The organism is Sphingobium sp. RS1 (assembly GCF_056156825.1).
The window spans coordinates 716,126-800,000 of sequence record NZ_JBLZXE010000003.1; the positions used below are offsets into that span (position 1 = coordinate 716,126).

Sequence of the window (83,875 nt, forward strand, 5' to 3'; positions counted from 1 at the left end):
CTGTCGCGGATCGGCGGCCTATCCGGCGACGGCCATGGCGCAGGCATCGAACTGGTCGAAAGCGCCCTGCTGCTGGCCTCGCTGATCCTGGTTCACGCTGCATGACCGATTGGACCTATCATGGCGGCAAGCTTGACGCGGCGCGGCGTTTCTTTGGCGACGGGCCTGCGCCATGGGTCGACCTGTCGACCGGCATCAATCCTGACAGCTGGCCTGTGGAGAAGGCACCGACTTTCGACTGGCGGGCACTGCCCTGCGATACGCAACTGGCGGCGCTGGAGCGGTCTGCGGCGGACTATTTCGGCGTCGATCCGGCGCATTGCTGCGCGCTCCCCGGTAGCGAGGCGGGGCTGCGGCTGCTGGGTGAATTATTGCCGGGCGATGTGCTGCACGGCGCAGCCTGCTACCGCACCCATCGCGACATCCGACCCGGCAGTCGGGCCTTTATCCCGGGCGTGGACGATCCGGCTGGCAAGATCCTGCTGCTCGCCAATCCCAATAATCCGGACGGTCGTTTGCTGGATCAGCCGACGCTTGACGCGCTGCTGCAACGCCAGACGGACAATGGCGGCTGGCTGGTGCTGGACGAAGCTTATGCCGATTGCCTGCCGGATAGCAGTTTGGCGCATCGCGTCGATGACGGCCAGCGACTCATCCTCTTCCGCTCCTTTGGCAAATTCTTCGGCTTGGCAGGGCTGCGGCTGGGTTTCGTGATCGGGCCACGGACCATCATCGCACGGTTTCGCGAGCGGTTGGGCAGTTGGCCGCTTTCGACGGCGGCGTTGGTGATCGGGGCGGCAGCCTATGCCGATCACGACTGGATCGAAGCGACACGGGGGCAGTTGAACGGACAGGCCGCGATGCTGGACGGGATATTCCGGGCGCATGGGTTCGATCCGCATGGCGCCTGCCCACTCTTCCGGCTGATCGTCACGGATGACGCGATGGCGCTGTTCGAGCGGCTGGCCCGACAGGCGATCCTGACCCGTCCGTTCGAGGAGGACAGGCGCTGGCTGCGGATCGGCCTGCCGCCGGATGAGGAAGGGCTGGCGCGATTGGATCGGGCGTTGGGGCATGGCTGAACCTGTTGCCCTGCTCGCTTTGGCGATCGAGGCAGCGATCGGCTGGCCCGCTGCATTGCATCGCCGGATCGGTCATCCGGTCGGCGCGTTCGCCGCGATTATCGATAGGTGTGAACAGCGGTGGAACCGGCCGCAACGGGCGGAGGCGCTGCGTCGGCTGGCTGGCATGGCATGCGTGCTTCTGCTGTTGATGGTCGCCATCGGCGGGGGATTGCTGCTGGAACAAGGGTTGAGATGGGGCGCAGGGCGCTGGGCCTGGATCGGCATCACCTTGCTCGCAGTACCGGGGCTGGCAGCGGGTAGCCTCTATCGTCATGTTTGCGCCGTTGCAGCGCCGTTGCGTGAAAGACGGATTGAAGACGCGCGAACGGCGGTCGGCATGATCGTGGGGCGTGATACGGATAAGTTGGACGAAGCGGGCGTGGCGCGGGCGGCGATCGAGAGTCTGGCCGAGAGCTTCTGCGACGGGGTTGTCGCACCTTTGCTCTGGCTGATGCTGGGCGGGTTGCCGGGGCTATGGGCTTATAAGGCGATCAATACTGCCGACAGCCTGATCGGCCATCGCGAACTGCGCTGGCGCGCCTTCGGCTGGGCGGCGGCGCGACTGGACGATCTGCTCAACCTCATCCCTGCACGCTTGTCGGGTCTGCTGCTCTGTCTGGCCGCGGCACGGGGATGGCGCATCATGCTGCGCGATGCACGTCGCCATGCTTCCCCCAATGCCGGATGGCCGGAGGCGGCCATGGCGGGCGCGTTGGACATCTCTCTGGCCGGGCCGATCGCCTATGACGGCTTGGCACAGGACAAGCCCTGGATCGGGGCGGGCCGGCGCGACCTGAAGGCTCACGACATCGCGGCGGCATTGCGGCTCTATGTGCGGGCCTGTCTGCTGCTGGCGTTGGTGGCCGGATTATCTGCATGGAGGCTGTCATGAGTCTGTTATTCGTGTTGGGTGGCGCGCGGTCGGGCAAGAGCCGTTATGCCCTGAACCGCGCCGAAGCCCTGCCCGGTGCGCTTTTGTTCGTCGCCACGGCGCAAGCGTTAGACAAGGAGATGGACAGTCGAATCGCACGGCATCGCGAGGAGCGTGGCCCGCGCTGGCGCACGATCGAAGAGCCTTTAGATCTGGCGACGGTGGTCAGAGCGGAGTCAACGGCGGACCGCGTACTGCTGATCGACTGCCTGACTTTATGGGCGTCCAATCTGTTGCTGGCGGACCGTGATATCGACGCTGCGACCGTCGCGCTGGTGAGAGCGCTCGGTGAGGCGCAGGGACCGGTGATCCTAGTTGCGAATGAGGTCGGGCTGGGCATTGTCCCGGACAATGCACTGGCGCGCCGCTTCCGCGATGTCGCCGGTATCATCAATCAGGCTGTGGCCGCTTGCGTGAACGAAGCGGTATTCATGGCCGCGGGCCTGCCGATGCGCCTCAAATAGCGACTCTCCCTCCACTCTTCTCTTGCAACAATCATAACGATTGTTACTATGAGTCGAGATAAGAGAGGAGCTTGGACGCCATGCCAGTCTATCCCCAGACCATCCATTTCGTCGGGCTGAACACGCCCGTCGGTATCGAATGGTCGGCCCGCAATCTGGATGTTATCGGCGAGATACCGGCCGAGATTGACGGCGCCTTCTTCCGCGCCGTACCCGATCCTGCGCATCCGCCGATGTTCGCCGACGACATCGTCCTGTCGGGCGACGGCATGGTCGCGAAGTTCGCCATTCATGACGGCAAGGTGGATTATGCGATCCGCTATGTCGAAACCGAGCGCTACGCGTTGGAGAAGGACGCACGACGGGCGCTGTTCGGCCAGTATCGCAATCCCTTCACCGACGATCTCGCCGTGGCCGGGCGCGACCGCACCGTCGCCAATACCACGCCGGTCTGGCATGGCGGGCGGCTGTTCATGACCAAGGAGGACGGCCTTGGCTATGAGGTCGATCCCGATACGCTGGAGACGATCGGCCGCTGGGATTATCATGGCGCCTTTACGTCGAAGACCTTCACCGCCCATCCGCGCGTCGATCCGCAGACGGGGGAAATGTTCTTCTTCGGCTATGAGGCGGACGGCCTTTGCTCGACGAAGATCGCCTATGCCATCGCCGATCGCGATGGGAATCTGATCAGCGAACAATGGTTCGATCAGCCTTATTGCTCGACCATCCATGATTTCGCGATCACGGAACATTACGTGATCTTCCCGATCTTCCCGACCACAGCGGATCTGGATCGGCTGAAGGCTGGCGGGGCGCACTGGGCGCACCAGCAGGATCTGGACAGTTGGGTCGGGATCATGCCGCGCTATGGCAAGGTGGAGGAGATGCGCTGGTTCAAGGGCCGGCCGGGCATTTCCGCCTTTCATCTGGTGAATGCCTTCGAGGAGGGCGGGCTGATCCACCTCGACCTCTGCCTGTCGGACACCAACGCCTTCGGCTTCATGCGCGAAGCCGGTGGTGTGCAGCGCGACCAGCGCGAGATACAGGGCGGCCTGACCCGCTGGACCTTCGATCTGGCGAAGGCGGGGAATGGCTATGAGGAACGCGTCGTCGGCCCGCCGGGCGACATGCCACGCCTGCGCGATGCCGATCAGGGGCAGCCCTATCGGTCGGCCTGGTATCTGTCGATGAACCCGCAAGGTGGCCCGCCGCTGCCGGGCGGACCGGTCGGCTTTGCCTTCAACGCCCTGTTGCAGATCGAGCCGGGCAATGGTCGCATCGACATGATGGGGCTGGAGTTCGGCATGGCGATCAGTGAGCCGGTACATGTGCCATCGACAAAGGCCGATCATGACGGCTGGCTGCTGATGGTGGTGGACAGGCAGGCGGATGAGGCGGTCTTCCATTCGGAACTGTGGGTGGTGGATGCGGGCGCAATCGCGGCCGGCCCCATCGCCCGCGTGCCGATGCCGCTGCCGATGCGGGCGCAGGTGCATGGCGCCTGGGTATCGGCGGCGCAGCTGGCGACGGCAAAGGCGTGTCAGGTCGCTTGACAAAATACTAACGATCGTTATTGATTGACGGGAGAGGGGCGGATCGCGATCCGTTGTCTCCAACAAGGACTGCGAAGCAGAACCGGCCTTGGGCACGGGCGAGAGGATGACAGGACAAGGCAGGCGCATCGGCGCCGCCCCCGACCGGAACCCGGCCAAGCGGGTCCGGCGTCGCCCCTCCCATGCCTGCGGCCGACCAGAAGAGGGAGGAAGACATCATGTCCAACGGGAAGTGCGCATTTCGGGGCCATGTGGCGATGCTGGCGCTCGCGAGCGCGATGGTGGCCGCGCCGGTGCTGGCGCAGGACGCCCCTGCATCCGGGCAAGCGCCGGAACAGCAGGCGGCGGATCAGACCAATAGCGCAGACATCATCGTGACGGCCCAGTTCCGTGCGCAAAATCTTCAGGATACGCCAATCGCCATCACCGCCGTATCGGCCGATACGCTGGCGGCGCGCAGCCAGACCAGCGTGACCGATCTGGGCCAGTTTGCGCCCAACGTCGCGTTGGCGCCGGCGACCAGCATCCAGGGCAATGCCGTGGCGGCCTTCATTCGCGGCGTCGGCCAGCTCGACGCCAGCTTCGCGCTGGAGCCGGGCGTCGGCATCTATATCGATGACATCTATTACGGCACCACTTTCGGCGCGGTGATGGACCTTACCGATCTGGAGCGGGTCGAGGTGCTGCGCGGGCCGCAGGGGACGTTGGCCGGCAAGAACAGCGTGGGCGGCGCTGTGAAGCTGTTCAGCAAGAAGCCGGACTCCACGCCCGGCGGCTTCGTCGAGGCGACCTATGGCCGGTTCGACCGGCTGGAACTGCGCGGGAGCGCCAATATCCCCCTGACCGACGACCTGTTCCTGCGCGTGTCGGGCGTGTCGAAAAATGTCGACGGCTATATGAAGCTGCTCGATTATGGCTGCGTCAATCCGGCCTCCGGCATCCCGGCCAGCAGCGGCAACAAGAATTGCCAGACCGGCACCGAAGGCGGCATCGACGTCATGGGCCTGCGCGCCGCGCTGCGCTATGCGCCGGCCGGGTCGCCGCTGGAAATCAACATCGTCGCCGATGTGTCCAAGGATAATAGCGAGGTCGTCGCGACCAAATTGCTCTACGCCGACAATCCGGCGGTGCGCAGCTATGTCGCGGGTGATGCGACGGCGGGCATCCCGTTCGACAGCCGCTTCCTGACCGGATCGAAAAGCTACACTTCCTATGCGACCTATGGCACGGGCGGGAATTATACGACCGTCTTCGGTATCCCGACCCAGATCGCACCGGGCGGCTTCACCGCCAGCCCGACCAGCACGGTCAAGGCCTGGGGCCTGTCTGGGACGATCGACTATGACCTGTCCGACGCGCTGAAATTGAAATCGATCACCGGTTATCGCAGCGCCGACGGCACCAGCGCGATCGACGTCGACGGATCGCCGCTGGCCATCTTGTTGCAGGAGTTCACCTATGGCCATGAGCAGTTCACGCAGGAACTGCGCCTCAGCGCCAATTTCAACGATAAGGTCGATCTGACCGTCGGTGGCTTCTATTACAAGGCGACCGACACGATCAAAGGCCGCAGCCAGATTCCGACGTTGCTGTTCGACTTCATGTCGGACGATGTCATCAAGAATCGCAGCATATCGGCCTTCGCCCATGGCGAATTCCATGTCACCGATGCGTTCAACATCATTGGCGGCCTGCGCTATACCGACGACAAGAAGACCTATCGCTATTCGCGCCGCAATGTGGACGGGACGTTGCCTAGCGGCGCCTTCTTCACCCCCAATTTTCTGCTCGTCGGGTTGGACGGGCTGACCGGTACCTTCAGCGGCAACCGTCTCGATTATCGCATCGGTGTCAATTATCGCTGGTCGGACGAACTGATGACCTATGCTCAGTTGTCAACCGGGTTCAAGGGCGGCGGTATCAACCCGCGCCCCTCCGCCCCGGATCAGGTGCAGAGTTTCGGCCCGGAAAAGCTGACCACTTATGAGGCCGGCTTTAAGGCTGACCTGTTCAGCCGGATGTTGCGCCTCAACGGTGCAGTCTTCCTCAACAAATATAATGATATGCAGTTGGTGCGCTATCAGTGCCCGGAAAGTGTCGTCCTGTCCTGCTCGGTGCCGTCTAATGCCGGCGACGCCAATGTCTTCGGCTGGGAAATGGAGGCACAACTACGCCCCACTGACGGCCTCTCGCTCGACGCGTCGATCGGCTATCTCGACTTCGATTACAAGAAGATCACCAATCCCGCGACTTTGGTGACGAAGGACATGATCGCGCCCTTCATCAGCAAATGGCAACTGTCGGCTGGCATTCAATATGAAGCCGATCTGGGCGGCAACGGCACGCTGACGCCGCGGATCGACTGGTCCTGGCGCTCCAACTTCTATTATAACTCGGTCAACAATCCCTATAATCTGATCGACGCGCCCAGCCTGGTGAATGCGCGGCTGACCTATCAGGCGCCGGACAAGGACTGGTCGCTCAGTGCCGGCGTCACCAATGTCTTCGACAAATTCTACTATAATGGCGTGGCGGAAAATGTCGGCACTTTCGGCGTCGTGACCGGCACTGTCGGCCGTCCGCGCGAATGGACGGTCACGGCCAAGAAGAGCTTCTGAAGTTCCTGTAGGGAAGGGGGAAGGCTCGTCCGCCATGAGCGGGCGAGCCTTTTTCGTTATGCGGCCACCGCTTCGCCGGATTCGGTGCGTGCAAGGCGCTCGACCAGCCGGTTGAACAGCGTGACGCCGCGATCATGGACCGTCGGCATGATGCGTGGCGCTGGCGTCCGGTCGATCACCCGCTGCTGCGCTTCGATCATGACCTTGTCCTCGGCAAAGGCGCGGTCGGCAAGGGTCATCAGCATATCCCGCATGGCCTCGTCGCCATGGTCGCGATGCGGCCCCCAGGAAAAGAAATAGCGGGCCGTCCGGTCGCCGGTCGGCGTCACCGCCTGGCTGGTGAAAGTGACGGCGCCGATGGCATCGGCATAATCGGGTTTTGCGAAGCCGCACCGTTCGGCCGTGCCAGCGGCAAAGCTGCCGCTCCACATGAGCAGCACGCCGGGCAGCAGGAAATCATAGCTTTGCCAACTGTCGATCAGGGCATCACTCTTGCGCCGGCCGGGACCATGGGTACCCACTACCCAGCGTTCGAACCGCACGCCGCGATCGAGCGGTGTCAGGCGCGGGCGTTCATCGGCAAATTCCGGCCCGGCGCCGAAACTTTCCGCATGAACATAGCTCAGATGGCTGAAGTCGAGCAGATTGTCGTTGATGAGCCGTGCTTCTGCCGCATAGTCGAGGAAACCACGGCCGAGAATGAAGTCGGGATTGTCGAAGCCGACCGCCGGTGGGATCAGCGCCCGGTCGGCCAGCGCCGGATCGCCCATCCACACCCAGACCCAGCTATGCCGTATCTCGACCGGATAGCTGCGCAGCCGGGCCTGTGGCGGGATCATATCCTGCCCCGGTATCTGCACCACCGCACCGTCGGCATCGAACAGCAGGCCGTGATACATGCAGCGCAGCCGCGCGCCTTCGCAACGACCGAGCGACAGGGGGGCCAGGCGATGCACGCAGCGATCCTCAAATGCGACGAGTCGCCCTTCTGCCCCCCAGATCACGATCGGTTCGCTTAATATCGACACCCCGTTCGGCTTGTCGGGTTCCAGATCCTGCTCCCAGGCGGCGACATACCAGGCATTGCGAACATAGGTCATGACTCTCTCCTTCGTTATTGAACGATGTTCAATGAACGTTGTTCAATTGTCAAGCGAGTGGGCTTGGGGCAAGAAGGGGCGGTGAAGATCAGACAGGAAGAGATTGTCGAGGCCGCGCTGGCGCTGGTCGACGAACAGGGACTGGGCGCGCTCAACATGCGGGCGATTGCGGCGCGACTGGGTGTGCAGGCATCGGCACTCTATTGGCATGTGCCGTCCAAAACGGTGCTGATGCGGGCGATGGCCGAGAGTTTCTACGCGCGTGCGCTGGCCGCGGCCGGTGCGGACAGGGGCAAGGACTGGCGGCGCTGGCTGATCGATTATGGCACCGCGCTACGGCGGGAACTGCTTGGTCATCAGGGTTCGGCGCAACTGTGCGCTACGGCACGGCCGGCGCCGGACACGGCTGCTGCGGCCGCCGATGCGCTGGCCGCGCCACTAGTCGAACAGGGGCTGTCGCGCGCCGATGCGCTGAGCGTCATCGCCTCGGTCAATGCATTGGTGTTGGGCTGGGCGGTCTATGAACAGAGCGACGCGCTGCACGATCATCTCGCCGAAATGATTGGCTTCGACGAAAGCTTCGCTCTGGGTTTGGAAGCAATGGTGTCCGGCTTCCGCTTCGATTGACCCGTTGCAATAATAATAACGTTCGTTATGGTGATCCAGTCAGTCGAGCCAGTCGCATGCTCAACAAGGGCGCGACGGCGACAAGCAGAAGAGGATAGACCATGACTCCCGACGCCGTTCGCATCGCCCATCCCGACAAGCTGTTCATCGGCGGCGCCTGGGTCGCATCGACCGGCGACGGGGTGATCGAGATCGTCTCGCCCAACAGCGAAGAGGTCGTCGCCCGCGTTGCCGAGGCGAATGAAGCGGACATGGATCGCGTCGTTGCCGCCGCGCGCCAGGCGTTCGACGAAGGGCCATGGTCGACCATGGCCCCGGCGGAACGCGGGGCGATCGTTCGACGCATGGGTGCGGAACTGGAAAAGCGGGCACCCGAACTGGCGGCGGCCTGGACCGCGCAGGTGGGCGGGCTTGCCAGCTTTGCCCCGGTCATGACCGGGGGCGCGACCGCGACGCTGATGGCGATCGCCGGTTATGCCGACAGCTACCCCTTTGTCGAACGACGCCCTTCCCACATGGTGAATACCGCGATCGTGGTGCAGGAGCCCGCCGGCGTGGTCGCGGCGATTGCGCCATGGAACGCGCCCTACGGCATCATGTCGGCCAAGGTCGCCTATGCGCTGGTCGCAGGTTGTACCGTCATCATGAAGCCTTCGCCCGAAACCCCGCTGGAAGCCTATATCATGGCGGAAGCGGCTGAGGCGGCCGGCGTTCCTGCCGGGGTCGTCAATCTGGTTGCGGGGGGACGCGATGCATCGGACCATCTGGTCCGCAATCCGGGCATCGACAAGGTGACCTTCACGGGATCGACTTTGGCGGGCAAACGGATCGGCGAGGTTTGCGCCGGGCGGGTGGCACGTTGCACACTGGAACTGGGCGGGAAGTCGGCAGCGATCGTCCGCGATGACTTCCCGATCGAGGTCGCCGCCGCGATCCTGGGCAATACCATCACCATCATGAGCGGACAGGTCTGCGCCATGCTGAGCCGGGCGATCGTGCCGAAGCATCGGCATGACGAACTGGCCGACGCCATCGCCAAGGTGATGCAGGGCATCCACATCGGCCATAGCGACGCGGCGGATACGCAACTCGGCCCGGTGGCGATGAAGCGCCAGTTGGAGCGGGTGGAGGAATATATTGCGCTGGGTCGCGAGAGCGCCGACCTTGTTACCGGCGGCAATCGCCCGGCGCATATGAACAAGGGCTATTTCATCGAGCCGACCCTGTTCGCCAATGTCGATAACAGCAGCCGCATCGCGCAGGAGGAGATTTTCGGCCCAGTCCTGTGCCTGATCCCGGCGGAGGATGAGGAGGATGCGATCCGCATCGCCAATGACAGTGCCTTCGGCCTTAATGGATCGGTGCTGACCAATGATGCCGATGCCGCCTATCGCATCGGTCGCCGCATCCGCGCGGGTGGCTTTGGCCAGAATGGTATGAAGCTGGAATTCGGCTTGCCCTTTGGCGGGTTCAAGCAGTCGGGGATCGGCCGCGAAGGCGGGGTCGAGGGTCTGCATCCCTATCTGGAAACCAAGACGATCCTGCTCGACGCCGCGCCTGCGGGCTTTTGACCATGATCGCTCTCAATGCGCAGGGGCGCGGAACCGGCGTTGCCTTCACCACCGCCCGGATCATTTTCGGCGGCTGGTTTCTCTTTTCGGGGGTGGAATATTTCACCCCCTTCGATCTCCAACCGCTCGGCAATACACCGCTGGCGCAGGAATTCACGCTGGCCTTGATCCATTCGGGCCTGTTCGCCTGGATCAAGGTGATGGAAGTGGTCGCTGCGCTACTGATCTTGGCGAACCGGGCGGTATTGCCGGCGGCGCTCGCCTGCGTGCCGCTCAACATCGTGATCGGCTACTGGAATTTCGTGCTCGATCCGGGCGTGGTTGAATATGCGTTCGGGATCGTGACGCTGTTGCTTAACGCGATATTGCTGTGGCCGTGGCGGCAGGAACTGATCGGGTTGCTGCGCTGGTAATCTGACCTCTCCGTTCAATTCTCGACAAGTTCAAACTGTACAGACGGGGCTATTCGAAAAAGGCGACCGCGCGCACCTCGATGCTCGACCGGGTCTTCGTATCCGGCAGGCTGCTGTCATGAAAGGCGGTGTGCGGGCAGCGCCATGTCACGCTGTGATCGCTGTCCTGAAATTTGAACAGCAGCACATCGTCCGCCACCATGTTCGAGAAATACCACCAGCGATGCCGGTCGCGATGGCGGAAGATGGACGCGGCGATCATCTGGTCCTCCCCCGCCACCGGAGCCGTTAGCGCGTCGCCGGTCGGTAGCGCGTCCACCACGAACAGCGTGTTGGACGTCGCTTCCTCGTCCGATACAGTGCGGCCGTCGCACACGGCGAGCGGCCAGTCCTGTGGGCCGGGAGAGAAGGTACGCCAGAAGCTTACGCAGACAGAGCGTTTATAACCCGGACCATCAGGGAAGGCGGCGGCATAGGCACGCTGCGCGGCGCGGCGGCCGGTAATCTCATTATAGTCGACATGGGCTTCACCGGCTGGCGGCTGGATGCCGCCTTCATGGCGATAATTCTCCACCTTCTCCTGCGCGCGGGCGGTCAGGTCAGCCGATGTGCGGATCATCCACCCGCCTGCCGACACGCAGGACGCGCCGGTGAGCGTCCTAATCGCTTCCTCACATTCGCGCAGGTAGAGGCGGTCGACCTCTTCCTTGTCGAAGAAATCCCGGATGGCGCTGCTATGCCTGCCCAGCATGAACCCGTGTGTGTCGAAGCGGAAATGGTCGCGGATCGGCATGCCGTCGCGCACCATCATGCGATGGTCGCTATAGGTGCCGGTGTTGATCTCCACCCCGCGCGAGACATAGCGTCGCGTAACGAAATCGCCTTCGTCCAGATAGCGGATCAGCGCGGGCGCCTGCCGCGCGCTGTCCTCCAGATCCGCGGCGATGGGCAGGCTCGCCATCAGGCCACCTCTTCGGGCAGCGCGCCGATCACTGACTTGACCTCCAGAAATTCTTCCAGCCCGAACTTGCCGAATTCCCGGCCGTTACCCGACTGCTTGTAGCCGCCAAAGGGCATGTCGAAGGCCAGACCGCCGGCGTTCACGAACACCGCGCCCGCGCGCAGCCGGCGGACGAACTTGGCGGCATGGGCCGGGTTGCCAGCGACATAGGCGCCCAGACCATAAGGCGTGTCGTTGGCGATGCGGATCGCATCCTCATCGTCATCATAGGGCATGAGGACCAGTACGGGACCGAAAATCTCTTCCTTCGCGATCGTCATGTCCGGCGTCACATTGGCGAACACGGTCGGCTGCACATAGCTGCCTGTATCCAGCCCCTCGGGGCGTCCCGTGCCGCCGGTGACGAGGGTAGCACCTTCGTCGATGCCGGTCTGGATCAGTCCCTGTATCCGGTCCCACTGCCGCTGGCTGACGACCGGGCCGATATGGTCGCCTTCCACCTGCGGATCGCCGACCTTCTTCGCGGCGAACAGCGCGCCGACCTTTTCCGCCGCTTCGTCATGCTGCGAACGATGGACCAGCATGCGGGTCGGCGCCACGCAGCTTTGGCCGCTGTTGAGTAGCACACCGCCCACGCCACCGGGCAGGGCCACGTCCAGCGGCGTGCCTTCCAGGATGATGTTGGGCGATTTACCGCCCAGTTCCTGCGCGACGCGCTTGACCGTATCGGCGGCATTCTTCGCCACCATGATGCCGGCGCGGGTCGATCCGGTGAAGCTGACCATGTCGATGTCCGGATGCTGGGCGAGCGCAGTGCCGACGCCTTCGCCGTCACCCTGCACCAGATTGAAGACGCCGGCCGGTACGCCTGCGGCTTCCAGCACTTCGGCGAAGATCGCGGCACAGGTTGGCGCTTCTTCGGAGGGCTTGAGGATCATGGTGCAGCCGGCCGCCAGCGCCGGACCGACCTTGGCGACGATCTGGTTCATCGGCCAGTTCCACGGCGTGATGAGCGCCACCACGCCGATCGGTTCGCGCACGACGCGGTTGTTGCCGATCTTCTCGGAAAATTCATAGTCCTTGAGCGCGGCCAGTGCCTGTCCCAGATGGCCGAGGCCCGACCCGGCCTGCGCGGTCTGGGCGATGGAAATGGGACAGCCCATTTCGGTGGCGATGGCACGGGCGATGTCTGGCACGCGCTTCTGATATTCGGCGATGATGCGTTCCAGCAGGGCGATGCGCTCTTCGCGGCTTGTCAGCGAGAATGTCTCGAACGCGCGACGGGCGGCGATGACCGCCGCATCGACATCGGCGGCCGTGCCCAGGATCAGGTCGGTGGCGCTCTGGTCGGTGGCAGGGTTGATGACGGCGATGGTGCGGCCGCCCTGGCTGTCGACCCACTGGCCATCGATATAATGTTGCTGCGTGTTGGGCATGATGAATGTCCTTATGCGGTGAGAAGGCCGAGTTCGGCGTCGGTGGCGGGCGTGCCCCATTTGTCGCGCGGCGGCAGGGGGCGGCTGTCCCAGGGCGGATCGAGCGTGAAGCTGGAGATGGTGCGGCCTTCGGGCAGGCGACCGTTACCGCCACCCTGAGCATAATCATAGTAAAGCGTCATCAACTCACGATGGCCGTGATGGCGCTCGGCCACCGGATGAGACAGGCAGGCATCGCGCCAGCGCAGCATTCGGGTCAGATGCTGCGGGATCTGATAGGCTTCATAATATTCTAGGAACCACAGCCGTTTGAACATCGGCGTAAAGGCGACCTCGGCCCAGCCGAAACGGTCGAACAGATAATCCCCGTCCGGCGCATAGTGGCGCAGATAATCGTCCAGCCGAGCATATTGGGCATCGATCTCGGCCTTATGCTCGTCGCGCTTGGCCGGGTCGCGGTTCAGGATCATGCGATAGCCCGCACCGGTGAACTGGCCGTCGGTCGCACACAACATTGCCTCGACCGCATGTTCGAACGGGTCTTGCCGCGCCACCGGCGGGTCGCGATAGCGATCCTCGAAATAGCGCATGATGACCATGCTTTCCTTCAGCGTCTCGCCATTCTCCAGCTCCAATGCGGGGAGCGCGGTGGTGCCACGGGTCTTGGCGAGCAGCCAGTCGGGCCGGGGCTGCGATATGTCGATCTCATGATCGGCCATGATGCCGTGCAGCCCCTTCAGATCGAGCAGCAACTCGATCCGTTCGGAAAAGGGGCAGCCGGGAATATGATACATGCGCAGCCGGCCTGCGGTTGGCTCGTCCTGCCAGCTCATCGATCAGGCCGCCGTCGCTGCGGGGCGGGGCGGCATTTCGCTCCGCGATTTGGCGAACATCGCCTGTGTGGCGGGGCGGGCGTTGATGCGCTCGATCCAGGCGACGAGATTCGGTGTTGCCGTCTTGTTGACGATATCGGCGTATCCAAATTGCATGCCGTTTGCGATTGCGAAATTGCAGATATCGGCCAGCGTATAATCCTCGCCCGCCAGCCATGGGCTTTGCGACAACCGATTCTCCAGCCGGTCGATCGACACGCGAATCTTGCGCATCTCCTCGTCCAGCACCGCCTGCGGGAAACCGGCGCGGGCGCTGCGCCATTTGGCCTGCTGCTCCGGGACCGGAATATGCTTCAGCTTCTCCTCGAACTCGGCGTCGGTCAGCTTGCGCGCCATCGGGCCGATCATCCGTTCCCAGCCGATGGTCGATACGCACCAACAGAAATATTCGTCCACCCATTTGGTCCAGACGCGCATTTCGGCGACCTGCACCGGATCGGCCGGGCGCAGGCGCGGCGCGTCCGGAAAGGCATCTTCCAGATATTCGCAGATGACGGTCGATTCGGTGATGATATGGCCATCATGGTCGAGCGCAGGCACCTGACCGCGCGGATTGATGGCCTTGAACCAGTCCTCATGATGTTCGAACCGGGTCGGGTCGACGAAGCGGGGCGTGAATTCCAGTCCCTTTTCATACAAGGCCAGCAGGGGCTTCAGGCTGTTGGCAGCCGGACCGAAGCTGTAGAGCGTCAACATGCGCTGTTCATCCTCACCTTATGGTTATGGCGTCTGGTGCGCCGTCGAAGATGAAACTGGCCGGCGATCCGGCGGGCCGCAAGTCGTCTGTCGATACTATCAGCCAAACTACCTGCCAGTGCCGGTGGCTCAACCTGTCAGTTTCAATGATAGCGCCGCCACTCGTCTTGCGGCGGCGGCAAGGCTTTGCTTTGGATGGGGAAAGAAAAGCCGGAGAGAAAAATGCTGGAACTGCTGACGTCGGAAACGCCCAACGGGTGGAAGGTGTCGATCCTGCTGGAGGAACTGGGCGTGCCGTATAAGGTAACGCCGATTTCGCTGACCGACCGGGTGCAGAAGCAGGACTGGTATGTCGCGCTCAATCCCAATGGCCGCATCCCGACGCTGGTGGATCATGATGCGGGGGATTTCGCCATTTTCGAATCCGGCGCGATCCTGCTATATCTGGCGGAGAAATTCGGGCGGTTCCTTCCGGCTGACGGGCAGGATCGCAGCCGCGTCATCCAATGGGTGATGTGGCAAATGTCCGGTCTTGGCCCGATGATGGGACAGGCAACCGTCTTCAACCGCTATTTCGACGAAAAATTGCCGGCGGTGATCGACCGCTATGTGCGCGAAAGCCAGCGCCTGTTCGGCGTGATGGATGCGCGGCTTGCCGACAACGACTATCTGGTCGGCGACTATTCGATTGCCGACATCGCCTGCTTCCCCTGGGTGCGCGGCCATGACTGGGCTGGCGTCGACATGGGGGGCTTCCCCAACCTTCAGCGCTGGTTCGATAGAATTTCAGCGCGGCCCGCGGTGCAGCGCGGACTTCTTGTCCCCACCCCGCCGACCGATGAGGAAATGGCGGAGAAGACCACGAAACAAGGAAAGACCATTCTCGCGTGAGCGCCTTCCTCCAACGGATCGTCCGCATCGAATGGGGCCATTGCGACCCCGCCGGTATCGTCCATGCACCGCGCTATTTCGACATTTTCGGGGAGAGCACGATGCTTTTGTTCGAACAGGCCGGCTTGCCCAAGAAGCGGGAAATGCTGGCGACCATGCCCTTTGCCGGCTTTCCCATGGTCGATGTATCGGCGCGCTTCTTCGTCCCCACTGCCTATGGCGACGATGTGCTGGTGGAGGCGGAGGCGCCGGTGTTTGGCAATAGCAGTTTCACCGTCGCGCACCGATTGTCGCTGGACGGCAGGTTGTGCGTGGAATGTATTGAAAAGCGGGTCTGGACTGTGCCTGACGCAAGCAGACCGGGTGGATTGCGGGCGGAGCGCGTGCCGGATTCGATACGGACCTTGTTCGCCGCCTGATTCATGTTCAGGCGCAGGCAAGCCTGATGGGGCCATAGCGTCCTCCACGAAAAGGGAGATGCGTCATGGAACAATCGATCGGCCATTCCGACAGGCGCAGCCTGATCGCGACGCTGGCGCTGCTGCCGCTGGCGGCGTGCGCCACGCCGATGGGCCGTTATACGGTCGAGGAAGCGGTGCGGCGGTTGCTGCAATTGTCCAGCGAGCGTGCTTTTGCCCGACTGACCGAGCCGGGCGGCTTCTATGACGATCAACTGACGCGGATCGCGCCGCCGGATCTGGGCGGGGGCAAAAGCGGTGCGGTGCTGTCCGCCCTGCTGCGGACCAATGCCGTGCGGAACCGGGTGGCGATGGCGCTCAACGACGTCGCGGTCGACCTGGCCGACAATGCCGCGCCGATCGTGATGGACGCGGTGCAGCGCATGACCCTGGCCGACGCCGTGTCGGTGCTGCGGGGCGGGCCGACAGCAGCGACCGACCTGCTGGCACGGGAAGCCCGCGGGTCGGTGGTGGAGGCGCTGTTGCCCGGCGCGTCGCGCGCACTGCATTCCGACATGTTCGAAATGCTGTCTGTCGCCCTCGCCGCCAGCGGCGGCAAGGATTATGCCGCGATGGCGGATAATGTCTCGGGCCAGATCGGCGACGCCATTTTCCGCGCGATCGGCCGGGAAGAGGCGGAAATTCGCCGCGATCCGGGAGCGACCCGCGATCCCATCCTGATGGCGCTTCTTCGATAAGTCTTGATTTCCGTGGCCTGGCATGGTGACGCAGCGCCATGGAACAGAAATATCCCGGCGTCGCCGGCATCCCTTGGGATCAGCCCGCGACCATGATCGACCTGGACGGCAAGCCGCCGCTGATCGGCACGATTCGCGACTGCGCCGTCCATTTTGGCCTCTACAAGGACCATGCCCGTGCGCAGGCGCGCGTCCTGCTGACCCAGCCGGTCCATCGCGAAGGGCGCAAGACGCGCACCTGGCTGCTCGATCCGGAAGAGATTGAAGCACTCGCCGAGCGGCTGAAGCGCGAGACCAACTGATATCGGCAGGCGCTGGCGCTCAGACGAGCGCCGGCGCCTCCGTTTCCACGACCAGCTTGGCCAGACGGGCGGCGCTGACATCATCCAGCGGCGCGAAGAGCAGCAGGCGCTGGCCCGGCGCTTCCTCGATCGCATAGCTGGTGTGGCGGAACATGATTTCGCCCACGCCCGGCATGTCGGCGATATTCGTATCCTCGAAATGCGCCATGATTTCCGAATCCTGCCAGTAGCGCTGGAAAAATTCGGACTGCTCCATCATGTCGGCGATGATGCCTTCGAACACCTCCGGCTGGGCGGTGCGGCTGTAATCCCATTTGAAACGCGCGATCAGGCGGCGGCACATATCCTGGAACTTGTCCGGATCGGCGCGATAGCGCGGGTTCAGCATCAGGATGCGGAACAGGTTGCGTTCCTCGCGCGGCATCTGGCTGTAATCGCGGAAAGCGCGGGCAACGAGGCGGTTCCAGCCGATCACGGTCCAGTCCTCCACGATCACCAGCGCAGGAATCGTCAGCGCATCCATCAGATGCTGGGTGCCCGCATGGATCGTCTCGTCCGGGCGGCGCGCCAGTGGCGGTGGGCGATGCTGGGCCAGGGCGAAGAGAAATTCGCGCTCATTGGGATTGAGGCGCAGGGTGCGGCTGAGGCGCTCCAGCATCGGCGCGGATAGCTGCACTTCGCGCCCCTGCTCGAACCAGGTGTACCAGGTGACGCTCATCCCGGCGAGCGTCGCCACTTCCTCGCGCCGCAGCCCGCGCGTGCGGCGGCGCTCGCCCGGCGGCAGTCCGACTTCCGAAGGCGCCAGCTTGGCGCGGGCGGCTTTCAGGAACCGCGACAATTCTTCCCTTTGTGCCATGCCTTATCCAGTTACTCGCAATAATGGGACATCCACCGGCCTTCTTGCGGGCCGTCTCCTCTGCAAGACCCTTGGGTCTGCGATCGGCAACATAGCCGAGACTAGACAGGAGAGCGATATTGGCTGGCAAGCTATTTGTGACATGCGCGGTGACGGGAAGTTCACCGATGCCGTCACATCCCAATTTTCCCTTTCGCCCGGACCATGTCGCGGCGGAAGCTCTGGCGGCGGCGGAGGCCGGGGCGTCGATCATCCATGTCCATGTGCGCGATCGCGAGACGGGTGATCCGTCGCAGGCGTTGGAGGATTATCGCGAGGTCGTCGGACTGATCCGCGCCAAGAATAATGAGGTGATCCTGAACGTCACCACCGGGCCGGGCTGCACCTGGATGCAGGGCGATGAAGACCCGGCGGTTTGTGGCCCTGGAACCTTGATGTTCACCGCCGAGCGGCGGCTGGAACATATCCTCGACCTGAAGCCCGACATGTGCACGCTCGATATCTGTACCATGCAATTGTGGGGCGGGGTGGCGATCAACCTCGATCCCATGATTACCAAGATGGGGCATATGATCCAAGATGCCGGCGTGCTGCCTGAGATCGAATGCTTCGAGGCAGGCGACTTCGTCTTCGCCGATGATCTGATGGCCAAGGGCGCGATCCCGAAAAATGTGCCCTTCACCTTCGTTCTGGGAACCAAATATGGCTTGCCGGCAACGACCGAGGCGATGCTCTACGCAAAGAACCAGATACCGCGGGGGGCGCATTTCACCGGCTTCGGCGTCAGCCGACACAGCCTGCCGATGGCGGCGCAGTCCGCTTTGCTGGGTGGGCATATCCGCGTCGGGTTTGAAGACACCATCTATCTGCGGCGCGGCCGGATGGCAGCGGACAATGCGGAACTGGTACAATGGGCCGTGGAGATGGTCGATCGCATGGGCGGTGACATTGCCAGCGCCGGAGAAACGCGGGCCATGCTGGGCCTGAAGCAATAAGGGAGAGAGAGGATGACACAGGCAGCAACCGCGCCGATGGGCGATGTGAAGGGCAGGACTGCCTTCATCACCGGCGGCGCGAACGGGATCGGCTTGGGCATAGCCCGTGCTTTGGTACAGGCCGGAGCCAATGTGGTGGTCGCCGATATTCGCGAGGAATCGCTGGCACAGGCGAAGGCCGACCTTGGTTCGGACGCACAGGTGGAGACAGTGCAATTGGACGTCACCGATCGCGCGGCTTTCGCTCGCGCCGCCGACGCGGCGGAGGCGCGGTTCGGGAAGATCCACATGCTGATCGGCAATGCCGGTGTCGGTGTGATGGGGCCGGTGCTGGACGCGCGCTTCGACGATTGGGACTGGGGCATGGGGGTCAATCTGGGCGGGGTCATCAACGGCCTCGTCACCATATTGCCGCGCATCAAGGCGCATGGAGAAGGCGGGCAGATTGTGACGACCTCCTCGCAATCAGCGCTGATCCCGATCAGCTATTCGGCCATCTATACGGCGGCCAAGGCGGCAATCCTGGGCATTTCCGAAGCCATACGGGGCGAACTGGCGGCGGAAAATATCGGCGTGTCGGCCTTCATGCCGGGGCCAGTGCAGAGCCATATCGCCCATAGCGGCGAACTGCGCCCGGCCGCATATCGCGAGGATAGCGGCTATCGCCAGCGGGAAGAGGAACTGGAGCAGCGCCCCGTCTCCCCGCTCTGGATGAGTGCCGATGAAGTCGGCGAACGAGTGCTGGCCGGCATCCGGAACAACGACCTCTATATCCTGACCCATCCCGAATTCGGCGCCGGAATGAAAACCCGGTTCGAAGCGATCCTGGCCTCCGTTCCCGATGAGGCGATCAATCAGGACCGGGCAAAGGAAATCGGTTTCCTGCTTGGCAATCCGGTGTTCGAAGATCAGTTGGCGCGCCGCAATGCAAAGGAGCTGGCCGCATGACGCAGGTAGCGGGACGCACCGCCTTCATCACCGGGGGCGGATCGGGTGTGGCGCTGGGGCAGGCGAAAGTCTTTGCCCAGGCCGGCTGCAAGGTCGCGATCGCGGATATCCGACAGGACCATCTGGACGAGGCGATGGCCTGGTTCGACGGGCGCGGGCATGATGTGATGGCGGTGAAGCTCGATATCACCGACCGCGCTGCCTATGCGCGCGCCGCTGATGAAGTGGAGGCGAAGCTGGGGCCGGTGGAACTGCTGTTCAACACGGCGGGCGTGTCGATTTTCGGCCCGCTCCAGAACGCCACCTATGATGACTGGGACTGGCAGCTGGACGTCAATCTGAAGGGCGTCATCAACGGCATCCAGACCTTCGTGCCGCGGATGATCGAGCGGGGCAATGGCGGCCATATCGTCAACACGGCATCCATGTCCGCCTTTGTCGCGCTCAAGGGGACGGGCATCTATTGCACGTCGAAGATGGCGATCCGGGGCCTTTCCGAATGTCTGGCGCTGGATCTGGCGGATCATGGTATCGGCGTGTCGATGCTCTGCCCCGGCGCGGTCAACACCAACATCCATGAAGCGGTACTGACCCGCCCGGCGCACCTACAGGATACCGGCTATTATGGCGCCGATCCCAATATGATGGCGCATCTCAAGCAGGTCATCGCGATCGGCATGGAGCCGGAGGTGCTGGCGCAATATGTGCTGAAAGGGGTGGAAGCGGACCAGCTTTATATCCTGCCCTATCCCGAATTTCGCGGCACGCTGGAGGAAATTCACGAACGGGTCATGGCATCGCTCGCCCGGCCCGAAGATGACCCCGATTATGAAAAGCGCGTGGCTCATGGCGTGCCGGGTGGGGAAAAGCGCGAAAAGGTCGATAGCTGATTCCTGCCGGATACTCTTCTGGCCGGACGAATAAGGGGTGCGTCCGGCCAGCTTTTTCGTGGGTTACAGATCGCGATAGTCGAACCAGTCGATATCGGCGACCATCGCGGTGCCGGCCATGTCCTGTGCCGCAACACCGACAAACGCACCGGTGAAATTGGGAAGACCCGGTGCGCTGGCCTCGTCCGACAGGATGGATGCATCGAAATGGTCGGGCAGCCATGTCCAGTCCGCATCCTCGACCATGCGATAACCGAAGCGCAGCATATGATGGTCGACTTCGACAATCAGCGCGATCGGCCCGTCACCGACCGCAATCGGTGTGCTGAACGCGTCGCCCTGCGGCGAATCCGGCAGGACCGACATGACGCGCAGATGGCGCCCGATATGCTCGTCATGGCTGATGTGCAGATAGTGGAACTTCCCGCTGTTATAATAGCAGGTAAGGCCCGCCATTTGCTGAAAGTGCTGCGGCGAACAATCGATCAGGCAGGATGCGCGATAGCGCCAACTGGTCTGCCGTCGCGCGACCAGCGCCTGCTCGAACTGGCTGCCGACCGTTTCACGCGCATGGAGGCGCAAATGACCGGGACGATCGGTCAGGCTGAACAGGCGGTCGGGGTGCGGGGTGCGCAACCACTGGAAGGGAAGGGGGAGAGCGACCCCATCGAAATCCTCCCGCTCCGGCGCGACCGGCCATGGCGCGGCGGGCAGGTTCGGTGCGGGTGGCGCGTTATCTGGCGCGGCATCCGCTGCCATGGTGCGCAGCCATCCATCCTCGCCCCACTGCATTGGCTGTATCGCGGTTTCGCGCCCCATCACGCAGCGGCCGCGCCCCGGCAGGGGGCGACCGCAAAGATAGGCCATCCATGTCTCGCCATTGGGCAGGTCGACCAGATCGGCATGGCCGGACCGCTGGAGCGGCGAACAGGGCTTGTCCCTGGCGGTCAGCACCGGGCCATCGGGATGCACCGCATAAGGTCCATCGATGCTGCGCGAGCGGGCCATGGTCACCGCATGGTTCCACGCTGTGCCGCCTTCCGCCACCAGCAGATGATAATAGCCGTCCCGCTTGTAGAGGTGGGGGCCTTCGGTAAAGCCCAGATCGGTTCCTTCGAAGATCATGCGACGTTCGCCCAGCATCATGCCGCTGGTCAGATCCATCTGTTGCATGACGATACCGGCAAAGCGCTTCCGACCGGGGCGATGGTCCCACAGCATGTTGAGCAGATAGCTGCGCCCGTCATCGTCATGGAACAGGGCGGGATCGAAGCCGCTGCTGTTGAGATGGACCGGATCGCTCCAGTCGCCGTCGATGGTGTCGCAATGGACCCAATAATTGTGGAAGTCGCGTAGCGACGCGCCGGATGCGCCACCTACCGTGGTCCGGCCATAGCGTTTCACGTCGGTATAGATCAGGTGGAATCGGCCATCGGCATAGGTCAGGTCGGGCGCCCATATGCCACAGCCATCCGGTACGCCGCGCATGTCGAGTTGTGACGCGCGGGCGAGCGGCCGCGATACCAGCCGCCAGTGGATCAGGTCGCGCGAATGGTGGATCTGTACGCCCGGATACCATTCGAAGGTCGAGGTCGCGATATAATAATCCTCTCCCACGCGCACGATCGACGGGTCGGGATTGAAGCCGGGAAGGATGGGATTCTGGATGAGCGTCATGCGGGTTTTCTTACCAGGGTCCAGAGGAGTGCGGCGCCAAGCAGGTCCAGGCAGCCGAGGAGAGCGAAGAAGGGGGCATAGCCGATGCTGTCGACAAACTGGCCGATGGCGAGCGAGAAGAGCAGCACGCCGCTGTTGCCGGCCAGCCCGCCCAATCCGGCGACCGTGCCGACCTCATTCTTGCGGAACAGGTCGGATGCCATTGTGATAACGGTAACGGACAGGGTCTGATGGGCGAACCCACCCAGCGACAATAAAGCGAGCGCGACATAGGGGCTGTCCACGAAGCCGACGGCTGCCATGCCCGTCATCATTACAGCGCCCAGGGTGAAGGCGCCGCGCCGCGCATCGATCAGGTCGATCCCGCGCCTTTGCAACAGGGCGACGACGGCTGGCCCGAACAGGCAGCCAAGGTCTGCCGCCAGGAACGGCAGCCAGGCGAACAGCGCCATCTGTTTCAAGTCGAAGTGCCGCACCGTCATCAGGTAAAGCGGCATCCAGAAGGATAGAGTGCCCCATACCGGATCGGCCAGCAGGCGCGGAAGGGCAATGCCCCACAGGTTGCGCTGGCGCAGCAGCGACAGGATCGATGGCTTCTGATCGGACGCGGCGAGACTGTTTTCCTGACCGTCGGCGATCTCCGCCTGCTCCTGCGCGCTGATGGCACGATGGCGGGACGGCGGGGCATACCAGAACAGCCAGACCAGTACCCAGAGCAGGCTGACGCCGCCGGCAACGAAGAAGGCCGCCCGCCAGCTATGCGTCAATATCGCCCACGCGACGAGAGGCGGCGCCAATACCGCACCGAAGGATGCGCCGATATTATAAAGCCCGCCAGCCAGCCCGCGTTCGCGCGCCGGGAACCATTCGGCCACGACCTTCATGCTGCCGGGGTGCCCGGCGCCTTCGGCCAGGCCCAGAAAACCCCGCAGCGCGGCAAAACCCAGCCAGCCCGACGCGAAGCCGTGGCACAGGGTGATGATCGACCACAGACCGGCGAAAATCGCAAAGCCGATCTTAAGGCCGATCGAATCCAGCAGCCAGCCGACCAGCGGCTGAAACATGATGCCGAGCTGAAAGACGGCGGTAATCCAGCCATATTGCTCGGTGGAAATAGCCTGTTCCGCCATGATGGTGGGGGCGGCGACACCCAATATGCTGCGCGACAGATAGTTGAGGATCATCACGCCCATGACCAGGCCAATGATCGTCCAGCGGATGCGCATCGCGCGGGTCATGTGTCCATCCTGTCCTGCTCATCCGACCCTGCTTCGGCGCGCGCAGGATTTCTCGGGAAGCCGACAGGTAACCGCCTCTCAAGAAAAATGGTAGCGTTAACTTAACAAAAGTCGAAGACGACACTGTTGTCCGTTTCCCTGCGTGCCGCAGCGATCATCTTGGCGAAGCAGCCCGCTTTTCAGGCGCATCTGACGGAAGATTGCGCTACGATACCGCAAGAAGCGGCAAGTCGTTGCGGCCGCCCAGGAGAGAAGGGGCAGAATCGCGGGCAAGGCGCCCGGCGCCCGGCGCCCGGCTGAAGCAGAAAGGGGGCTAGGCCATGCTGCAGGATGCGCGTGACTGGATCTGGTGTTCCCGGCCCGCGCCTGGCCGGTCACAGGTGAGCGCATTGGCCGCGCGCATATGGCGGGATATTGCGGAAATGGCGATACAAAGTGAGGTCGGTCCGAAATTCTCCGTGCTGGACCCGCTATCGCCTCGGCCCGGTCGAACTGAATTTTCTGCGATGCAGCGCACAGACCGCTACCCGGACAAGGGACATGATCGCGCGCGATGGCCTGCCCAATTTCGAACTGCTGTTTGTCCGCAGTGGCCCGATGCGGTTCCGGCATGGCGATAGATCGGATGCCGTGCCGCCGGGCACTTTTGTCCTTCTGGATAATCAGTTCGCCTATGTTCTGGATTTTCCGAAGGGCAGCGATTGCCTGACAGTGCGCATGCCTGAAACATGGTTGCTCGACTGGTTGCCTGCCGCGCATGGCCTGATCGACCGGACGCTGGGGCTGCAATCGCCCTGGGGAAGGCCGCTGGCAGGTCTGTTGACGGCGATCGCGGATCAGTTGGGGGGAGGGCCGGCATGTTGGCCAACGATGCCATGGCAGGCGGTAGAGCGAACCGGCGCGGGCTGGAAGATCGGGCGATGGACGTCCTCAATGCCCTGCATGCCGATCCGAATCTGGATCCCGCACGGGTCGCCGGAGAATTGTCGATCAGCGTTCGACATCTGCACCGGGGGCTGGGCAGGCAGGGGTCAGCTTCGGCCGGCGCCTTAACATGGTGCGTCTGGCCGCCGCGGAAAACCTGTTGGCCAGTCTTGAAGGGCAGCGCCTGTCGGTCCGTGACATCGCCTGGCGGGTGGACTGTGCCGACCAGAGCCATTTCGCGCGGCCGTTCAGGGTGAGCCGCGGTTGCTCGCCAACATGCTTCCGCGACCAGTACCGGCATTGATGCTGCCCATGTCACCCTGATCCTGAAAAGGAGTCGCTGCACGACGCGCGAGGCTACCCTTTGCGTGGCAGGATGATTGCCACAATCAGGAAGAGAGAGATGATGTTCCTGCGTAATGCCTGGTATGTCGGAGGGACCAGTAGCGAACTGGACGAAAAAGGGATGATCGCGCTTACCATATTGGGCGAACCGGTCGTTCTTTACCGCAAGACCAATGGCGCCCCGGTCGCGTTGGAAAATCGTTGCGTTCATCGGATGGCCCCGCTGTCATTGGGACGGATCGAAGGCGACAACCTTCGATGCATGTATCATGGCATGCTATTCAGCGACGAAGGGCGGGCACTGGAGATACCCGGACAGGCCATGATCCCGGATCGGGCCTGCGTAAGACGCTATCCGGTGATCGAGGCTAGCGGATGGCTATGGCTATGGATGGGAAACGCCGACCAGGCTGATCCGGCACTCATCCCGCCCGTGCACGGCCTGCGCAATCCCGACTGGTTCCTGACGGAGGACCGGCTGGACTATGCCTGCCACTATCAACTCATCAACGACAATCTTACCGATCTTGGCCATCTGGCATGGGTCCACAGCCAGAGTTTCGGCGCGGATCGGAACTGGACCGAGACGCTGCCGAAAGTATCCCCGCTCGGGCGCGGCGTACGTATCGATCGCTGGCTGCGCGACATCGCCCCGATCCCGCCGTTGGGCAAGGCGGCGGGCTTTCAGGCCGTCGATCATTGGGCCCAGCTCGATTATCTGGTGCCGGGTGTTTTTCATTTCTACAATGCGCTCTATCCTGTCGGGACGGCAGACAGATATGGTGGGGTAGCGCCGCCATGGGATGACCCTGCGCTGCTGTACGAACATTATACCCAGCAGGCCGTTACGCCGATGACCGCGGATACCACCCGCTATTTCTATACCTGGGGGCCAAGCGCACGCACCGGCACCGTCGAAGAAGCAGGGGTCATGCGCCAGATCCTCAATCAGGCCTTTCTGGAAGACAAGCGCATCATCGAGCAGCAGCACCGCATCATCGCGCTCGATTCAGACCGGCAACCGATGCCGACCGTCCATGACAAGGGCCTGATCCTTTTTCAGCGCCTGATGCAAAGGCTGATGCGCGAAGAACAGGCGGGCGATCAGGAGGCCGTCCTGTCGGTGGCCTGAACATCATGCCGCGCGCTGCTATAGTCCCGATCCCGTCATCGCCGCCGGTGTCGAACGTCCATCACAGGCCCAGCAGCTTCACCGCATTATCCTTCATGATGAGCGGCAGCACTTCTTCGCGGAAGCCGGCTTCGCGGGCGGCGTCGATCCATTTTTCGGGGCGAATGAGCGGCCAGTCGGACCCGAACAGCATCTTGTGCTTCAGCTGGGTATTTGCGTACTGGATCACCTGTTTCGGGAAATATTTTGGCGACCAGCCGGACAGGTCCATGAAGACATTGTCCTTGTGCAGCGCCATCGACAGGCTCTCGTCGGTCCATGGCCAGCTGGGATGGGCCAGGATGATCTTCATGTCGGGGAAGTCGACCGCGACATCATCCACCAATATGGGCTGACCATATTTCAGGCGCACGCCGCCGCCGCCGCGCATCCCCGTCCCCATGCCGGAATGGCCGGTGTGGAAGATGGCGGGCAGCTTATATTCGGCGATCACTTCATAGATGGGATAGGCGACCCGGTCGGCCGGATGGCAATCCTGCATGATGCCGTGGAATTTGAAGCCCTTGACCCCATAATTCTCGACAAGATCGCGGGCCTCGCGCGCGCCATATTTGCCCTTGCGCGGGTCGATCGAGGCGAAGGGGATGACGATGTCGCTGTCGTTCGCGGCCAGTTCCGCCACTTCATAATTGCTGATCCGCTTGGCCCCGATGCCGCTCTCGCAATCGACGGTGAACAGGCAGAAGGCGATATTCTGCGCCCGATAATAAGCGATGGTTTCGGGGATGGTCGGCCGCTTGCGATCCGCCTTGAAGTAAGCGGAGGCGGCGTCGAAATATTTGGCCATCACCGGGTCTTCGGGGTCGTGGCACGACACTTCGGCATGGACATGGACGTCGATGGCAACAACCTTGGTCGGGTCAACGGGCATTGGGGACGCTTTCCAGTTTCTTGTCTTCATTGGCACGGTGGATGACATAGGCGCGGATATCTTCGATCTCTTTTGCCGAGAAGATCGACGCGAAGCTGACCATGCCATTATCCTTCAATGCGCCGTCATGCACGATCATCTGCCATGTCGCCTTGTCGTTCAAGGCCGCGCTGCGGCGCAGGTCGGGGACGATGCTGCCGCCGATCGCCGCGTCGCCATGGCAGGTGCTGCAATAGCGACCGAAACGCGCGCCACCGGCCGCAATGTCCGCCGTGCTGGCAGTGGAGGGCGGCGGGTCGAGCGGCATGGCGTTAAGCGGCGGCGGGGCAGGTAGCGTGCCCTTGCCGTCCAGCTTGAACACCAGCAGGCGGCTGATGTTGCGGCTGGGTCCGCTCTTGTCGGAAAGGATACCGGGCGCCAGCGCCCAGACGCCGCCCCAGCCGGCCATCACCGCCACATATTGCTGCCCGTCCAGTTCATAACTGATCGGCGCGGCGACGATGCCGGTCTGTGCCGGGAAGGACCAGAGTTTGCGGCCGTCCTTGGTTGCATAGGCGTTGAAGTCGCCGGTGGCGGTCCCCTGAAACACCAGATCGCCGCCGGTCGCCAGCAAGCCGCCATTCCACGGCCCCTTGTAGGAGACGCGCCATTTTTCCTTCTGCGCGACTGGGTCCCAGGCGATGAGCGCGCCGGTGGTCGCCTTCATCGCCGCATCCCGCACCGCCTTGTCGGCGGGCATGGCGGCCGCCGCGATATCAACGCCCACGTTGAAGCCGAGCTTGTTCGCCTTCCACCCCTTCTCCGGGATATAGGGGAAGGCGGCGAGGTTGGCGGGGATGAAGACGGTCTGGCTCTTGGGATCGAACGCCATCGGGTGCCAGCTATGCGCGCCGGTTGCGCCGGGAGAGCCGATGAAGGGCTTGCCGGTCTTGTAATAGCGCGCTTCCGGATTTTCGATCGGCCGGCCGGTCTGCATGTCGATGCCGCTGGCCCAGTTGACCGGCACGAAATTCTTCGCCGACAGCAGTTTCCCGTTGGTGCGGTCGAGCACATAGAAGAAACCGTTCTTGGGTGCCTGCATCAGCACTTTCTTCTTCTGCCCGCCCATCTCCATATCGGCCAGCATGATATGCTGGGTGGCGGTGAAGTCCCAGCTGTCGCCGGGCGTGGTCTGATAATGCCAGGCATATTCGCCGGTCTTGGCATGCACCGCGACGATCGAGGACAGGTAGAGATTGTCGCCCTTGCCCTCCGAGCGATAAGCCTGGTTCCAGGGCGATCCATTGCCGACGCCGATATAGAGAAGATCAAGCTCCGGGTCATAGGCCATGGCGTCCCACACGGTGCCGCCGCCGCCCTGTTTCCACCATTCGCCATACCATGTGGCGGCGGCCTTCTTGAGGTAATCCGGTTCCTTTTCCGTGCCGGGCTGGGCCGGGACGGTGTAGAATTTCCATTTCTCCGCGCCGGTATCGGCGTCATAGGCGGCGACATAGCCACGCGCGCCGAATTCGGCGCCGCCATTGCCGATGACGACCATGCCGTTTACCACGCGTGGCGCGCCGGTAATGGTGTAATTCTTGGTCTGGTCGAGCGTGACCTTGCTCCAGACCGGCTTGCCGCTCTTGCGGTCGATGGCGATCAGCCGGCCGTCCAGCGTGCCGACGAAAATCATGTCGCCCCATGCCGCCACGCCGCGATTGACCGCGTCGCAGCAGGCCTTGACCAGCGTATCGCGCGGCACTTCGGGGTCATAGGACCAGAGCAATTTGCCGCTGCGCGCGTCATAGGCCTTCACCATGCTCCATGCGGTCGAGACAAAGAGGGTGCCGTCGATGAAGAGCGGTGTCGCCTCCTGCCCGCGATTGGTGTCCATGTCGGCGGACCAGGCTAGGCCGAGCTTGCCGACCGTGTCCTGATTGATCGCGGACAGCGGGCTGAAGCGCTGTTCGTCATAGGTGCGGCCGGTCGAGAGCCATTCGGCGGGCTTGGCGGCGATGATCCGGGCGGCGTCCACGCCGCCGGTGGAGGCGGATGGCGCGGTCGCATCCTGGCTCGTGCCCTTGCCACAGGCCGACAGGGCCAGACTCGTTCCCAACAGCAGCGCAATCGCGACCCGCATCCTCTTCCTCTCCATCTGTTGAGCGGATGTTCTCATCTCGCTCAGTTCATGTGTTTGCCGCGATTGCCGAGCCGTCAAATGTGCCATTTGACTAGAAATCGCTCAGTTGACCATCCGCGCGCCGGTCCAATAGGCGGCGCGCAGGGCTTTCTTGTCCATCTTTCCGGCGGCGGTCCGGGGAATGGCGGGGACGAAGGCAACGCTTTTGGGCGCCTTCACCCCGCCCAGCCGGGCCTTGGCATGGGAGATGATCTCAGTCTCACCGATATTGTCGGCGACGACAATGGCATGGACCGCCTCGCCCCATTTTTCATGGGGGATGCCGATGACTGCACATTCCCGCACGGCGGCCAGTTCGGTGACGGCGGCCTCCACCTCGGCGGAAAAGACGTTGAAGCCGCCGGAGACGACCATGTCCTTCTTGCGATCGACAATGTAGAAATAGCCGTCCTTGTCGCGCCGGGCGACGTCGCCCGTATGGTGCCAGCCATGGGTGCGCACTTCGGCGGTGGCTTCGGGCATGGCATAATATTCGCGCGAGACGAGAACGCCGCGCACCACCAGTTCGCCCGCCTCGCCATCGGGCAGCAGTGCGCCGTCCTCGCCCATGATCGCGACCCGCACGGAGCGGCTGGGCCGGCCGCAACTGGCGAGCCGTTCGGGGCGATCGCCCGATGCCGCCGTTGCGACATCCTCCGGCGAGAGCCAGGTGACGATCATCGGCGATTCCACCTGGCCATAGGCCTGACAGAGGCAGGGGCCGAATATCTCCACCGCCTGCCGTAATTTCTCCGGCGAGACGGGCGAGCCGACCAGCAGGAAGATTTTGAGCGATGAAGTGTCGCTACGTGCCAGTTCCTCTGCATCGAGCAGGCTGTAGAGCGCGGTCGGCGGCATATAGACATGGGTGACGCGATGACGGGCGATTGTGCCCAGCACGGCGGCGGCGTCGAAACCCGGCAGGATCACTTGCGTCGCGCCCAGCGACAGGGTGGCAAGCGCGACCGGCCCAGCCGCATGGGTGATCGGTGCGACAACGAGTGAGACAGGTGAATCGGTTCTGCCGTCGACCGATGAGGCCAGCGTTTCGATCATCGTGCCCCAGCCCAGATTGGTGACGACCACCCCCTTGGACGGGCCGGTAGTGCCGCCGGTTGGGAAGAGGCCGACGATATCGTCGGGTTTTCCGAAGGGGTCGGAGAAGTCCGGCAAGCTGTCCAACTCGCTGTCGCAGATAAACTGATCGAGCGAGGGATCGCTGTCATGGGCGCGGTCGAGACAGACGAAGCGGGTGAGGCTGGGGACGCGCGCCTTGAGCGCGGCCACATCCTCCGCCTGGCTGCTGTGATAGAAGAGCCAGCCGCAGCGGACATAGTCGAGATAGGCGGCATTGGCGTCGATGGCGTTGCGGGTGTTGACCGGCACCCACTGTCCATTGGCGCGCCAGATGGCGAGCAGCGCGACCATCATCGTCGCGCTGTTGGGACCATAGAGCGCGATCGGCTGCTGGTTGCGAAATCCCGCCGCATAGAGTGCGGCGGCGACCTTGATCGTCAGTGCCCTGACCGAGGCGAAGCTTAGCGTTTCGCCACTCTCCGCGTCGATCAGGCAGGGGCGTTCGGGGTCAAGATCATGGCCCCGGTCGAAATAGTCGATCGCACGCATGCCATCAGCCCCAGCGGTTGATCTCCGGGCCGATGGCCCAGATCGCTTCGGGGTTGGGGACGGTGGCAAGGCCCAGCGCCTGCGCCACGGCGGGGCGGGCACGCAGCCGCGCTTCCCATGCGTCGGTCAATGGCGCGGCAGCGAAGGCATCGGGCACGAGGCTGCGCATCCCCGCCAGCCAGGCATGGGTTTCCAGATCGGCGATGGTGAAATCGCCCATCAGCCAGTCGCGGCCGTCGGCCAGTTGCGCCTCGACCTTCTCGACCGCCTGCACGATCTTGGTGCGGCTGTCAGCCAGTTGGGTTTCGTCCACTTTGCCTTCCACCGCCTGCGTCCAGCGGGCGGCAAGGTCCGCGCTGGCGATGCCGGCGGGGACTGAAGATGGCGGGGCGGCGGCATTGCCGAGTGCGGCGGCGGCGGGCGCCACGCGCTCGATCACATAGCGGCACCAGGCCATCATCTGCCAGCGGGCATAGGGATCGGCCGGGCGGATCGCAGGACCATTGCCGACCTCATCCAGATAGCAGGCAAGGAAGACGCTGTCGGTCATGGCCACATCGCCGACGATCAGCACCGGGCCTTCGCCCTCGATCGACTGATCGACCTCGATCGGGTGGGGCAGGATGGGCGAGTGGCGCTCGCCCGCAACCAGATCGATGGCGCGAAAGTCCATATCGACGGCCTTTTCGAAGGCGGCGGCGAGGACGGTGAAGGACGGGCCGTTGGGCTGGCTATGATAAAGGATGCCGGTCATGCGGGTTCGCTTTCGAGCAGGGAGATGCGACGGGCGAGGTCGGTGCGGCCCAGCGCCCAGCAGGCACGGGTGGCAGGGCGCGCATAGATGGCGCGCAGCCAGCGCATGATGTTGGGGGTCAGTTCGTCATTGCAGAGCTGCGGCTGGGACAGCGGCATGGCGTAGGCGAGGTTGAAGCCGTTGATGTCGGCCAGGCCATATTCGTTCGACGCCAGCCATGGCCGCTCACCCAGCGCCTGCTCCAGATAACCGATGCCCAGAGCCACGCGGCGCTGCGATTCGGCCATTTCCTCCGGAGAAAAGGCGCCGTTGATCGCCTTGCGCCAGGCGGTGCGTCGTTCGGGCATGGGTATGCGGTCGATCGCTGCTTCCAGTTCGGCAGGGTCTTTCTGGCGGACCGAGGGACCGACGAACACGCTCCAGCCGATCATCGAGAAGCTGGGCGCGAGCCATTGGTCGAGGAACTTCATCCACCAGCGGGTGCGCCACTGATCGACCGGATCGGCCGGCATCAGGCGGGGGCCGTCGAACGCCTCGTCCACATATTCCATGATCGCGGTGGATTCGGTCAGCACCAGCGCGCCATGGGTCATGGCGGGAATCGTGCCGAGCGGATTGACCGCCAGATAGTCCGGCCGATGCTGGTCGAAATTCAGCAGATCGAGATAATGGCTGTCGAACGCGACACCCTTTTCGAACAGCGCCAGCATCGGCTTTCCCGAATTGGCGTTGGGTTCCCAATGATAAAGTGTGACGTCGGTCATGCCGCTTATGTCTCCGAAAAGAAGCCGGCCGGGCCGTGCGCTGCCCGACCGGCCAAGGGGGAGGCCTAGAATTTCTTCTTCACCGTGATCGCCCATTCGCGCGGGTTGCCGGGGCGTGCCTTGCGCACACCGGCGCCAGCGCCGCGCAGGTCGAAGACGGACAGATAATAATATTTGTCGAAGAGGTTGGTGACCTCGAACGAAACGTCGAGATCCTCATCTGCATTCTGCCAGGTCAGCCGCGCATTCGCGAGCGTGTAGGCCGGCACAAAATTGAGGACGCGCTCGTCGTTGACCACAGCCGCGCCGCCAAACTTCTTGTCTTCATAGGTGACGTCAAAGCGTGGAGTCAGGCTGCCCGCCTTGTCGAGATCGATCTTATATTGGGCGCCGACACTGAACTTCCAGGGCGGAGAGACTGGCGGATCGCTGGGTGACACACCGCCGGGGTTGGTGCCGCCCGCCGTCGGTGAAGTGGCCGCCGGATCGAGGCTGCTGGCGATATATTTGAAGTCGAGATAGCTGATCGATGCGTCAATCGCGAGGCCGTCGATCGGGTACGCGGACAGTTCAGCCTCGAACCCCTTGACCCGTGCGTCGCCGGCATTGAGGCGGGCGGCGCAGGGCGCGGTGGGGCAGGTCAGCACAGGGATCTGGATATCGACATAATCGTTGATGAAGGCGGCGGCGTTCAGGCGCACCCGGCGATTGAAGAAGTCGCTCTTGAAGCCGATCTCATAGGCGGTCAGCTTTTCCGGGCGGAAGGCGATGACCTGCTGAGTGGTGAAGGGGCGCGGGTTGGAACCGCCGCCCTTGAAGCCGGTCGACACCGACCCATAGACCATCAGGCTGTCAGTGAGGCGATAGTCGGCGGCGACGCGATAGTCCCAGCGCTTGGCGCTATAATGGGCGGTCAGGCCCGACAGCGCCGTCACGGTTTCGGTCGTGTTGCCATTGCCATTATAGTCGAGCGTATCCGCGCCAGAATAGCCGACGCCATAGGCTGCGCCGACCGGATCGAGGAAGCGATTGACCGTGCCGTCGAAGTTCAGGCGGTAATAGGTCTGGTCCTTGGTTTCGGTCGTATAGCGCAGGCCGCCGCTCAGCGTCAGCCGGTCGACCGGTTTCCAGGACAGGTGCGCAAAGGCGGCCTTCGCCTCTGCCTTGGTCGGGTCAGGCTGGCGGAATTGCAGTGGATAGACCGGGACATAGCGAATGTCCTGGAGCGAGTCGTACGTGGAACTCTGCTTGAAATAATAGCCACCGACCGTGGCGTTGAGATTGTCGCCCAGTTCAGCGTTCAGCCGGACTTCCTGGCTGAAGCTCCAGTTTTCGAGATAGTTGCGGCCGAAACCAATATTGGCGGGCGAGATATCGTCGTCGGAATCGAACCGGGTGTTGAAGGTGCGATAACCGGTGATCGACGTCAGCTTGAAAGCGTCGGACAAGGCATAGTTGATCTGGCCCGATACGCCCCAGCCCTTGTAGAGGCTGCGGTCCGTGCCCTGCGTTGCAGCGAGCGGGGTGCCGGCGGCGCCATAGGGGTCGACCGGGATGGGCGGGGTCCAGGTGCCGGCCGGCTGGCCGGTACCGATATAGTTGCAATAGCGACCGCAGATGAAGCGGTCGTCATAGACGACGCCGGGCGCCGGATTGGTATTGGGCGAATTGACCGTACTGGTCGCCAGCAGCACTTCGCCGGCGATCGTATGTTCGTCGCGGGTATAATCGCCGATCACCGTAACATCCAGCTTGTCGCTGGGCTCCCAGAAGGCGATGGCGCGAATCGCCTGATAGCCCACGCCACCTAGTTTGCTGATGGTGCAGTCGCCGGCCGGCTGGGTCGACGGAATGCCGCTGCCCGGATTGGCGCAGCCATAGTCGATGCGATCGACAAAGCCGTCCTGCTGCTTGGCAACGCCGGAAATGCGGACGGCGAGCGTGTCGGTGATGCCGAAATCTGCGGCGGCGCGGATGCCGATGCGGTTGCGGATGCCGTAATTGACCTCGACAAAGCCGCCACCATCGCCGCTGGGGCGCTTGGAGTAGAGCTTGATCGCGCCGCCTTCGGCATTGCGGCCGGCGAGCGTGCCTTGCGGACCGCGCAGGATTTCGACGCGGTCGAGGTCAAGCAGTTCGAACACCGCGCCGGTCAACTGCGGATAATAGACATCGTCAATATAGATGCCGACGCCCGGTTCGTAGGCGGGGTTGAAGTCGTTCTGGCCCACGCCGCGGATAGAAGCAGTGATGGACGGGCCGAAGGAGGCGCCTTGTGGCTTCAGCGAGACGTTGGGCGCGGCGTCGGCCATCTGGGCGAGGTTGGTCTGGCTCTTGGCCTCCAGCTCGGCGGCGCCGACGGCGGTGATGGAGATCGGCGTATCCTGCAACCGCTGGGCGCGGAACTGGGCGGTGACGACGATGTCTGCGACGGACGATTGCGAGGCCGCATCCTGTTCGGCCGCCTGCGGTGCGGCAGCGGGCGGCTGGGCCTGCGATTGTGCCGAGGCTGGCGTGGTGATTGCGAGGATGGAGGCCGACGCCAACAGGGCGCGCGACATCATTGCACGAAGATCGTGTTGCATGGGTAATCCCCTCTCCTAATCGGCTTTGTAAGATCCGTCCTGACCGGACGTGACCCGCCTTGTGACATGCTGTGTGTCGATTGTTAGTAAGACATACAATCTTGCCCGTTGCAAGGGCCTGATCGCCCCGACGGTGAACATTGTCGCAATATTTGCCTTTATTGCGAGAGGGCAAATAATGCTGTTGTCTCTATTGGTGGTAGTACCAGTAACAGCTTATGCTGGGGCAGGAGAGGGAAGGCCCGGAAATCGCCTGTTTCGGCAGCGAGTGGGATCAGACATAGACGCGACGCAGCAGTTCGACGAGCATCGCGGTTTCAGCCGGGCTGAACCGGGCCTTGAGCCAATTCTCATGCTCGGCGATGCAACTGCGCGCGTCGGCGAGCGAGTCGCGACCACCATCGGTCAGGCTCAATGTCTGACGTCGGCGGTCCTGCGCGGAGGCGCCACGGGTCAGGAAACCCCGGTCCTGCATACGATTGACGATCGCCATGACGCTGGCCCGGTCCATTTTGAGCCGGCGGCCAATATCGGCCTGGGCGATACCGGGCTGATCCTCGATCAGCCAGAGGACAGCCACTTGCTTCTGGGTGAGGCCGAGGTCGCTGAACGTCTCGGTAAAATGTTGATAGACCGCTGCGCTGGCCAGCCGGATGTGAAAGCCGACCAGCCCGTCGATGCCGCTGAGGCCGGGATCTGGGAAGAGGTCGAGCGGCTCAATGTCTTTCATGGTATTCATAGTAACAGTGTGCGCAGTAAGACTTGGTCCGTCAATCCTGCGGCTTGAAAAAATGTGAGTGTCACATACAATATCTTCGATCAGAACAGGGAGAGGATCAGCCGTGGCGCATTTTCCGGACACACCGTCCTTCACAGGTTTCAACACGCCTTCGCGGATCGAGGCGGACATTGCCGATCTGGACGTGAAGGGGGCAGTGCCGCCCGAACTGGACGGGGCCTTCTACCGGGTGCAACCGGACCCGCAATTTCCGCCACTGCTAGGCGACGATATCGCCTTCAACGGCGATGGCATGATTTCCATGTTCCGGTTCAGGGATGGTCGGGTGAGCCTGCGCCAACGCTGGGCGAAGACGGACAAGTGGAAGCTGGAGCATGAAGCGGGCCGCGCTCTGTTCGGTGCCTATCGCAATCCGTTGACCGACGACGAGTCGGTGAAGGGCCAGATACGCGGTACCGCCAACACCACTGCCTTCATCCATGGTGGCCGACTCTATGCGTTGAAGGAGGATAGCCCGGCGCTGGTAATGGACCCGGCGACGCTGGAGACGGACGGTTACACCCGGTTCGACGGGGCGATGACCGGCCAGACTTTCACCGCGCATCCCAAGATCGACCCCGCGACCGGCGACATGATCGCTTTTGGCTATGCGGCCAAGGGAGTGCTGACACGCGACATGACCTATTATGTCGTGTCGCCGGAGGGTAAACTGAAGCAGGAGCTTTGGTTCGAACTGCCTTATTATGCGATGATGCACGACTTCGCGATTACGCCTGACTATGCGCTGTTTCATGTCGTGCCGAGCACATCCAATTGGGAGCGGCTAGAACAGGGGCTGCCGCATTTCGGCTTTGATACGACGCTGCCCGTCTATCTGGGCGTGCTGCCGCGCCGGGCCGATGCGACGGCGGCGGACATTCGCTGGTTCAAACGCGACAATTGCTTCGCCAGCCATGTCATGAACGCTTTCCAGGAGGGGACGAAGATTCATTTCGACACGCCTGAGGCGAAGAATAATATGTTCCCCTTCTTCCCTGACATTCACGGTGCACCGTTCAACGGACAAGAGGCCGCTAGCTTCCTGACTCGCTGGACGGTCGACATGGCATCCAACGGCGAGGATTTCGCGAGCGTGCGGCGCTTGACCAACATGATGGGGGAGTTTCCGCGCATTGACGATCGCCAGACGGGCCTGCCCTATCGCTATGGCTGGCTGCTGGTGATCGACCCGACCAAGCCGGTTGAGTTGAAGGGGGGCAGTCCGTCCGGCATGCTGATGAACACGCTGGGCCTGATCGATCATCGGACCGGCGAGGAGCAGAGTTGGTGGTGCGGGCCTGTGTCGTCCTTGCAGGAACCCTGCTTTATCCCGCGTAGCCCGGATGCGCCCGAAGGGGATGGCTGGATCGTGCAACTGTGCAACCGCCTGGAAGAGCATCGCAGCGACCTGCTGCTGTTCGATGCGCTGGATATCGCGAAGGGCCCAATCGCCGAGATTCGCGTGCCGATCCGCCTGCGCTTCGGCTTGCACGGCAATTGGGCCAGCGCCGAGCAGATCGGACTGGCGGGTTAGCGCGGCAGCCCCTCGGTACACCCACAAGTCATTGCATCGGACCCTACTTGACCACTGCCCCTTCTTCCATTTAATAATAGAACAACAATTTTAATTCAAATATGAGCGCTGCAATGACGCTCGTGGAGGGGTAGTGGCGCAGGAGATCAAGCAGGCCTTGTCCGGGCAGCGAATCGATCGGCGGCAGCTGATCGGGGCGGGACTGTTGCTGGCGCTGGGCGTCGGTACGCCGATCGAGCTGTGGCGGCGCCATGCCCAAGGCGAAAGCGGTAGCGCCGATGCCGGGCAGCGGATGCTGGCCGAGCGGCTAAGCGATTTGGTCGTGCCTGCCACTGACACCCCCGGCGCGCTGGCGGCCAAGGTGCCGGACTGGCTACTGCTGGCGCTCAGCCATGGGCAGGCGGGCACGGCAGCGCAGCCGACTGGCCCATTCGCGACCGTCCGTGCCGTCGCGGCCGCCGCGCCGATGGGGTTTGCCTGGCTCGACGCTGTCGGTCGTCAGTTGAACGCCATGGCGAAGGGGGATTTCGTCAGCCTCCCCGCAAAGGCCCAGCACGACCTTCTGGCGGCGCTTGATGCAGAGGCGTTCAAGCCCGGCAATGACGCGCACCCCTGGCACAAGATCAAGGATCTCATCCTGACCGGCTATTATACGTCCGAAATCGGCGGTTCGCAGGAACTGCACTATGAACTGGTGCCGGGCCGATGGGAGCCGGACATTCCGATCGGTCCGCAGACCCGCGCCTTCTCAAGCGACTGGACCGCGGTGGACTTCGGATGAGCGCGACCTTCGATGCGATCGTCGTCGGCTCCGGCATCACCGGGGGCTGGGCGGCCAAGGAACTGACGCAGGCGGGCCTGAAAGTGCTGCTGGTCGAACGCGGTCCTAATGAGCCGCATGGCGAATATCCTACCGAAATGAAGGCGCCGTGGGACATGCCGTTTCGCGGCATGGGCGATGCTGAGGAATATCTCAGATCCTACCCGGTCCAGTCGGGCAATCGGCATTTCAACGAATATACCCAGCATCATTTCGTCCGTGACGACATCAATCCCTATACTGTGGGCAAAGGGCAGGCGTTCAACTGGTGGCGAGGCTATCAACTGGGCGGGCGGTCATTGACCTGGGGACGGCAATGCTATCGCTGGTCCGACTATGATTTCGGCGCGAACAAGGCCGACGGCCATGGCAGCGACTGGCCGATCCGTTATGCCGATCTGGCTCCCTGGTATGACAAGGTTGAGGATTTCGTCGGCGTGTCCGGATCGGCCGAGGGGCTGGCATCCCTGCCCGATGGTCATTTCCAGCCGCCGATGGCGCTGAATGTCGTGGAGCAGCATGTGCGCGGCGTGATCGGCCAGCACTGGCCCGACCGTTGCCTGACCGTGGGGCGCACCGCCAATCTGACGCAGGAGAAGGAGGGGCGGGCCAAGTGCCAGTATCGCTCCATCTGCGCGCGCGGGTGCAGCTATGGCGCCTATTTCTCGACCCAGAGTTCGACGTTGCCCGCCGCGCAGGCCACCGGCAATCTGACGCTGGTGACGGACAGCATCGTGGACCAGGTCGAAATAGATCCGGTCACGAAAAAGGCGACCGGCGTGCTGATCCTGAACACCGCCACCGGCAAGACGATGCGGGCCACAGGGCGGATGATCTTCCTCAACGCCAGCGCCTTCAATAGCGTGCACATCCTGCTGCGCTCGCGGTCGGAACTCTTCCCCAATGGCCTCGCCAACAGCAGCGGGGCGCTGGGGACGCATATCATGGATCATGCCTCCACCCTGTCGGGCATGGCGCTGATGCACGGGTTCGAGGATCGGACCACTTATGGCAACCGGCCGACTGGCATCGTTATCCCGCGCTTCCGCAATCTCGACAAGGCGGATGGTCAGGGCTTCACGCGCGGCTACAGCTATCAGGGCGGCGCGCTGCAATCGACCTGGACGCAGGGCAAGCGGATGCCCGGCATCGGCGCGGAGATGAAGGAGACTCTCCACAAGGTCGGGCCGTGGAAGATGGTGCTTGTCACCTATGCCGAAAGCCTGCCGCGCGCATCCAACCGGCTGACGCTCGATCCGGTCAAGACCGACGCGCATGGCATGGCCGCGCTGCACATCGCCTTCGACCATGGCGCCAATGAGCGCGCCGCACTGGCGGACGCCCGGACGGAGGCCAAGGCGATGCTGGAGGCGGCAGGTGGTACGTACCTGTTCGGCTTCGACCAGCCGGGCGCGGGTGGCTCCTCCATTCACGAAATGGGCGGCGCACGCATGGGCAATGATCCGGCGACATCGGTGCTGGACAAATGGAATCGCGCGCATGACGTGCCCAATCTGTTCGTCACGGACGGCGCGGCCATGGCCTCGTCAGCATGCCAGAACCCCTCGCTCACCTATATGGCGCTGACCGCGCGGGCGTGCGACGCGGCGGTGACGATGCTGAAGGAAGGCTGGCTTTGACGGCCGTGGTCGCGGATGCGGCGCAATCGGCCGCATCCCTCAGCCCCGGCCAGCGCCGCGCAGCGCTGGGCACGCTGATCATCGCCTTCGTCGTCGATGTGCTGGACGGTACGATCGTCAATGTCGCCGTCCCGGCGATCCGCAGCGATCTGCATGCCAGCGCGCTGGCGGTGCAGTGGATCGTGGCGGGCTATGCGCTCGCTTTCGGCATGCTCCTCATCAGCGGCGGTCGACTGGGTGATCTCTACGGCTATCGCCGCCTGTTCCTGACCGGGATCATCGGCTTTTCGCTCAGTTCCGTCGCCTGCGGTCTGGCCGATGATGCGCTGCATCTGGTGCTGGCGCGGATCGCGCAGGGGGCCACGGCCGCGCTGATGGCACCGCAGGTACTGGCGCTGATCCAGTTGCTCTATGGCCCGTCCGAACGGGTGGGTGTGCTGGGCATGTTCGGCCTGTTGGGTGGCGTGTCCGCCATTCTTGGCCCGATCGTCGGCGGCGCGCTGATCGACGCGAATGTCGCTGGCCTTGGCTGGCGCCCGATTTTCTTCATCAACGCCCCATTGGGTGTGGCCGGGGTGATCGCGGCGCTGAAATTTCTGCCCGTGGGCCGATCCGCGCATCCGTTGCGGATGGACTGGACCGGCAACGCATTGGTCATCGCGACCCTTTTCGCGCTGATCTTTCCGCTGGCGATCGGGCGCGATCTGGGCTGGCCGCTCTGGTGCGTGGCGCTGCTGGTCGCGACCGTGCCGCTCCTATGGACGACGCTGCGCTATCTCAAGGCGCGCACCGCCCGTGATGGTTCGGCGCTGCTTGATCCCGCGCTGTTCCGACAGCCCAGCTTCGGGCTGGGTGTGATCGCTTCGTTGATCTTTGCCACCGCAACCTCCGGCCTGCTGCTGACCATGATGCTGGTATTGCAGATAGGCCTTGGCATGGACCCGCTCACCGCCGGCGTCGCGCATATTCCCTTTGCGATCGGCGCCGGGCTGGGGGTCGGCTTCATCGGACGCGGATTGGTGCCGAAGCTCGGGCGCAATGTGCTGGTGCTGGGTGCGGCCTGCATGATCGTAGGGATCGTCGCGCTGGTGCCGGTATTCGGCGCTGGCGGTCCTGTCATCCCGCTGGCGCTGGCGCTGTTGATGGCGGGCCTTGGCATGGGGATGCTGGCCGGGCCGCTGACCCCGATCGCGCTGGCGCGAATCGACCGGGCGCATGCGGGCGCCGCTGGCGGTGTGCTGAAGGCGGTGCAGCAATTGGGCAGCGCGATCGGCGCGGCCGGCATTGGCGCCCTGTTCCTATGGCTTGCCAAGGGCGCGCAGGAGGCGGAGATTAGCCGTCAGGCCTTTACCGCGACGGCAGGGGCGATGGTGGCGTTGCTGCTGGTGGTCGCCCTGTTGGCGCGGATGTTGCCGGCACGGTTGTTCGACGCTTGACAGGCGCCTTGATCGCCGTCAAAAAAAGAATCATTATTCTAATAATAGATTCAATGTGAGTGGAGGGTAGATGTCGCGGCTGGTTTCCTTCTTTCGGCGACTGACGCTGGTGCCGCAGGGCATCACGATCGTCACCGCCGCCTTCCTGCCGATCTTTGCGATCGTGTCGATGTTCCCGGCCGTGCCCGCCATCATCGACCATTTCGCGGCGGACCCCGATGCGCGCTGGAAAGTGCCGATGATGGTGTCGGCGCCCGGCCTTACCATCGCCCTGATCGCGCCCTTTGCCGGCTGGTTCGTGGACAGGATCGGGCGACGACCGCTGCTGATCGGTGCAACTCTGCTCTATGGCATTTTCGGCACGGCGCCCTTCTTTCTCGACAGCCTGAATGCGGTCTTCGCCTCGCGCCTGTTGCTGGGCGTGGCGGAGGCTGCGATCCTGACCATCGTCAACACGCTGATCGGTGATTATTGGGAGGATGAAGGCCGTCGCGACTGGCTGATGCTGCAAGGCGTGGCCGGACCGTTCCTGGCCAGCGGCGTGATCGCCCTGTCCGGCCCTGCCACGGCGATCCGCTGGAACGGTATCTTCCTCGTCTACCTCATCGCCTTCCCGATCTTCTTCGCGATGATGGCCTGGTTGTTCGAACCCAAGCGCGAGGGACATGCGGTCGCACAGGTCGCCGATACCCCGCGTGCGACGACGCCCTTCCCATGGCGCGCGGTGGCGCAGCTCGGTTTTGTGACGCTGTGCGCATCGGCCCTCTATTATGTGTTCATCATCAATGGTGGTCTGGCCTTTGCCGAGGTCGGCGTGACGAGTCCGGCAGCGCTCAGCGCGATGACGGCGCTGCCGACGCTGGCGGTGATTCTCGGTGCGCTGGTCTTCCGCATGCTGGGCGGCCGTCCCAATGGCGTACAACTGGGCGCCTTCTTCTTCATGCTCGGCGCCGGGCTGTTTTTCATCGGGTTCGCTCCGACAGCGCACTGGATGCTGATCGCGCTGGTGGTGCAGCAGACCGGTGCGGGCATGGCGGTGCCGGCGCTCATCGCCTGGGCGCAGACCAAGCTGCCCTTCGAACATCGCGGGCGTGGCATGGGCGTGTGGACTGCCTGCTTCTTCTTCGGACAATTCTCCTCGCCATGGCTGGTGCACAAGCTGAATGACGTGATGGGCACGATGAAGGGAGCCTTCATGGCGGCAGGCATTGCCGGGCTGGTGCTCGCAGTTGTCATCTTCCTGTTCCTCGATCGCTCGGCCCGTGGCGCAACGGGCAAGCTGGAGACGGCGTGATGAAGGCGCTGATCATCGGTGGCGGCATTGGCGGCCTTTCGGCGGCAATCGCGCTCAGCCGGGCCGGCCATGCCGTCACTGTCATTGAACGTGATCCCAACTGGTCGGTCTATGGCGTGGGCATCATCCAGCAGGCTAATGTCGTGCGGGCGATGGAGCAGTTGGGCGTGCTCGACGCTTTCCTCGATGCGGCTTGCGGCTTTGACGCGGTGGAAATCTATATTCCCAGCGGCGACCGGGTGGCGCGGGTGACGTCCCCCAGTCTTGTGCCGGGCAAGCCCGCCAATGTCGGCATCGGCCGCCGCGCGCTGCAGAAGGTGCTGGGCGAAAGCGCGCAAGCGCTGGGCGCGCAGATTCGCCTTGGTCTGACCGTCGAGGCGCTGGAGGATGATGGCGCGGGCGTGGACGTCCGCTTCTCCGACGGCAGCGCGGATCGCTACGATGTCGTCGTCGGTGCGGACGGTGTCTATTCGCAGACCCGCCAGATGATCCTGCCCGAAGCGGAAAAGCCCGAATTTACCGGGCAGGGCGTATGGCGTTATAATTTCCCGCGTCCCGCCGGTCTGGATGCGCTCCATGTCTATAACGGCCCGATCGGCGTCGGGCTGGTGCCGATGAGCGCGGAGCAGATCTATCTCTTCGCCACCAGCGCGGAGCCGGGCAACCCCCATTATGCCCGCGCCGATCTGGCCGCCACCATGCGCGCCAAGCTGGCCAACACCGCGCCGCAAATTCAGGCGTTCGCCGCCCAGATCAGCGACAATGACGGCGTCGTCTATCGCCCGCTCGAAGCGATGATGGTGCATGGCCCCTGGTCGAAGGGGCGGGTCGTGCTGCTGGGCGATGCCGTCCACGCGACCACCCCGCATCTGGGACAGGGCGCGGGCATGGCGATCGAGGATGCGATCGTGCTGGCCGATGAACTGGGCAAGGGCGAAACGCCGGAAGCCGCCTTCGCCGCCTATCGCGACCGTCGGTACGAACGCTGCCGCTATATTGTCGAACAGTCGCTGGCGATCTGCCACGGCCAGATCGGCAAGGGGCCGCAGGTCGATAATCACAAGGCCACCGCAGAGATGTTCGCGGTCGTCTCCCAACCCATCTGACAATCAAGGATAGCAGCCATGAGCCGCGTCACCGAAATCCGTTATGTCGGCTATGCCGTCCCCGATCTGGAGGCCGAGCGTGCCTTCTATACCGACCAGTGGAAACTGGTCGAGGCCGGCGAGCAGGATGGCATGGTCCATTTCGCCGCCGACGGGGGCGAGGAAGGCTATGTCGTGCGCCTGCGCGCGGCGGAGGAAAAGCGCATCGACGTGATCGCGCTGGCCGCCGACAGCCGCGCCGATGTCGATGCATTGCACGACAAGGTCGCAGTAGCGGGCGGACGCATCATCTTCGCGCCGAAGGATCTGGCGACGCTGGGCGGCGGTTATGGCTTTCGCTTCTTCTCGCCCGAAGGCCTGACCTTCGAGATTTCGAGCGACGTCGCCCGCCGCGCGCCCCGCGATATGGTCCGCTGGGAAGGCGTGCCGCAGAAGATCAGCCATATCGTCCTGCACGCGCCCGATCATAAGGCGCTGGTGCAATGGTTCTGCGATGTGCTGGGCTTCAAGGTCAGCGACTGGCTGGGCGATTTTATGTGCTTCCTGCGCTGCAATGGCGCCCATCACCGCATCGCCATCCTGCCCGGACCGCCCTGCCTCAACCATGTCGCCTATGACATGCTGAGCGTCGACGACATGATGGTGGGCGTCAATCGCCTCAAGCAGAAGGGCACCGATATCCGCTGGGGTCCGGGCCGTCATACGGCGGGCAACAACACCTTCAGCTACTTCACCACGCCGGCGGGCTTCGCGGTCGAATATACGTCCGAACTGGAATATGTGGATTTCGAAAGCCATGAGGCGAAGGTCCATATTCCCGGACCCAAGGTGATGGACCAGTGGGGTATCGGTGTCGGCGGTCCGCAGACCATGCCCCATCCCGAGCCCGACAAGGGGCTGTTCCAGGCCGTCGAGGCGTGATCCGTGCGATCGCGCTGGGCGTCGCCGGGATGCTGCTGATGGCGGCGGTACCCCCCGGCGATACCGAAAGGAACCGCGCGATCATCGGCGATTTCGCGCGGATCTTCTATGCGGAAAAGGATGTGCGCCGAGCCTTCATGACCTATGTCGCGCCTGACTATATCCAGCATAACCCCGGCATTGCCGACGGCCGTGACGCGGCGATCGCCGCGTTGGAGCCGATGTTTTCCAAAGCCGGCGCCTCCTTCGATGTGAAGCGCATCATCGTCGATGGCGACTATGCCGTGATCCATCTGCACGGCCGGGCCGACCCGGCGTCTGCGGGGGGCGCAGTCGCCGACATTTATCGCCTCAAGGACGGACGCATCGTCGAGCATTGGGATGTGCTGCAACCCATGCCGACCACCGCTGCCAATCCGCATCCCATGTTCTGAAAGACCGAGTGTCCCATGGCCCTGTTCGAATATTTCCCCAATTACATCTGGAACCTGTCGGTCGCGATCGCGATGGAGAGCGGGGCGCAGCTCGGTGAGATCATCGACATGTGCCAGCCGATCAAGAATGCCGCCGCCAATGGTGCGGACGCCGGCACGCCGATGTTCATGAAGGCATGGGCGGCGATGGGCGATAAGCTGGTCGAACTCGCGGCAGAGGATGAGGCGAAAGGCCGCAACTTCTCCGCCTCCAACAAGCTGGAGCGCGCGTCGCTCTACCTGATCACCGCCGAACGCATGCAGGGCCATGGCGCACCGGGCCGAGAGGCGACCTATGCAAAGGCGCGCGACGCCTTCGATCGTTCGACTGCACTGGGCCGCATCAACCGCGAGCGGGTGGAAATCCCGCTGGAAACCGGCACCATGCCGGCGCTCTTTACCCGCGCGCCCGCTGGAGGGAAGAAGCCCGTCGTCGTCTTCTGCAATGGCCTCGATAGCTGCAAGGAGCTGCTCTACTGGACCCGCCTGCCCGCCGAACTGGCGCGACGCGGCATTTCGACTCTCTGCGTCGACCAGCCAGGCAGCGGCGAGGCGCTGCGTCTCCAGAATCTCCCCGTCGATCCGCATAGCGAAAGCTGGGCGAGCAAGGCGATCGACTGGCTGGAACAACAGCCCGAAGTGGACCCACGAGCGATCGGCATGACAGGCATTTCGCTGGGCGGCCATTTCGCCCCGCGCGCCGTCGCCTATGAACCGCGCTTCGCCAGCGGCGCGGTGTGGGGCGCCAACCATAATTGGCGCGAAGTGCAGGACAAGCGCATGGCGCGCGAGGGCGAGAATCCGGTCCCCCATTATTGGGCGCATGTCCACTGGGCCTTCGGCGCGAAGGATCAGGAGGATTTCCTCGCCAAATCGGAAGCCATGAACCTCAACGGCCATATGGATTCGATCAAGGTGCCCTTCCTCGTCACCCATGGCGCCAATGATCGCCAGATCAGCGTCGCCTATGCCGACGATCTCTACGATCAGCTCGTCAACTCACCGCGGCGCGAAAAAGTCATCTTCACCCCCCGCGAAGGTGGCGTGGAGCATGTCGGCGCCGACAATATGGCCTATGGTCGCGATCTGATTTCGGATTGGTTTGCCGAAACCCTCGGAGGAAAGACCGCATGACCCGCCGCTTCATCGACCTGTCGATCACGCTGGAGAATGACGTCGTCTCCGACCCGCCCTTCATGCGGCCCAAGATCACCTATGAGACGCATCAGGAAACGGTGAAGGAATTGCAGCATTTCTTCCCCGGCGTGACGGCGGAACAGACGCCGGGCGGTGAAGGCTTCGCGGCAGCGGAGTGGGTGACGCTGACCACGCATAATGGCACGCATCTCGACGCGCCCTATCATTTCTCCCCGACCATGGATGGCGGAGAACGGGCGATCACCATCGATGAGGTGCCGCTCGACTGGTGCTTTCGTCCCGGCGTGAAGCTGGACTTCCGGCATTTCCCCGACGGCTATGTCGTCACGGCCGCCGATGTGGAGGCGGAACTTGCGCGCATCGGCCATGACCTCCAGCCGCTCGACATCGTGCTGGTGAACACGGCGGCGGGCAAGGCGCTGGGGCGGCCCGATTTCGTCAATGTCGGCTGCGGCATGGGCTATGAGGCAACCATGTATCTCACGACGCGCGGCGTGCGCGTGACCGGCACCGACGCCTGGAGCTGGGACGCGCCGTTCAGCTACACGGCCGAAAAGGTGAAGGAAACCGGCGATACCTCGCTGATCTGGGAAGGGCATAAGGCGGGTCGCGACATCGGCTATTGCCATCTGGAAAAGCTGCACAATCTGGAAGCGCTGCCCGCCCACGGCTTCACCGTCAGTTGTTTCCCGCACAAGATCAAGGGCGCCTCGGCCGGCTGGACCCGCGCCGTTGCCATCATCGAAGAGTAAGCCCATGCGTCTCGCCACCTTGTCCAACGGAATGCCCGACGGAGAACTGGTTGTTGTGTCGCGCGATGCGCAGCGCTGCCTGCCCGCCGGCGGAACGCTGCAACAGGCGATCGAGCGTTGGCAGATTGCAGAACGGCAATTGCGCGGGCTTGAAAAGCTGCTGGAGCAGGGCGGTGGCGAACCGCTCGATCATGGCCGCCTGCTCGCGCCGCTGCCGCGCGCCTGGCAATGGCTCGACGGATCGGCCTTTCCGCAACATGGCGAACTGATGCAGAAGGCGTTCCATCTGCCGCCGATTGAGACGGATCGGCCATTAATGTATCAGGGCCTGTCTGATCGCTTCCTATCCGGCGCGCAGGATGTGCCCTTGCCCAGTGAAGCAGACGGCATCGATTTCGAGGGCGAGTTTGGCATCATCACCGATGCCGTGCCGATGGGTATACCGGCCGAGGCAGCGCTTGCCCATGTAAAGCTCGTGCTCCTCATCAACGACTGGTCGCTGCGCGCGATCGCGCCGGTTGAAATGAAAACCGGCTTCGGCTGGGTGCAGGCCAAGCCTGCCTGCGCTGTCGCGCCCTTTGCGATCACGCCGGACGAACTGGGCGATGCCTGGAAGGACGGTCGCGTCCATCTGCCTCTGGAAGTCCGCGTCAACGATCAATGGTTCGGTCATCCCCATGGCCGTGAGATGCAGTTCGGTTTTCACGACCTTATCGCCCATGCGGCGCGGACCCGCGATCTGGTCGCCGGGACGATCATCGGGTCGGGCACCGTCTCCAACGCCGACTATGCCAGCGTCGGCTCTTCCTGCCTGTCCGAGCGGCGGGCGATCGAGATGATCGCCGGCGGCAAACCGGAAACGCCTTTCCTGCATTTCGGTGACCGGGTGCGCATGGAAGTGGTCGGTGGTCCATTCGGTGTGATCGATCAGCAGGTGATTCAGGCCGCCTTGCGCTAAGCCTGCTACGCATAAGAGGATAGAGGAGGAGAGGATCATGCAGTCTCGACGCGATGCAATTTTGGTAGCGCTAACAGGAGGCGCTGCGGCGCTGACGGGATTGCCGGCGCAAGCCGTGTCGCCTTCGCGCGCGCAATGGCGGGCGGGTATGGAGGGGCAGCGCAGAGCCGACCTTGGCGACGGCACCTATCTCAATCCGATCCTGGCGGGCGACTATCCCGATCCGTCCATTCTGAAGGATGGCGATGATTACTACATGACGCACAGTAGTTTCGATGCGTCGCCGGGGTTGTTGATCTGGCACTCGCGCGATCTGGTGAACTGGACCCCGGTCGGCCCCGCACTGGAAAAGCCTTTGGGCACGGTCTTCGCCGTCGATCTCGTCAAGCATGACGGCCGCTATTATATCTACATTCCCTTCATGAAGGCGCCCTGGTCGAAGGGGCTGAAGGACTTCGCCAACATCTACGTCATCCATGCCGACAGCATGGCTGGACCGTGGAGCGAGCCAGTTGATCTCGGCATTGGTGGGCTGATCGATCCCGGTCATTTGGTCGGGGAAGATGGCGAACGTTATCTGTTCCTGTCCGGCGTCAACCGGGTGAAGCTGGCACGCGACGGCCTGTCGACGGTGGGGCCGGTCGAGAAAGTCTATGATGGCTGGCGTTATCCCGATGATTGGGTGACGGAGGCCTATGCACTGGAGGGGCCCAAGCTCATGCGGCGGGGGGACTGGTTCTACCTCATCAGTGCCGTCGGTGGCACCGGTGGGCCAGCGACCGGCCATATGGTGATCGCGGCGCGATCCCGATCCGTAAACGGGCCGTGGGAAAATTGCCCGCACAATCCGATCGTGCGGACGAAGAGCGACGGCGAACAATGGTGGTCGCGTGGCCATGCCACAGCGGTCGAGGGGCCGGGCGGGCGCTGGTATCTGGTCTATCACGGCTATGAAAATGGCTATCGGACGCTGGGTCGGCAGACGTTGCTGGAGCCGATCGAATGGACCAAGGATGGCTGGCCGCGTGCACTGGGCGGAGATCTGTCGCGACCCCTGCCGATGCCGGCGACGGGCGATGGCGCGCATGGCTTCGCCCGATCGGATGCCTTCGATTCGCCGGCCTTCGGGACGCGCTGGACCTTCTACAGCCCCGGTCCGGATGAAGCCGCGCGTGCGCAACTCGGCCAGGGCATGCTGACGCTGAAGGGCAAGGGGCGCGGACCGCAGGATTGCTCACCGCTGACGCAGATGGTGGGCGACCGCGCCTATGAGATTGGCGTGACGATGGCGTTGGAGGCTGATGTCGAGGGCGGCCTGCTGCTCTTCTTCAACGACCGGCTGTTCTTCGGCATGGGGCATGATGGGACGAAGATGACCACCTATCGCGGCGGGAAGGCAAGTTACTGGCCGGAACCCGCGCCGGCCACGCGCAAACTGCATCTGAAGATCGTCAACGATCATCATGTCCTGACCTTCCATTACAGTGTCGATGGCAAGGTCTGGACCCGCCATGGGGTCCGCAGCGAAACATCAGGCTGTCATGCCAACACGATGGATGATCTGGCGAGCTTGCGCCCCGCGCTGTTTGCGGCGGGGGCAGGTTCGGTGCGATTCAGCGATTTCCGCTATCGCGCGCTCGCTTGATACAAAGATGCCGCAGGCGCCGGGCGCCTGCGGCAGTCAGGGAGAGGAGAAGGGGCTCAGGCGACCGGCAGGTCGATTCTGAGCGGCAGGTCGATGCTGGATGCGCCGATCGCGATGGGCACTGGGCCATTCGGCATCTGCCAGCCGGCATCCGTCCAGCGGCGCAGCGCGATGGGATCGATCATGATGGTGACGGTCGCCGTTTCACCGGCGCCGACGATCTGCTTGGCGAAGCCGGCCAGCGCCCCATCCTCAATGCAATAGACCTGCGCGACAAAGGCGCTGGCACTAGCCGCATCGTTGCGCACCTGCACCGCAACGGTGAACGGGGCGATGGCCTGCGCATCAACCACGGTGAAGGCACCATAGCCTGTCCCCGCGCCGAAGGCATGGGCTGGCCGCGCAGTAAAGCCGCGATAGCCGATCTTTGTGCCTTCCGCATAAGGCAGGCGGCCATCGGCATCGGGGATCGCCCCAAATACCGGATAGTCCGCCTCGTCCGCCGCAAAGCTGACCGGCAGGCGGCCCGAAGGCTCTCGGTCGCCCGCCAGCACGGAGGCCAGCGCCGGCCCGAATTCCTCGCCCGGATACCAGACGATCATCAGCGCGGCGGCATCAGCGGCAAAGCCGGTATCGATCGCATGGGCGACATTGGCGACGATCGCGGTCTGCTTATTGGCGGCGCAGACCCGCCGCGCCAGTGCGATCTGGTCGGGCGACAGGAAGGTCGTGTCGCGATCCTTGCTTTCCACGCCGGAGTCGGACGTTTCGCCCAGCACCAGCACCACCGCATCGGCACCTCGCGCGGCCGCCTCGGCTCGCGCCAGCAGCGTTTCGGGATCGCCCGGCGTCGCCACGCCATACCACAGGCCCTGTGCCCGCGCCGGCTCGAACCGCAATTCCGCCTCGATCAGATAGGTGCGCCCCGCCTCCAGCGGCAGCACGACATGATCGCTGTCGCCGCCCTTCAGCACACCCATGATGTCGCCCGGCGCGATCGATCGGCTGTCGCTATAGACTGCCTCGCCATCGACAAGCAGTGTGACCGATCCGGTGCCGCCGATATGCAGGCGATAGTCGCCATCAACCGGCGCGGTAAAGAAGCCCGCCGCCCGCACCCCGCCGGGGCGGTCGAAGGCGTCCATGCCCGGCATCCCCGCGAACCAGGTCAGGCTGTTGGTGTCGCGCGTTTCCTGAAACAGCGGCGCATCCGAAAAATCATGCCCGCCAAAGAAGGACACGGTCATGCCGCGCGTGCAGCCATCGCCGATATCCTGCGCCGTGGTTGCTGTCATGGCAGGGAGGCGCGGGGACGGATCGGTGCCCGGCTCGAAGCTGATTTCCGCGTCCGCGCCATATCGCGCCCGCAGTGCATCGACTAGCCCGATGGCGTCCGGCCGCAACGCGATCTTTGCAAAGGTGCCACCCTGAAAACAGGGTGCGGCGGCATTGGGACCGATCAGCGCGATCCGCTTGTGCCGCCCCGGCACCATCGGCAGCAGCGCATCGCGATTGTCCAGCAGCACGAAACTGGCGGCAGCGGCATCGGCCAATAGGGTGGCGCGATCGCCCGCCTCTTCACCGGCATCCCCGCCAGCCCAACGCCGCGCCGCACTAGCCACGCGGTCGGCGGCCGTCAGCAGGCGGGCTTCGTCCAGTTCGTCCGCGTCGACCGCGGCGCTCAGTTTCTGGCCATAGAAGCGCGCCGGACCGGGCATTTCCAGATCGAGGCCCGCGATCATCGCCGGCGCGGTGGATTTGGACCCGAACCAGTCGCTGACGGTAAAGCCCTGATAACCCCAATCGTCGCGCACCACGGTCGTCAGGACATGCGCCTGTTCCGCGCAATAGCTACCGTTGACCCGGTTATAGGCCGCCAGCAATCCTGCACAGCCCGCCTTCGCCGCCATTTCGAACGGCAGCAGATAGACTTCGCGCAAAGCCTTCTCATCGATCCGCGCGTCATAGCTGTCGCGCATCGTCTCGCTATCATTGCAGACCAGATGCTTGGCGACCGCGCCGACATGGCGGCTTTGCAGCCCCTCGATCCAGGCGACGCCCAGTGTCCCGGCGAGCAGCGGGTCTTCGCCGAACAGTTCGAAGGCGCGCCCGGCCAGCGGCGTGCGGACCAGATTGACGTTCGGCGCCAGGACCATGTCGACGCCCAGCCTTTTGGCCTCCCCGCCGACGATCGCGCCAACCTGACGCACCAGATCGGGATCGAAAGTCGCGCCCAGCGCCATGCCGCACGGCGTCAGCACCGACACGTCCCGTTCGTCCACCCGGCCGCTGGCAATGCCCATCGGTCCGTCGGCCATCTTGGCGGAAGGGATGCCGGGCAGCTCCGCGGTCGACCACATGTCGCGGCCCACGGTCAAAGCGATGGCGTCGTCTCTGGTCATGATTATCAGCCTCTCCTCCGTTCGTCCTGAGCCTGTCGAAGGACTTTTCTTCTCTTCAAAAGGGGAAAGGGCTTCGACAGGCTCAGCCCGAACGGATGTTGTAAAAATGCGGAACGGTTTATCGTTCCGCGAAACCCATCACCTGCCCGGCCAGCATCTTGAGCTGCCCGGCAATAGCCTCGTCTGCCAATGCGCCATCCGGGCCGAAGGGCTTCTGCTCGATACTGTTGATCGCCACGCCCATCGGCGTCGGCCATCCGCGCATCGCATGGGTGATGCCGCGCAGCGCCTGCAAGGTGACACCACCCGCCTGCCAGCCCGCAGCCGTGACGATCAGCCCCACGGCGCGCCCGTCGAAATAGGGCCGCGCATCGCCGCGCAGATCCTCCAGCAGGTCGATGGCATTCTTCACCAGCCCCGACACCCCGCCATGATAGCCGGGCGAAGCGATGATCAGGCCATCGGCCGCGCGCACCGCTTCCACCAGTGCGCACTCGCCCTCCGTCCGCTCCGGGCTTTCCGGCGCGAAATGGGGCAGGGCGGCTAGCGCCGCCCCACCGAACATCCGCGTCTCTGCGCCCTGCTCGCGGGCAAAGGCCAAAGCCGCTTCGGTCAGCCGCTCGCTCGACGATCCGGGCCGGTTGGTGCCGCCGATGCCGACGATCAATGTCATGCCGGCACGCCATTCAGCGCGGGCATCACCTTTTCGGACAGCAGTTGCAGCGTACGATTGCCCCAGTCCAGCCGCTGCTGTGTCAGGGGACCGGTGGTGGTGCCGCACAGGACATTGCCGATGCCCAGTTCCTGATAGGGCTTCAGATGCTCGATCACCGTTTCGGGCGATCCATAGAGGCACCAGGTGCCGATCCAGTCCTCGGTCAGCGCCAGCGGCGTCTTGTCGGTCTTCTGGTTGGCGGATTCGCGCTCGGCCTGATTGGCATAATATTGCTCGCGATCGACGGCTTCCTGATAGGCGGTCAGAATCTGCTCCAGTTCCTCGCGCGCCTGCTCATCCGTCTCGGCGATATGGACGCACTGATAGGTATGGGTTGTCCAGGACAGTGCATCAGCAACGACATCGTCCGCATGACCCGCCGCCAGCAGCGCGTCGCGATAGGCGGTGAAATATTTGGTAACATGGGTCAGCGGCTCGGTGCCGCCGATCTTGGGCGGGGTGAAGGCCGGGATGAAGGCAGGCCAGCCATGTTCGGCGGCGCGGCGCATGGACGTTTCCTTCATCGCCACCGGCATCAGCCGGGCATGGCCGGGCGAATAGGGCGCGGGGGCGATGCGTTGCAGCACCTCACCCTTGAACGGGCCATTGTCGATCTTGACCGGTGCGGACTCCATCGTCTTGGCCCACAGCTGCTCGGCGATCGCCAGATTGGCGTCGGACACGGCAGACGCTTCCTTATAATTGACGCCAAAGCCGATCATCTCTTCGGGCGTCGTGCCGGAGCCGATGCCGACCAGCAGCTTGCCCTGCGTCAGCTGATCCAGAATGTTGATGCGCTCGACGAAGCGGACTGGGTGATGCAGCGGCACCGACGTCACGGAGAAACCGAAATGCATCCGCTTCAGCTTCGCGGCCAGATAGGCGGCGAACATCATCGGGTCGGACGCGACGGGCATGTAACCGGTGAAATGATGGTCCGGCAGGAACACCGCGTCAAAGCCCAGCGCTTCCGCCTTCTCGCTATGGTCGATCAGGTCCAGGATCAGCTGGCGGTCCTGATCGGCGGCCGTCGTGCGGGCATTCAAGAAAACGGAAAAGCGCATGGCCCCCTCCTTATTTAAACTAGAATTATGATTCTGATAAATGGATATGCGGAAAGCGTCAAGCCCGCCTGACCGTATCAGGCGGCGACAGCGATGACCTTGCTGTCCTCGGCAAAGAGCGGGAAAGGCAGATAGGAAATCCGCAGCTTTTCCTTGAGCGCCAGCCTATGCTCGCCCTCGCTCAGGCCGGCGTCGCGCGCCACGCGGATGGTGGCGACGCTGCCGAATTCCCAGCGATCGTCATAGGCCGTTTCCATGGCGTCGAGCGTCCAACTCTTGCCGTCCTGCTCGAAGAAGACGGATGCGCGAGGTTGCGCCTCGCCGTCCAGCGTAACCGCCAGATCCTCGATCATCGACAGGCCGATGCCGCGATAATAGCCAAGCCGTGCATCAAAGGCGAAGCCGTCGTCGGTCGCGCGCAGGCTGTCTTCAAGAATGAGATATTTGTCGAACATCGAAACGTGCCTTTCGGGATAATGGGTCAGCGCGCAGGCGTGTTGAGTGTGATCCAGCGCAGCAGCAGGGCGGGCCAGCCCTCGGTCGGCGTGCCCGCCTTGCCCAGGCCGAAGCCATGGTCGCCGCTTTCGAACAGGTGAAATTCCACCGGCCGCTTCGCCCGTCGCCAACTGTCGATCAGGCCCAGTCCACCACGCGCCAGCAGGAAATCATCATTGGCGATCGCCACGAACATCGGGGGAGCGTCGGCCGGAACCGGACGTTCCGCCATATTCGGATAGATGGGCGCGATGAAATCGGGCCGCTCGCCGGCCGGCAGCGCCATCGCGGTGCTGAGCGTCAGGAAGCCGCCGGCGGAAAAGCCCATCATGCCGATGCTCCTGGGGTTCAGCCCATAGTCGGCGGCATGCGCGCGAACATAGCGGACGGCGGCGACGCCATCGGCCAGCGCTTCGGGCGGCGTGTCGCTTGGCGGGCCGAAACCGACCTGCTCGCCCTTGATCGCGCGCATCAATTTGTCGGCGAACTCCGGCTGTGAAGCCGGGGTCGGCATCACCCGATATTTCAGGACGAAGGCGGTGATCCCCTGATTGGCGAGCCAGCGGGCGACATCCCAGCCCTCCTTCTCGATCGCGAGGCCCAGAAAGCCGCCACCCGGCGCGACGATGACGGCGGTGCCGTTGCCGCGCCCGACCGGCCGCACCGGCGTCAGCGTTGGGCGAACGACATTGCGCACGGCGACCTGACCATTGTCCAGATGCCAAACCTCTTTGTCCGGGCCGGGCGTCGCTGTCGGCAAGGCGATCGCGCCGGGTTGCGCCGGCGTGGCGATTGCCTCCCGGCCGGGACCGGGGCCTTGCGCCATGGCAGGCAGGGGCAGCAGCGCCACCCCCAGCGTCAGCAGCAGGCGCAGTCTCACAGCGCCGGTTCCACGGCCTTGGCGGCCAGCGCCTCGAACATTGCATGCTGGCGGCGCACCTGTTCGCGGCTGTCGACCGGGCCGGCATCCTGCACCCAGCGATTGCCCTCATATTCGGACGACAGATAGCCGTCCCACCCACCGGCGATCAGTTCCGGGATCACTTCGTCATAGGCGATGGTCGGATCGGTGCAGTCGTCCGCCATGCCATAGAATTTCGCCTGGATATGGCGGAAATAGGGGATGAAGTCGCGAATGCGCTTCGGATTGGAATAGGGTGCGTGGCGCAGCGTTTCGGCCATGGCGATATCCGCCTTGTTGCCGCCCATCTTCACCGCCACTTCGAAGATCGTATATTCGCACATGATCTTCTGTTCATGCTGGTCGATGATGAACTGGGCGATCTCCGGCGTCGCGCCCTGCCGCAGGAAGCGGTCGCGGAATTCGGGCGGATAATGTTTCATGAAAATGCCCATGTCGGGCAGGATACCCAGATGCCGGGTGTTCAGCCGGTCGGCGACTTCGACCGTGCGCAAAATCCAGGCATGGTCCAGATGCCAGGGCGCATGCACCTCCACCCCCATATGCACGTCATATTGCTCGGCATAAGGGACGCAGCGTTCCAATATGTCGGGCCGCACGAACACCAGCACGCGCATATTCCTGATGCCGAGGCGATTGCACAGTTTCAGATCGCGGACGATCGATTCGACCTGTTCGTCATCGGTCATCTCGCGGTCCTTGCGCCGCTTGGTGTCCAGGAACATGTCGTAACAGGTCAGGGTCGTCCCATGGCGATCCATCATCGCCAGCCACTGATTCACGGTCGCATCGTCGATGTTCGGGAAGCCAGGCATATTCTGCTCGGGCAATATCTCGATGCCATTCGCGCCGATCGACGCGGCGAAGGCGACCACGTCCTCCACCGTCATCTGGCCGAGGAACAGTTCCTCCTGAAAACTATACAGGCTGACGCCGCGCTTGAACATGGGCTCCCCTCCATCCACTAATATTAGAATTATTATTCTTATATAATCTGGATCGGGAAGGTCAATCCTCTTTGACGCCGATCAAAGTGACGGGACCGATCAGGCCCGAAGGCCGTAGCGGCGCGTCCGCCGCATAGGTCGGGCCGGTGGTCAGGGTGACGGGTGTGGCGCCCGGCTGGGCATCGCCGATCAGCCGGTTGACCCACAGATTAGCGACCCGCACGGTCAGGCTATTGTTGCCTGCCTTTGCATAGGCAGTGATGTCCAGTTGATAGGGCGCCTTCCACGCCACGCCCGCGCGCTGGCCGTTGACGCGGACCTCCGCAACATCGGCGACGGTGCCCAAGTCGATCAGCAGGCGCCCCTGTTTGGGCGTCCATCCTCTGTGCAGGGTGAAGCTGCGGCTATAGCTGCCAATGCCGGAATAATAGCGGGTGGCTGGATCGCTGGCCTTCGACCAGTCGCCCAGCGGGACCGTGCGTTCGCCGATCGGCGCGCCGGGACGAGCGTCGAAGCTCAGCCGCCAGCCTCCATCCAGCGTCGCCAGCGTTCGGCGCTCCACGGGCGCGACTCGCATCGACTTTGCCGATGTCGGCTTGCGCAGAACGATGAACAGCGCCTCATCCTTGTCCAGATGGAGCGGAATGCGCGTGCCTTCTGCGTCCATGTCGTAACTGACCGCTTCCGTCCGCCCGCTGTCTGCGCGCCACAATTCCGGCGTTCGTCCGCTAACCCGCAGGTCGATCGTCCCGTCCACCGCCTTGTTCGACCGGTTGCTGACGAAATAGATGTCGTTTTCGCCGTCCTCGCGATGCAGCAGCGCCAGCGATCCCTCGCCGGACCAGCGCCAATCGGGCCGTACCGCCAACGCTGTGCCCAGATCGCTTTTGATCGGCCCGCTCCACAACCGGTCGATCAATGCCGCTACCGCTGCCGGATCGTCGGCCAGACTCGGCGATTCCGTCGGCCGCTGGCCCACGATCGTCGCCCCCGCCTGTGCCAGCGCGTCGATCCGGTGCAGCGTTGCCAAAGTCATCTTCGTGGCTGAGCCACCCAGATAGAGCAGGCGATAATTCTGCCCCTGCGGCGTCACCAGTCGCCCGCCCTTGACGCTCAGCCGGTTGGCCAGCGCATCGGCATTGACGAAATCATAGTCATGCCCCGCCGGCACATCGGCGACCGGAGTATCGCCATACAGGCCGGTAACCGGGCTTTCCTCGCCATAGAAATAGGCGATGTCGGCGACATGATGCCCCTGTTGCAACAGGAAGCTGGTGCGCGCCAGATAGCCGGTCCAGCCATCCGCCATCTCCGCCCATGTCTCGTTCCGGGTGAAATATTGGCCAAGGAAGGTTGCCAGCGCAAAGCCCGGCGCACGATCCGCAAAGGGCTGATGCGCGGAAGTGTGGATCAGCAACCGATTGACGCCCAGCGCAAATTCCAGATCGACCGTGGCCTTCAGGTCCGCCGGTGCATAGGCCCAGGGATGGCCGAAGGCGGTCAGCGATTCCGCCCCAACCGCTGCCTTGCCATAAAGATTGGCGACCGATGCCGCCCCCTTGATGTCGGCGACATAGGTCGGGTTCGGCGTCGCGCCCGGCTCCAGCGTCCACATCGCGCCCATCGGCACATCGGCATGCGCGCGCATGTTCAGGTCATCGCCTAGTTGCGGCCGATGATCCTCCAGCGCTTCGGCATAATAGGTCATGCCCGCCTTGTGCGCGGTGTCAGCCAGCGTGCCGTAATGGGCTTCGCTGTAAAGGTCCGCGATCGTCCTGCGCCAATCCCACAGGAAGGCGTCCGTCTTCGCCGCGTCGCCGATGACGATCCCGGTCAGTGCGGGCAGCCACGGCGAGGGGTCATAGCCGCGCCTCTTCGCAAACTGTTCCGGCAGATCCTCGGTCCAATTTTGTGGGCCGGATTCGATGCTGTCGCTCAGCATCGACTTTATGCCCTTCGCCCCGATCAGGTCATCGCCCACTGACTGGCGATAGAGGCTTAGAAAATGGTCGATATAGGCAGCGACCCGTGGCGCGGACAGCTTGTCCACCTCCAGCCCCGTGGCTTCTTTCGGCGCCGGACCATTGCGATGGCCGGTGAGCGACCAGCCCATGCGCAACACGCGCCAGCGCCCAGTCGGCGGCGTCCAGTCGATCGTGCCGCCCGGCCGCATCCTATCGGTCAGGTCGATCACCTTGCCCGGCGCGATCCCCCCGGCGTTCGGCGTCGCCGCCGCGTAATAGTCGGGCAGCGTCGCGAAGCCTGCCTTCTCCTCCGCTTGGCTCACCCGCGCCTCGGCATGCAGCGCAAATTCGGACAGCGCATAGCTGGCGGCAGGACCGGTGGGGAAGGGCGGCCGCAGCGCTCCGGGCGCATAGGTCAGCTTGTCCATGAAGCTTGGCTTTGGATCGGGTGCCAGGCTGAGGCGAAACCAGCGCGCGGTGACAGGCGCGAAACTCGCCGATCGCACCGGCGAAGCTGATGGCGGTAACTCCGCGATCGGGCGATAGTGCTCGCCATCGTCGCTCGCCTCCAACGTCGCGATCGGCGGAGCCGGGGTGCCGAATCCACGCGGGCCGGGCAAGCCGACCGCCACCGACCGGATCGTCTGCGGCCGGTCATAGGCATAGGCCACCCACGCCTTGCCCTGCTCCGCTGATAATGTGAGGGCAGGGCCATAATGGCCGTCCGCCAGCATCGACCCGTCCAGTTTCCCATTATTGGCGATCATCTGCGCTGGTATCGCATCGCGTGCTGCCGCCGGCACCGCGATCACCCGCGCATCGCGATAGAGTGCCGGCCCATCCGCTTCCCCCGGCTGGACCATCGTCAACGACACATCCTGATAGGGACCGGCCATGGCGGGCGGCATCGTCAGGGCGCCCGTAAAGCGCCGCCCGCCTTCCACCAGCGTCTCGCTCCAGACCAGCTTCTTCATCGCATCCTCGGGCCGGACCCATGGCCCGCCGGTCGCGCTCCAGCCGCCCGATGTTGCGATCCCCAATGGCAGGTCCAGCGCGGCGGCGGTGGCCACGCTATCCTTCAGCGCCTTGCGCCATGCTTCGCTCATATAGACGCGCCGCTGCGGCACGATGGTCGGCGTCCCCATGCCGGCCTCGAACAGATGGACGCCGCCGATGCCGATCCGCTGCATCCATTCCAGATCGCGCTTGGCCCCTTCCGATTCGACATTGCCGTTCATCCAGTGCCACCAGACATGCGGCCTGGCGCTGGCGGGCGGGACGCGGAATCCTTCGAGCAAAGGATCGGAACCGGCCCATGATGGCGCTGGAAGCGACAGGATCAATGCTGCCGAAAGCCGGTAAAAATGACGCAATTTCATCACCCTGTCCCTTTTTCGTCCGGTGCGTCCGGTTCTTGGAATATCAAAACTAGAATTTGGATATTGATTTTTATCAAATTGGGCAATAGCAGAAGGGCGTCGGGTCGTGCTGCACGCGGCCCGACGCTCAAGGATCAGCCCCGACAGACGGGGCGACAAAGCATATCGGGGAGGATCAGATGCGCACCGCCTTTTCCAAATTTCTGACGACGACTGCCGTCGCGACGCTGGCCTGCCTTGCGCAGAATGCCGCCGCTCAGGGCAGCGAAGCCGCGCCACAGCAGAGTGATAGCGCTGCCAACGGCGAACTGGGCGAGATCGTCGTGACCGCCAACCGCGTCGCCACCAGCGCGCAGAAGACTGCGACCGCGCTCACCGTCTATTCGGGTAACGACCTTGCCTCGGCCGGCGTCGCCAGCGTCCAGTCGCTGCAGACCATCGACCCCAGCGTCAACGTCACCAGCAGCACCGGCGCAGCCTATGTCGCGGTCCGCGGCATCGCCTCGACCGACGTCACCGAAATCGGCGACCCCTCGGTGCCGATCGCGCGCGACGGTTTCTTCACCAACCGCAGCTTCTCGATCGGCACGTCGATGTACGATCTGGAGCGCGTCGAAGTGTTGAAAGGCCCGCAGGGTACGTTGTTCGGTCGCAACTCAACTGGCGGCCTCATCAGCATCATCACCCAGAAGCCGACCAACGACCGCTCTGCCTATGGTTCGATCGAAGTTGGCAATTACGACACGGTCAATGTCGAAGCGGGCGTCAACCTGCCGGCCAGCGATACGCTGCAATTCCGCTTCTCCGGCATTTCCCGCCGGCGCGACGGCTATCGCGACATCACCGTCATCAACGCCGAGGGCGATGACGAAAAGACGCTGTCGGGCCGCGCTCAGGTTGCGTTTCAGCCGTTCGAAGGTTTTTCCGGCCTCATCAGTTACCAGCATGACGCGATCGACGCCGTGGGTGACCTTGCCTTGCAGTCGGAAATCTCGACCGTGCCGACGATCGCCGACGAAAAGCGCTTCCCTAATTATCAGCCGACCTTCACGAAGCTGAACGGCGACCGCATCCGCTGGGAATTCAGCTATGACGCGCTGCCCATGGGGCTGACGCTGACCTATGCCGGTGGATATGACAATCAGAAGTGGAGCCATGCGCTCGACGCTTCGTCGCTGGGCGGGTCGCTGGAGCGCCAGTTCCTCCAGAGCGAAAGCCCGGAAACCTGGAATCATGAAGTCCGCCTGTCGACGCCACAGGATGGCCGCTTCACGCTCCAGACCGGCTATTTCCATTTCGATGAAAAGAACACGATCGATAGCGGTCTGATGATCCGGTCCGGCGATTTCGCGAACCAATATCTCATCAAGTTCGATTACAAGGTAAAGACCCAGTCCGACGCCGTATTCGGCCACGCCACCTACAAGCTTAGTGATACGCTCAAGGCGTCGGCGGGTATGCGCTATACTTGGGACAAGAAGGATCGGGAGGGTCAGGCCGTACTGAATCTTCAGGTCGCCAGCGGAGGCTTCCTTCCGCCGATCATCGTCACCACGCCGGGCGATGGTTCGATCAGCCAGCACAAGCCGACCTATCATGTCGGCCTGGACTGGTCGCCGACCAACCAGAATCTCGTCTATGTGAAATATGATACCGGCTATAAATCGGGCGGCTTCAATTCCAATGGCAGCGCGCCTTCGGTCGACTATGCGCCGGAAAATCTCGACGCATTTGAAATCGGCACTAAAAACCGTTTCCTGAATAACCAGTTGCAGTTCAATGCCGCTGCCTTCTACCAGAAATATAAGGGCTATCAGGCGTCGCAGACGACGGCTGTGATCTCGTCGGGCAGCGGTACCTTCAATATCGGCAGCGCGACCATCTATGGTGCCGAAGCGCAGATCGTGGCGTTGCTGGGCGGCCTGCGCGCTGATCTCAATGGCACCTGGTTGCACGCCAACTTCGCTGACAGCATCGGCACAGTGCGGGACGGCGCGGGGGTTGAACGCGACATCAGCGGCAATCGCCTGCCCAATGCGCCGCGCCTGTCGCTGACCGGCGGTCTGGAATATGTCTTCCCGATCGGCGAGGGCACGCTCAAGCCGCGCATCGACGGCAAGTACAGTTCGGCCTTTTATTATAGCGTCTTCAACGACGCCGACACCAAGCAGGGCAGCTACGCCACCGGCAATATCTCGCTGACCTGGGTGCCGCGCGTGGATGGTCCGCTGGAACTGCAACTGTTCGTGCGTAACTTCACCGACGAGGCGGTCTACGCCAACGCAGCACGCAACTTCGTCGCTGGCGTGAACACCTATCAGTTCCAGGCACCCCGCACCTATGGCGGCCGCCTGGCCTTCCGCTTCTGATAAGGGGCATCGCGCCGTCGTTCTTCGGGATGACGGCGCGATGCGACTTGACAAGCAGGCCTGTGGTGGAGAGGGGTTGATATTGTGACAAAAGCGACATCAACCCTGCGCACCACGCCGCCCCGCGCGCCTCGCCAGCAGCGCAGCCAGGCCTCGTTCGAGCGGATGATCGCGGCGGCCGAGGAACTGCTTCGGGAGCGGGGCAATGACGATTTCACGCTTCAGGAAGTCGGCAAGCGCGGCAAGGTGTCGATCGGTTCCATCTATTGCCGGTTCGACAGCAAGGACGACCTGATCCGCGCCGTTCAGGCGCAGGTGCTGGAGGAGGTCAACGCCGACCAGTTGCGTGTACTTGCGGAGGCGGATGCTCAAGCGTCCACCTTGCGCGAACTGGTGCCGCTGCTGGTCAATGGCATCGCCAATGTGCTGCGCAAACATGCCGATCTGATGCGGCCGATGATGCTGCGCGCCACCACCGATCCGATCGTGTCGGCAGCGGGCAAGAAAAGCTATGCCGAGGTGGCGGAGCGGGTTCAGGCGATGATGCTCGCGCATCGCGAGGAGATCAGGCAGCCTGACCCGGAACGCGCGGTCCATTCCGCCTATCGCGTCATCTATGCCGCCATCGCCCGCTATCTGGGCTTTGGCTCTGCGACGACGGCTGGCTGGGAAGGCGACTGGGACGTGCTGACCGAGGATCTCGGCAAGATGTGCGCCGCCTTCCTCCTGTCGGGCGACTGACCCGTCAGATCGTTTCCCCCGCCGCCCGCGCGCGCGGCAGCAGGCCGGCATGGTCGCGCTCCACCCGCCACAGCAGGATCAGCAATAGCAGCACCAGCGGCGGTGCAACCCAGTTGATCGACAGGATGGCGCCGGCCAGATCACCGCCGCGCGCATCGCTGATCATCCCCACCGCATAGGGGCCGATGCCCAGGCCGAAGATGGTCGATACAACGATGTAGAGGCTGACGGTCAGGCCGCGCATGCGGGGCAGCACCTGTTCGAACAGCACGGCGTAGAGCGGTGGCATCCACATGGTCAGCACCAGACTGTACAGGGTGAAGCGCAGGTAGAAGCCGCTCGCATCCCCCGCACGATAGACCCAGAGCGCGATCAGCGGCGACAGGCCCATGGCGAACAGCGCCACCCAGACGCGGCGCGACAGGCGATGCGCGCCGATCCGGTCGGACAAGGGGCCTGCCAGCAGTGGTCCCGCCACGCCCAGCGCGGCGGACAGCAGCCCAAACTGCATGCCCGTGTCGGCGGGAGACAGGCCATAGCTTTTCATCAGGAAGGAGGGTGTAAAGCCCATCACCCCATAGTTGATGACGCCCTGTAGCGATCCTGCTGCGATGCAGAGCAGCAGCGAGGGATTGCGAGTGATGAGCGCAAAGGCGACCGGATCGCGCCCTTTCAGATTCTGCATCAGATTGATGATGACGAAGGCACCGAAGCCGATGACGCTCCATTGCACGGCATGCGGGCTGATTGCCACGCCGCCCAGCATCAGCGGCGGGCGCGGCGAGAAGGCTTCCGCCCAGCGGATCGCCAGTATCATAGCGATGACAATCGCGAGCAGTGCGGCCAGGTTACGGAGCCAGTCGCGCCCACTCGTCCGCGCCTGCGCGAGGCTTAGCCAGTGCAGACCCGGCGTCACCGCGCACAGCACGGACAGGCTGGCACGGAAGGGATGGGGGTCCGCCGGGGACGGGATGCCGTCGATCGCGCCGCGCGGTGGTTCGGTCAGGCGGCTCATCAGAAAGGCGATGACGAAGCCGGGCGTCGCCGCCACGGCAAAGGCGAACTGCCAGCCCTTCAGGCCCAGCGGCGCCCCGCCCGCTACATAGCGCGCATCCCACCATTGGGCCGCGACCCCCCCGATGATCAGCGACCCGCCAAGGCCGATGGCGATCGCGGCGGCCATCACCGCCATCACCATGCCGCGCTTCTCCCGCGGGAAATAATCATAGGTCAGGCTGGTACCGGCCGGTTGCGATGCCGCTTCGCCGATGCCCACGCACAGGCGCGACAGCATCAACGTGAAGAAGCCGGTGGCCAAGGCCGCGCCGCCGGTCGCCAGCGACCAGAAGCCGATGGTGATGGCGAGCAGCTTCGTGCGTATCCACCCGTCCGCCAGCCGCCCGAGCGGCAGGGAGAAGAGGGCGTAGAACAGCGCGAAGACTGTGCCGTAGAGCAGTCCCATTTCGGCATCGCCGATCTTCAGGTCCGCCTTGATCGCCGGGGCGAGGATGGCGAGGATATTGCGGTCGAGCAGACTGACCAGATTGGTGCCCGCGACCAGCGCGAGCGCATAATAAGCGGTGCTGCGCGGCGGGATCGTCTGGCTCACAGGCGGAACACGCGCTCGGCATTGGTCTGCATCAGCTTGCGCTTGGCGGCGTCGGACATGTTCAGCAGGTCATGCGTACGCACCTCATCCGCTACATATTGATAGGGATAGTCCATCGCATACATCACCCGATCCTCCCCAAGCACCGATTGCGCGAATGTGATCGCCGGCGCCCACGCCATGCCGCTGGTGGTAACGCAGACGTTCGAGCGCATATAGTCGTGGATCGACTTTTGCAGCGGCTTCATCCGTTCATAGCGCTGCGATCGCACCCCGGCCTGGTGCATGTAATCCAGCCGATAGAGCCAATAGGGCAAAGCCTCCCCCATATGGCCGACGATGATCTGCAAGTCAGGATAGCGATCGAAGATGCCGATGGTGATGAGGCGCAGCAGATGCATGCCCGTCTCCACGCCAAAGCCGAAGATCGCGCCGTCCAGTCCGCCTTCCAGCATCGGCCCGATCATGGCGTCGGGTGGCGTCGACGGATGGATGTAGAGCGGCTGTCCGGTATCGGCGAGGGCGCGGAAGATCGGGTCGAATTTGGGATCGTCCAGATATTCGCCCTGGCTATGGCTGTTCACCATCACGCCCTTGAAGCCGAGGTCGCGGGCGCCGCGCTGTATTTCGGCGGCGGACCAGTCCGGGTCGAGCGGCGCGATCGACGTCATGCCGACGAAGCGGGTAGGGTAAGCGGCGCAGCGATCGGCCAGATGATCGTTGGCGCGGGTCACCATGGCCTTGGCTTCGCTGATGTCGAGTAGCGGCTGAACCCCCGGCGATGTCAGCGACAGGATCGCAACGTCGATCCCGGTCGCGTCCATATCCGCCAGCCGCTGTTCGCCCAGGTCCAGCAACCGGTCGATGATCTGGGTAGCGCGTTTCGATGGCGACTGGGCATAAAAGCCCCAGAGCGACACCATGCCCTTGTCCGCCGTCCCATCCCGCACCATCCGCAGATAGGCGTCGATCTGCTCGCGCGTGGCGAACGCTTCTTCGGTGGCGATACGCAGATATCCGCGATCGCCGCCGGTCTTCAACGCATGCGTCATGGCTTATCCTTCATGTACGGCTTTGGTGACCAGGCAGGCGTCGATTCCTTCCGGCCCGTCCTCCGCGCCATGACCCGACCATTTGACCCCGCCAAAGGGCGAGTCCGATCCGCCGATCATGGATGTATTGATGCCGACCATCCCAGCTTCGATGTCGCGGGCGATCCGGCGCTGCCGCGCAGCGTCGCTGGTCCAGCCATAGGCGGCCAGACCATAGGGGAGGCGATTGGCCTCCGCGATCATCGCATCTTCATTGGGATAGGCGTTGATGAGCGCGACAGGACCGAACGGTTCCTCATTCATGATGACGGCGTCCAGCGGGGTGCCGGACAGCACGGTGGCCGCGTAGAAATAGCCAGCATTGCCGATCCGGGCGCCACCGGTTTCCAATGTCGCGCCCTTCGCCACGGCGTCGCCGATCAGCCGGTCCATCGCATCCAGCCGCCGGGCATTGGCCATCGGTCCCATGATGCTGCCGGGGACGGCGCCATCGCCCACGACCACCTTCTTCGCGCGCTCCACAAAGCCGGCGAGAAAGCGATTATATGCCCCTTCTTCAACGATGAAGCGGGTCGGGGACACGCATACCTGCCCGGCATTGCGATATTTGCCCGCCACTACCGTATCGAGCGCCTTGTCGATGTCGGCGTCGGCAAAGACCAGCACCGGGCCATGGCCGCCCAGTTCCATCGTCGTGCGCTTGCAATCCTCCGCCGCCAGCTTGGCCAGATGCTTGCCGACGCTGGTAGAGCCGGTGAAGCTCATCTTCCGGATGATCGGCGAACCGAGCAGATGGCGCGACACCTCATCCGGAACCCCGAAGACTGCCTGTGCCACATCGCCTGGCAGGCCGGCGTCGGTCAGGCATTGCAGTACGGCGAGCGCGCTCGCTGGCGTTTCCTCCGCCGCCTTCAGGATGACCGAACAGCCCGCGGCGATCGGCGCACCCAGCTTGCGGCCGGGATTGCCGATCGGGAAGTTCCACGGAGCAAAGGCGGCAACCGGGCCAACCGGTTCCTTCGTCACCGTCGATCGCTGGCCTGCCGGGCGGACGAGCGTGCGGCCATAGAGGCGAAACACTTCCCCGGCATAAAAGTTGAACAGGCCGACATTCATCATCACTTCGATGCGCGCTTCAGCCAGCGTCTTGCCCTGTTCCAGCGTGGCGATGCGCGCCAGCTCTTCCTGCCGTTCGACCATCAGCCGCGCCGCGCCTTGCAGCACGGCGGCGCGTTCCTGCGGCGTAGAGTCGCGCCAGCGGCGGAATCCCCGCTGCGCCGCCGCCAGCGCCGCGTCCAGATCCGCCGCGTTGGCGAGTGGCAACTCGGCCAGCGTCGCGCCGGTGGCGGGGTTGACGACCTTGTGGGTGCGTCGCCCGCCACCCGACAGCCGCTGGCCGTCGATCATCAGGTAGAGATCGGGATAGGTCATGGGGGTCAGGCGCTCACCGCTTCGCGGGCCGCCGTCTCGCGGTCGATATCGCCCTGCCAGCGTTCGGCGACGATTGCCTTGCCTGTCACCGGATGCGGCATGTGGAACGGCACCAGCTTGTGCGTCGGCCACAACCAATGATCCTCGATCAGCGCATCGGGACCGGTCGGGTCTTCGGGATAGGTGATCTTGGGAAAGGGCACATATTCGGCCGGCGTATTGGCCCAGCCCTTGTCGAAATCGGCGTGCCATTGCGGCATGTAGTTCAGGATCTGAATGCGCCAGATGCCGTCCACCTTCTTGTAGGTGTTCTCGTAAATGCCGCCTTCCCACCATTGGCGGGCGCCCAACATCGGGTTGGTGGGGTCGGCATAATCCTTGTGCCTGCCCGCCTGCATCATCGACCGGGCACGGGCATGGGCGGTGACGCCGTCGGGATCGATGTCGACAATGTCCTGCAATTGCGGATGGTCCAGCAGGAAGCCGTCGATCGGACCGTTGGTGCCATGGGTGAAGCGGGCCTGGAACCGGTCGACATAGAGGCGGCGGATGCCCGCCTTGCCGCGCCATACCCCGCCGAAGAAGCGCACTTCGCCATCGTCGGTGAACAGGTCCGCCGTCTCGTTATAAAGGCATTTGTCGATCAGATAGCCGTAGAGATGCTGGAGCTTGCGGACGTCCAGTTCATCCTCCCGCCGTTGCAACCGGGTGGCAAGGTCGGTGACAGTCTTTTCCAGATGCGCAATGCGATCGGCGTCGGACATGAATTGCTCTCCTATCATTGTATGTAATACTTACTAATTATGCTGCTTCAGCGGCTAGCCGCTCTACTTCCTCGCGATAGGGACGGATCGCCCGGACCATGCAAAGCGTTGCGATCGGCAACAGCACGCCGGCAGTCATCACCAGCGCCTTCCACAACTGGCTGGGATCGCCGACGATATAGTCCTGCGCCAGGCCGACCAGGAAACTGCCCATCGCACCGAAGAAGGTGAACATGAACAGGTAGATGGCGGTCACCTGCCCGCGCATCGCATTGGGGGCGACGCGCTGGATCGCGGCATTTTGCGGGACCGCGCCGGCGATCCCGAACATTGCGCCGACGCTGGCGACGCCCAGCGACGCATAGCCATTGGGCATCAGCGGCGCTAGGATGGCGCATATGGTGACGCAACCGAAGAAGATGGCGGCGGCGCGGACATTGGCATCGGCATGGCGCTTGGCCAGCCATTCGACGAAGATGCCGCCCAATAGCAATCCGGTCAGTGATGCCACCAGCGTCATCGTGCCCATCACCGCGCCGATCTGGGCCTCGTTCCAGCCATAGGTACGGATCATGAAGGGGACGCGCCAGAATTGCAGGCCGAATACTTCGATGGCACTGAGCGCCAGTCCGGCGAACAGCGGATAATAGACGCGGCGCTTGGCATGGATTGCCTTGGCGGCGTCCAACCCGGTGAAGGTCAGGAGGCGGCGACCGATCGAACCGCCGGTCGGCGGAGTCACTGCCCCTGCGGCCAGTGCCTGACGCGGCGGCTCCTTGACCGTCAGGAACAAGAGGCCGACGAGCAGTGCTGGCAGTCCCAGCCAGATCATCAGCCATTGCCAGCCCAATATGGTCAGACCGCCATGCTGGGTCGGCGCCCAACCGGCGGCCATCGCGATCAGCATGCCGCCGATCGCCGGGCCGAGCGTGGTGCCGCCGATGAAGCCGAATTGCAGCAGCGCGAAGGCGCGGGTCAGGATGCGCGGCGGGAAGGCGTCGGCCAGCAGCGAATAGGAGGATGGCGCATGGGCCGATCCGCCCGCCGCCAGAAAGACGCGGGTGCCGACGAATTGGCCGAAATTCTGCGCGAGGCCGCCCATGGAGGTGATGATGCCCAACGCCGCGCAGCCGCCTGCCAGTACGAACTTGCGCGGGAAGATATCGGCAAGACGTGCCAGCGGAATGCCGACGAACAGATAGCAGATGATGCTGGCCGGCCCGGCGAGAAAGCCGAGCTGCGAATCGGACAGGCCGAAGTCGGTCTTGATCCGTTCCGCCAGCATGGCGAACACCACCTGTTCGAAAAAGGTGACGAAGGTTGCCAGGATGATGACGAACAGCGCCCAATAGGCCGCTGCCGTGGAATAAGGCGGGCGGGCAGACGCGGTCGCATCGGGCGATGCCGCATCCTCTCCATCCCATATCGTATCGGTCGCAATCGGCGCGGGCGCCAGGGCCATGACCTTCTCCTCTCCACTTCCCCCTTTGTTCACAGGGGTGAAATTTCGGCTTGGCGAATTTGTAAGTGATCTATACGAATATGGCGAGAGAAAAATGCACGCTCGTTACAAAGATCGTCATGGGAGAACAGGATGCTCGAATTTGCGGGACGCACCGCCTTCGTGACCGGCGGCGCCAATGGCATTGGCCTCGGGCTGGTGCGCGCTTTGCTGGCGCAGGGATGCAAGGTGGCGATCGCCGATATTCGCGAAGAAGCGCTGGCGAGCGCGATGAAGACGCTCGACAATCAAAGCGTTTTAGCTGTCCAACTCGATGTCGCATCACGCGCCGACTTCGCCGAGGCGGCCGACCGGGCGGAGGCGGCTTTGGGGCCTGTCAGCCTCCTCTTCAACAATGCCGGCATCAACCTGTTCCAGACGATCGACGAATCCAGCTATGACGACTGGGACTGGGTCATGGGCGTCAATCTGCACGGCGTCATCAACGGGGTGATGACCTTCGCGCCGCGCATGAAGGCGCTGGGGCAGGGCGGCCATATCGTCAATACCGCGTCCATGGCGAGTTTCCTGTGCGGCGGCGCGCCCGGCATCTACAACACCACCAAATTCGCCGTGCGAGGGATGAGCGAATCCCTCCGCTATAGTCTGGCGCCGCATGGGATCGGTGTGTCGGTACTTTGCCCCGGTCTGGTGAAAAGTCATATCTACGCCAGCGACGAGGTGCGGCCGGCAGCGCTCAGTGCGGGGGCGAAGCCGGTCGATAGCGCGGCCGTTGGTCGGCTGGAGCAATTGCATCAATTTGGCATGGAGCCGGACGTGATCGCTGCCCGCACCTTGGAAGCCGTGCGCGAAAACCGCTTTCACATCTTCCCCCATCCCGAATTCCGCGACGAACTGGCGACGGTCTTCGATGAGATACTGGCGGACTTTCGCAACTATCCGCAGGATGCCGGCTTCGATCAGCGGGTCGGCTTTGAAAAGATGCGCCGCGACAGTTACGCCAAGGCCCGACGTGAGGCGCGCGAACGCACCTGACACTCAGTGGGTGAAAAGGTCGCCCTGCCGGGGCGGGGCGACCGTGCGGCGCGGTGTGGCCGGCGCCACGGCCAGCACCCGCGCACGGCCGATCAATGTGTAGACCGCCTGGCGCTGTGCGCCGCGGTTGAGATGATCGACGCGATAGCCCTGATAATGACGCTTGAGCAGGCCGGCCTTGACCAGTTCGGTAACGGCGCGGCTAAGATTGGTCTTGCCTGATGCACGAACGCGGCCCCTGACCTCGTCCTGCACCAAAGCTTCGTCGGCAGCGTTGTCGCCGGACAGGCGCGCGCCCTTGTGCAATTCCTCGCGCACCCGCTCCACCAGCGCCATGCGGCGCGGATCGCGATGCCCCATCGGCGTCAGCGCATCGCATAGCCAGTCGCGTAGCGGGATCAGGCCCTCACCCACCCTGACTTCCGGCCCCGCGCTGCCATCGGGTCGCGCCACATCGGCGATCAGCGTCAGCAGCATGAAGGCATAGCGCGGCCGCGAGCAGCAATGGGACAGTTGGTCCAGCAACAACGACAGGTCGCTGCCACCAGGGATGCGGGACGAGACGGACGCATGAAACATATCGTGAATCAAGCATAGTCTCGCCCGCTTGTGAATCCCGATTTTCTGCCGAGTCGCATTTTGTCGCCCGTGACACTTTGCCCCTCGGTAAAGTGTCACGACCGGCACTTTGCCGGGAGGGCAGATCCCTCCCGGCTTGTGGATATTATGTCAGGATATGGCACGGGCCGTTTGGGCCGTATCAAAGGCAGGCAGTACCAACATGACCCGCAGGCCCGGTCCGGCATCGCCCAGCGTCAACGTGCCGCCATGCATATGCGCAACCGCCGACGCGAGCGACAGTCCGAGGCCAGCGCCGCTGATATGGCGGGACGCATCCAGCCGGGCGAAGCGGCGCAGCGCCTCGATCCGTCGCTCTTCCGCGATGCCAGGCCCATTGTCCGCCACCGCAACCTCGATCATGTCGCCTGATCGCTGCGCCGACAGCAATATGCGGTCGCCACCATATTTGAGCGCATTGTCGATCAGGTTCGACAAGACCTGACCGAATATCTCGCGATGCGACCGGATATGCAGATCGGTCGGGGCCTCCACGCTGATGGTAACGCCGTTATCCTCGGCCAGGGCATCATACATGTCCTGAAAATCCTGGAGCAAGGCGGCGACATCGACCGCCCCGAAACTGTCGCGACCGATCCCCGCCTCCGCCCGGCTAATCAGCAGCGCAGCGTCCAGCATCCGCAGCAGCGTGTCGCCTTCTTCCAGTGCCTTTTCCAGCGCCGCGATCGATTCCTCCTCCCGGCTCTGGCGCAACGCATTATCCAGCACGGCGCGCATGCGGGTCAGCGGGGAGCGCAGGTCATGGGCTAAGCCGTCCGTCACCAGCCGCATTTCATCTACCAGACCGGTGATTCGTTCCAACATGGCGTTGATCTCTTCGCCCAGCGCATCGAACATGTCGCCGCTGCCGGACAGGATGATCCGGCGCTTCATGTCGCCGGTGCCAACCGCCGCGGCCGTGTCGATCACCGATCGCAAGCGCCCCCGGATGATCGCGGCGGAAAAAAAGGCGGCACTTGCAGCGAGCGGTATGGCGAGCAATACGGCGCCCAGCAGTGCAGCCTCCAGATAGCCGCCGAAGCGCAGGTCATTCTCCACGACATGACCGGTCAGCAGTCTTGTGCCATCGGGGAATTGGGTGCTGACGATGCCGATGCTTTGGGGATCATGCTCCTTCTGGCCAATGCGCCGCAGATCAAGTTGTCGCCAGCTTTCCGCCGGGCCGATTGCCGAAGGCCAGTCGGGGATATTGCCTGCCACTCGCTGACCATTAGGGCCGATGAGTAGCATGACCGAACTGCCATCCGGATCGGCTGTCATGCGGCTGCGCACTGTCGCACCGGCAGCCTGCAGTCCGGCCGCCGCATAGGTGGCGGCAATATCGTCGCGCAGGTTGACGGCCACCGCGCGGCTCGCCTCATCCACCGAATTGTTGGTGAATTGATGCACCGCCCATAGCGCGACCAGCACGCAGGCGATCTGCATCAGGAAAACGAGCGCGGCGAACCGCCAGATGACGCTCTGGCGCCAGCGCATCGTCAGCCCTGTTCGCTCAGGCGATAGCCCGCACCGCGAATGGTGTGGATCAGCGGACTTTCGCCATCCTCATCCACCTTTCGGCGCAGGCGGCTGATATGCACGTCGATGACATTGGTACCGGGGTCGAAATGATAATCCCATACGCCTTCCAGCAACATGGTCCGCGTCACGACCTCCCCCTGATGGCGCAGCAGATAGTCGAGCAGGCGGAATTCTCGGGGTTGCAGGTCGATGGCGCGGGGACCGCGCTTCACCTTGCGAGAGAGAAGATCAACCTCCAGGTCGCCACAGGAGAGGCGCGTTTCCGGCGCTTGTCCGCCACCGCGGCGCAGGATGATGCGCAGCCGCGCCAGCAACTCGGCGAAGGCGAAGGGCTTGGCCAGATAGTCGTCAGAGCCGCCGGTCAGGCCCTTGACCCGCTCATCGGCGGTTGCCAGCGCCGACAGGATGATGACCGGGGTGGCGATGCCCGCCGCCCGCAGCGCAGCCAGCACGGCCATGCCGTCCATGCCCGGCAGCATCCGGTCGAGGATGATCGCGTCATGCGCGGCCTCGGTCGCCAGGAACAGCCCGTCGCGGCCATTGTCGGCGCGATCGACGGTGAAGCCCTCTTCTACCAGGCCCTTGGTGATATAATCGGCGGTGGTGGCGTCATCCTCGACCAGCAGCACCTTATAGCTCATGACCGTCCTCATCTCCCGGCCTCCCGCATCCGGGCGGCCATGCTGCCTCGTCCGCCGCCGATCAGCCGCTGGAGGTCCACCATCGCCCGCGCCAGCGAAAGTCCCTGTGGCCCCGCGATGAAACGCGGTTCCCAGATCGGCGCGAACTTCGCCTTATAGGCACGCAACCCGCCAAAGCCATAGAAGGCATCGCCATGGCGATAGAGGAAGGCACCCGCCTTGACCCAGAGTGGCGACAAGCGCCGCGCCTCCAGCCCGGACAAGGGGGCAAGGCCGAGCGTGAACCAGCGATAGGCCTGAGACTGGCCCCAGAGCAGCAGGCTGGTAAAGATGAAATCCATGACGCCCGGCGGGGCGTCGGCGCTCTGCCGCATCAGATCGACGGATAGTTCCTGTCCATCGGCGGTCGCCCAGATATTCGCGAATGCGACGATCTTTCCGTGGCATCGCACGACCGCGCAATCGAATCTCGCCATATAGCTGTCCTCGAAGCGGCCGACGCTGAAGCTCTTCTCGGTCGCGCCTTTGGCCGTCAGCCATTCGTCTGACACCGCTCGCAGTTCCGGCAGAAGGGCGGGCATGTCCGCTGCCGCGACAATCTCGAAGCTCGCCCCGTCGCGGGCCGTACGGCGCACGGCATGGCGCAAAGGCCGCGCTTGCGATCCCTCCAGCGTGAAGGCGTTGAGGTCAATCCGCGCCTCTTCCCCATATTTGACGATCGACAGGCCAAGGTCGATGGCCACAGGCAGGGACGCCAGGCTCAATTGGTAGAGGAGCAGGCGCCCTTGCGCTGCGTCGGCCTGTTCGCGCATCCGCCACAACAGGTCGGGCCATTCCGTTGGATCGCCGACCGGATCGCCCATGACGATCCAGCTATGGCCCTGCACCTGATACATCAGGAAGGCGCGGCCGGATGCCGAGGTGAGGAAACGCTTGTCGCCGGTCAGCGCCAGGCAGGCGTCTGTTCGACGTGCGAGAGCGATCGCGGTCTCGCTGGGCGGGCCGCATGTTCCTTCGTCGCTGTGCGCCATGGCCGGGCGCAGCAGCCCCATGATCGCCGCGCCGACCATTACCACGCCGGCAGCCAGCGCCGCGCGAAGAAAGCGGGAAGCATCCTGATGGCGGCCGAACTGCCACCATAGATCGCTCTGATAATCGACATGGCGATAGGCGATGAAGCCGATCCAGAGGGACAGGCCGAAGGCGACACCCAGCGTGGCGATCCATCCCGGCGTCAAGATCGCCGATGTCAGGCTGGTGCGGCGATAGAAGGCTGCGCGGCTCCATTGCAGCAGGGCGGCGATGAAGAGGAGGAGGATTGCCTCCTCATAATCCAGACCTTTGATCAGCGAGAAGATGGCGCCAGCGACCAATAGCAACCGGGTAAGCCAGAAGGCGCCATCGAGCCGCCGATAGAGGCCCGATGCCAGCAGGATCAGCATGGCGCCGATCATGCTCGCGGCGAGATGGGAGGCTTCGACAAAGGGCATCGGGATGATGCCGGCCACCATGCGGAACCGCCCTGGAACAGCGGGCAGCGACCCGGAAATGAGCAGGATTGTGCCGCCGACGGCCACCAGCACTGCGAACATGTTGGGCGCGATCGCGCGTGCCAGCGTCTGCGCGCCGCTTGCCACCTGCCGCACCGGTCGACGCCAGGCATGACTCTCATGTGCGGTGATGAGGATGACTGCGACGAACAGCGGGGCCAGATAATAGAGAATGCGATAGGCGATCAGGGCCGCGATCAGCACTGGCTGATCTAGACCGGGCAGGGCAGCGACCATCACCCCTTCGAATATGCCGAGGCCGCCCGGCACATGGCTGATGAGCGCCGCGATGATTGCCAATGCATAGCCGAGAAAGAAGGTGGGATAGAGCGAGGGTGACAGATGCGGGACGAGTACAAACAGGGCGGCGCTGGCAAAGGCCAGGTCGATGCAGGCGATGCCGATCTGCGCCAGTGCCTGTGACCGGCTGGGCAACGTCAGGGTCCAGCCGAACAGATTGACGGGCCGTGCGATCGGACCGAGCGCCGCCAGCAGCAGGATGGCCCCGCAAAGCAGCGCGGTCCCGATGATGCGTTGCGCGGTTGGATCAAGCGCGAGGCCACCCAGCGCGATGGCGGCGGGATGCAGGGTCATGGCCAGCGCAGCGAGCGTGAAGACGCCGCCCCAGAAAGCGAAGCTGGCCGATGCAATGATGCGCGCAACATCCCCGGCGCCCAGACCCGCCGCGCCATAGATACGCAGTCGCGCCGACCCACCGGTCACGATCGCGAGGCCGAGATTGTGGCTGAGCGTATAGCTGCAAAAGGACGCCAGCGCCGCCGTACGCCAGCCGATCGCACTGCCGATAATCCGCAGCGCGAGAAGATCGTAGAGGGTAAGGGCGAGATAGCTGAGGCCGGTCAATAGCGCACAGGCGGCGATGGCGAACGGCGGAATGGCATGAAAGGCGGTGCGGACGTCATGCCATTGTATGTCGGCGAAAAGATGGTCGATTGCCGCGAAGACCAGGGCCGCTATCAGCAGGAGCAGGGCGAAGCCCAGCAGGGGCCTGCGTCCGCTAGGGGTGCCCGGAAGCGTTAGGCTGGTGGTCATCGACTGGCGCCGGGCGAGCCGACAGCGCGTCCGATCCCCTGCAACAGGGCGGCGCTGACGGCATCGGCATCATGGTGCAATGGATGACCGCCGGGCAGCTCCAGCCGGGTGACATTGTGCTGGCGAAGTGCTGGACAAAGGCTCGCCGCTTCCTCCGCGCCATGAATGCACAGTAGGGGAGTCCAACTAAGCCGTTGGGCGGCGGTGATCGCATCTTCTTCGGGTTCGTTGAAGGAGAAGATTTCGGATGGAGATGCGCGCCATTGTCGCGTTGCGCCGGGAACGATCAGGCCGATGAAGGCAATCCGCCGCCGCAAGTCCGTCGGGACATAGGGAAGCGAAGGCGCGATCACATCCGCGCCGAACGACTGACCGAGCAGGAGCAGCCGGGCATCGGGGTTCAGTGTGATCGCGCGGCGCAGGCCATCGGTAATCATGGCGCCGGCCTCTTCGGGCGTACGCCGGGTACGGAAGAAATGCAGGCTGTTTTCGGCCACCACGGGAATGCCGTGCCGGGTCAGTCGATCGGCGACATCGGGCCCCAGCCCGGCATGGAAACCCATGTCGCCGGACAGATAGAGCGCCACCATGCGGGGTTGATGTTGCCGCGCGGCCGTCTTCGCGGGTAGTGTGTCGAACAGCGCGCCATTGCCGATATACCCGATATACCAGAGCGTCAGCAGCAGGGCGCCGGTCAGGCCGGCCAGCGCGACGGTTGATCGGCTCATGTCCCATGACTCCAGGCAGGGCTGGCGCCATGCGGCATGTCGGCCGATTGCACCCGTCCGCTGCGCTCCAGCTTGCCCCAGCCGACCCATGGACCAAGAATGGCGGTACCCACGGCGCGGATGACGACACCGTACATGATCTGCCGGTAGATGAAGCGCTGTGCCACCAGCAGCAGGGCGGGATAGCGTTTCTCGCGCGGTTCCAGTCGATAGGCGACCGCGCCGCAAGCGATGTCGATCGCCGTGAAGGCAATCCAGTAGAGCGCCATGCGCAGCACGTCGCTCTGCGTCTGTGCCCAGCCATGCTGATGAACGCGCAAGGCCATGTCGAGCGCGCTCACCACCAGCGCCAGATCGATGATCGGCGATACCATCGCGAAACCGATCTGGAACAGCCAGGCTTGGGGCAGGCCAACCCAGGCGAGGCCAGCCGGCCTGCCTTCCCGCCAGATGCCGCGATGCTTCCACAGGCATTGCAACGTGCCATAGGCCCAGCGGAAACGTTGCTTGGACAGGGCGCGGAAGCTCTCCGGCGCTTCGGTCCAGGCGACAGCCTCGGTGTCATAGGCGATGCGCCATCCGGCGCGCTGCACCGCGATGGTCAGATCCTGATCCTCGGCCAGCGTATCGACCGGATATCCGCCCACCGCGTCCAGCGCAGCCCGTCGCCAGGCACCGACGGCGCCCGGTACCACCGTGATGGCGCCAAAGCGGGCCAGTGCGCGCCGCTCCAGATTCTGCGCCGTCACATATTCCACCGCTTGCCAGCGGGTGACCAGGTTGATCCGGTTGCCGACCATGGCGTTACCGGCGACGGCACCGACCGCCGGATCGGCGAACCAACGGGCGAGTCGGGCGATCGTCAGTGGCTCGAACTGCGTATCGGCATCGAGCGCCACGATGATCGGCGCGCGCGCCAACTCCAGCGCCCGGTTGAGCGCCGCCGCCTTGCCTCCATTGGCAAGGGTCAGCAATTGCACGCGGCTGTCGCCAGCAAAGGCATCGGCAACGATGCGGCTGGTGCCATCGGTCGATCCGTCATCGACCACGATGATCTCCAGCCCGACCTGTTCACTGGAGAGGACGCGGCGTACCGACGCCTCGATCACCTTCGCCTCGTTGAACGCAGGGATGATGACCGACACGAACAGGTCTGGCCGGACTGCGGGTGGCGCAATGCGGTTGCGCGGCAGACGGCTGCCTAGCGCCAGTCCGGCCAGCATCAGCGCCCGGCCGATGCCGAACAGGATGACCGCGAAGAACAGCCATTTGAGCGTCACGGCGATGGCTGCAAGGATCAGGAAGATGGCGACATCGACGCGCACGGCGGCCAGGTCCGCGCCATGGATGGGCGGCATGACCTGCGCCGGCGTCAGGCCGGCCAGCGTCGATACCGGCACAAAGCGATAGCCACGCGCGGACAAAGCCTTGATGATGCGGGGCAGGGCCGCCACGGTCTGCGCACGGTCGCCGCCACTGTCGTGCAGCAGGATGATCTGCGCCGATCTGTCCGCGCCGCCGCCCTCTACCTGCGCAATCGTGCGCGCGACGATGGCGTCAGCACCCGGCCGGGTCCAGTCGCCCGGATCGACATGCAGGCCGACATTCACATAACCCGCCTGCTGCGCCTCCAGCGCCGGCCCTATTTCGTCCGCCGTGGTCGGCTCTGCGTCGCCAAAATAGGGCGCGCGGAACAGGCGCATCGCCCGGCCGGTATAGGCTTCCACCAGCCGCTGCGTGCCGTTGAGTTCCAATGACACGCCTTTGTCCCAGACCTGCGCCAGATTGGGGTGGGTGTAGCTGTGGTTGCCGATTTCGCTGCCCTGCGCGACGATCTGGCGCAGCAGGCCAGGATGCATCATCGCATTTTCGCCGATGACGAAGAAGGTTGCCGGCACATGCGCCTTGCGCAGGATGCTGAGGATCGGCGGGGTCCAGACCGGGTCCGGGCCGTCGTCGAAGGTCAGCGCCACTTCATGCGGGCGATAGCCGGTCCGGCGGATGACATAGGGGGTGGGCAGGCTGGCGAAATGCTCGTCGGTGATGAGCCCCGCAGTGCGGCCCGATCCCATGGCGATCGTGCGATGGCCGATGGTCGGTACGTCGTCGATCCGCAATATCTCGCCATTGCCTTCGACGTCGACCGAGTTGAAGCTGGTCAGCCGGCCCATCGCGGCGGGCAGCGCATTGTCATGTTGCTTGAGTGCGGACCAGAAGCCGGGATCTTCGGACCCCAGGCGCCACAGGGCGATGCCGCCGGTACCGGCCAGCCGCGCCGCGCGGATCTGGTTCCATCCGCTCGCGGCATCCAGCATCCAGACATGATGGACTTGCCCGTCTTGCTGATAGTCGAAGCTGGCATTGCCCGATGCCGGATCGAAACGAATCGGTGCGCCGCTGTCATGCGCGGACAGCCAGGCATCCTCGATCGACAACGTGTCAGCGCTGGCCGCACCCTCGGTCCAGTCATAGGCATAATTGCCGATGGCGACGATCGTCTTGCCCGCCGGCACCGCCTTCAGCGCGGTGCGCAACCGTTGCACAAACCAGGGCTGGGCCGCGATCGGGCCGGCCTTGTCACCGATATAATGCTGGTCATAATCCATCAGGAACAAACGGTCCGCAAGCCGGCCATAACGGCCAAGATTCCAGCTATTGTCGTCTACCGGCACGGTCAGCGTCAGCAGCAGATGCTGGTCGTGCAGCATCGGTGCGGCCTGCCGCAGGAAGGCCAGATAGTCGCGCTGTGCGGTGGACGGAAGCGCCTCGAAATCGAAGACGACGCCAGCGGCATGCAGCGCCCGCAGTGACGGGATGAGCTGATTGAGAAATGTCGTGCGGGCGCGACGATCATGCAGCAGGGCGGCCGTACCCGCGCCGTCCCAGGCACCATCGGCGACATTTTGCACGACCGGGAAAATCTTGGGACGGCGACGCGCGGTGCGGATGATCGCGGCAAAATTGTTGTCGTTCGTCACCTGCAACCGGTGCGATCCGCCCGTGACGGAAAGCAGGGCAGGCGCGATCCAGTCGATATGGTCGACATGCTGGCGCAAAGCCGCGCGGCTGGCATCGTCCCAAGGGACGTAAAAGGCAGCGGTCACCGGGTGCGCGGGAATGATCGAACCGCCATGGGGGAGCCATTGGGCGAAACTGGCGCGCAATTTCGCGCTCAGATGGCCTAGCTTCTGACCGATGCCCTCGGCGCGTGGGCGCTCCATGCGCAGCGGCACGGCCGGCGGCACAGGGACATCGACAATGGTCACGGCAAAGGCCACTGCCGCCAGCGCAATGGCAAGCAGCGTCACGAACAGGGCAGGCAGGGTGAAACGGCGGCGACGCCCGCTGGCATCGTAGAAGATCGGCCTGTGCATCATCCACCCGTGGTATGGAGAGGCGGCGCAACAGGGGGAACGCCGCCTCTCACTTCACGGTCGAGGAAAATGACCGCAACCGTAGATACGACGGGTCGACGGTCGCGGGCATGAGCGCATGATTACAGTTTCGTCATGATGCGCTTTTCCATCGCGCGCTGACCCAGACCGATAAAATCCCTCGGCGACCGAACGCCAATCATTCAACTTTCTAGAATGAAATGCGGCATTTTATCGGACTGATCTTAACAGGGTTTCCCGACTATCGCATTGGCATAGCCCAACGGGAGTTTTGACATGCTGACCATCGCCACGCCGAACCTCAGCCCTGCCGAATGGCAGCATGTGCAGGCGACGCTGACTGCCGTTGCTGATTGCGGCTGCGGAGAACCGACGGCTGCCGGATCGCTGCGGTCGCGCATCGGTCATGCGGTGGATGCCCTGATCGGCGCGAAGAAGGTCGCTCCTGTGCCGCTCCCCGCTCGCCTTCATCCGGTGCGTGACTTCCTGTGCGAAACCGGCCGTACCCGGCGACTGGCCGAAAGCCATGTGCCCGCCCTTGCCGCGCAGGGCTTTTCCCGCGCCCAGATCGAAGCGCTGGCGTTGCTCGGCGCCTGATCCTTATCCCCCTTTAAAGGACCAGTTCCATGTCCATCCGTTCTTCCGATATCGACGCCGTCGACACCATCATCCTGCCGCCTGTCCGTGATCTGGGCGACGGTTTTTCCGTCCGCCGCGCACTGCCCTCGGCACATCGCCGCATGGTCGGCCCCTTCATCTTCTTCGACCAGATGGGCGAGGCGGTCTTCAACAGCGGCGAAGGGCTGGACGTGCGTCCGCACCCGCATATCGGCCTCGCGACCGTCACCTATCTGCTGGAGGGCGAGATATTGCATCGCGACTCCGTCGGCTCGGTCCAGTCGATCCGACCGGGCGAGGTCAACTGGATGACGGCAGGCAGCGGCATCGTCCATAGCGAGCGCACATCCGACGAAAACCGCGCCAGAGGCGGCAAGCTGTTCGGACTTCAGACCTGGGTCGCGCTACCAACCCGCTACGAGGAAACCGATCCCGGCTTTTCCCACCACAAGGCGCAGGACATCCCGACGATCGAGGATGCAGGTACGCGCCTGACCCTGATCGCGGGTACATCCGATGGATTGCTGTCGCCGGTAAAGACCTATTCCGACATGGTCTATGCCGACATCGCCTTGCAGGACGGCGCGCGCTACCAGTTGAAAGCCGAGCATGTGGAACGCGCCATCTACGTGGTGGCGGGCGAGGTCGAGGTGATCGGCCAGACCGGCGGCTTTGCGACCGGCGAACTGGTGGTGTTCAAGCCTGGCGCGGAAATCCTGCTGCGGGCGAAAGGCGGGGCCCGACTGATGCTGCTGGGTGGCGAACCGCTGCCGGAGAAGCGCAATATCTACTGGAACTTCGTTTCCTCCTCGGCCGAACGGATCGAGCAGGCCAAGGCCGACTGGCAGGCCCAGCGTTTCGCCAAAGTGCCGAACGAGAGCGAGTTCATCCCGCTCCCGGCCTGACTTGCCCAAGGGGGCGGGGTTAATCCCCCGCCTCGCCGTTCCAGACATGCCGCTGTCCAGACGCCGCAAGGCCGGCCAGTTGTACAAATTCCTGTCGCCAATAATCGGACTGTGGGCCGGCGAGATGGACGATGTCGGCATAATCGAATCTACCCAGTCGCGTATCGCCGCGCAGCTTCTGGCCGAAAGCCGCAACCGCGATGGCAAAGGCCATGTCCCCCTGCGGTCGACCGGCGGTGTAGATCAATGTTGCTGGGACAGGGCGTTCGATCACTCGACTGGCCGATCCCTCGGGTAATTTGTAGCGCAGGCGGACCGTGGCCAGTTCGCTCGCATCGCCGGTTCCGGCTGGCGCCTGATTGGCGGCATATTTGCGCGGTCCGGTCCAGCCTGTGTCCCCGGCCGGGACGATCTCATAAACGGCCGTCACTTGATGACCTGCGCCGATCTCGCCCGCATCGACGCGATCATCGGCGAAATCCTCCTCCGCCAAAGCGCGATTTTCATAGCCGATGAGCCGATATTGGCTGACCGCCGCCGGATTGAACTCGACCTGTATCTTCACATCCTTGGCGATGGTGAAGAGGGTAGAGGACAGTTCCTCCTCCAGCACCTTTCGCGCCTCCATCGCGCTGTCGATATAGGCATGGTTGCCATTGCCCAGATCCGCGACCGCTTCCATCATCGCGTCGTTATAATTGCCCTGGCCAAAGCCCAGTGTGGTGAGGGTGATGCCGTCTTCCCTATTCTGTTTCACCATGTCTTCCAGCCCCTGCTGGTCGGACAGGCCGACATTGAAGTCGCCGTCGGTTGCCATGACGATCCGGTTGATGCCGCCGTGGATGCGGTGGGCGCGCGCCAGATCATAGGCCATGGCCAGCGCCGGCCCACCCGCCGTTGCTCCCTGCGCGTCCAGCCCGTCCAGCGCCGCCTTGATCTCTGCCGGGTCATGGCTGCCCTCGACCAACGTTTCGACCCAGCCGGCATAGGTGATGATCGACACGCTGTCTTCAGGACGCAGCTCGTTGGCCAGCGTGGACAGCGCCTGCTTCACCAGCGGCAGCTTGTCAGCATCCTGCATCGATCCTGATACGTCGATCATGAAAACCAGGTTGGCCGGCGGCCGCTGCGACCGGGCGACATCATAGCCGCGAAGGCCGATGCGCAGCAGTCGCGTTCCGGGATTCCAGGGCGTCGTCGACATGTCGGTCGTTACGCTGAACGGCGCGCTACGGTCTGCGGGTAACGGATAGTCGTATCGGAAATAATTGATCATTTCCTCCGTCCGCACCGCGTCAGCCGGGACTGTCTGGCCGCCCAGCAGCATGTGGCGAACATTGGCGTAGGCGCCCGTGTCGACATCCACGGCGAAGGTCGAGACGGGATCATTGGCGACCTGATGGACCGGGCTGACGGGATGACCGTCATAACGGTCCATACCGGCGACAGGCGCAGCGCTGCCAAAGGCTTCATTATAGGCAAATTCGCTGGGTGGCCGGCTGCATCCGGCAAGGATCAGACCGGGTAGAAGGACGAGAGCGATGACCGAGCGGTTGCGCATGCTAGTTTCTCCACTGTTGCGGTAGAGAGAAAATAAGGGTGATGAAATGAGGCTGGCAAGCGACGAATGGAGCCGGAAAGCGGGCGAGTCCGAGGCGATGTCCTTCGCTTTCTGCACTTTTCGCAGAATTATGGGGTTTGCGATCCAGCCTGCACATCTTCTGCATCAAGGCTGCGCTAACTATTGATCGGCTGCACCCCCGTATCTGCTTTGGACCGCCGCATCCTGCCCTGACATTCAGGGAGACAAGACCATGCCTGCTGCTGCCCTGCGCCTCACCGCGCGCTTTCGCTGGAAATTGTTGCCGGCCCTGTTGGTCGTGGCCTTTGGCGACTGGCTCTTCTACCAGCGTCAGCTTTATGGGGGCTATTTCGGTCTGTTCACGCTGGCGGTATTGGGTGCGCTGCTGATCGGGCGCCCGGCTGTGCGGCATGATCGCCGCGCCTGGGTCGCGTTGGCAGCCGCCGCCTTGTTCAGTGGCGCGCTGCTTTACGATGCGTGCCTCCTGGCCTGGATACTATTCTGGATCGCAGCGACCATGGCCGCGTTGTTGCCTGCGACCGGGCGCTTCGATGACGGCTGGCGCTGGTTCCAACGCCTGTTGCTGCATGGATTGCGATCGCCCTTCATACCTCTGATCGACCTGCGCCGGCTCTTTAAGGTCCGCCTCGCGGGACGATCAAACCCCTGCGGCATCCGGGCGGCGCTCGCCACCTTTGCGCTACCCGTGATCGGCAGTGTCGTCATCCTCAGTCTGTTCGCGGCGGCCAATCCCCTGATCGAGCGTTTCTTCGACGCTTTCACGCTGCCGGAACTGTCCAACTCGCTGTTCATCCGCTGCGCTTTCTGGGGCCTGCTTTTCATCGGCATCTGGAGCCTGTTGCGGCCGCGGCTGGCGCGACGTCTGCTGCCGGCTGTGGATGGACAGGGTGATCTGGTGCTGCCCGGCGTTTCGATCGCATCGGTCACATTGTCGCTGATCGTCTTCAACCTGATCTTCGCGGCGCAAAAATCTGATGGATGTCGTCTGGCTCTGGGGCTGGGCGCCGATGCCTGATGGCATGACCCTGGCCGACTATGCCCACCGTGGCGCCTACCCCTTGATCGTGACGGCGTTGCTGGCGGCATTGTTCGTGCTGGTGACGCTGCGGCCCGGTTCGGATACGGCGCGGACGCCCGTGATCCGCAAGCTGGTCATGATCTGGATCGGCCAGAATATCATTCTGGTCGCGTCCTCCATGCTGCGCACAGCCGACTATATCGAGGCCTATTCGCTGACCCGGCTGCGCATCGCGGCACTGATCTGGATGGCGCTGGTCGGCTTTGCCCTGGCGACAATCTGTTGGCGCTTGCTGCAAGCCCGCAGCGCAAGCTGGTTGATAAACATCAATCTGGGCGCCACCGGGCTTGTGCTGGCCGCAATATGTTTCATCGATCTGGGAGAAATCGCGGCATGGTGGAACGTGCGCCATGCGCGTGAAGTGGGAGGACGAAGCGTGGCACTGGACCTCTGCCACATGCGAGTTCTGGGTGATTCCGCGCTGCTGCCTTTGTTGTCGCTGGAGCAACGTGCTGACCTGAATCCACTCTTTCGCGAACATGTTCAGGCAACGCGACTGGATATTTTTGCGCGATTGGAAGCCGGCCAGACCCCTGGCTGGACCCTGCGAGGGCAAGGGCGGCTGGTGCAGGCACGTAGGCTCGCCGCACAGATGGGGCCGATTTCACTGCAAGCAGGCGCTCGTGATTGTGGAGGTGCGCTGATCCCGCCGATGGAACACAGGTCACCAGATTCGTTCAGGCCCGAGTTGACAGGGGAGAGCGCGAAATGAT

Annotated in this window: 72 protein-coding genes (1 of these 72 only partly in view); 38 read left to right on the plus strand and 34 right to left on the minus strand. The window is 63.5% G+C overall.

Annotation, left to right across the window (positions count from 1 at the left end):
* The 6 genes from ACNHGR_RS23155 to ACNHGR_RS23180 form a co-directional block, all read left to right on the plus strand.
* Window positions 1–105 carry the end of an adenosylcobinamide-GDP ribazoletransferase gene (locus ACNHGR_RS23155; RefSeq protein WP_475289263.1) on the plus strand. It extends 615 nt beyond the left edge of the window, so only the last 105 of its 720 coding nucleotides appear in the window; the start codon falls outside the window, past its left edge; the stop codon is at window positions 103–105.
* Complete coding sequence (locus tag ACNHGR_RS23160; RefSeq protein WP_475289265.1) at window positions 102–1,082, plus strand: threonine-phosphate decarboxylase; 981 nt, start codon at window positions 102–104, stop codon at window positions 1,080–1,082. Before ACNHGR_RS23155 ends, ACNHGR_RS23160 begins: the two co-directional genes overlap by 4 nt.
* The gene (gene cbiB, locus ACNHGR_RS23165; protein WP_475289267.1) at window positions 1,075–2,016 is read left to right on the plus strand and encodes an adenosylcobinamide-phosphate synthase CbiB; all 942 of its coding nucleotides are present in this window, start codon (window positions 1,075–1,077) and stop codon (window positions 2,014–2,016) included. Before ACNHGR_RS23160 ends, cbiB begins: the two co-directional genes overlap by 8 nt.
* Window positions 2,013–2,519 carry a bifunctional adenosylcobinamide kinase/adenosylcobinamide-phosphate guanylyltransferase gene (cobU, locus tag ACNHGR_RS23170; RefSeq protein ID WP_475289268.1) on the plus strand — a complete coding sequence of 169 codons (507 nt, stop codon included), beginning with the start codon at window positions 2,013–2,015 and terminating at the stop codon, window positions 2,517–2,519. Before cbiB ends, cobU begins: the two co-directional genes overlap by 4 nt.
* Window positions 2,520–2,599: 80 nt before the next feature.
* On the plus strand, window positions 2,600–4,075 hold the full coding sequence (locus ACNHGR_RS23175; protein ID WP_475289270.1) for a carotenoid oxygenase family protein: 1,476 nt from the start codon (window positions 2,600–2,602) through the stop codon (window positions 4,073–4,075).
* Between the two features lie 218 nt (window positions 4,076–4,293).
* Window positions 4,294–6,693 (plus strand): TonB-dependent receptor, encoded by a 2,400-nt coding sequence (locus ACNHGR_RS23180; protein WP_475289272.1) that lies wholly within the window; start codon window positions 4,294–4,296, stop codon window positions 6,691–6,693.
* A gap of 56 nt (window positions 6,694–6,749) precedes the next feature.
* Here the strand turns inward: ACNHGR_RS23180 and ACNHGR_RS23185 are convergent, their stop codons facing one another.
* A complete protein-coding gene (locus tag ACNHGR_RS23185) occupies window positions 6,750–7,793 on the minus strand; it encodes a Rieske 2Fe-2S domain-containing protein (RefSeq protein ID WP_475289274.1) in 1,044 nt (347 codons plus the stop codon).
* A gap of 81 nt (window positions 7,794–7,874) precedes the next feature.
* Here ACNHGR_RS23185 and ACNHGR_RS23190 point away from each other — a divergent pair, with 81 nt between their 5' ends.
* The 3 genes from ACNHGR_RS23190 to ACNHGR_RS23200 all read left to right on the plus strand — a co-directional run bounded on the left by ACNHGR_RS23190 (window position 7,875) and on the right by ACNHGR_RS23200 (window position 10,404).
* On the plus strand, window positions 7,875–8,420 hold the full coding sequence (locus ACNHGR_RS23190) for a TetR family transcriptional regulator (protein WP_475289276.1): 546 nt from the start codon (window positions 7,875–7,877) through the stop codon (window positions 8,418–8,420).
* 101 nt (window positions 8,421–8,521) lie between these two features.
* On the plus strand, window positions 8,522–9,991 hold the full coding sequence (locus ACNHGR_RS23195) for an aldehyde dehydrogenase (RefSeq protein WP_475289278.1): 1,470 nt from the start codon (window positions 8,522–8,524) through the stop codon (window positions 9,989–9,991).
* A gap of 2 nt (window positions 9,992–9,993) precedes the next feature.
* Complete coding sequence (locus ACNHGR_RS23200; RefSeq protein WP_475289280.1) at window positions 9,994–10,404, plus strand: hypothetical protein; 411 nt, start codon at window positions 9,994–9,996, stop codon at window positions 10,402–10,404.
* Window positions 10,405–10,453: 49 nt separating this feature from the next.
* Here ACNHGR_RS23200 and ACNHGR_RS23205 read toward each other — a convergent pair whose 3' ends face one another.
* Genes ACNHGR_RS23205 through ACNHGR_RS23220 form a run of 4 tightly spaced genes read right to left on the minus strand, consistent with a single transcriptional unit; the run spans window position 10,454 to window position 14,390 of the window.
* Window positions 10,454–11,365, minus strand: a complete 912-nt coding sequence (locus ACNHGR_RS23205) for a CmcJ/NvfI family oxidoreductase (RefSeq protein ID WP_475289282.1) — start codon at window positions 11,363–11,365, stop codon at window positions 10,454–10,456.
* Window positions 11,365–12,801, minus strand: a complete 1,437-nt coding sequence (locus tag ACNHGR_RS23210; protein WP_475289284.1) for an aldehyde dehydrogenase family protein — start codon at window positions 12,799–12,801, stop codon at window positions 11,365–11,367. Before ACNHGR_RS23210 ends, ACNHGR_RS23205 begins: the two co-directional genes overlap by 1 nt.
* An 11-nt stretch (window positions 12,802–12,812) precedes the next feature.
* Window positions 12,813–13,634, minus strand: a complete 822-nt coding sequence (locus tag ACNHGR_RS23215) for a glutathione S-transferase family protein (RefSeq protein ID WP_475289286.1) — start codon at window positions 13,632–13,634, stop codon at window positions 12,813–12,815.
* A gap of 3 nt (window positions 13,635–13,637) precedes the next feature.
* Window positions 13,638–14,390 carry a glutathione S-transferase family protein gene (locus ACNHGR_RS23220; protein ID WP_475289287.1) on the minus strand — a complete coding sequence of 251 codons (753 nt, stop codon included), beginning with the start codon at window positions 14,388–14,390 and terminating at the stop codon, window positions 13,638–13,640.
* A gap of 222 nt (window positions 14,391–14,612) precedes the next feature.
* Between ACNHGR_RS23220 and ACNHGR_RS23225 the strand changes: the two genes are divergently transcribed.
* The 4 genes from ACNHGR_RS23225 to ACNHGR_RS23240 all read left to right on the plus strand — a co-directional run bounded on the left by ACNHGR_RS23225 (window position 14,613) and on the right by ACNHGR_RS23240 (window position 16,739).
* Entirely contained in the window at window positions 14,613–15,281 is a 669-nt protein-coding gene (locus tag ACNHGR_RS23225; protein ID WP_475289289.1) for a glutathione S-transferase family protein, read from the plus strand.
* On the plus strand, window positions 15,278–15,700 hold the full coding sequence (locus ACNHGR_RS23230; RefSeq protein ID WP_475289290.1) for an acyl-CoA thioesterase: 423 nt from the start codon (window positions 15,278–15,280) through the stop codon (window positions 15,698–15,700). Before ACNHGR_RS23225 ends, ACNHGR_RS23230 begins: the two co-directional genes overlap by 4 nt.
* 65 nt (window positions 15,701–15,765) lie before the next feature.
* The gene (locus tag ACNHGR_RS23235) at window positions 15,766–16,437 is read left to right on the plus strand and encodes a DUF4197 domain-containing protein (RefSeq protein WP_475289292.1); all 672 of its coding nucleotides are present in this window, start codon (window positions 15,766–15,768) and stop codon (window positions 16,435–16,437) included.
* Window positions 16,438–16,475: 38 nt separating this feature from the next.
* Entirely contained in the window at window positions 16,476–16,739 is a 264-nt protein-coding gene (locus tag ACNHGR_RS23240) for a hypothetical protein (protein WP_184274392.1), read from the plus strand.
* Between the two features lie 19 nt (window positions 16,740–16,758).
* Here ACNHGR_RS23240 and ACNHGR_RS23245 read toward each other — a convergent pair whose 3' ends face one another.
* Window positions 16,759–17,595: a helix-turn-helix transcriptional regulator gene (locus ACNHGR_RS23245; protein ID WP_475289294.1), complete on the minus strand. Its 837-nt coding sequence runs from the start codon at window positions 17,593–17,595 to the stop codon at window positions 16,759–16,761.
* 137 nt (window positions 17,596–17,732) lie between these two features.
* Here ACNHGR_RS23245 and ACNHGR_RS23250 point away from each other — a divergent pair, with 137 nt between their 5' ends.
* Genes ACNHGR_RS23250 through ACNHGR_RS23260 form a run of 3 tightly spaced genes read left to right on the plus strand, consistent with a single transcriptional unit; the run spans window position 17,733 to window position 20,428 of the window.
* Window positions 17,733–18,590, plus strand: coding sequence for a beta-keto acid cleavage family enzyme (locus ACNHGR_RS23250; RefSeq protein ID WP_475289501.1), 858 nt, complete (start codon window positions 17,733–17,735; stop codon window positions 18,588–18,590).
* A 12-nt stretch (window positions 18,591–18,602) separates the two neighbouring features.
* On the plus strand, window positions 18,603–19,538 hold the full coding sequence (locus tag ACNHGR_RS23255; protein WP_184274398.1) for an SDR family NAD(P)-dependent oxidoreductase: 936 nt from the start codon (window positions 18,603–18,605) through the stop codon (window positions 19,536–19,538).
* Window positions 19,535–20,428, plus strand: a complete 894-nt coding sequence (locus tag ACNHGR_RS23260) for an SDR family NAD(P)-dependent oxidoreductase (RefSeq protein WP_475289297.1) — start codon at window positions 19,535–19,537, stop codon at window positions 20,426–20,428. The genes ACNHGR_RS23255 and ACNHGR_RS23260 overlap by 4 nt, the downstream gene beginning before the upstream one ends.
* Window positions 20,429–20,491: 63 nt before the next feature.
* Here ACNHGR_RS23260 and ACNHGR_RS23265 read toward each other — a convergent pair whose 3' ends face one another.
* Window positions 20,492–22,105, minus strand: a complete 1,614-nt coding sequence (locus tag ACNHGR_RS23265) for a glycoside hydrolase family 43 protein (protein WP_475289298.1) — start codon at window positions 22,103–22,105, stop codon at window positions 20,492–20,494.
* Window positions 22,102–23,343: an MFS transporter gene (locus ACNHGR_RS23270; RefSeq protein ID WP_475289300.1), complete on the minus strand. Its 1,242-nt coding sequence runs from the start codon at window positions 23,341–23,343 to the stop codon at window positions 22,102–22,104. The genes ACNHGR_RS23265 and ACNHGR_RS23270 overlap by 4 nt, the downstream gene beginning before the upstream one ends.
* Before the next feature lie 435 nt (window positions 23,344–23,778).
* Between ACNHGR_RS23270 and ACNHGR_RS23275 the strand changes: the two genes are divergently transcribed.
* From ACNHGR_RS23275 to ACNHGR_RS23285, 3 genes are all read left to right on the plus strand, one after another.
* Complete coding sequence (locus ACNHGR_RS23275) at window positions 23,779–24,396, plus strand: cupin domain-containing protein (RefSeq protein WP_475289302.1); 618 nt, start codon at window positions 23,779–23,781, stop codon at window positions 24,394–24,396.
* A gap of 1 nt (window position 24,397) precedes the next feature.
* A complete protein-coding gene (locus ACNHGR_RS23280; RefSeq protein ID WP_475289304.1) occupies window positions 24,398–24,571 on the plus strand; it encodes a helix-turn-helix domain-containing protein in 174 nt (57 codons plus the stop codon).
* A gap of 99 nt (window positions 24,572–24,670) precedes the next feature.
* The gene (locus ACNHGR_RS23285) at window positions 24,671–25,744 is read left to right on the plus strand and encodes a Rieske 2Fe-2S domain-containing protein (RefSeq protein WP_475289305.1); all 1,074 of its coding nucleotides are present in this window, start codon (window positions 24,671–24,673) and stop codon (window positions 25,742–25,744) included.
* A 61-nt stretch (window positions 25,745–25,805) separates the two neighbouring features.
* On the opposite strand, the gene ACNHGR_RS23290 is transcribed toward ACNHGR_RS23285, so the two are convergent.
* From ACNHGR_RS23290 to ACNHGR_RS23320, 7 genes are all read right to left on the minus strand, one after another.
* Window positions 25,806–26,675: an amidohydrolase family protein gene (locus tag ACNHGR_RS23290; RefSeq protein ID WP_475289306.1), complete on the minus strand. Its 870-nt coding sequence runs from the start codon at window positions 26,673–26,675 to the stop codon at window positions 25,806–25,808.
* Window positions 26,665–28,797: a PQQ-dependent dehydrogenase, methanol/ethanol family gene (locus tag ACNHGR_RS23295; protein WP_475289308.1), complete on the minus strand. Its 2,133-nt coding sequence runs from the start codon at window positions 28,795–28,797 to the stop codon at window positions 26,665–26,667. Before ACNHGR_RS23295 ends, ACNHGR_RS23290 begins: the two co-directional genes overlap by 11 nt.
* A 102-nt stretch (window positions 28,798–28,899) precedes the next feature.
* The gene (locus ACNHGR_RS23300; RefSeq protein WP_475289309.1) at window positions 28,900–30,462 is read right to left on the minus strand and encodes an AMP-binding protein; all 1,563 of its coding nucleotides are present in this window, start codon (window positions 30,460–30,462) and stop codon (window positions 28,900–28,902) included.
* 4 nt (window positions 30,463–30,466) lie between these two features.
* Complete coding sequence (locus ACNHGR_RS23305; protein WP_475289310.1) at window positions 30,467–31,216, minus strand: glutathione S-transferase family protein; 750 nt, start codon at window positions 31,214–31,216, stop codon at window positions 30,467–30,469.
* Window positions 31,213–31,980: a glutathione S-transferase family protein gene (locus ACNHGR_RS23310; protein WP_475289311.1), complete on the minus strand. Its 768-nt coding sequence runs from the start codon at window positions 31,978–31,980 to the stop codon at window positions 31,213–31,215. The genes ACNHGR_RS23305 and ACNHGR_RS23310 overlap by 4 nt, the downstream gene beginning before the upstream one ends.
* Window positions 31,981–32,045: 65 nt before the next feature.
* Window positions 32,046–34,565: a TonB-dependent receptor gene (locus tag ACNHGR_RS23315; RefSeq protein ID WP_475289313.1), complete on the minus strand. Its 2,520-nt coding sequence runs from the start codon at window positions 34,563–34,565 to the stop codon at window positions 32,046–32,048.
* Between the two features lie 274 nt (window positions 34,566–34,839).
* Window positions 34,840–35,295 carry a MarR family winged helix-turn-helix transcriptional regulator gene (locus ACNHGR_RS23320; RefSeq protein ID WP_475289314.1) on the minus strand — a complete coding sequence of 152 codons (456 nt, stop codon included), beginning with the start codon at window positions 35,293–35,295 and terminating at the stop codon, window positions 34,840–34,842.
* A 112-nt stretch (window positions 35,296–35,407) separates the two neighbouring features.
* On the opposite strand from ACNHGR_RS23320, the gene ACNHGR_RS23325 reads away from it, so the two are divergent.
* The 12 genes from ACNHGR_RS23325 (at window position 35,408) to ACNHGR_RS23380 (ending at window position 49,080) form a co-directional block, all read left to right on the plus strand.
* Window positions 35,408–36,877: a carotenoid oxygenase family protein gene (locus ACNHGR_RS23325; RefSeq protein ID WP_475289315.1), complete on the plus strand. Its 1,470-nt coding sequence runs from the start codon at window positions 35,408–35,410 to the stop codon at window positions 36,875–36,877.
* Window positions 36,878–37,010: 133 nt separating this feature from the next.
* Window positions 37,011–37,658 carry a gluconate 2-dehydrogenase subunit 3 family protein gene (locus tag ACNHGR_RS23330; protein ID WP_475289317.1) on the plus strand — a complete coding sequence of 216 codons (648 nt, stop codon included), beginning with the start codon at window positions 37,011–37,013 and terminating at the stop codon, window positions 37,656–37,658.
* Window positions 37,655–39,337, plus strand: a complete 1,683-nt coding sequence (locus ACNHGR_RS23335; protein ID WP_475289318.1) for a GMC oxidoreductase — start codon at window positions 37,655–37,657, stop codon at window positions 39,335–39,337. Before ACNHGR_RS23330 ends, ACNHGR_RS23335 begins: the two co-directional genes overlap by 4 nt.
* Before the next feature lie 5 nt (window positions 39,338–39,342).
* Window positions 39,343–40,773, plus strand: coding sequence for an MFS transporter (locus tag ACNHGR_RS23340; RefSeq protein WP_475289502.1), 1,431 nt, complete (start codon window positions 39,343–39,345; stop codon window positions 40,771–40,773).
* A gap of 70 nt (window positions 40,774–40,843) precedes the next feature.
* Window positions 40,844–42,067, plus strand: coding sequence for an MFS transporter (locus ACNHGR_RS23345; RefSeq protein WP_475289319.1), 1,224 nt, complete (start codon window positions 40,844–40,846; stop codon window positions 42,065–42,067).
* Complete coding sequence (locus tag ACNHGR_RS23350; protein ID WP_475289321.1) at window positions 42,067–43,173, plus strand: FAD-dependent oxidoreductase; 1,107 nt, start codon at window positions 42,067–42,069, stop codon at window positions 43,171–43,173. The genes ACNHGR_RS23345 and ACNHGR_RS23350 overlap by 1 nt, the downstream gene beginning before the upstream one ends.
* Before the next feature lie 18 nt (window positions 43,174–43,191).
* Entirely contained in the window at window positions 43,192–44,094 is a 903-nt protein-coding gene (locus ACNHGR_RS23355; protein ID WP_475289322.1) for a VOC family protein, read from the plus strand.
* Complete coding sequence (locus ACNHGR_RS23360) at window positions 44,091–44,528, plus strand: nuclear transport factor 2 family protein (protein ID WP_475289324.1); 438 nt, start codon at window positions 44,091–44,093, stop codon at window positions 44,526–44,528. The genes ACNHGR_RS23355 and ACNHGR_RS23360 overlap by 4 nt, the downstream gene beginning before the upstream one ends.
* A 15-nt stretch (window positions 44,529–44,543) precedes the next feature.
* A complete protein-coding gene (locus ACNHGR_RS23365; RefSeq protein WP_475289326.1) occupies window positions 44,544–45,701 on the plus strand; it encodes an alpha/beta hydrolase family protein in 1,158 nt (385 codons plus the stop codon).
* On the plus strand, window positions 45,698–46,477 hold the full coding sequence (locus ACNHGR_RS23370; protein WP_475289327.1) for a cyclase family protein: 780 nt from the start codon (window positions 45,698–45,700) through the stop codon (window positions 46,475–46,477). Before ACNHGR_RS23365 ends, ACNHGR_RS23370 begins: the two co-directional genes overlap by 4 nt.
* Before the next feature lie 4 nt (window positions 46,478–46,481).
* A complete protein-coding gene (locus tag ACNHGR_RS23375) occupies window positions 46,482–47,435 on the plus strand; it encodes a fumarylacetoacetate hydrolase family protein (protein ID WP_475289329.1) in 954 nt (317 codons plus the stop codon).
* Between the two features lie 37 nt (window positions 47,436–47,472).
* A complete protein-coding gene (locus tag ACNHGR_RS23380) occupies window positions 47,473–49,080 on the plus strand; it encodes a family 43 glycosylhydrolase (protein WP_475289331.1) in 1,608 nt (535 codons plus the stop codon).
* A gap of 56 nt (window positions 49,081–49,136) precedes the next feature.
* Here the strand turns inward: ACNHGR_RS23380 and ACNHGR_RS23385 are convergent, their stop codons facing one another.
* From ACNHGR_RS23385 to ACNHGR_RS23415, 7 genes are all read right to left on the minus strand, one after another.
* A complete protein-coding gene (locus ACNHGR_RS23385) occupies window positions 49,137–51,482 on the minus strand; it encodes a glycoside hydrolase family 3 protein (RefSeq protein ID WP_475289332.1) in 2,346 nt (781 codons plus the stop codon).
* 118 nt (window positions 51,483–51,600) lie between these two features.
* Window positions 51,601–52,155 carry an NADPH-dependent FMN reductase gene (locus ACNHGR_RS23390; protein ID WP_475289334.1) on the minus strand — a complete coding sequence of 185 codons (555 nt, stop codon included), beginning with the start codon at window positions 52,153–52,155 and terminating at the stop codon, window positions 51,601–51,603.
* Window positions 52,152–53,261, minus strand: a complete 1,110-nt coding sequence (locus ACNHGR_RS23395) for an LLM class flavin-dependent oxidoreductase (protein WP_475289335.1) — start codon at window positions 53,259–53,261, stop codon at window positions 52,152–52,154. The genes ACNHGR_RS23390 and ACNHGR_RS23395 overlap by 4 nt, the downstream gene beginning before the upstream one ends.
* A gap of 77 nt (window positions 53,262–53,338) precedes the next feature.
* Window positions 53,339–53,716 carry a C-glycoside deglycosidase beta subunit domain-containing protein gene (locus ACNHGR_RS23400; protein WP_475289336.1) on the minus strand — a complete coding sequence of 126 codons (378 nt, stop codon included), beginning with the start codon at window positions 53,714–53,716 and terminating at the stop codon, window positions 53,339–53,341.
* Between the two features lie 26 nt (window positions 53,717–53,742).
* Window positions 53,743–54,636 carry an alpha/beta hydrolase gene (locus ACNHGR_RS23405; RefSeq protein WP_475289338.1) on the minus strand — a complete coding sequence of 298 codons (894 nt, stop codon included), beginning with the start codon at window positions 54,634–54,636 and terminating at the stop codon, window positions 53,743–53,745.
* Window positions 54,633–55,625: a sugar phosphate isomerase/epimerase family protein gene (locus ACNHGR_RS23410; protein WP_475289339.1), complete on the minus strand. Its 993-nt coding sequence runs from the start codon at window positions 55,623–55,625 to the stop codon at window positions 54,633–54,635. Before ACNHGR_RS23410 ends, ACNHGR_RS23405 begins: the two co-directional genes overlap by 4 nt.
* A gap of 61 nt (window positions 55,626–55,686) precedes the next feature.
* Window positions 55,687–58,968, minus strand: a complete 3,282-nt coding sequence (locus ACNHGR_RS23415; protein ID WP_475289340.1) for a glycosyl hydrolase — start codon at window positions 58,966–58,968, stop codon at window positions 55,687–55,689.
* Window positions 58,969–59,147: 179 nt separating this feature from the next.
* On the opposite strand from ACNHGR_RS23415, the gene ACNHGR_RS23420 reads away from it, so the two are divergent.
* Window positions 59,148–61,337 (plus strand): TonB-dependent receptor, encoded by a 2,190-nt coding sequence (locus tag ACNHGR_RS23420; RefSeq protein ID WP_475289342.1) that lies wholly within the window; start codon window positions 59,148–59,150, stop codon window positions 61,335–61,337.
* 84 nt (window positions 61,338–61,421) lie between these two features.
* Window positions 61,422–62,078, plus strand: coding sequence for a TetR/AcrR family transcriptional regulator (locus ACNHGR_RS23425; protein ID WP_184274452.1), 657 nt, complete (start codon window positions 61,422–61,424; stop codon window positions 62,076–62,078).
* 4 nt (window positions 62,079–62,082) lie between these two features.
* On the opposite strand, the gene ACNHGR_RS23430 is transcribed toward ACNHGR_RS23425, so the two are convergent.
* From ACNHGR_RS23430 to ACNHGR_RS23450, 5 genes are read right to left on the minus strand one after another with little or no spacing between them, the layout of a single operon-like run.
* Entirely contained in the window at window positions 62,083–63,687 is a 1,605-nt protein-coding gene (locus ACNHGR_RS23430; protein ID WP_475289343.1) for an MFS transporter, read from the minus strand.
* Window positions 63,684–64,739 (minus strand): amidohydrolase family protein, encoded by a 1,056-nt coding sequence (locus ACNHGR_RS23435; RefSeq protein WP_475289344.1) that lies wholly within the window; start codon window positions 64,737–64,739, stop codon window positions 63,684–63,686. Before ACNHGR_RS23435 ends, ACNHGR_RS23430 begins: the two co-directional genes overlap by 4 nt.
* 3 nt (window positions 64,740–64,742) lie before the next feature.
* Window positions 64,743–66,170, minus strand: a complete 1,428-nt coding sequence (locus tag ACNHGR_RS23440) for an NAD-dependent succinate-semialdehyde dehydrogenase (protein WP_475289346.1) — start codon at window positions 66,168–66,170, stop codon at window positions 64,743–64,745.
* A gap of 5 nt (window positions 66,171–66,175) precedes the next feature.
* Complete coding sequence (locus ACNHGR_RS23445; protein ID WP_184274460.1) at window positions 66,176–66,934, minus strand: nuclear transport factor 2 family protein; 759 nt, start codon at window positions 66,932–66,934, stop codon at window positions 66,176–66,178.
* Between the two features lie 37 nt (window positions 66,935–66,971).
* Window positions 66,972–68,396 (minus strand): MFS transporter, encoded by a 1,425-nt coding sequence (locus tag ACNHGR_RS23450; RefSeq protein WP_475289347.1) that lies wholly within the window; start codon window positions 68,394–68,396, stop codon window positions 66,972–66,974.
* Between the two features lie 132 nt (window positions 68,397–68,528).
* On the opposite strand from ACNHGR_RS23450, the gene ACNHGR_RS23455 reads away from it, so the two are divergent.
* Window positions 68,529–69,431, plus strand: a complete 903-nt coding sequence (locus ACNHGR_RS23455) for an SDR family NAD(P)-dependent oxidoreductase (protein WP_475289348.1) — start codon at window positions 68,529–68,531, stop codon at window positions 69,429–69,431.
* Window positions 69,432–69,434: 3 nt separating this feature from the next.
* On the opposite strand, the gene ACNHGR_RS23460 is transcribed toward ACNHGR_RS23455, so the two are convergent.
* The 6 genes from ACNHGR_RS23460 to ACNHGR_RS23485 form a co-directional block, all read right to left on the minus strand.
* On the minus strand, window positions 69,435–70,010 hold the full coding sequence (locus ACNHGR_RS23460; protein ID WP_184274466.1) for a hypothetical protein: 576 nt from the start codon (window positions 70,008–70,010) through the stop codon (window positions 69,435–69,437).
* A gap of 150 nt (window positions 70,011–70,160) precedes the next feature.
* The gene (locus tag ACNHGR_RS23465) at window positions 70,161–71,546 is read right to left on the minus strand and encodes a sensor histidine kinase (RefSeq protein ID WP_475289350.1); all 1,386 of its coding nucleotides are present in this window, start codon (window positions 71,544–71,546) and stop codon (window positions 70,161–70,163) included.
* A 2-nt stretch (window positions 71,547–71,548) separates the two neighbouring features.
* Window positions 71,549–72,232, minus strand: coding sequence for a response regulator transcription factor (locus ACNHGR_RS23470; protein ID WP_184274468.1), 684 nt, complete (start codon window positions 72,230–72,232; stop codon window positions 71,549–71,551).
* 8 nt (window positions 72,233–72,240) lie between these two features.
* Complete coding sequence (gene mprF / locus ACNHGR_RS23475) at window positions 72,241–74,835, minus strand: bifunctional lysylphosphatidylglycerol flippase/synthetase MprF (protein WP_475289351.1); 2,595 nt, start codon at window positions 74,833–74,835, stop codon at window positions 72,241–72,243.
* Window positions 74,832–75,563 carry an AcvB/VirJ family lysyl-phosphatidylglycerol hydrolase gene (locus ACNHGR_RS23480; RefSeq protein WP_475289352.1) on the minus strand — a complete coding sequence of 244 codons (732 nt, stop codon included), beginning with the start codon at window positions 75,561–75,563 and terminating at the stop codon, window positions 74,832–74,834. Before ACNHGR_RS23480 ends, mprF begins: the two co-directional genes overlap by 4 nt.
* On the minus strand, window positions 75,560–78,937 hold the full coding sequence (locus tag ACNHGR_RS23485) for a trifunctional glycoside hydrolase family 18/polysaccharide deacetylase/glycosyltransferase family 2 protein (protein ID WP_475289354.1): 3,378 nt from the start codon (window positions 78,935–78,937) through the stop codon (window positions 75,560–75,562). The genes ACNHGR_RS23480 and ACNHGR_RS23485 overlap by 4 nt, the downstream gene beginning before the upstream one ends.
* A 297-nt stretch (window positions 78,938–79,234) precedes the next feature.
* Between ACNHGR_RS23485 and ACNHGR_RS23490 the strand changes: the two genes are divergently transcribed.
* Window positions 79,235–79,555, plus strand: a complete 321-nt coding sequence (locus tag ACNHGR_RS23490) for a hypothetical protein (protein WP_475289355.1) — start codon at window positions 79,235–79,237, stop codon at window positions 79,553–79,555.
* Window positions 79,556–79,584: 29 nt separating this feature from the next.
* Window positions 79,585–80,481, plus strand: coding sequence for a pirin family protein (locus ACNHGR_RS23495; RefSeq protein WP_184274476.1), 897 nt, complete (start codon window positions 79,585–79,587; stop codon window positions 80,479–80,481).
* 19 nt (window positions 80,482–80,500) lie between these two features.
* On the opposite strand, the gene ACNHGR_RS23500 is transcribed toward ACNHGR_RS23495, so the two are convergent.
* A complete protein-coding gene (locus ACNHGR_RS23500) occupies window positions 80,501–82,042 on the minus strand; it encodes a vWA domain-containing protein (protein WP_475289357.1) in 1,542 nt (513 codons plus the stop codon).
* 253 nt (window positions 82,043–82,295) lie between these two features.
* On the opposite strand from ACNHGR_RS23500, the gene ACNHGR_RS23505 reads away from it, so the two are divergent.
* On the plus strand, window positions 82,296–83,099 hold the full coding sequence (locus ACNHGR_RS23505) for a DUF4153 domain-containing protein (RefSeq protein WP_475289358.1): 804 nt from the start codon (window positions 82,296–82,298) through the stop codon (window positions 83,097–83,099).
* Between the two features lie 4 nt (window positions 83,100–83,103).
* Window positions 83,104–83,874: a DUF4153 domain-containing protein gene (locus ACNHGR_RS23510; protein WP_475289359.1), complete on the plus strand. Its 771-nt coding sequence runs from the start codon at window positions 83,104–83,106 to the stop codon at window positions 83,872–83,874.
* Window position 83,875: the final 1 nt, after the last annotated feature.

Bases quoted from the DNA above. Each gene is read 5' to 3' on its own strand.
- ACNHGR_RS23160 (WP_475289265.1), top strand. From the start codon at position 102: ATGACCGATTGGACCTATCATGGCGGCAAGCTTGACGCGGCGCGGCGT.
- cbiB (WP_475289267.1), top strand. From the start codon at position 1,075: ATGGCTGAACCTGTTGCCCTGCTCGCTTTGGCGATCGAGGCAGCGATC.
- cobU (WP_475289268.1), top strand. From the start codon at position 2,013: ATGAGTCTGTTATTCGTGTTGGGTGGCGCGCGGTCGGGCAAGAGCCGT.
- ACNHGR_RS23175 (WP_475289270.1), top strand. From the start codon at position 2,600: ATGCCAGTCTATCCCCAGACCATCCATTTCGTCGGGCTGAACACGCCC.
- ACNHGR_RS23180 (WP_475289272.1), top strand. From the start codon at position 4,294: ATGTCCAACGGGAAGTGCGCATTTCGGGGCCATGTGGCGATGCTGGCG.
- ACNHGR_RS23185 (WP_475289274.1), bottom strand. From the start codon at position 7,793: ATGACCTATGTTCGCAATGCCTGGTATGTCGCCGCCTGGGAGCAGGAT.
- ACNHGR_RS23195 (WP_475289278.1), top strand. From the start codon at position 8,522: ATGACTCCCGACGCCGTTCGCATCGCCCATCCCGACAAGCTGTTCATC.
- ACNHGR_RS23200 (WP_475289280.1), top strand. From the start codon at position 9,994: ATGATCGCTCTCAATGCGCAGGGGCGCGGAACCGGCGTTGCCTTCACC.
- ACNHGR_RS23205 (WP_475289282.1), bottom strand. From the start codon at position 11,365: ATGGCGAGCCTGCCCATCGCCGCGGATCTGGAGGACAGCGCGCGGCAG.
- ACNHGR_RS23210 (WP_475289284.1), bottom strand. From the start codon at position 12,801: ATGCCCAACACGCAGCAACATTATATCGATGGCCAGTGGGTCGACAGC.
- ACNHGR_RS23215 (WP_475289286.1), bottom strand. From the start codon at position 13,634: ATGAGCTGGCAGGACGAGCCAACCGCAGGCCGGCTGCGCATGTATCAT.
- ACNHGR_RS23220 (WP_475289287.1), bottom strand. From the start codon at position 14,390: ATGTTGACGCTCTACAGCTTCGGTCCGGCTGCCAACAGCCTGAAGCCC.
- ACNHGR_RS23225 (WP_475289289.1), top strand. From the start codon at position 14,613: ATGCTGGAACTGCTGACGTCGGAAACGCCCAACGGGTGGAAGGTGTCG.
- ACNHGR_RS23235 (WP_475289292.1), top strand. From the start codon at position 15,766: ATGGAACAATCGATCGGCCATTCCGACAGGCGCAGCCTGATCGCGACG.
- ACNHGR_RS23240 (WP_184274392.1), top strand. From the start codon at position 16,476: ATGGAACAGAAATATCCCGGCGTCGCCGGCATCCCTTGGGATCAGCCC.
- ACNHGR_RS23245 (WP_475289294.1), bottom strand. From the start codon at position 17,595: ATGGCACAAAGGGAAGAATTGTCGCGGTTCCTGAAAGCCGCCCGCGCC.
- ACNHGR_RS23255 (WP_184274398.1), top strand. From the start codon at position 18,603: ATGACACAGGCAGCAACCGCGCCGATGGGCGATGTGAAGGGCAGGACT.
- ACNHGR_RS23260 (WP_475289297.1), top strand. From the start codon at position 19,535: ATGACGCAGGTAGCGGGACGCACCGCCTTCATCACCGGGGGCGGATCG.
- ACNHGR_RS23265 (WP_475289298.1), bottom strand. From the start codon at position 22,105: ATGACGCTCATCCAGAATCCCATCCTTCCCGGCTTCAATCCCGACCCG.
- ACNHGR_RS23270 (WP_475289300.1), bottom strand. From the start codon at position 23,343: ATGACCCGCGCGATGCGCATCCGCTGGACGATCATTGGCCTGGTCATG.
- ACNHGR_RS23280 (WP_475289304.1), top strand. From the start codon at position 24,398: ATGGTGCGTCTGGCCGCCGCGGAAAACCTGTTGGCCAGTCTTGAAGGG.
- ACNHGR_RS23285 (WP_475289305.1), top strand. From the start codon at position 24,671: ATGATGTTCCTGCGTAATGCCTGGTATGTCGGAGGGACCAGTAGCGAA.
- ACNHGR_RS23290 (WP_475289306.1), bottom strand. From the start codon at position 26,675: ATGCCCGTTGACCCGACCAAGGTTGTTGCCATCGACGTCCATGTCCAT.
- ACNHGR_RS23295 (WP_475289308.1), bottom strand. From the start codon at position 28,797: ATGCGGGTCGCGATTGCGCTGCTGTTGGGAACGAGTCTGGCCCTGTCG.
- ACNHGR_RS23300 (WP_475289309.1), bottom strand. From the start codon at position 30,462: ATGCGTGCGATCGACTATTTCGACCGGGGCCATGATCTTGACCCCGAA.
- ACNHGR_RS23305 (WP_475289310.1), bottom strand. From the start codon at position 31,216: ATGACCGGCATCCTTTATCATAGCCAGCCCAACGGCCCGTCCTTCACC.
- ACNHGR_RS23310 (WP_475289311.1), bottom strand. From the start codon at position 31,980: ATGACCGACGTCACACTTTATCATTGGGAACCCAACGCCAATTCGGGA.
- ACNHGR_RS23315 (WP_475289313.1), bottom strand. From the start codon at position 34,565: ATGCAACACGATCTTCGTGCAATGATGTCGCGCGCCCTGTTGGCGTCG.
- ACNHGR_RS23320 (WP_475289314.1), bottom strand. From the start codon at position 35,295: ATGAAAGACATTGAGCCGCTCGACCTCTTCCCAGATCCCGGCCTCAGC.
- ACNHGR_RS23335 (WP_475289318.1), top strand. From the start codon at position 37,655: ATGAGCGCGACCTTCGATGCGATCGTCGTCGGCTCCGGCATCACCGGG.
- ACNHGR_RS23345 (WP_475289319.1), top strand. From the start codon at position 40,844: ATGTCGCGGCTGGTTTCCTTCTTTCGGCGACTGACGCTGGTGCCGCAG.
- ACNHGR_RS23350 (WP_475289321.1), top strand. From the start codon at position 42,067: ATGAAGGCGCTGATCATCGGTGGCGGCATTGGCGGCCTTTCGGCGGCA.
- ACNHGR_RS23355 (WP_475289322.1), top strand. From the start codon at position 43,192: ATGAGCCGCGTCACCGAAATCCGTTATGTCGGCTATGCCGTCCCCGAT.
- ACNHGR_RS23365 (WP_475289326.1), top strand. From the start codon at position 44,544: ATGGCCCTGTTCGAATATTTCCCCAATTACATCTGGAACCTGTCGGTC.
- ACNHGR_RS23370 (WP_475289327.1), top strand. From the start codon at position 45,698: ATGACCCGCCGCTTCATCGACCTGTCGATCACGCTGGAGAATGACGTC.
- ACNHGR_RS23375 (WP_475289329.1), top strand. From the start codon at position 46,482: ATGCGTCTCGCCACCTTGTCCAACGGAATGCCCGACGGAGAACTGGTT.
- ACNHGR_RS23380 (WP_475289331.1), top strand. From the start codon at position 47,473: ATGCAGTCTCGACGCGATGCAATTTTGGTAGCGCTAACAGGAGGCGCT.
- ACNHGR_RS23385 (WP_475289332.1), bottom strand. From the start codon at position 51,482: ATGACCAGAGACGACGCCATCGCTTTGACCGTGGGCCGCGACATGTGG.
- ACNHGR_RS23390 (WP_475289334.1), bottom strand. From the start codon at position 52,155: ATGACATTGATCGTCGGCATCGGCGGCACCAACCGGCCCGGATCGTCG.
- ACNHGR_RS23395 (WP_475289335.1), bottom strand. From the start codon at position 53,261: ATGCGCTTTTCCGTTTTCTTGAATGCCCGCACGACGGCCGCCGATCAG.
- ACNHGR_RS23400 (WP_475289336.1), bottom strand. From the start codon at position 53,716: ATGTTCGACAAATATCTCATTCTTGAAGACAGCCTGCGCGCGACCGAC.
- ACNHGR_RS23410 (WP_475289339.1), bottom strand. From the start codon at position 55,625: ATGTTCAAGCGCGGCGTCAGCCTGTATAGTTTTCAGGAGGAACTGTTC.
- ACNHGR_RS23415 (WP_475289340.1), bottom strand. From the start codon at position 58,968: ATGAAATTGCGTCATTTTTACCGGCTTTCGGCAGCATTGATCCTGTCG.
- ACNHGR_RS23420 (WP_475289342.1), top strand. From the start codon at position 59,148: ATGCGCACCGCCTTTTCCAAATTTCTGACGACGACTGCCGTCGCGACG.
- ACNHGR_RS23435 (WP_475289344.1), bottom strand. From the start codon at position 64,739: ATGACGCATGCGTTGAAGACCGGCGGCGATCGCGGATATCTGCGTATC.
- ACNHGR_RS23440 (WP_475289346.1), bottom strand. From the start codon at position 66,170: ATGACCTATCCCGATCTCTACCTGATGATCGACGGCCAGCGGCTGTCG.
- ACNHGR_RS23445 (WP_184274460.1), bottom strand. From the start codon at position 66,934: ATGTCCGACGCCGATCGCATTGCGCATCTGGAAAAGACTGTCACCGAC.
- ACNHGR_RS23450 (WP_475289347.1), bottom strand. From the start codon at position 68,396: ATGGCCCTGGCGCCCGCGCCGATTGCGACCGATACGATATGGGATGGA.
- ACNHGR_RS23455 (WP_475289348.1), top strand. From the start codon at position 68,529: ATGCTCGAATTTGCGGGACGCACCGCCTTCGTGACCGGCGGCGCCAAT.
- ACNHGR_RS23460 (WP_184274466.1), bottom strand. From the start codon at position 70,010: ATGTTTCATGCGTCCGTCTCGTCCCGCATCCCTGGTGGCAGCGACCTG.
- ACNHGR_RS23465 (WP_475289350.1), bottom strand. From the start codon at position 71,546: ATGCGCTGGCGCCAGAGCGTCATCTGGCGGTTCGCCGCGCTCGTTTTC.
- ACNHGR_RS23470 (WP_184274468.1), bottom strand. From the start codon at position 72,232: ATGAGCTATAAGGTGCTGCTGGTCGAGGATGACGCCACCACCGCCGAT.
- mprF (WP_475289351.1), bottom strand. From the start codon at position 74,835: ATGACCACCAGCCTAACGCTTCCGGGCACCCCTAGCGGACGCAGGCCC.
- ACNHGR_RS23480 (WP_475289352.1), bottom strand. From the start codon at position 75,563: ATGAGCCGATCAACCGTCGCGCTGGCCGGCCTGACCGGCGCCCTGCTG.
- ACNHGR_RS23485 (WP_475289354.1), bottom strand. From the start codon at position 78,937: ATGCACAGGCCGATCTTCTACGATGCCAGCGGGCGTCGCCGCCGTTTC.
- ACNHGR_RS23490 (WP_475289355.1), top strand. From the start codon at position 79,235: ATGCTGACCATCGCCACGCCGAACCTCAGCCCTGCCGAATGGCAGCAT.
- ACNHGR_RS23495 (WP_184274476.1), top strand. From the start codon at position 79,585: ATGTCCATCCGTTCTTCCGATATCGACGCCGTCGACACCATCATCCTG.
- ACNHGR_RS23500 (WP_475289357.1), bottom strand. From the start codon at position 82,042: ATGCGCAACCGCTCGGTCATCGCTCTCGTCCTTCTACCCGGTCTGATC.
- ACNHGR_RS23505 (WP_475289358.1), top strand. From the start codon at position 82,296: ATGCCTGCTGCTGCCCTGCGCCTCACCGCGCGCTTTCGCTGGAAATTG.
- ACNHGR_RS23510 (WP_475289359.1), top strand. From the start codon at position 83,104: ATGACCCTGGCCGACTATGCCCACCGTGGCGCCTACCCCTTGATCGTG.